Source organism: Teichococcus oryzae, from assembly GCF_008386565.1.
Classification (GTDB): domain Bacteria; phylum Pseudomonadota; class Alphaproteobacteria; order Acetobacterales; family Acetobacteraceae; genus Pseudoroseomonas; species Pseudoroseomonas oryzae.
In genome coordinates this window covers 1-108,009 of the sequence record NZ_VUKA01000002.1, presented here as the reverse complement: position 1 = coordinate 108,009, position 108,009 = coordinate 1, and the positions used below count along the sequence as shown (strand labels likewise).

The 108,009-nt window shown below is 71.0% G+C and carries 102 protein-coding genes, 3 tRNA genes and 1 pseudogene (1 of these 106 only partly in view); 43 read left to right on the top strand and 63 right to left on the bottom strand.

Annotation, left to right across the window (positions count from 1 at the left end; all coding sequences use genetic code 11):
• Positions 1-1,312, top strand: the 3' portion of a protein-coding gene (rmuC, locus tag F0Q34_RS06615; protein ID WP_149811391.1) for a DNA recombination protein RmuC. The gene continues 5 nt to the left of window position 1, outside the view; only the last 1,312 of its 1,317 coding nucleotides appear in the window; its start codon lies beyond the left edge, outside the window; it ends in the stop codon at positions 1,310-1,312.
• A 79-nt stretch (positions 1,313-1,391) separates the two neighbouring features.
• Here rmuC and F0Q34_RS06610 read toward each other — a convergent pair whose 3' ends face one another.
• Together F0Q34_RS06610 and F0Q34_RS06605 are read right to left on the bottom strand one after the other, a co-directional pair.
• Positions 1,392-1,832, bottom strand: a complete 441-nt coding sequence (locus tag F0Q34_RS06610) for a DoxX family protein (protein WP_149811390.1) — start codon at positions 1,830-1,832, stop codon at positions 1,392-1,394.
• A gap of 102 nt (positions 1,833-1,934) precedes the next feature.
• Positions 1,935-2,309 carry a hypothetical protein gene (locus F0Q34_RS06605; protein ID WP_241665363.1) on the bottom strand — a complete coding sequence of 125 codons (375 nt, stop codon included), beginning with the start codon at positions 2,307-2,309 and terminating at the stop codon, positions 1,935-1,937.
• A gap of 50 nt (positions 2,310-2,359) precedes the next feature.
• Between F0Q34_RS06605 and F0Q34_RS06600 the strand changes: the two genes are divergently transcribed.
• The 4 genes from F0Q34_RS06600 to F0Q34_RS06585 all read left to right on the top strand — a co-directional run bounded on the left by F0Q34_RS06600 (position 2,360) and on the right by F0Q34_RS06585 (position 8,428).
• A complete protein-coding gene (locus tag F0Q34_RS06600; RefSeq protein ID WP_456316234.1) occupies positions 2,360-3,301 on the top strand; it encodes an ArsR/SmtB family transcription factor in 942 nt (313 codons plus the stop codon).
• A 12-nt stretch (positions 3,302-3,313) separates the two neighbouring features.
• On the top strand, positions 3,314-6,814 hold the full coding sequence (gene metH, locus F0Q34_RS06595) for a methionine synthase (protein ID WP_149811387.1): 3,501 nt from the start codon (positions 3,314-3,316) through the stop codon (positions 6,812-6,814).
• Positions 6,815-6,955: 141 nt separating this feature from the next.
• Positions 6,956-7,843, top strand: coding sequence for a cation diffusion facilitator family transporter (locus F0Q34_RS06590; protein WP_149811386.1), 888 nt, complete (start codon positions 6,956-6,958; stop codon positions 7,841-7,843).
• 15 nt (positions 7,844-7,858) lie between these two features.
• Positions 7,859-8,428, top strand: a complete 570-nt coding sequence (locus F0Q34_RS06585; RefSeq protein ID WP_149811385.1) for a cob(I)yrinic acid a,c-diamide adenosyltransferase — start codon at positions 7,859-7,861, stop codon at positions 8,426-8,428.
• Here the strand turns inward: F0Q34_RS06585 and F0Q34_RS06580 are convergent.
• From F0Q34_RS06580 to cuyA, 4 genes are all read right to left on the bottom strand, one after another.
• The gene (locus tag F0Q34_RS06580) at positions 8,425-10,215 is read right to left on the bottom strand and encodes a chloride channel protein (protein ID WP_149811384.1); all 1,791 of its coding nucleotides are present in this window, start codon (positions 10,213-10,215) and stop codon (positions 8,425-8,427) included. The two genes, F0Q34_RS06585 and F0Q34_RS06580, sit on opposite strands and share 4 nt — an antisense overlap.
• Positions 10,215-10,901, bottom strand: coding sequence for an RluA family pseudouridine synthase (locus F0Q34_RS06575; RefSeq protein WP_149811383.1), 687 nt, complete (start codon positions 10,899-10,901; stop codon positions 10,215-10,217). Before F0Q34_RS06575 ends, F0Q34_RS06580 begins: the two co-directional genes overlap by 1 nt.
• 11 nt (positions 10,902-10,912) lie before the next feature.
• Positions 10,913-11,782: a branched-chain amino acid aminotransferase gene (locus F0Q34_RS06570; protein WP_149811382.1), complete on the bottom strand. Its 870-nt coding sequence runs from the start codon at positions 11,780-11,782 to the stop codon at positions 10,913-10,915.
• Between the two features lie 108 nt (positions 11,783-11,890).
• Complete coding sequence (gene cuyA, locus F0Q34_RS06565) at positions 11,891-12,895, bottom strand: D-cysteate sulfo-lyase (protein WP_149811381.1); 1,005 nt, start codon at positions 12,893-12,895, stop codon at positions 11,891-11,893.
• A gap of 160 nt (positions 12,896-13,055) precedes the next feature.
• Here cuyA and F0Q34_RS06560 point away from each other — a divergent pair, with 160 nt between their 5' ends.
• The 7 genes from F0Q34_RS06560 to F0Q34_RS06530 all read left to right on the top strand — a co-directional run bounded on the left by F0Q34_RS06560 (position 13,056) and on the right by F0Q34_RS06530 (position 19,030).
• Positions 13,056-13,835, top strand: a complete 780-nt coding sequence (locus F0Q34_RS06560) for a TrmH family RNA methyltransferase (RefSeq protein WP_149811380.1) — start codon at positions 13,056-13,058, stop codon at positions 13,833-13,835.
• Between the two features lie 65 nt (positions 13,836-13,900).
• On the top strand, positions 13,901-14,905 hold the full coding sequence (locus tag F0Q34_RS06555; protein ID WP_149811379.1) for a Bug family tripartite tricarboxylate transporter substrate binding protein: 1,005 nt from the start codon (positions 13,901-13,903) through the stop codon (positions 14,903-14,905).
• A 177-nt stretch (positions 14,906-15,082) separates the two neighbouring features.
• On the top strand, positions 15,083-16,024 hold the full coding sequence (locus tag F0Q34_RS06550; protein WP_149811378.1) for a 2-keto-4-pentenoate hydratase: 942 nt from the start codon (positions 15,083-15,085) through the stop codon (positions 16,022-16,024).
• A gap of 302 nt (positions 16,025-16,326) precedes the next feature.
• Positions 16,327-17,103 (top strand): imidazole glycerol phosphate synthase subunit HisF, encoded by a 777-nt coding sequence (hisF, locus tag F0Q34_RS06545; RefSeq protein ID WP_149811377.1) that lies wholly within the window; start codon positions 16,327-16,329, stop codon positions 17,101-17,103.
• Position 17,104: 1 nt separating this feature from the next.
• The gene (locus tag F0Q34_RS06540) at positions 17,105-17,674 is read left to right on the top strand and encodes a phosphoribosyl-ATP diphosphatase (protein ID WP_149811376.1); all 570 of its coding nucleotides are present in this window, start codon (positions 17,105-17,107) and stop codon (positions 17,672-17,674) included.
• A 54-nt stretch (positions 17,675-17,728) separates the two neighbouring features.
• Positions 17,729-18,109 carry a histidine triad nucleotide-binding protein gene (locus F0Q34_RS06535; RefSeq protein ID WP_149811375.1) on the top strand — a complete coding sequence of 127 codons (381 nt, stop codon included), beginning with the start codon at positions 17,729-17,731 and terminating at the stop codon, positions 18,107-18,109.
• A 24-nt stretch (positions 18,110-18,133) separates the two neighbouring features.
• Complete coding sequence (locus F0Q34_RS06530; protein WP_241665362.1) at positions 18,134-19,030, top strand: SirB1 family protein; 897 nt, start codon at positions 18,134-18,136, stop codon at positions 19,028-19,030.
• 59 nt (positions 19,031-19,089) lie between these two features.
• Here the strand turns inward: F0Q34_RS06530 and F0Q34_RS22135 are convergent, their stop codons facing one another.
• From F0Q34_RS22135 to coaBC, 3 genes are all read right to left on the bottom strand, one after another.
• The gene (locus F0Q34_RS22135) at positions 19,090-20,055 is read right to left on the bottom strand and encodes an SH3 domain-containing protein (RefSeq protein WP_206667961.1); all 966 of its coding nucleotides are present in this window, start codon (positions 20,053-20,055) and stop codon (positions 19,090-19,092) included.
• A 146-nt stretch (positions 20,056-20,201) separates the two neighbouring features.
• Positions 20,202-20,651, bottom strand: a complete 450-nt coding sequence (gene dut, locus F0Q34_RS06515; protein ID WP_149811373.1) for a dUTP diphosphatase — start codon at positions 20,649-20,651, stop codon at positions 20,202-20,204.
• Positions 20,648-21,874 (bottom strand): bifunctional phosphopantothenoylcysteine decarboxylase/phosphopantothenate--cysteine ligase CoaBC, encoded by a 1,227-nt coding sequence (gene coaBC, locus F0Q34_RS06510; protein WP_149811372.1) that lies wholly within the window; start codon positions 21,872-21,874, stop codon positions 20,648-20,650. Before coaBC ends, dut begins: the two co-directional genes overlap by 4 nt.
• A 327-nt stretch (positions 21,875-22,201) precedes the next feature.
• On the opposite strand from coaBC, the gene F0Q34_RS06505 reads away from it, so the two are divergent.
• Positions 22,202-23,665 carry an HAD family hydrolase gene (locus F0Q34_RS06505; RefSeq protein WP_149811371.1) on the top strand — a complete coding sequence of 488 codons (1,464 nt, stop codon included), beginning with the start codon at positions 22,202-22,204 and terminating at the stop codon, positions 23,663-23,665.
• Positions 23,666-23,728: 63 nt separating this feature from the next.
• Here the strand turns inward: F0Q34_RS06505 and F0Q34_RS06500 are convergent, their stop codons facing one another.
• From F0Q34_RS06500 to F0Q34_RS06480, 5 genes are all read right to left on the bottom strand, one after another.
• Complete coding sequence (locus tag F0Q34_RS06500; protein ID WP_149811370.1) at positions 23,729-24,466, bottom strand: class I SAM-dependent methyltransferase; 738 nt, start codon at positions 24,464-24,466, stop codon at positions 23,729-23,731.
• A 92-nt stretch (positions 24,467-24,558) separates the two neighbouring features.
• Positions 24,559-26,097: a murein biosynthesis integral membrane protein MurJ gene (murJ, locus tag F0Q34_RS06495; protein ID WP_149811369.1), complete on the bottom strand. Its 1,539-nt coding sequence runs from the start codon at positions 26,095-26,097 to the stop codon at positions 24,559-24,561.
• A 28-nt stretch (positions 26,098-26,125) separates the two neighbouring features.
• Positions 26,126-26,701 carry a protein-export chaperone SecB gene (gene secB / locus F0Q34_RS06490; RefSeq protein WP_149811368.1) on the bottom strand — a complete coding sequence of 192 codons (576 nt, stop codon included), beginning with the start codon at positions 26,699-26,701 and terminating at the stop codon, positions 26,126-26,128.
• Between the two features lie 104 nt (positions 26,702-26,805).
• Positions 26,806-28,050, bottom strand: a complete 1,245-nt coding sequence (locus F0Q34_RS06485; protein ID WP_206667960.1) for a GAF domain-containing sensor histidine kinase — start codon at positions 28,048-28,050, stop codon at positions 26,806-26,808.
• Between the two features lie 8 nt (positions 28,051-28,058).
• Positions 28,059-28,616, bottom strand: coding sequence for a histidine phosphatase family protein (locus F0Q34_RS06480; RefSeq protein WP_149811366.1), 558 nt, complete (start codon positions 28,614-28,616; stop codon positions 28,059-28,061).
• Positions 28,617-28,782: 166 nt separating this feature from the next.
• On the opposite strand from F0Q34_RS06480, the gene F0Q34_RS06475 reads away from it, so the two are divergent.
• Both F0Q34_RS06475 and mltA read left to right on the top strand, forming a co-directional pair.
• Positions 28,783-29,451 carry a Tim44/TimA family putative adaptor protein gene (locus F0Q34_RS06475; RefSeq protein ID WP_149811365.1) on the top strand — a complete coding sequence of 223 codons (669 nt, stop codon included), beginning with the start codon at positions 28,783-28,785 and terminating at the stop codon, positions 29,449-29,451.
• 6 nt (positions 29,452-29,457) lie between these two features.
• Positions 29,458-30,522 (top strand): murein transglycosylase A, encoded by a 1,065-nt coding sequence (mltA, locus tag F0Q34_RS06470; protein WP_149811364.1) that lies wholly within the window; start codon positions 29,458-29,460, stop codon positions 30,520-30,522.
• On the opposite strand, the gene F0Q34_RS06465 is transcribed toward mltA, so the two are convergent.
• From F0Q34_RS06465 to mutS, 6 genes are all read right to left on the bottom strand, one after another.
• Positions 30,489-30,869 (bottom strand): helix-turn-helix domain-containing protein, encoded by a 381-nt coding sequence (locus F0Q34_RS06465; RefSeq protein WP_149811363.1) that lies wholly within the window; start codon positions 30,867-30,869, stop codon positions 30,489-30,491. The genes mltA and F0Q34_RS06465 overlap by 34 nt on opposite strands.
• On the bottom strand, positions 30,866-31,429 hold the full coding sequence (locus tag F0Q34_RS06460) for a Smr/MutS family protein (RefSeq protein WP_149811362.1): 564 nt from the start codon (positions 31,427-31,429) through the stop codon (positions 30,866-30,868). Before F0Q34_RS06460 ends, F0Q34_RS06465 begins: the two co-directional genes overlap by 4 nt.
• Before the next feature lie 132 nt (positions 31,430-31,561).
• Entirely contained in the window at positions 31,562-31,885 is a 324-nt protein-coding gene (locus F0Q34_RS06455; RefSeq protein WP_149811361.1) for a hypothetical protein, read from the bottom strand.
• Between the two features lie 117 nt (positions 31,886-32,002).
• Entirely contained in the window at positions 32,003-32,347 is a 345-nt protein-coding gene (locus tag F0Q34_RS06450) for a hypothetical protein (protein WP_149811360.1), read from the bottom strand.
• A gap of 90 nt (positions 32,348-32,437) precedes the next feature.
• On the bottom strand, positions 32,438-35,260 hold the full coding sequence (locus tag F0Q34_RS06445; protein ID WP_149811359.1) for a [protein-PII] uridylyltransferase: 2,823 nt from the start codon (positions 35,258-35,260) through the stop codon (positions 32,438-32,440).
• Positions 35,257-38,025, bottom strand: a complete 2,769-nt coding sequence (gene mutS, locus F0Q34_RS06440; RefSeq protein ID WP_149811358.1) for a DNA mismatch repair protein MutS — start codon at positions 38,023-38,025, stop codon at positions 35,257-35,259. The genes F0Q34_RS06445 and mutS overlap by 4 nt, the downstream gene beginning before the upstream one ends.
• Before the next feature lie 132 nt (positions 38,026-38,157).
• Here mutS and F0Q34_RS06435 point away from each other — a divergent pair, with 132 nt between their 5' ends.
• The 4 genes from F0Q34_RS06435 to F0Q34_RS06420 all read left to right on the top strand — a co-directional run bounded on the left by F0Q34_RS06435 (position 38,158) and on the right by F0Q34_RS06420 (position 44,455).
• Positions 38,158-38,436 carry a CBU_0592 family membrane protein gene (locus F0Q34_RS06435; RefSeq protein ID WP_149811357.1) on the top strand — a complete coding sequence of 93 codons (279 nt, stop codon included), beginning with the start codon at positions 38,158-38,160 and terminating at the stop codon, positions 38,434-38,436.
• Between the two features lie 121 nt (positions 38,437-38,557).
• Positions 38,558-40,162 (top strand): ABC transporter substrate-binding protein, encoded by a 1,605-nt coding sequence (locus F0Q34_RS06430; protein ID WP_149811356.1) that lies wholly within the window; start codon positions 38,558-38,560, stop codon positions 40,160-40,162.
• A 114-nt stretch (positions 40,163-40,276) separates the two neighbouring features.
• The gene (locus F0Q34_RS06425; protein WP_149811355.1) at positions 40,277-41,866 is read left to right on the top strand and encodes an ABC transporter substrate-binding protein; all 1,590 of its coding nucleotides are present in this window, start codon (positions 40,277-40,279) and stop codon (positions 41,864-41,866) included.
• 291 nt (positions 41,867-42,157) lie between these two features.
• Entirely contained in the window at positions 42,158-44,455 is a 2,298-nt protein-coding gene (locus F0Q34_RS06420) for an NADP-dependent malic enzyme (RefSeq protein WP_456316233.1), read from the top strand.
• A gap of 89 nt (positions 44,456-44,544) precedes the next feature.
• On the opposite strand, the gene F0Q34_RS06415 is transcribed toward F0Q34_RS06420, so the two are convergent.
• The 4 genes from F0Q34_RS06415 to F0Q34_RS06400 form a co-directional block, all read right to left on the bottom strand.
• Positions 44,545-45,369 carry a sugar phosphate isomerase/epimerase family protein gene (locus F0Q34_RS06415; protein ID WP_149811354.1) on the bottom strand — a complete coding sequence of 275 codons (825 nt, stop codon included), beginning with the start codon at positions 45,367-45,369 and terminating at the stop codon, positions 44,545-44,547.
• Positions 45,370-45,493: 124 nt separating this feature from the next.
• Positions 45,494-46,336 (bottom strand): bifunctional methylenetetrahydrofolate dehydrogenase/methenyltetrahydrofolate cyclohydrolase FolD, encoded by an 843-nt coding sequence (gene folD, locus F0Q34_RS06410; protein WP_149811353.1) that lies wholly within the window; start codon positions 46,334-46,336, stop codon positions 45,494-45,496.
• Positions 46,333-46,665 (bottom strand): DUF167 domain-containing protein, encoded by a 333-nt coding sequence (locus F0Q34_RS06405; protein WP_241665361.1) that lies wholly within the window; start codon positions 46,663-46,665, stop codon positions 46,333-46,335. Before F0Q34_RS06405 ends, folD begins: the two co-directional genes overlap by 4 nt.
• Positions 46,632-46,937 (bottom strand): YggT family protein, encoded by a 306-nt coding sequence (locus F0Q34_RS06400; RefSeq protein WP_456316232.1) that lies wholly within the window; start codon positions 46,935-46,937, stop codon positions 46,632-46,634. The genes F0Q34_RS06405 and F0Q34_RS06400 overlap by 34 nt, the downstream gene beginning before the upstream one ends.
• A gap of 95 nt (positions 46,938-47,032) precedes the next feature.
• On the opposite strand from F0Q34_RS06400, the gene F0Q34_RS06395 reads away from it, so the two are divergent.
• A tRNA-Ala gene (locus tag F0Q34_RS06395) sits at positions 47,033-47,108 on the top strand.
• Positions 47,109-47,154: 46 nt separating this feature from the next.
• Here the strand turns inward: F0Q34_RS06395 and F0Q34_RS06390 are convergent.
• Positions 47,155-47,868, bottom strand: a complete 714-nt coding sequence (locus tag F0Q34_RS06390; RefSeq protein WP_161600785.1) for an FkbM family methyltransferase — start codon at positions 47,866-47,868, stop codon at positions 47,155-47,157.
• A gap of 139 nt (positions 47,869-48,007) precedes the next feature.
• Here F0Q34_RS06390 and F0Q34_RS06385 point away from each other — a divergent pair, with 139 nt between their 5' ends.
• Positions 48,008-48,847 (top strand): universal stress protein, encoded by an 840-nt coding sequence (locus F0Q34_RS06385; RefSeq protein WP_161600784.1) that lies wholly within the window; start codon positions 48,008-48,010, stop codon positions 48,845-48,847.
• A gap of 102 nt (positions 48,848-48,949) precedes the next feature.
• Here the strand turns inward: F0Q34_RS06385 and F0Q34_RS06380 are convergent, their stop codons facing one another.
• On the bottom strand, positions 48,950-49,666 hold the full coding sequence (locus F0Q34_RS06380; protein ID WP_149811350.1) for a CBS domain-containing protein: 717 nt from the start codon (positions 49,664-49,666) through the stop codon (positions 48,950-48,952).
• Positions 49,667-49,830: 164 nt separating this feature from the next.
• Between F0Q34_RS06380 and F0Q34_RS06375 the strand changes: the two genes are divergently transcribed.
• Positions 49,831-53,247 (top strand): PAS domain S-box protein, encoded by a 3,417-nt coding sequence (locus F0Q34_RS06375; RefSeq protein ID WP_149811349.1) that lies wholly within the window; start codon positions 49,831-49,833, stop codon positions 53,245-53,247.
• Positions 53,244-53,933, top strand: coding sequence for a response regulator transcription factor (locus tag F0Q34_RS06370; protein WP_149811348.1), 690 nt, complete (start codon positions 53,244-53,246; stop codon positions 53,931-53,933). Before F0Q34_RS06375 ends, F0Q34_RS06370 begins: the two co-directional genes overlap by 4 nt.
• A gap of 46 nt (positions 53,934-53,979) precedes the next feature.
• Here F0Q34_RS06370 and F0Q34_RS06365 read toward each other — a convergent pair whose 3' ends face one another.
• Entirely contained in the window at positions 53,980-54,222 is a 243-nt protein-coding gene (locus tag F0Q34_RS06365) for a hypothetical protein (protein WP_149811347.1), read from the bottom strand.
• A gap of 97 nt (positions 54,223-54,319) precedes the next feature.
• Positions 54,320-54,787 carry a response regulator transcription factor gene (locus F0Q34_RS06360; RefSeq protein ID WP_149811346.1) on the bottom strand — a complete coding sequence of 156 codons (468 nt, stop codon included), beginning with the start codon at positions 54,785-54,787 and terminating at the stop codon, positions 54,320-54,322.
• A gap of 270 nt (positions 54,788-55,057) precedes the next feature.
• On the opposite strand from F0Q34_RS06360, the gene F0Q34_RS06355 reads away from it, so the two are divergent.
• Entirely contained in the window at positions 55,058-55,750 is a 693-nt protein-coding gene (locus F0Q34_RS06355) for a helix-turn-helix domain-containing protein (RefSeq protein ID WP_149811345.1), read from the top strand.
• A 45-nt stretch (positions 55,751-55,795) separates the two neighbouring features.
• On the opposite strand, the gene coaA is transcribed toward F0Q34_RS06355, so the two are convergent.
• The 7 genes from coaA to F0Q34_RS06320 form a co-directional block, all read right to left on the bottom strand.
• Entirely contained in the window at positions 55,796-56,749 is a 954-nt protein-coding gene (gene coaA / locus F0Q34_RS06350; protein ID WP_241665360.1) for a type I pantothenate kinase, read from the bottom strand.
• 173 nt (positions 56,750-56,922) lie between these two features.
• On the bottom strand, positions 56,923-58,428 hold the full coding sequence (dnaA, locus tag F0Q34_RS06345) for a chromosomal replication initiator protein DnaA (RefSeq protein ID WP_149811343.1): 1,506 nt from the start codon (positions 58,426-58,428) through the stop codon (positions 56,923-56,925).
• A 360-nt stretch (positions 58,429-58,788) separates the two neighbouring features.
• Positions 58,789-59,073: a 30S ribosomal protein S20 gene (gene rpsT / locus F0Q34_RS06340; RefSeq protein WP_149811342.1), complete on the bottom strand. Its 285-nt coding sequence runs from the start codon at positions 59,071-59,073 to the stop codon at positions 58,789-58,791.
• A gap of 349 nt (positions 59,074-59,422) precedes the next feature.
• Positions 59,423-60,208 carry an enoyl-CoA hydratase gene (locus F0Q34_RS06335; RefSeq protein WP_149811341.1) on the bottom strand — a complete coding sequence of 262 codons (786 nt, stop codon included), beginning with the start codon at positions 60,206-60,208 and terminating at the stop codon, positions 59,423-59,425.
• Positions 60,209-60,275: 67 nt separating this feature from the next.
• Positions 60,276-61,118, bottom strand: coding sequence for a bifunctional DNA-formamidopyrimidine glycosylase/DNA-(apurinic or apyrimidinic site) lyase (gene mutM / locus F0Q34_RS06330; RefSeq protein WP_149811340.1), 843 nt, complete (start codon positions 61,116-61,118; stop codon positions 60,276-60,278).
• Positions 61,119-61,127: 9 nt separating this feature from the next.
• The gene (locus F0Q34_RS06325; RefSeq protein ID WP_149811767.1) at positions 61,128-61,628 is read right to left on the bottom strand and encodes a L,D-transpeptidase family protein; all 501 of its coding nucleotides are present in this window, start codon (positions 61,626-61,628) and stop codon (positions 61,128-61,130) included.
• Between the two features lie 39 nt (positions 61,629-61,667).
• Complete coding sequence (locus F0Q34_RS06320) at positions 61,668-62,885, bottom strand: GTP cyclohydrolase II (protein WP_149811339.1); 1,218 nt, start codon at positions 62,883-62,885, stop codon at positions 61,668-61,670.
• Positions 62,886-63,178: 293 nt separating this feature from the next.
• Between F0Q34_RS06320 and F0Q34_RS06315 the strand changes: the two genes are divergently transcribed.
• The 3 genes from F0Q34_RS06315 (at position 63,179) to F0Q34_RS06305 (ending at position 65,567) form a co-directional block, all read left to right on the top strand.
• A complete protein-coding gene (locus F0Q34_RS06315; protein ID WP_149811338.1) occupies positions 63,179-63,898 on the top strand; it encodes a response regulator transcription factor in 720 nt (239 codons plus the stop codon).
• 198 nt (positions 63,899-64,096) lie between these two features.
• Entirely contained in the window at positions 64,097-65,104 is a 1,008-nt protein-coding gene (locus F0Q34_RS06310; protein WP_149811337.1) for an SPFH domain-containing protein, read from the top strand.
• A 13-nt stretch (positions 65,105-65,117) separates the two neighbouring features.
• The gene (locus F0Q34_RS06305) at positions 65,118-65,567 is read left to right on the top strand and encodes an NfeD family protein (protein ID WP_149811336.1); all 450 of its coding nucleotides are present in this window, start codon (positions 65,118-65,120) and stop codon (positions 65,565-65,567) included.
• A gap of 36 nt (positions 65,568-65,603) precedes the next feature.
• Here the strand turns inward: F0Q34_RS06305 and F0Q34_RS06300 are convergent, their stop codons facing one another.
• Both F0Q34_RS06300 and F0Q34_RS06295 read right to left on the bottom strand, forming a co-directional pair.
• Positions 65,604-66,827 (bottom strand): hypothetical protein, encoded by a 1,224-nt coding sequence (locus F0Q34_RS06300; protein ID WP_149811335.1) that lies wholly within the window; start codon positions 66,825-66,827, stop codon positions 65,604-65,606.
• The gene (locus F0Q34_RS06295) at positions 66,824-67,027 is read right to left on the bottom strand and encodes a hypothetical protein (RefSeq protein ID WP_149811334.1); all 204 of its coding nucleotides are present in this window, start codon (positions 67,025-67,027) and stop codon (positions 66,824-66,826) included. The genes F0Q34_RS06300 and F0Q34_RS06295 overlap by 4 nt, the downstream gene beginning before the upstream one ends.
• A gap of 167 nt (positions 67,028-67,194) precedes the next feature.
• Here F0Q34_RS06295 and F0Q34_RS06290 point away from each other — a divergent pair, with 167 nt between their 5' ends.
• From F0Q34_RS06290 to F0Q34_RS06280, 3 genes are all read left to right on the top strand, one after another.
• Positions 67,195-67,761 carry a transposase gene (locus F0Q34_RS06290; RefSeq protein ID WP_149811333.1) on the top strand — a complete coding sequence of 189 codons (567 nt, stop codon included), beginning with the start codon at positions 67,195-67,197 and terminating at the stop codon, positions 67,759-67,761.
• 73 nt (positions 67,762-67,834) lie between these two features.
• Complete coding sequence (locus F0Q34_RS06285) at positions 67,835-69,070, top strand: argininosuccinate synthase (protein WP_149811332.1); 1,236 nt, start codon at positions 67,835-67,837, stop codon at positions 69,068-69,070.
• A gap of 89 nt (positions 69,071-69,159) precedes the next feature.
• Entirely contained in the window at positions 69,160-69,498 is a 339-nt protein-coding gene (locus F0Q34_RS06280) for a hypothetical protein (protein WP_149811331.1), read from the top strand.
• A 6-nt stretch (positions 69,499-69,504) separates the two neighbouring features.
• Here F0Q34_RS06280 and htpX read toward each other — a convergent pair whose 3' ends face one another.
• Positions 69,505-70,461 carry a zinc metalloprotease HtpX gene (htpX, locus tag F0Q34_RS06275; RefSeq protein WP_149811330.1) on the bottom strand — a complete coding sequence of 319 codons (957 nt, stop codon included), beginning with the start codon at positions 70,459-70,461 and terminating at the stop codon, positions 69,505-69,507.
• A gap of 33 nt (positions 70,462-70,494) precedes the next feature.
• Between htpX and F0Q34_RS06270 the strand changes: the two genes are divergently transcribed.
• Positions 70,495-70,692, top strand: a complete 198-nt coding sequence (locus F0Q34_RS06270) for a succinate dehydrogenase assembly factor 4 (protein WP_306419381.1) — start codon at positions 70,495-70,497, stop codon at positions 70,690-70,692.
• Between the two features lie 103 nt (positions 70,693-70,795).
• Here the strand turns inward: F0Q34_RS06270 and F0Q34_RS06265 are convergent, their stop codons facing one another.
• The 4 genes from F0Q34_RS06265 to F0Q34_RS06250 all read right to left on the bottom strand — a co-directional run bounded on the left by F0Q34_RS06265 (position 70,796) and on the right by F0Q34_RS06250 (position 74,056).
• Positions 70,796-71,989, bottom strand: a complete 1,194-nt coding sequence (locus F0Q34_RS06265; protein WP_174242000.1) for an MFS transporter — start codon at positions 71,987-71,989, stop codon at positions 70,796-70,798.
• 150 nt (positions 71,990-72,139) lie between these two features.
• Positions 72,140-72,715, bottom strand: coding sequence for a peroxiredoxin (locus tag F0Q34_RS06260; protein WP_149811328.1), 576 nt, complete (start codon positions 72,713-72,715; stop codon positions 72,140-72,142).
• A gap of 85 nt (positions 72,716-72,800) precedes the next feature.
• Positions 72,801-73,295: a nucleoside deaminase gene (locus F0Q34_RS06255; protein ID WP_241665359.1), complete on the bottom strand. Its 495-nt coding sequence runs from the start codon at positions 73,293-73,295 to the stop codon at positions 72,801-72,803.
• The gene (locus tag F0Q34_RS06250; RefSeq protein WP_149811327.1) at positions 73,295-74,056 is read right to left on the bottom strand and encodes an SDR family NAD(P)-dependent oxidoreductase; all 762 of its coding nucleotides are present in this window, start codon (positions 74,054-74,056) and stop codon (positions 73,295-73,297) included. Before F0Q34_RS06250 ends, F0Q34_RS06255 begins: the two co-directional genes overlap by 1 nt.
• Positions 74,057-74,120: 64 nt before the next feature.
• Between F0Q34_RS06250 and F0Q34_RS06245 the strand changes: the two genes are divergently transcribed.
• The 3 genes and pseudogenes from F0Q34_RS06245 (at position 74,121) to rsmD (ending at position 76,412) form a co-directional block, all read left to right on the top strand.
• On the top strand, positions 74,121-74,837 hold the full coding sequence (locus tag F0Q34_RS06245; protein ID WP_149811326.1) for a gamma-glutamyl-gamma-aminobutyrate hydrolase family protein: 717 nt from the start codon (positions 74,121-74,123) through the stop codon (positions 74,835-74,837).
• Positions 74,830-75,564, top strand: a pseudogene (locus F0Q34_RS06240) (pseudouridine synthase); the annotation flags it as partial. The gene F0Q34_RS06245 and the pseudogene F0Q34_RS06240, both read left to right, overlap by 8 nt.
• Before the next feature lie 263 nt (positions 75,565-75,827).
• On the top strand, positions 75,828-76,412 hold the full coding sequence (gene rsmD / locus F0Q34_RS06235) for a 16S rRNA (guanine(966)-N(2))-methyltransferase RsmD (RefSeq protein ID WP_149811324.1): 585 nt from the start codon (positions 75,828-75,830) through the stop codon (positions 76,410-76,412).
• 30 nt (positions 76,413-76,442) lie between these two features.
• On the opposite strand, the gene F0Q34_RS06230 is transcribed toward rsmD, so the two are convergent.
• The 3 genes from F0Q34_RS06230 to F0Q34_RS06220 form a co-directional block, all read right to left on the bottom strand.
• Entirely contained in the window at positions 76,443-77,915 is a 1,473-nt protein-coding gene (locus F0Q34_RS06230; protein WP_149811323.1) for a phospholipase D-like domain-containing protein, read from the bottom strand.
• A 74-nt stretch (positions 77,916-77,989) separates the two neighbouring features.
• Complete coding sequence (locus F0Q34_RS06225; RefSeq protein ID WP_149811322.1) at positions 77,990-78,676, bottom strand: class I SAM-dependent methyltransferase; 687 nt, start codon at positions 78,674-78,676, stop codon at positions 77,990-77,992.
• 147 nt (positions 78,677-78,823) lie between these two features.
• Positions 78,824-80,194, bottom strand: coding sequence for a glycosyltransferase family 4 protein (locus F0Q34_RS06220; protein ID WP_149811321.1), 1,371 nt, complete (start codon positions 80,192-80,194; stop codon positions 78,824-78,826).
• 112 nt (positions 80,195-80,306) lie between these two features.
• Here F0Q34_RS06220 and F0Q34_RS06215 point away from each other — a divergent pair, with 112 nt between their 5' ends.
• Positions 80,307-82,448 carry a glycosyltransferase gene (locus F0Q34_RS06215; RefSeq protein ID WP_149811320.1) on the top strand — a complete coding sequence of 714 codons (2,142 nt, stop codon included), beginning with the start codon at positions 80,307-80,309 and terminating at the stop codon, positions 82,446-82,448.
• A 64-nt stretch (positions 82,449-82,512) separates the two neighbouring features.
• Here F0Q34_RS06215 and F0Q34_RS06210 read toward each other — a convergent pair whose 3' ends face one another.
• From F0Q34_RS06210 to F0Q34_RS06190, 5 genes are read right to left on the bottom strand one after another with little or no spacing between them, the layout of a single operon-like run.
• The gene (locus tag F0Q34_RS06210; protein ID WP_149811319.1) at positions 82,513-84,285 is read right to left on the bottom strand and encodes a polysaccharide biosynthesis/export family protein; all 1,773 of its coding nucleotides are present in this window, start codon (positions 84,283-84,285) and stop codon (positions 82,513-82,515) included.
• The gene (locus F0Q34_RS06205) at positions 84,275-85,459 is read right to left on the bottom strand and encodes a capsule biosynthesis protein (protein WP_149811318.1); all 1,185 of its coding nucleotides are present in this window, start codon (positions 85,457-85,459) and stop codon (positions 84,275-84,277) included. Before F0Q34_RS06205 ends, F0Q34_RS06210 begins: the two co-directional genes overlap by 11 nt.
• Positions 85,428-86,075, bottom strand: a complete 648-nt coding sequence (locus tag F0Q34_RS06200) for an ABC transporter ATP-binding protein (RefSeq protein ID WP_149811317.1) — start codon at positions 86,073-86,075, stop codon at positions 85,428-85,430. Before F0Q34_RS06200 ends, F0Q34_RS06205 begins: the two co-directional genes overlap by 32 nt.
• A gap of 5 nt (positions 86,076-86,080) precedes the next feature.
• Positions 86,081-86,881 (bottom strand): ABC transporter permease, encoded by an 801-nt coding sequence (locus F0Q34_RS06195; RefSeq protein ID WP_241665358.1) that lies wholly within the window; start codon positions 86,879-86,881, stop codon positions 86,081-86,083.
• Entirely contained in the window at positions 86,878-87,225 is a 348-nt protein-coding gene (locus F0Q34_RS06190) for a DVU3141 family protein (protein WP_161600783.1), read from the bottom strand. Before F0Q34_RS06190 ends, F0Q34_RS06195 begins: the two co-directional genes overlap by 4 nt.
• Positions 87,226-87,559: 334 nt before the next feature.
• Here F0Q34_RS06190 and F0Q34_RS06185 point away from each other — a divergent pair, with 334 nt between their 5' ends.
• Both F0Q34_RS06185 and F0Q34_RS06180 read left to right on the top strand, forming a co-directional pair.
• Positions 87,560-89,257, top strand: coding sequence for a capsular polysaccharide export protein, LipB/KpsS family (locus F0Q34_RS06185; RefSeq protein ID WP_149811315.1), 1,698 nt, complete (start codon positions 87,560-87,562; stop codon positions 89,255-89,257).
• Complete coding sequence (locus F0Q34_RS06180) at positions 89,254-90,036, top strand: SDR family NAD(P)-dependent oxidoreductase (RefSeq protein WP_149811314.1); 783 nt, start codon at positions 89,254-89,256, stop codon at positions 90,034-90,036. Before F0Q34_RS06185 ends, F0Q34_RS06180 begins: the two co-directional genes overlap by 4 nt.
• A 93-nt stretch (positions 90,037-90,129) precedes the next feature.
• On the opposite strand, the gene F0Q34_RS06175 is transcribed toward F0Q34_RS06180, so the two are convergent.
• Complete coding sequence (locus F0Q34_RS06175; protein WP_149811313.1) at positions 90,130-90,708, bottom strand: hypothetical protein; 579 nt, start codon at positions 90,706-90,708, stop codon at positions 90,130-90,132.
• A 193-nt stretch (positions 90,709-90,901) separates the two neighbouring features.
• On the opposite strand from F0Q34_RS06175, the gene F0Q34_RS06170 reads away from it, so the two are divergent.
• Positions 90,902-91,417, top strand: coding sequence for a GNAT family N-acetyltransferase (locus tag F0Q34_RS06170; RefSeq protein WP_241665357.1), 516 nt, complete (start codon positions 90,902-90,904; stop codon positions 91,415-91,417).
• A 90-nt stretch (positions 91,418-91,507) separates the two neighbouring features.
• Here F0Q34_RS06170 and F0Q34_RS06165 read toward each other — a convergent pair whose 3' ends face one another.
• Genes F0Q34_RS06165 through F0Q34_RS06150 form a run of 4 tightly spaced genes read right to left on the bottom strand, consistent with a single transcriptional unit; the run spans position 91,508 to position 96,335 of the window.
• Complete coding sequence (locus F0Q34_RS06165) at positions 91,508-93,103, bottom strand: ABC transporter substrate-binding protein (RefSeq protein WP_149811312.1); 1,596 nt, start codon at positions 93,101-93,103, stop codon at positions 91,508-91,510.
• Positions 93,104-93,120: 17 nt separating this feature from the next.
• Positions 93,121-94,602 carry a serine hydrolase gene (locus F0Q34_RS06160; protein ID WP_149811311.1) on the bottom strand — a complete coding sequence of 494 codons (1,482 nt, stop codon included), beginning with the start codon at positions 94,600-94,602 and terminating at the stop codon, positions 93,121-93,123.
• A gap of 24 nt (positions 94,603-94,626) precedes the next feature.
• A complete protein-coding gene (locus F0Q34_RS22490; RefSeq protein ID WP_149811310.1) occupies positions 94,627-95,154 on the bottom strand; it encodes a methylated-DNA--[protein]-cysteine S-methyltransferase in 528 nt (175 codons plus the stop codon).
• Positions 95,151-96,335 carry an enolase C-terminal domain-like protein gene (locus F0Q34_RS06150; protein ID WP_149811309.1) on the bottom strand — a complete coding sequence of 395 codons (1,185 nt, stop codon included), beginning with the start codon at positions 96,333-96,335 and terminating at the stop codon, positions 95,151-95,153. The genes F0Q34_RS22490 and F0Q34_RS06150 overlap by 4 nt, the downstream gene beginning before the upstream one ends.
• Before the next feature lie 231 nt (positions 96,336-96,566).
• On the opposite strand from F0Q34_RS06150, the gene F0Q34_RS06145 reads away from it, so the two are divergent.
• Positions 96,567-98,975, top strand: coding sequence for a hypothetical protein (locus F0Q34_RS06145; RefSeq protein ID WP_149811308.1), 2,409 nt, complete (start codon positions 96,567-96,569; stop codon positions 98,973-98,975).
• Between the two features lie 11 nt (positions 98,976-98,986).
• Here the strand turns inward: F0Q34_RS06145 and F0Q34_RS06140 are convergent, their stop codons facing one another.
• The 5 genes from F0Q34_RS06140 to F0Q34_RS06120 all read right to left on the bottom strand — a co-directional run bounded on the left by F0Q34_RS06140 (position 98,987) and on the right by F0Q34_RS06120 (position 103,981).
• A complete protein-coding gene (locus tag F0Q34_RS06140; protein ID WP_149811307.1) occupies positions 98,987-100,159 on the bottom strand; it encodes a CaiB/BaiF CoA transferase family protein in 1,173 nt (390 codons plus the stop codon).
• Between the two features lie 145 nt (positions 100,160-100,304).
• Positions 100,305-100,841, bottom strand: coding sequence for a hypothetical protein (locus tag F0Q34_RS06135; RefSeq protein WP_149811306.1), 537 nt, complete (start codon positions 100,839-100,841; stop codon positions 100,305-100,307).
• A 175-nt stretch (positions 100,842-101,016) separates the two neighbouring features.
• Complete coding sequence (locus F0Q34_RS06130; RefSeq protein WP_241665356.1) at positions 101,017-101,229, bottom strand: heavy-metal-associated domain-containing protein; 213 nt, start codon at positions 101,227-101,229, stop codon at positions 101,017-101,019.
• A complete protein-coding gene (cueR, locus tag F0Q34_RS06125; RefSeq protein ID WP_149811305.1) occupies positions 101,226-101,615 on the bottom strand; it encodes a Cu(I)-responsive transcriptional regulator in 390 nt (129 codons plus the stop codon). The genes F0Q34_RS06130 and cueR overlap by 4 nt, the downstream gene beginning before the upstream one ends.
• Entirely contained in the window at positions 101,612-103,981 is a 2,370-nt protein-coding gene (locus F0Q34_RS06120; RefSeq protein ID WP_149811304.1) for a heavy metal translocating P-type ATPase, read from the bottom strand. Before F0Q34_RS06120 ends, cueR begins: the two co-directional genes overlap by 4 nt.
• 83 nt (positions 103,982-104,064) lie before the next feature.
• On the opposite strand from F0Q34_RS06120, the gene F0Q34_RS06115 reads away from it, so the two are divergent.
• Together F0Q34_RS06115 and F0Q34_RS06110 are read left to right on the top strand one after the other, a co-directional pair.
• A complete protein-coding gene (locus F0Q34_RS06115) occupies positions 104,065-105,135 on the top strand; it encodes a trypsin-like peptidase domain-containing protein (RefSeq protein WP_241665355.1) in 1,071 nt (356 codons plus the stop codon).
• Positions 105,136-105,150: 15 nt separating this feature from the next.
• Entirely contained in the window at positions 105,151-105,411 is a 261-nt protein-coding gene (locus F0Q34_RS06110; RefSeq protein ID WP_149811303.1) for a hypothetical protein, read from the top strand.
• Positions 105,412-105,420: 9 nt separating this feature from the next.
• Here F0Q34_RS06110 and mobA read toward each other — a convergent pair whose 3' ends face one another.
• From mobA to rlmB, 3 genes are all read right to left on the bottom strand, one after another.
• Positions 105,421-106,056, bottom strand: a complete 636-nt coding sequence (gene mobA, locus F0Q34_RS06105) for a molybdenum cofactor guanylyltransferase MobA (RefSeq protein WP_149811302.1) — start codon at positions 106,054-106,056, stop codon at positions 105,421-105,423.
• Between the two features lie 62 nt (positions 106,057-106,118).
• Positions 106,119-106,352, bottom strand: a complete 234-nt coding sequence (locus F0Q34_RS06100; RefSeq protein ID WP_149811301.1) for a hypothetical protein — start codon at positions 106,350-106,352, stop codon at positions 106,119-106,121.
• A 127-nt stretch (positions 106,353-106,479) separates the two neighbouring features.
• Positions 106,480-107,409 carry a 23S rRNA (guanosine(2251)-2'-O)-methyltransferase RlmB gene (gene rlmB, locus F0Q34_RS06095; protein WP_306419380.1) on the bottom strand — a complete coding sequence of 310 codons (930 nt, stop codon included), beginning with the start codon at positions 107,407-107,409 and terminating at the stop codon, positions 106,480-106,482.
• 177 nt (positions 107,410-107,586) lie between these two features.
• On the opposite strand from rlmB, the gene F0Q34_RS06090 reads away from it, so the two are divergent.
• Together F0Q34_RS06090 and F0Q34_RS06085 are read left to right on the top strand one after the other, a co-directional pair.
• Positions 107,587-107,669: transfer RNA gene (locus tag F0Q34_RS06090), tRNA-Tyr, on the top strand.
• 106 nt (positions 107,670-107,775) lie between these two features.
• Positions 107,776-107,849 (top strand) — tRNA-Gly (locus tag F0Q34_RS06085).
• The last annotated feature ends 160 nt before the right edge of the window (positions 107,850-108,009 follow it).

Genomic DNA, 108,009 nt, shown 5'->3' with positions numbered 1-108,009 from the left:
TGAATGGCTGCTGCCCTTGTCCCTCGCGGCCGCGCCGGTGGCGTTGCTGCTGCTGGTGCTGGCCCTGCGCCGCCCCTCCGGCGTGCCATCCGATGCCTTGGCGCTGCTGGCCGGCAAGCTGGAAGCCGTGGCCGGGACGCAGGAGCGCCTCGCCGCCCTGACCGCCGACCGGCTGGCGCAGCAGGACCACGCCCTGGCCGAGCGGCTGGACCTGTCGGCCCGCCGCCTCGACGCCGCGCTCAGGGCGCAGAATGACCGCCTCGCCGCGCAGGAGCGGGCCATGGCGGACCGGCTGGCGCGCTCCACCCAGGGCATCACCGACAGCATCGCCCATGCGCTGGGCAAGCAGAATGACCGGCTCGCCGCCGCCAACCTCGCGCTCAACCAGGCCATCGCGGCGCAGAACGAGCGGCTGGACGCGGCGCTGGCGGCGCAGGGTGAGAGGCTGGCGCGCAACCTGGCGGAATCCGCCCAGCGGGCGCAGGACACGGCGGGGCAGATCCAGGAGCGGCTGGCGGTGATCGACGCCGCGCGGCAGAACATGGAGGCGCTGGGCGGGCAGGTGAACAGCCTCGCCGCCATCCTGGGCAACAAGCAGCAGCGCGGCGCCTTTGGCGAGATGCAGCTGCGCCAGCTGATCGAGGACCGCCTGCCGCCGGATGGCTTCGCCTGGCAGCACACCCTGTCCAATGGCACGCGCTGCGATTGCCTGATCCGGCTGCCCTATCCGCCCGGCCCGGTGGCGGTGGACAGCAAATTCCCGCTGGAAGCCTGGCAAGGCTGGCGCGACGCCGCCGAGGATGTCGGCGCCCGCACCGCCGCCGGCCGGCAGTTCAGCGCCGATATGCGCCGCCATGTCGATGACATCGCCCGCAAATACCTGATCCCCGGCGAAACCGCCGAGGCCGCGATCCTGTTCGTCCCCTCCGAGGCGGTGTTCGCCGAGCTGCACACCGGCTTCACCGCCGTGGTGGACGAGGCGCAGCGCCGGCGGGTCTATATCGCCTCCCCCACCACGCTGTGGGCGATGCTCTCGGCGATGCGCTCGCTGATGCAGGATGTGCGGATGCGGGCCCAGGCCGGCCGCATCCGCGAGGAGGTGGCGCGGCTGATGGCCGACCTGAACCGGCTGAACGACCGGGTGGGCAAGCTGAAATCGCACTTCACCCAGGCGCAGGACGACATCCGCATGATCGACATCAGCACGGACAAGATCCTGCGCACCGGCGCCCGCATCGAATCCGCCGAGATGGATGACGCGCCGCCCGCCACTCCGGCCCTGCCGCTGCCGGGAGAGATGGCGGGAGGATGAGCATGTCCCGGTGACGACAGCCTGGGTGATGGATGGCCTGGGCGGTGGATGGCTTCGGCGCCGCGCCGCCGGTGGCAGCTTATTCCGCCGGCACGCCGAGCAGGCCCTGCCGGGAGCGGCCGCGTTGCCGGTGCGCCAGCACCGAAACGATCACCAGCCCGCCGATCATGCCCACATGCTCAGTGGCGGTGTGGAAGGCGTGGATGGCACGGTCACCCTCCATCGCCCAGAAGCGGTGCACGATGGGGATGGTCAGGGCGGTGAACACGCCCAGCGCCCCGGCGCCGAGCCAGGTCCAGCGGTTCAGGATCACCAGCACTGATCCACCCAATTGGGTGATGATGGTCAGGGTGTTGAACAAGGCGGGTGGGTTCAGGCCGAACATCGCCATCTCCGCCACGCCGCCCTCGAAGTCGATGAGCTTCGCCATGCCGCTGCCCCAGAAGGGCAGGGTGAGCAGAACGCGCGCCAGAAGCTCAACCAGGGCGCTGTTCAGGATGGAGCCGATCAGATGGGGCATATGTTGTTTCCGCGTTTGGCGGGCGGCAGCGATACCGATTTCGTTTCGAATTGGAAACGGAATATCCTGCCGCTCGCCGGAATGTGCGGAGCATCCGCTGCCTCAGCCGGTGCGGAAGCGGGCCCTGGTGACGCTGTCGCCCTGCAATGCCGCGGCAATGGCATCGCGCCCGGCCTCGCTGCGGGCGATGGCCAGGACCTCGGTGAACCAGGGCGCCTGGCCCCGGGCGCGGGCCAGGAACAGGCGGTCCAGCGCGATGGCAACCGGGTTGCGGGGCTGGCAGCAGGCGCAGCCGGCCGGATGCGCCCCCGCCGGGGGCGCCGCGAAATGCTCCACCCGCGCGGCGCCCGGCGGCAGGGCGGCGCCATCCTCGGCCAGCAGCACGGCGCCCGATAGAGCTTCCGATCCGGCCCGCGGTGGGGCATCGGGCATATCCAGCAGGCGGACAGGGATGCGCGCATCGAGGGACCAAACCATGAGGCTAGACATAAGGATATCTTTATGTCAGTTGCAAGCGCATGGAGCCCATGCTGGCGCAATTGCGCGCTGCCGCCGAACCGACACGCCTGCGCCTGCTGGCCCTTTGCGCCCGCGGCGCCTTTTGCGTGACGGAGATGTGCGCGATCCTGGGCCAGTCCCAGCCCCGCCTGTCGCGCCATCTCAAGCTGCTGGTGGAAGCCGGGCTGCTGGAACGGCTGCCGGAAGGCGCCAATGTGTATTTCCAGCTTCCGCCGGAGGCCAGCCTGGTGCGGCAGATCCTGGCCCGCCTGCCGGAGGACGACGCCACCATCGCGGCCGACCGCCGCGCCAGCGCCCGCATCGCCGCCGAGCGCGCCCGCATCGCCTCCGAATCCTTCCGTCGCGAAGGCGCCGACTGGGACGAGATCCGCGCCCTGGGCCTGCCGGTGGCGGCGATCGAGGCGGCGCTGCTGGAGTTGCTGCCGCCGCGCCTGGGCCGCGTCGCCGATATCGGCACCGGCACGGGCCGGCTGCTGGAGCTGATGGCGCCGCGCGCCGAGGCCGTGCTGGGGCTCGATGCCAGCCGCGAGATGCTGGCCCTGGCGCGGGCCCGGCTGGGCGAGCGCGGCATCGGCAACGCGTCCGTCCGCCTGGCCGACATGTACCGCCTGCCCCTGCCGGATGCCGGCTTCGACGCCGTGACCCTGCAGATGGTGCTGCATTACGCCGAGGACCCCGCCGCCGCCCTGGCCGAGGCCGCGCGGCTGCTGCGGCCCGAGGGGCTGCTGGTGATCATCGACCTGACGCCGCATGAGCGGGCCGACCTGCTGACCCGGCAGGCGCATCGCTGGCCCGGCTTCGACGACGCGGCGCTGGCCGGATGGCTCGGCGCCGCCGGCTGCGCGCCATTGCCGGCGCTGGAGGTGGCTGGGCCGATCCCCGTGCGCCTGTGGCCGGCCCAGCGGCTGGCCGCCCCCGTGTTGACGCCCGAAACCGTTCTGAATTTCTGAAAGGCCCGATCCATGGCCCGTCCGCCCCTGCTGCAAGCCCTGCGCGACCGCGTGCTCCTGTGCGATGGCGGAATGGGCAGCCGCGTCCAGGCGCTGACGCTGGATGTGGAGAAGGATTACTGGGGCAAGGAGAACTGCACCGAGGTGCTGTGCCTTTCCCGCCCCGAGCTCGTGCGGGAAATCCACCGCGGCTATTACGAGGCCGGGTCGGACATGGTGCTGACCAACTCCTTTGGCGGCTCCCCCATCACGCTGGAGGAGTTCGAGCTGGGCTCGAAGGCCTTCGAGATCAACAAGCTCTCGGTGGAGCTGGCACGCGAGGCGGCGGAAAGCTTCGCCGACGGGCGGGACCGCTGGGTGATCGGCGATATCGGCCCCGGCACCAAGCTGCCGAGCCTCGGCCATATCGACTATGACACGCTGGAAGCGGCGCTGACCGAGCAGTGCCGCGGCCTGATCGCCGGCGGCGCCGACGCGCTGCTGACCGAGACCAACCAGGACACGCTGTTCATCAAGGCCGCCGTCAACGCCGCCAAGATCGCGCTGCGCGAGGCGGGCAAGGATATCCCGATCTTTGTGCAGGTGACGGTGGAAACCACCGGCACGCTGCTGGTGGGCTCCGACATCGCCGCCGCCACGGCGGTGATCCAGGCGCTGGACGTGCCGCTGATCGGGCTGAACTGCGCGACCGGCCCGCAGGAAATGGCCGAGCATGTGCGCTACCTGGCGCAGAACTGGCCGGGCCTGATCTCGGTGCAGCCCAATGCCGGCCTGCCGGAGCTGGTGGACGGCAAGACACATTACCCGCTGGGCGCCGCCGAGATGGCCTCCTGGATGGAGCGCTTCGTGGCCGAGGACGGCGTCAACCTGATCGGCGGCTGCTGCGGCACCTCCACGCCGCATATCCAGGCGCTGGATGCCATGCTGCGCCGCGTGGATGGCGGGACGTTCCGCCCCGCGCCGGTGAAGCGCAATGTCCATTGGGTGCCGCAGGTGGCGAGCCTGTATGGCGCCACCACGCTGCGGCAGGAGAACAGCTATTTCTCCATCGGCGAGCGCTGCAACGCCAATGGCTCCAAGGCCTGGCGCGAGCGGCAGGCGGCGCATGACTGGGATAGCTGCGTCTCGATCGGCCGCGAGCAGGTGGCGGAAGGCTCCAACTCCCTCGACATCTGCACCGCCTTTGTTGGCCGCGACGAGATGGCGGAGATGAACGAGGTGGTCCGCCGCTTCACCGGCTCCGTCAACGCGCCGCTGGTGATCGACAGCACCGAAACGCCGGTGATCGAGGCGGCGCTGAAGCTGCATGGCGGCAAGCCCATCATCAACTCGATCAATTTCGAGGATGGCGAGGGCCACGCGCATGACCGCCTGAAGCTCGCCAAGAAGTTCGGCGCCGCCGTGATCGCGCTCACCATCGACGAGGTGGGCATGGCGAAGACGCCCGAGGACAAGCTGCGCATCGCTGAGCGGCTGGTGGATTTCGCCTGCAACAAGCACGGCCTGCCGCAAAGCGACCTGCTGATCGACCCGCTGACCTTCACCATCGCCACCGGCAACGAGGATGACCGCAAGCTGGGGCAATGGACGCTGGAAGGCATCCGCATGATCCGGGACAAGTTCCCCGACATCCAGATCATCCTCGGCCTGTCCAACATCTCCTTCGGCCTGAACCCGGCCTCGCGCCATGTCCTGAACTCGGTGTTCCTGGACCACGCGGTGAAGGCGGGCATGACCGGCGCCATCGTGCACGTCTCCAAGATCAAGCCGCTGCACTCGATCCCGCCCGAGGAGGTGAAGGTCGCCGAGGACCTGATCTTCGACCGCCGCAGCGAGGGCTACGATCCGTTGCAGCGCCTGCTGGAGATGTTCGCCGGCCGCAAGGCGGCGGATTCCGCCAAGAAGGCGAAGGCCGAGACGGTCGAGGGGCGCCTCAAGGACCGCATCGTCGATGGCGACCGCAAGGGGCTGGACGAGGAGCTGGCCGATGCGCTGGCCAAGGGCATCAAGCCGCTCGACATCATCAACGGCATCCTGCTCGACGGCATGAAGGTGGTGGGCGAGCTGTTCGGCGCCGGCAAGATGCAGCTTCCCTTCGTGCTGCAATCGGCGGAAACCATGAAGGCCGCCGTCGCCTATCTCGAACCCCACATGGAGAAGGTCGAGGGGCAGGAGAAGGGCACCATCGTGCTGGCGACCGTGAAGGGCGATGTGCACGACATCGGCAAGAACCTCGTCGACATCATCCTCACCAACAATGGCTACAAGGTCGTCAATCTCGGCATCAAGGTGCCGCTGAACGACATGGTGGCGGCGGTGCGCGAGCACCGGGCGCATGCCATCGGCATGTCCGGCCTGCTGGTGAAATCCACCGTGGTGATGAAGGAGAACCTGGAGGAGATGTCGCGCCAGGGCGTGGAGGTGCCGGTGCTGCTGGGCGGCGCCGCGCTGACGCGCAACTTCGTCGAGGATGACTGCGTCCGCGCCTATGCCAATGGCAAGGTCGCCTATGCCCGCGATGCCTTCGATGGCCTGCACCTGATGGACAAGGTGATGGGCAATGGCTTCGAGGACTACCTGGCCGCGCTGCAATCCAAGCGCTCCGGCAAGTCGCGCAACCAGGCCCGCACCCTGGGCACCGCCGACCCGCGCGGCTTCGCGCCGGTGGAACTGGGTTACGCGCAGGAGCGCCGCCGCCGCCTGACCGCCGGTGAGCCGGTGCCGGTGCCGCCCTTCTGGGGCGCGCGGGTGATCGAGGCCGCGCCCAAGGCGGTGGTGCCCTTCATCAATGAGCGCTCGCTCTACCAGTTCCAGTGGGGCTTCCGGAAGCAGGGCCGGTCCTTGGAGGATTTCATCGGCTGGGCGAAGCAGGAGCTGCGCCCGGTGCTGAAGCGCATGCTGGCGCTGGCGGAAGCGGAGAACATCCTCCGCCCGCAGGCGATCTACGGCTACTGGAAATGCGCCGGCCAGGGCAATGACGTGATCCTGTTCGCCGAGGACGGGGCCACGGAAGTCGCCCGCTTCACCCTGCCGCGCCAGCCGAAGCAGGATGGCGAATGCATCGCCGATTTCGTGCGCGACATCGATGACGGGCCGGAGCGGCGCGACGTGATCGGCCTGCAGGTGGTCACCGTCGGGCAGAAGGCCAGCGACATCGCGCGCGACTGGTTCGAGGGCAACCGCTACCAGGATTACCTCTACCTGCACGGCCTGTCGGTCGAGATGGCCGAGGCGATGGCGGAATATGTCCACAAGCGCATCCGCGCCGAACTCGGCTATGCCGGGGAGGATGACCGCGACATGGAGAAGATGCTGAGCCAGGGCTATCGCGGCGGCCGCTATTCCTTCGGCTATCCCGCCTGCCCGCGGCTGGAGGACCAGGCGCCGCTGCTGAAGCTGCTGGATGCGGAACGGGTTGGCGTGTCCATCAGCGACGAATGGCAGCTGCATCCGGAGCAATCCACCAGCGCCATCGTGCTGCATCACCCGCGGGCGAAATACTTCTCCGTCTGATCCGTGCCGCCCGCACCGGGCGGGGCCGGCGCGCATGCCTGCTCCGCCTTTCCCTGCCGCGTGCTTGGCATTTTCCGGTTGCCTCGCCCTGTGCAGAGGGCTTTAGAGGCCACGCGGAGCCGGCAGGAAAAGGTTTTTGTGATGGAGCGTGCGGCAAAGCTCGCGGCGGGCAGCCTGCTGGTAGCGGTTCTTGTGCTGGCCATCAAGGCGCTGGCCTGGTGGCTGACCGGCAGCGTGGCGCTGCTGGCCGACGCGCTGGAATCCATCGTCAACGTCGCCGCCGCCGGCGCCGCCCTGGTGGCGGTGCGGCTGTCGGCCCAGCCCCCCGACGCGAACCATCCCTATGGCCATGCCAAGGCCGAATATTTCTCGGCCGTGCTGGAAGGCGCGCTCATCATTGTCGCGGCGCTGCTGATCCTGCGCGAATCCTGGGGCGCCTTCCAGGCCCCGAGCGCGCCGGAACTGCCGGCGCTCGGCCTCGCCATCTCGGTGGCGGCCACGGTGATCAACGCCGTCTGGTCGGGCGTGCTGTTCCGCAATGGGCGGCGGATGCGCTCCCCCGCGCTGCTGGCGGATGCGCGGCACCTGCTGGCGGATGTGGTCACCTCGGTCGGCGTGGTGGTGGGCGTCGGGGCGGTGGCGGTCACCGGCATCCTTTGGCTCGATCCGCTGCTGGCGGCGCTGACGGCGGTGAACATCCTGGTCTCCGGCTTCCGCCTGCTGCGCGAAAGCGTCGGCGGGCTGATGGACGAGGCGGTGGAGCCCGGCCTGCTTGCGCGCATCCGCGCCCTTGTGTCGCAGGAAGCGGCAGGGGCGCTGGAGGCGCATGACCTGCGCACCCGCCATGCCGGCCGCACCACCTTTGTGGAGTTCCACCTGGTGGTGCCCGGCGACATGCGCGTGGCCGAGGCGCATGAGATCTGCGACCGCATCGAGGGCGCGCTGAAGGGGGAGCTTGGCAGCGCCGTCATCACCATCCATGTGGAGCCGGAAGGCAAGGCCAAGCACCATGGCGTGCTGGTTCTTTGAAAAGGGGTTCCGCCCATGGTTCGTCTGGATGTGATCACCACGCGCGGCGGCGATGCCGGGCAGACCTCGCTCGGCGACGGGACGCGCATCTCCAAGGACTCGCCGCGCATCGAGGCCATCGGCGCCGTTGACGAGGCCAATGCGGCGCTCGGCCTGGTGCGGCTGCACCTGCGGGGCGACCCGCATGACGCCATGCTGGCACGCGTCCAGAACGACCTGTTCGACCTCGGCGCCGATCTTTGCGTTCCCGGCGACAGCGCCGAAGGGCGGCTGCGCGTCGGCGACGCGCATTGCGCCCGGCTGGAAGCCGATGTCGCCGCCATGAACGCGGAGCTGCCGCCGCTGCGCTCCTTCGTGCTGCCGGGCGGCACGCCGGCGGCGGCGCATGCGCACTGGGCACGCACCGCCGCGCGGCGGGCGGAGCGCGTGGTGGTGGCGCTGGCGGCGGCGGAAGCGGTGAACCCGGCCGCCATCCGCTACCTGAACCGCCTGTCGGACCACCTGTTCGTGTTGTCGCGCGCGCTGAACAAGGGCGGCGACGTGTTGTGGGTGCCGGGCGGGGAGCCGGGCGGCGGGGCGGATTAGCCCGGCAGCCCCAGCTCGTCCTGCCGGCGCTTGTCCAGCTCCTCGCTGTAGCGGCGCAGCAGGTGGCTGGCCTTCAGCAGCCCCAGCACGCGGGAGGTGTCGCGCTGGTCCACCACCGCCAGGGCCTCGGCGTCGCTGGCGTCGAACAGCGCCATGGCCTGCTTGGCGTTCTGCGCCGGCAGCAGCACCTGGTCGGACAGGTGCACCAGCTTCGCCACGCTGTCGCTGTCATCCAGGTCCGGCGCGTGGGCTTCCCCGACATAGATCAGCCCGGCATAGCGTTCCGCCTGGTCGAGCGCGATGACGTATTCCGTGGCGCCCAGCGGGAAGTCGCGGCGGAAGGAGGAGATGCGGGTGTCGGTGCGCACCGTGCGCACGTCGCGGCGCATCAGCTTGCCCACCGTCAGGTCCTGCAGCCAGCCGATGTCATGGGCGGAGCGGATCGATTCGCCGCGCAGGTGGAAGCGCCAGGTGGCGAAGGAATAGCCGAACAGGCGCCGCGTGGTGGTGGTGGACACGATCACCGCCGCCACGCACAGCCCGGCCACCGCGAAGTCGCCCGTGGTTTCCAGCGCGATGAAGGTCATGGCCAGCGGCGCGCCGATCACCGCCGCGCCAAAGGCGCTCATGCCCACAATGGCGGTCAGCAGCGGGTCCACGGTGATGCCGAGCCATTCGGCCGGCGTCGCCATCAGCTTGCCGAGCAGGCCGCCCAGCAGCAGCGAGGCGAAGAACAGCCCGCCGCGGAAGCCGGCGCCGATCGAGATGGCGGAGGCCAGTGCCTTCAGCACCAGCAGGATCAGCAGCGGCATGGCGGGGCCTTCCACCATGAAGGTGACATGCAGCGCGCCATGCCCGGCGGACAGCACGGCCGGCGTCGCCTGGGCCAGCGTGCCGACCATCAGCCCGCCCACCGCCGGCCGCGCCCAGCCCCAGGGAATCACCCGGCGCAGCGTGGTTTCGGTGACCGTGACGCCCCGCATCAGCGCGATGGCGGCCAGGGCGCAGCACAGCCCGACCACCAGCGCCACCAGCGTATCGCCCCAGTCCGGCGGCCCGACCCCGCCGGAGATCACCGGCGTGGTGCCGCCCAGCAGGTGGGAAATGGCGGTGCCGGCCACCGCCGCCGCCAGCACCGGCGCCAGATGCGCGATGGCATAGGCGCCGATCACCAGCTCGAAGGCGTAGAAGGCGCCGGTCAGCGGCGCCTGGAAGGAAGCGGCGATGGCCCCCGCCGCGCCGCAGCCCACCAGCACCCGCAGATCGCCGCGCCGCAGTCCGAAGGCGCGCCCGAGGCGCGAGGCGACGCCGCCGCCCGCCTGGGTATAGGCCGCCTCCAACCCGACCGAGGCGCCGAAGCCGTTGGAAACCAGGTTCTGCGCCCCCACCACGACGCCATCCATCAGCGACATGCGGCCGCCATGCAACGCGTTCGCCTCGATCGGGTCCACCGGGGAGCGCGGCCAGTAGCGCGCCACCAGCACGCCGAGGGCCGCCAGCAGCAGCCCGCCCGCCGCCGGCGCCAGCAGCACCACCAGCGGATCGACCTCGCGGATGGCGCTGAGCCCGTGCCGGCTTTCCGGGCCGAACAGCAGGGTGTGCAGCCCCTTCGCCGCCAGCCCCAGCAGGGAGGCCAGCAGCCCGCTCACCGCCCCGGACAGGATGCCCAGGCCGATGATGCCGAGCTCGCTTTGCCGCACCGCGTCGCGCAGGCGGGTGGTGGCGAAGCGGCGCTCCATCCAGGCCCGCGCCGGGGCGAGGCCGGCGGCGATGCGGAACAGCGGCATCAGGGGGCATCCTGCCAGCCGCAGGCGGCGAAGGCGGCGCGCATGGCCGCCGGTACCGGCGCGGTGGCCTCAAGGGGAGGGGTCAGGGGCAGGGCGATGGCGCGGGCCAGCAGGTGCAGCCCTTCCGCTGTGGCGGCGCCGTAGAAGGGGTCGCCCAGGATCGGCCAGCCTTCGGCGGCGCAATGCACGCGCAGCTGGTGGGTGCGGCCGGTTTCGGGGCGGAGTTCCAGCCAGGTAAGGCCGGCGCCGCGGCCCTTGACGCGCCAGCGGGTCAGCGCCTGCTGGCCGGTGGGATGCGCTTCCATCCGCCAGCCGGCGGCGGCGCTGCTCACCTTGCGCAGCGGATGGTCGATGCGGCCGCTTCCCGCCGCCGGGCCGCCCACCACCACCGCCCAATAGGTCTTGCGGGCGCGGCCCTGCGCGAACAGCGCGCCCAGCTCGGCCAGGGCCGGCCTGGTGCGGCCCAGCACCAGGCAGCCGGCGGTATCGGTGTCCAGACGGTGGGCCGGCTGCGGCGGCCGCTTCTTGTCGAGCGCCAGCGCCGGCAGCGCGTCCTCCAGGCTGGCGCCGCCGCGCGGCCCCGCATGCACGGGCAGCCCCGCCGGCTTGTCGATCACCAGCACCGCGTCGGTTTGCAGCAGGATATCGGGGATGGCCGCGCCACCCCCGGCATGGCTCCGCCCCATCCGGGCGGGGATCAGGCGGCCCTGGGCAGCAGGCGGGAGGTCCGCTCGGCCCATTCGAAATACAGGGCGCGGGCCTTCTGCGCGACCGGCCCGATCGGCAGGGCGCGACCCTCGAAATTGGTGCAATACTGAACCTTGCCGAAATTGCCGGTGGCGAAGATCTCGTCCGCCTCGCGCAGCATCGCCTCGGTGACGATGCATTCCCTCGTCTCGACCCCGGCGGCGCTCAGCAGGCCCAGCACGCGGGAGCGGGTGATGCCGGCCAGGTAGGTGCCGTTGGGCTTGGGCGTCATCACCACCCCATCCTTGACCAGCATCAGGTTGGAGGTGGCGAATTCGGCGATGTTGCCCTCATGGTCGCGCATCACCGCGTTGTCGAAGCCCTTCTCGCGCGCGGCGGCGGCGGCGCGGGAGGAGTTCGGGTACAGGCAGGACGCCTTGGCATCGGTTGGCGCCATGTCGGAGGCCGGGCGGCGGAACGGCACCATGCAGGCCGAGAAGCCCTTGGACGCGTCCGGCATCGGCGAGTCGTAGATCGACAGGATGAACTCCGTGGTGCGGCCATCCGGCTGCGCCGCGCCGATGCCTTGCCGCACAAAGAACATCGGCCGGATGTAGAGCTCGGCATCGGCCGGCATCATCGCCACGCCCTCGCGGCACAGCGCCTCGATCTGCTCGGCGCTGTGCGTCGGCTGCATCATCATGGCATGGGCGGAGCGGATCACGCGCTGGCAATGCAGGTCGAGGTCCGGCACCAGCCCGCGGATGGCGCGCGCCCCGTCGAACAGGATGGAGCCGAGCCAGAAGGCGTGGTCCATCGGGCCGAGCACCTTGGGCTCCTCGGTCATCCACTTGCCATTGTGCCAGAAGACGCCCGCCATGATCCGTATCCTTTTGCATCTGCCGCAGGAGGGAGCGGAGAGTGGCACGCCCGCCCTGCCGTTTGAAGGGCGGGGAACGCGCCGCGCTCCCGCCCCGTTATCGCCGCCTCAGCCGACGCCGAACGCGTCCGGATAAGCGAACAGCCCCACCGCGCCGCCGGTGTGGAGGAACACCACGTTCTCGTCCTTGCCGAAGCGGCCCTGGCGGATCAGGTCGATCAGCCCGGCCATGCCCTTGCCCGAATAAACCGGGTCCAGGAGGATGCCCTCCTTTTCCGCCAGCAGCTTGATGGCGGCGACCATGCCCTCGGTGGGGATGCCGTAGCCCTGGCCGACATAGTCGCAATTGGCCACCACATGCTCCGCCCGCACCGTGTTGTCCGGCAGGCCCAGATGCGCGGCGGTGCGCTGCGCCAGCGCCAGGACGTTGGCTTCCTGCGCCGGGCGCGGCGCGCGCACGCCGATGCCGAGCACGGGGATGCCCGAATTCAGCGCCACCAGCCCGGCCACCAGCCCGGCCTGGGTGCCGGCGCTGCCGGTGGCGTGCACCACATGGTCGATGCGCAGCCCCATCTCGGCCGCCTGGTTCACCAGCTCCAGCGCCGCGTTGACATAGCCCAGCGCGCCCACCGGGTTGGAGCCGCCGCCGGGGATCACATAGGGCTTGCGGCCTTCGGCGCGCAGCTCGGCGGCGCGGCTTTCCATGGCGGCGGCCATGTCGGTGCCGCCGGCGAGGCGGCTGATCGTGGCGCCGTGCAGCAGGTCCAGCAGCACGTTGCCCGAATGGGCATAGGCCGCGTCCTCATAGCCGGTGCGGTCTTCCAGCAGGATGTGGCAGGCGAGGCCGAGCTTGGCCGCCGCCGCCGCCGTCTGCCGCGCGTGGTTGGACTGCGTCGCGCCCTGGGTGATCACCGTGTCGGCACCCTGGGCCAGCGCGTCGGCCATCAGGTATTCCAGCTTGCGGGTCTTGTTGCCGCCCGTGGACAAGCCGGTGGCGTCATCCCGCTTGATCCACAGCTTCGGCCCGCCGAGATGCTTCGACAGGTTCTCCATCGGCTCCAGCGGCGTCGGCAGGTGGCCCAGGCGGATGCGCGGGAAGCGGGCGAGGTTCATGGCGTTTCTCCGTGTCTTCTGATGCCGGCGGAGCCTAAGGCCGCCCGCCCGGCCCGGCAAAGCCCCTCCCCCCCAGGGAAGGAACTGGGAAGGAGCCGGATCGGGCGGCCGTCGCCGGGAAGGGGCGCGCGGTCCGCCCCCGCGTGCTATCGCCCGCCGCATGTCCTCCCGTCTCCCGCCTCCCGGTCCCGTCCGTCCCCCCGCCCCCGAGCCCGACCGGCTTTGCGGCCCCGCCGCCGTCGCCGCCGCCTTCGCCCGCCGCCCCGAGGCGGTGCTGCGCCTGTTCTATGTCGAGTCGCGCCGCAATGAGGCGGGCGGCTTCTGCGCCCGTCTGGCGCGGGAAAAGAAGCCCTACCGTGAGGTGCCGCCGGAGGAGCTGGCGAAGATCGCCGGCACCACCCACCATGGCGGCATCGTCGCCATCGCCGTGCCGCGCAAGGTTCCGCGCCTGCCCGACATCCTGCCGGACATCCTGCCCGAGCCGATGTTCCGCGGCGGCGTGCTGCCGGTGCTGGATGGCATCGGCAACCCGCACAATCTGGGGGCGATCGCCCGTTCGGCGGCGTTTTTCGGCTGCGGCGCCATGATGCTGTCGGGCGATCCGCGCCAGGCCGGGGTGTCGGACGCCGCCTTCCGCATCAGCGAGGGCGGGCTGGAGGCGCTGGAACTGGTGCGCGCGCCTGACCTGCCCGATGCGCTGCGCCGGCTGGCGCCGCATTGCCTGACGGTGGCCGCCGTGGCGCGCGGCGGGGTGCCGCCCGAGGCGCTGCCACGCGACCGTCCCGTCGCCCTGGTGCTGGGCAATGAGGAGCAGGGCCTGCCGGAAGCCACGGCCGCGGCCTGCGCCGCCCGCGTCACCCTGTCGGGCTCCGGCGTGGTGGAGAGCCTGAACGTTTCGGTTGCGGCGGCGCTGCTGATCCGTAGTTTTGCGCGGATGTAACCTGTCTTGATGCGCGCAGGATGCTGCGCCAGAACACCAGCGGACCCACCGGAGCTCCCAAAACCATGACCCTTCGCCGCCGTGCCCTGCTGGGCGCCGCCGCCACCTTCCCCGCCGTCCTCGCGGCGCCCTCCATTGTTCGGGCGCAGGCCGGCTTTCCTTCCCGCACCGTCCGCGTGGTGGTGCCCTTCGCGGCCGGCGGCTCCGTCGACATGACCGCCCGGCTGATGGCGCAGATGCTGCAGCCCGTGCTGGGGCAGAGCGTCGTGGTGGACAACCGCGGCGGCGCCGGCGGCAATATCGGCGCGGTCGAGGCCGTGCGCTCCGAGCCGGACGGGCACACCCTGCTGCTCGCCAACGCCTCGATCATGGCGGCCAACAAGTTCCTTTACACCAAGTCGATGCCGTTCGACCCGCTGAAGGACCTGGCGCCGGTCACCCGCGTTACCACCGGCACCGTTTACATGACGGTGAACAGCAACAGCCCCTACAAGACCTTCCAGGACGTCATCGCGGCGGCGAAGAAGGACCCGGGCAAGCTGACCATGGGCTCCTCCGGCACCGGCACGATCAGCCACCTGACGGTCGCCAAGGTCAACAAGGTGACGGGCGCCGACATCACCCACGTGCCTTACCGCGGCGGCGCCCCGGCGCTGCAGGACTTGCTGGCCGGCAACATCGACATGATGTTCGACGTCATCCCGCTGTCGATGGTGCATGTGCGCGAAGGCCGCCTGCGCGTCCTGGCCGCCGCCTCCGCCGAGCGCACCACCTTCGCCGAGGAGCTGAAGAACGTGCCGGCGATGAAGGAGCTGCTGCCCGGCTCCAACATCGACATGCAGTCCTGGTACGGCGTCAACGTGCCCGCCGGCGTGCCCGCCGAGCGCATCGCCCAGCTGCACGAGGCCATCGTCAGGGTCGTGGACACGGACGAGTTCCGCTCCAAGATGGAGCCGAACGGCTTCACCACCGTGGTGGACAAGACCCCGGCCGAGTACGGCGCCTATATCGCCGCGCAGGAAAAGGTGTGGAAGGGGCTGGTCGAGGATTCCGGCGCCAGCCTGGACTGAGACACCCTTCCGGCGGGGCCGCGAACGGGCCCCGCCGCGCCCGCCATGCCGGGGGCCTTTCCCGGCCGCCGCGCCGGTCGCCGATTTCGCGGGCATGCCGGCCTTTCCCGCGCGGCCCGATGGATGCGGCCCGGCCCGGCCTGTTCTAGAGTTTCCCCCTCCCAGGAGGAAACCAGCATGCGCCCCCACCCGACCGCGTCCGTTCCGCCCTTCCGCATCCTTTCCGCCGCCCTTCCCCTGGCCGCGCTGGGCCTGGCCCTGTTGTGCGCCCCATCGGCCGGCTCCGCCCAGGCCGCGACCGGGGCGCCGCCGCCCGAGCTGACCTGCCCGGATGACGCGGCGATGCAGGCCATGGCCGCCTCCCTGCTGGACAAGGCGCCGGTGCAGCCCTTCGGCCGCAGCCTCAGCCTGCGGGACGGCCTGTGCGCCCAGGGCAAGCTGGTGGAGGCGATGAAGAAGTCGCTCGGCGAGACCGTGGGGTGGAAGGTCGGGCTGACCAACCCGGCGGCGCAGAAGCGCTTCGGCACCGACCACCCCGTCGCCGGCCCGATCTATGCCGCGACGGTGCGGGCGAAGTCGGGCGCCACCCTGCCGGCCCAATTCAGCGCCGTGCCGGTGATCGAGGCCGACCTGATCGTGCGGGTGAAGGATGCCGGCATCAACCAGGCCGGCGACGACCCGGTGGAGATCCTGAAGCATATCGACCAGGTCATCCCCTTCATCGAGATGCCGGACCTGGCGCTGGCCGACCTGTCCAAGATGAACGGGCCCAACCTGGTGGCGATCGGCGTCGGCGCGCGGCTTGGCGTGGTCGGGGAGCCGATCGTGCCGCAGGCGACGGAAGACTTCGCCCGCCGCCTGGCCGGCATGACCGTGATCCTGGAGGGCAAGGGGCAGGAACTGGCCAGGGCCCCCGGCACGGCGCTGCTGGGCCACCCGCTGAACCCCATCCCCTGGCTGGTGAAGGAGCTGGCCGCGCGCGGCACGGCGCTGCATCCGGGCGACCTGATCTCCCTGGGTGGCTTCTCCCCCGCCCTGCCGGCGGAGCCCGGGCTCTACAAGGTCACCTATGACGGCCTGCTGGAACAGCCGGTGTCGGTGACGGTGACGCTGAACTGACGCCCCACGGGGTGACGCCCCAGGGGAGTGACGCCTGGGAATTGAAGGCCGGGAATCGAGGCCCGGCCCGCGCCGCCGGACGGCCGCCGGAACCGGCTCCGCCCGGACGGGAGGCGGACCGGCGGCGGGGTGGATGCGCTGTTCCGGCGGCACCCGGGCTTCCGCGTCCCGGCCCGGCCGGGGCTTTCCCCATGCCCCGGCAATGGCGGCGGCGCAGTTTTCCGGCCCGCCTCTCTTGACCGGCGGTCCAACCCGGCGCATCGCCTGTGTTTTCCTCCACTTCGTGGTGTAAGGGCCCCGCCATGCTGGCCTTGCGAGTGATTCCGTGCCTGGACGTCAAGAATGGGCGGGTCGTGAAGGGGGTGAACTTCGTATCCCTTCGCGATGCCGGCGACCCCGTGGAGCAGGCCCGCACCTATGACGCCGAGGGCGCGGACGAGATCACCTTTCTCGACATCGGCGCCACCCATGAGAACCGCGACACCATGTATGACGTGGTGGCGCGCACCGCGGCCGAGGTGTTCATCCCGCTCACGGTGGGCGGCGGCGTGCGCGCGGTCGAGGATGTGCGCCGGCTGCTGCTGGCCGGCGCCGACAAGGCCAGCATCAACTCCGCCGCCGTGTCCGACCCCGACCTGGTGCGCCGTGCCGCCGAGGCCTTCGGCTCCCAGGCCATCGTGGTGGCGATCGACGCGCGCAGCGTGTCACCCGGAAAATGGGAAATCTTCACCCATGGCGGCCGCAAGGCCACCGGCATCGATGCACTGGACTGGGCGGAACGCATGGCCGCCCTCGGCGCCGGCGAATTGCTGGTCACCTCCATGGACCGGGACGGCACCAAGTCCGGCTTCGACCTCGACCTGCTGCGGGCGCTGCGGAAGCGGGTGCGGCTGCCGCTGGTGGCCTCGGGCGGCGTGGGCGAGGCGCAACATTTCGTAGAAGGGGCCAGGGCCGGGGCGACCGGGCTGCTGGCCGCCAGCGTTTTTCACTACGGGGAGATGCGCATCGGCGATGCCAAGGCCGCGCTGGCCGCGGCCGGCCTGCCGGTGCGCCCCGCCCCGCTTGCAAGGGTGGCCTGAGATGGCGAAGGACGTGAAGAAGAAGGCGACCAAGGCCAAGGCTCCCCCCGGCGAGGCCAGCGCCGGACCTGAGGCGAAAAAGCCCCAGATGAAGAAGAAGGCGGTGCCGGCCCTGCCGATGCCCAGGGAGATCCCCGCGGCGGCGGCGCCGCGCAAGGCGACGCTGAAGGCCGAGGCCCGCCACCTGGAGCCGCTGGCGGTGGCGGCGCCGGCCGACATCGCGGTGCTGCAGCGCCTGTGGGACACGGTGGAGGCGCGGCGCCTGTCCGGGGACACCACCCTGTCGCATTCCGCCCGGCTGATCGCGCGCGGCACGCCCAAGGTGGCGCAGAAGCTGGGCGAGGAAGCGGTGGAATGCGTGATCGAGGCGACGCTCGGCAACCGGCGCGAAACCGTGCTGGAAAGCGCCGACCTGCTCTACCACCTGATCGTGGTCTGGGTGGATGCCGGCATCCGGCCGGAGGAGGTGTGGTCCGAGCTGGTGCGGCGCGAAGGCATCTCCGGCATCGCCGAGAAGGCCGCCCGCCCGAAGGGCATCCTGCGCGCCGCCGAAACCACCAAGCTGCCCTGACATTCAGGCCCCCGATATCCAGGCCCCTGACACCCCTCGCCGAAAGGAAACGCCATGCCCGTATCCGGCCTGCCGCCCTATGACGACGGCAACATCTTCGCCCGCATCCTGCGCGGCGAGATCCCGTCGCGGAAGGTGCATGAGGATGAGCACGCCCTGGCCTTCCACGACATCGCCCCGCAGGCGCCGGTGCATGTGCTGGTGATCCCCAAGGGGTCCTATGTTTCGGTCGCGGATTTCTCGGCCAAGGCCAGCCCCGAGGAGGTGGCGGGGTTCTGGCGCGCCGTCGGCCTGGTGGCGCGGCAGCTCGGCCTGGAGGATCAGGGCTTCCGCGTGCTGACCAACATGGGCAGCGATGCCGGCCAGGAAGTGCCGCATTTCCATGTGCATATCTTCGGCGGCAAGCCGCTCGGGCCGATGCTGGCGCGCGGCTGAGGCGCCATGCCGGCGGCGGCGGCCTTGATCGGGCGCCGCCGCATCGCCACCCTTTCACCCGACATGGCAGACATCACCGCCGAGGCAGAAGCGCGCATCGCGCTGGATGCCGCGGGGCAGCTCCCGGATGAGGAGCTGGACCTCGCCACCGTGGCGCTGCAATGCGCCCGCATCGACGCGCCGGACGCCGATTGGCGCGCCGCCGCCGCGCATCTTTCCGAACTGGCCCGCGCCGCCGTGGGCGCCGCCATCGCCGACCCCGAGGCGGATGCGGGGGATGGCGCCCGCCGGGCGGCCGTGCTGCGCGCGCTGATGCAGGACCGCTTCGGCTACCGGGGCGACAGCGCCACCTATGACGCGCCGGAAAACGCCAACCTGATCCACGTCACCGGGCGCCGGCAGGGCCTGCCGGTGGCGCTCGGCATTCTTTGGCTGCATGCCGCCGCGGCGGCCGGCTGGAAAGCCTGGGGGCTCGACTTCCCCGGCCATTTCCTGATCGCGGTCGAGGGGCGGGAAGGGCCCGCCGTGCTGGACCCCTTCCATCCCGGGCCGCCGCTTTCCGCCGCCGATCTGCGCGGGCTGTTGAAGCAGGTCCAGGGCGACGCGGCGGAACTGCACCGCAGCTATCTGGCGGCGGTGAGCCAGCGTTCCGTGCTGGTGCGGCTGCAGAACAACCTCAAGCTGCGGCGGCTGCAGGCCGGCGACATCGCCGGCGCCCTGGCCTGCACCGAGGACATGCTGCGCTTCGCCCCCACCACTGCGCTGTTGTGGCGGGAAGCGGCGCTGATGAACCAGCGGCTGGACCGCATGGGTGCCGCCCTGGCCTGCCTGGACCATTTCGTGGCGCTGATGCCGGCGGAAAGCGAGGCGGCGCAGCGCGCCCGCGGGCTGGCGGCGGAATGGCGGCAACGGCTGAACTGAGGCGGCGTCCGGCGCTCAGGGGGCCATGAAGCGGCCCCGGAAGCCCGCCCCGCCGGGCTTCAGTTGATTTCCTCGTCCGGGCCGATGCCCCACAGATCGGCCCGGCGCAGATAGCCCTCGCGCCCGCCCGCCGACACCTCGCACCAGGCATTGCCGGCGCGGCAGGCGCGGATGCGGCCCACCACGCCCGGCTCCAGCTTGGCCACCACATTGCTCGCTTCCGCCGCGGCGGAGCGCAGGATCAGCTCATGCGGCGTCTTCACCAGGAAGGTGCGCCGCCCGGCCAGGGTGGATTGGTGGACCCATCCCTCCGTGCCGTCCATGTCGCGGATGCGGCGCCACTGGTTGTATTCCCGCACCACCATCACCGGCAGGTCGCGCCGCTGATAGCTCCATTCGATGGGAAAGCGCGTGTCGGGGCCGATGCGCAGATTCACCTCGTCGCTGCGCAGGGACACGAAGCGCGGAATGGGCAGGCCGGTGGCGGTGCCGACGCTGGGCTGCTCGATCTCCTCCCGGCTGGGGGCGGGGGAAACCGGCACGGCGCCGGCGCCGGTTGCCGCGCCCAGCGTCGCCCCAGTGGCAGCGCCGGCGGCGGCGCCGGCCGCGGCCCCGGCCGCCGCGCCCGGACGCTTCACCGGCGTTTGCGGCGCGGCCTGGGTAGGGGCCGGGCGGGCAGGGGTGGCCTGCTGGCGCGAAGGCGGCTCCTGCCGGCGCGGCTCGGCATTGCGTGGCGGCGCGGCAGGGCGGGCCGGCGCGGCGTTGCGCTGCGGCGCCGGCTGCGCGGGGGCCGCGTTGCGCTGGGGCGCCGGGGCGGGCCGCGCCGGCTCGGCCGGCGGCGCGACGCGCTGCGCGCCGGGCGGCGGGCGCAGCACCTGCGGCTCCGGCGCGGCGCCGCGCGGCACCGGCTGTGGCAGGCCGGGCTGCGGAACGCCGAGCTGCGACGTGCCAAGACTGGATTGGGCCGCCGCCGGCAAGGCCAGCAGCAGCGCGAGGAACGGGAATGCAAAACGAAGCCAAGCCATGGCGGGATCTGGCCTGCAAGCTGGGGTTGCGGTCAAGCGGACAGCCGCAACGAACGCATGACTTTCGTCATCCACGATGATTTTCCCCCGAGGCGCGGCTTGCGGGCCGCAGCGGCGGAGCCAGGCCTGCCTCGCCGGAGCCTTTCTCAACGGCCGGTGCTGCCGAAGCCCCCGGCGCCGCGCGCCGTGTCCGGCAGCGCCTCCGTCACCGCCCAATCGGCATGGGTGACGGGGGCCAGCACGCCCTGGGCGATGCGGCTGCCGCGTTCCACGGTGAAGGGGGCGTCCCCGGCATTCATGACGATGACCTGCACCTCGCCCCGGTAATCCTCGTCGATGGTGCCGGGGCTGTTGGGCAGCACGATGCCGTGCTTCAGCGCCAGGCCGGAGCGCGGGCGGATCTGCAGCTCATGCCCCGGCGGCAGCGCCACGCAAAGGCCGGTCGGCACCAGCGCGCGGGCGCCGGGGGCGATCACCAGCGGCTCGGCCACGGCGGCCAGCAGGTCGAACCCCGCCGCGCCGGGCGTGGCATAGGCGGGCAGGGGCAGCCCCTCGGCATGCGGCAGGCGGCGGACGGCGATGGTGGCGCGGCTCATGCCTCGGCACCCCCCGCCAGGGTTTCCGCGACCAGCGCGGCGAGGCGGCCCGCCACCTCCTCCTTGGGCAGGCGGGGCCAGTCCTCCACCCCGCCGGCGGTCACCAGGTGCACGGCATTCTCGGCACCGCCCATCACGTCGCCCGACACGTCATTCGCCACGATCCAGTCGCATCCCTTGCGCTGCCGCTTCGCCACGGCGTTGGAAACCACGTTCTCCGTCTCCGCCGCGAAGCCGACCACCAGCCTGGGCCGCCGCGCATGGCCGGACAGGCTGGCCAGGATATCCGGGTTCAGCGCCAGTTCCAGCGGCGGGGGCGGCTGGCCGGGCACCTTCTTCAGCTTCTGCCCGGCCAGGCCGGCGCTGCGCCAATCGGCCACGGCGGCGGCGCAGATGGCGGCATCCGCCGGCAGAGCTGCCTCGCAGGCGGCCAGCATCTCCACCGCGGTCTCGACCCGCAGCACGGTGGCGCCGGGCGGGTCGGGCTGGCTGACGGGGCCGGACACCAGCGTCACCCGCGCGCCCAGCCGCGCCAGGGCGCCGGCGATGGCATGGCCCTGCCGCCCGCTGCTGCGGTTGGCGATGTAGCGGACGGGGTCGATCGGCTCATGCGTCGGGCCGGAGGTCACCAGGACGTGGCGCCCGGCCAGTGGCCGGGGGCCGGCATCGGCGGCGCGGGCGGCGCCCAGCAGGCGCTCCACCACCGCCAGCATCTCGGCCGGCTCGGCCAGGCGGCCAGGGCCGGCTTCCGCCTCGGCCATGGCGCCGTCATTGGGGCCGATCACCGCCACGCCGCGCTCGCGCAGCAGGGCCATGTTGGCGCGGGTCGCGGGGTGCGCCCACATCGCCCAGTTCATGGCCGGCGCCACCAGCACCGGGCGGTCGGTGGCCAGCAGCAGGGTGGTGGCCAGGTCGTCGGCCAGGCCGTTCGCCATTTTCGCCAGCAGGTCGGCCGAGGCGGGCGCCACCACCACGAGGTCCGGCAGCCGGGCCAGCCGGATATGGCCGATCTCCGCTTCCCCCGCGAGCGACCACAGATCCTGGTGCACCGCTTCCCCGGCGATGGCCTGCACCGCATGGGGCGTGACGAAGCGGGCGCCGCCGGCGGTCAGCACCGGCGTCACCCGCGCCCCCGCCTTGCGCAGCAGCCGCGTCAGCTCCAGCGCCTTGTAGGCGGACACGCTGCCGGAAACGATCAGGAGGATGCGGGAATTGGCCAGCATGTTGCAGATGCTAAACCGGCCGGGCGCCGGCGGGAAGCGGAAGCCGGAACCGAGCTTCGGCTTGGCTTTCTTTAATGTTGGATATGAAGACGGTTCCGTAAGCCAAGTCGCAAAAATAAACGCGATCAAGGAAACGTGAGGTCCTGTATCGGCGTAATGCCCTAGAAGCTACAGGAAGGATGCCCGGAACTCGACTGGACGCGCCGAGCGTGAATGTTCAGTGGAATTGTCGGGCCGCCAATTACACTTAGACGATACTGGCGGACATCTACTGGACGTTCTTCGCTCTTCGTCCCATTGCCACCACCGACCGACATGGGAGCTGTGATGCCGGAAAACCGCGATAACCTCGCCCGGTGCGATCTGGACGACGCGCTGCACCAGCGGGCTGCGGATGACAACGGCGCCGTGTTCGTTGATTTCGATCACACGATCTTCTCGTGCAACAGCACGGAACTGTTTATCGCCTCCTGCAAGCCCTCCCTGCTGGTCGCCATCATCGACTTCCTGGTCCGGCAATGCATCCCCTGGCGGCTGACCGGCCTGCCGCGCTGGTTCCGCCTGCGCGACTATGCCTGCGTGCTGCTGATCGTGCTGCTGATGCCCTGGAACCTTTGGTTGTGGAAGCGGCGCGCGCCCGCCCTGTTCGCCCGGCATGAAAGCCTTCCCGTCCGGAGAAGCCTGTCCCGGCTGGACCCGCAGCGCATGGTGATCGTCACCTTCGGGCTGGATTTCGTGGTGCGCGGGCTGCTGCGTGGCAGCCATTGGGAGCGGACGCGGCTGGTGGCGACGCCGATGCTGCCGCGCCCCGGCCATTTCGCGCGCGGCAAGCTGGACCTGCTGGGAGAGTTGTTCGGGCGGGAAGCGGTGGCCGCCTCCACCTCCATCTCCGACTCGCTGGATGACAGGGACCTGCTGGCGGCGTCCCGCAACGGCATCCTGATCGAGCCCCAGGGCGCGGAGTTCCGCGCCGCCGAGCATCTGTATATCCCGCTGCGCTACACGGCGCGGGCGAAATACACGACGTCCTATCTGGTGGACCAGATCTTCCTGGTGGACATCGCGCTGCTGATGCTGGCCACCGCGCAATCGGGGCTGCAGGTGGCGGAAGCCCTGCTCTACATCCCGCTGCTCGTGCTTTCGGCCATGTGCGTCTACGAGATGGGCTATTTCGAGAACGACATGGTGGCGGCGCGGCGGGAGCTGAAGCCGACGCTGACCGCCGAGGTGAAGCGCTTCATCGCCTATCCGATCTATCCCGGCGCCTGGATCTGGGCGATCGCCCTCGGCATGGCCGGGATGGGCGTGGCCTATTGGCGGGGCGAGCTGGACGTCCACAGCGTGCCGGCCGCGATCGGCTTCTGGATCGGCGCCCTGATCGTGCTGCGCGCCGTGTTCTTCGCCTACAACCAGCGGCGCACGGATGCGCGGCTGGTGATGTACCCCATGCTGCACTTCATGAAGTATTGCCCGATCTTCGTGCTGGTGCATCCCACCCCGATGGGCGTGGTGCTGGCGCTGAGCCAGGTGGCGACCATGTGGGTGGTCTACATGACCTACCGCCTGGGCGGGAACCAGAAGGCCATCCCCAAGGAGGTGTTCCGCACCGGCCTGTGGGCCATCGGCATGGGCTTCCTGGGCACGGCGGGGCTGTTCGGCTCGCGCGAGAACATGGTGATCCTGGCGCTGATGGGAACCTGGTGCGCGGCCCGCATCAGCAAGCCGATGCTGCTGCAATGGGCGCGCCGCAATGACCTGCGCAGCGCGCTGAAATCCGCCCTTTCGCCCTGAGGGAAGCGGGCCGGGGCATCGCCGGGCGGGAAGGGGGCCATGGCCCCCTTTTTCATGGCCGCGTCACAGCTTCCAGCCGGTGTGGACCGCGCAGACACCGCCCGTCATGTTGCGCCAGGACACCCGCTCGAACCCGGCCCGCTCCATCATGCCGGCGAGCGTCTGCTGGTCGGGGAACATGCGGATGCTTTCCGCCAGGTACTGGTAGCTTTCGGCATCCTTGGCGATGCGGGCGCCGATGGCCGGCAGGGCCTTGAAGGACCAGGCATCGTAGAGCGGCTGCAGCGCCGCGACCTCAAGGCGCGAGAATTCCAGCACGCACATCCGCCCGCCCGGCCGCAGCACCCGGAAGCCTTCGCGCAGCACCGCGTCCTTGTCGGTGCAGTTGCGCAGCCCGAAGGCCATGGACACGCGCTCCACGCAGCCATCCGGCAGCGGGATCTTTTCCGCGTCGCAGCACACGAAGGACAGGCCCTCGGCCAGGCCCCGCTCCGCCGCGCGGCCTTCGCCCACCGCGAGCATGGCGGCGTTGATATCGGCCAGGATCACCGAGCCCGCGCCGCGCTTCTTGGCCAGGAAGGCCACGTCCCCGGTTCCGGCCGCGAGGTCGAGCAGCGTGTCGCGCGGCCCGGCGCCGATCGCCGCCACGAAAGCCTGCTTCCAGGCGCGGTGCAGGCCCAGCGACATCAGGTCGTTCATCACGTCGTATTTCGGGGCGACGCTGTTGAACACTTCCCGCACCATGGACGCCTTGGCGTCGCGGGGCACCTCGCGGAAGCCGAAATCGGTGGTTTCTGTCATGGGCGCAGGATAGCGCGGCCGGGCGGGGTGGAAAGCGGCCGGCGGCGGGAATCTGCGGGCGGCGCCGTGCCCGCGCCCCTGAACGGCAGCTCCTAGCGGCGGAGGCGCCGCAGGTCCTGCAGGCGCAGGGCGCCGAGCAGCTGGGTGGTGCCGAAGTAAAGAACGAGGCCCAGCAGCACCAGCAGGCCCAGCCCGCCGAGTCGCGCCAGCCCGGCTTCCCAGCCGAGCAGGGGAAAGGCCGCCGGCATGGCCAGGAACAGCCCGGCCGACATCAGCACCGCCGCCGCCGCCAGCCGCCACAGATTGCGCCGCAGCCGGCGGTCGGCGCGGAAATGCTTCCGCCGGGACAGCAGCGCGAACAACAGCCCGGCATTGCACCAGGCCGCCAGGGAGGTGGCGAGGGCGATGCCCACATGATCCAGGAAGCGGCTCAGCACCAGGGACAGCGCCAGGTTCACCGCCACCACGACGATGCCGATCTTGACCGGCGTCGCCGTGTCGCCGCGGGCGAAGAAGCCGGGCGAGAACGCCTTGATCAGCACAAAGGCCGGCAGGCCCACCGCATAGGCCCGCAGCGCCCAGGACACCGCCTCGGCATCGGCCACGCTCAGCGCGCCGCGCTGGAACAGCGTCAGCACGATCGGCGCCGCCAGCACCACCAGCGCCGCGGCCGCCGGCAGGGTCAGGGCCAGGGAAAGCTCGATGGCGCGGTTCATCGAGCGGTGCGCCGCAAGCGGCTTGCCGCCGCGCAGCTGGCGCGACAGCACCGGCAGCAGCGCCGTGCCCACCGCCGCCCCCACCACGCCCAGCGGCAGCTGCGCCACGCGGTCGGCATAGGTCAGGAAGGAGATGGCGCCCACCGGCAGCAGGGAAGCGATGAACACGTCGATCGCCAGGCTCATCTGCGTCACGCTGGCGCCCAGCACGCCGGGCAGCATGGCGCGCAGCACCTTGCGCGTCTCGGGCGTCACCCGCGGCCAGGACAGGATGGGGAAGCTCATGCCCGCCCTGCGGCAGGCCACCACCACCAGCGCCAGCTGGGCGATGCCGGACAGCACGACGCCCCAGGCCAGGGCATGGGCGGGCGTCGCGGTGAACGGCACCAGCGCGAACAGCGACACGATGGCGAACAGGTTGAACAACAGCGGCGCCCCGGCGGCGAGGGCGAATTTGTCCACCGCGTTCAGCACGCCGGACACCAGCGCCGTCAGGCAGATGAACAGCAGGTAGGGGAAGGTGATGCGCGACAGCTCCACCACCAGCCCGAAGCGCAGCGGCTCGTCGCGCAGGCCGGGCGTCAGCACGGCCATGACCTGCGGCATGAACACCATGCCGAGCACCACCAGCAGCGACAGCCACAGCGCCATCAGCGTGGACATGCGCGCCGCCAGCTCCCGCGCCCGCTTCGGCCCTTCCAGCGCCAGCGTGCCGGTGAAGGCGGGCACGAAGGCGGCGTTGAAGGCGCCTTCGCCGAACAGCCGGCGGAACAGGTTGGGCAGGCGCAGCGCGATGAAGAAGGCGTCCGCCAGCGGGCCGGCGCCCAGCGTCGCGGCGATCAGCATGTCGCGCGCGAAGCCCAGGATGCGGCTGGCAAAGGTCCAGCCGCCAATGGTCAGGACGTTCTTCAGCATGGGCCGGCCGGCGCGCGGGGCGCCGGGATCAGGCCTGGGAAGGCGTGGGGGCGGGGTTGGCGCCGCCGGCCGCCTGGCCGCGGCGGGACTGCCACAGCGCGACGAAGTCGATCGGCGAGAGCAGCACCGGCGGGAAGCCGCCATCGCGCGTCACATCGGCCAGGATGTTGCGGGCGAAGGGGAACAGCAGCCGCGGGCATTCCACCAGCAGCAGCGGCTCCAGCATGTTGGGCTCCACATTCACGGTGAAGATGCCGCAATACACCAGCTCGGCGATGAAGGCGGTCTGCGGCTTGTCCTGCCCAGGGGCTTGACCAGGGGCCTGCCCGGCGACCTGGGCATCGGCGCGGATCTGCAGCGACACCTCGAACACGTTGCCGCCTTCCTGCAGGGCGCGGGCCTGCACGTCCAGCGCCAGGTCGATGCGCGGCGCCTCGCGCATCGTGGCGAACAGCTCCGGCGCGCCCGGCACCTCGAAGGACAGGTCCTTGATGTATTGCAGGTTCAGCAGCAGCGGGCCCTGCGGCGCGGCGCCGTTCTGGCCAGGGCCGTTGCCGGCCGGGTTCTGGGCGGCGTTGTCGGGCGGGAGGATGTTGTCGGACATGCGGGCCCCAAAGGAATGCGGTGAGATGCGGTTCCGGTTGCGCGGCGCGGGGTAGCACGCCCCGCCGCCGCTGTCACAGCCGGATCGCCCCGCCCGCCCCGCGCTCAACCATGCCGGGCGGCGGGGCCAGGCGGCAGGGCCAGGGTGAAGCGGGTTTCCACCGCGCCGGATTCGAAGCCCAGCGTGCCGCCATGCGCCCGCGCGATCTCGGTGGCGATGAACAGGCCGAGGCCGAGGCCGCCGCTGTCGCTTTCGGCGGTGCCGCGGGTGAAGGGGCGGAACAGCCTTGCCCCGACATGCGGCGGAATGGGCGGCCCTTCATTGGCGACGGACAGGCGGAAGCCACTGGCATCCGCCACGGCATCGACCCATACCGGCCGCCCGGGGGCGCCGTGCAGCAGCGCGTTGGCCAGCAGGTTGGACAACAGCTGCGCGATGCGGGCGGAGTCGCAGAACACCGGGCCTTGCAGGGCCAGGCGGGCCACGATCTCCCGCTCCGGCCGCGCGCTGCGCTGTTCCCCGATCACCTGCGCCAGGCTGTCGGCGAGCTGCGCGTCCCAGCGGCGCTCCAGGGTGATGCCGCTGCCCAGGCGGGTGCGGGCCATGTCCAGGATGTTGTCCACCAGCTCCGCCATGCGGCGGCAGCTTTGCCGCATGTGGCCGATGATGCCCGCCTGCTCGCGGCCGGCGGGGCCGCGCCCCAGCACCTCCACCCCGGCGCTGACCGAGGCCAGGGGATCGCGCAGGTCATGCCCCAGCACCGCCACGAACTGTTCGCGCAGCGCGCCGATCTCATGCGCGTCGGTCAGGGCGGCGCTGGCGGTGGCGAGCCGCTCCTGCAAGGCGAGCTGCGCCCCGATCAACTCGGCGAAAAGCTGCAGGGTGGGCAGGGCGTGGCCGTCGCGCAGCTTCATGGGGCGCGGGTCGAGGGCGCAGAGTGTGCCGAACACCGAGCCGTCCGGACGCCGGATCGGCACCGCCACATAGCTTTCCAGCCCGTAGCGCCGCGGCGTCGGATGGTCGCGGTAAAGCGGGTCGGCGCTGGCCTCGTCCATGATGATGGGCCGGCCGCTGGCGCGGATCTCGTTGCAGAAGGTGGTGGACACCGGCAGCTCGGCGCCCGGCGGCAGGCCGAAGCCGATCCGGTCGAGCACCGAGCAGGCGATCCAGTGCCGCTCCGTGACGCGCGCCACGGCGGCGAAGCCGAGCCCGGTCATGTCGCAAACGATCCGCAGGATGGCGGGAACGGCGTCGAGTTGCCGCACCGCCGCCACATCGGCCGCCAGGGCGGGCGGCAGGGCGGCGATGATGTCAGGCGGCAGCGGGCTGGAAGGGTGACCCTGTTCCAAGCGCCGCCTCAGCGATGCCGCCAGGAAATCTGCACCGGCGCCGGCTCCGTCGGGTTGCAGCGGAGCCATTGGCCATTGGCCACCGATTCGCCCGTCATGGACAGGATGAAGCCCCAGTGGGACACCACCACCGTCCGGTCCCAGTCCTCCAGCGCCACCATCTCGGCGCGGAACAGCCGGGCGCGGTTCTCGACCTGGTCCGCCGGTTCCTCCATGGCGGGCCACCAGACCTCGTCCAGATGGTCGAAATTCAGTTCCGGCCATTGCATCGCCAGGGCGGTGCGGGGCGTTCCGATATCGCAGACAAAGGCATAACGCTCGCGCACCTGGGGCTGCACCAGCACAGGCAGGTTCAGCAGCCGCGCCAGTGGTGCCGCCGTTTGCAGGGCGCGTGTGTAGGGGCTGGCGATGATGCGGGTGATGCCCTCGGCCGCCAGGGCGGCGGCGGCCTGTTCCGCCTGGTACTGGCCCATCGGCGTCAGCTTCGGGTCCTTGATGCCGGGGTCGCGGCGCGTGGCCGTGAAGTGCAGGTTGAATTCGCTCTGGCCATGGCGCAGCAGGATCATGGAAAGCCCTCTCTCGGCATGGCCGGAGCCATTCGCTGTGTCGAGGTAGCCGCGCCCATGACACGCGGCAAGGCATCCTGCCTCAGCCTGCGCCGCCGATTGAGCCTCATGCCACCGTTGCGGGCAAGCCGCGTGGCACCTAGATAGAGAAGATGAGGAGATTGCAATGTCCGGCGGCTTCCCGATCGACCTGATCCTGTTCGGCATGGTGGCGGCCTTCCTGGTGCTCCGCCTGCGCGGCGTCCTGGGGCGGCGCCAGGGCTTCGAGCGGCCGCCGCAGGAACAGCCGGTTCCCGCATCCGGCGTGCCGCCGGTCCGCGACGCCGACCCGACCACCACCCTGCATGGCGGCAGCGGCAGCCGGCAGATCCTGCCGACCAGCAATTCCGTGCCCGGCCAGGCGCTGGAGGAGATCCGCCGCGCCGACCCCGCCTTCGACCCGCGGGCCTTCCTGGCCGGCGCCGAGGGCGCCTTCGGCATGATCATCGCAGCCTTTGCCGCGGGCGACCGCGCGACGCTGCGGAGCCTGCTGTCCGACGACACCTATGCCGGCTTCGAGCAGGCCATCGCCGCGCGCGAGGCGGCGGGCGAGCAGCAGCGCACCGACCTCAAGACCATCCACGAGATGTCGGTGGAATCCGCCTTCCTGCGTGGCAGCATCGCCGACATCACCGTGCGCATCGTGTCTGACCAGGTGAACCTGACCACCAACGCCCAGGGCGAGGTGGTGTCCGGCAACGAGGCGGTGACCGAGCTGACCGACATCTGGACCTTCCAGCGCGACCTGCGCAGCGGCGACCCGACCTGGAAGCTGGTGGCGACGCAGTCGGCCTGATCCCGCTTGTTCCGCCTGTTCCGTGGGCTGGCCCTGCTGGCCAGCCTCATCGCCGCCTGTTCCACCACCCCGCAGCGGGTGGCCGATCTGCCCGGATGGGGAGAGGACCGGCTGGCCGAGGCGGTTCCCGCCTTTGTCGCCGGTTGCCCTCGTTCGGGATTGCCGGCGCCGCTCTGCGCCGAGGCGTCCGCCCTGCCGCCCGGCGACCACGGCGCCGCCCGCGCCTTCTTTGAGCGCCGCTTCACCCTTCGCGATGCCGGCGAGGGGCTGATGACCGGCTATTACGAGCCGGAGCTGCGCGGCTCCGCCACCGCCTCCCCCTCCTATCCCGTTCCGCTGCGCGGCCGGCCCGAAGACCTCGTGGAGGTCGATCTTGGCCGCTTCGCCGAGGACCTGAAGGGCCGCCGCCTCGCCGGCCGCGTCGCCGCGGGGCGCCTCGCGCCTTATCCCGACCGCGCCGGCATCGAGGCGGGCGGCAGCCCGGCCCCGGTGCTGTTGTGGGTCGAGGACCCGGCCCGCAAGTTCTTTCTGCAGATCCAGGGCTCCGGGCGGGTCGTGCTGCCGGACGGCACGGTGCGCCGGATGGGCTACGCCGCGCAGAATGGCCGCGCCTATGTGCCGATCGGCCGCCTGCTCGCCGACCGTGGAGAGATCCCGCGCGAGCAGGTGTCCATGCAGACCATCCTCGCCTGGCTGGAACGCGCCGGGCCGGAGCGCGCCCGCGCCCTGATGGACGAGAACCCCTCCTACGTGTTCTTCCGCGAAACCGCGGCGCGGGCCGATCAGGGGCCGGCCGGCTCGCTCGGCGTGGCGCTGACGCCGCTGCGCTCGATCGCCGTGGACCGGACGGAGATCCCGCTGGGCCGTCCCGTCTGGGTCGTGGCGCGGCATCCGCTGACCGGCGCGCCCCTGCGGCGGCTGGTGCTGGCGCAGGATACCGGCGGCGCCATCAAGGGGCCGGCGCGGGCCGATTTGTTCTGGGGCTGGGGGGAGGAGGCGGCCGAGGCCGCGGGGCGGATGAAGGAGCCCGCGCGGCTTTACGTGCTGGAGCCGCGGCCGGACGCTTCCTGATCGTCCAGCAGCCGCAGCAGCGCGGCCACGGTGCCTTCCGGCAGCGCCCGGATCCGTTCCGCCAGCCGGTTGGCCAGTTCGGTGGCCACCGGCGGCAGGCCCGCCGTGTCCAGCACCACCCGCGGATGCGACAGGCGGGCCAGTTGCGCCACCTCCTCCGCATCGTCCCAGATCAGCCCGAAGAACGCGTTCACCTGATGCACCAGGCCCGGCGGCGGCCGGCCCCGCCGCCCATGCTCCAGCGCCGAAAGATAAGCGGGGGAAACCTGCAGGGCGGCCGCCATCTCGGTCAGGGTGATGCCACGCGCCGCCCGCAGGCTGCGCATCCGGGCGCCAAAGGGCGTCATCGCCGGTCCGTCCCGCGCCGGCGCCGCAGCAGCAGGTGGACCACGCCGGAATTGGGCGCGGGATGGGCGGCGCCCAGCACCAGCGGCCGCAATTCGGGATTGTTCAGCCAGTGCGGCAGCTCGCGGCGCAGCACGCCGCCTTCCGGGGCCGGCCCCTTGCCGGTGACCACCGCCACGCAGCGCAGCCCTTCCGCATGGGCCGACAACAGGAAGCTGCGCACGGCCAGCCAGGCGTCCTGGGCGCGCCGCCCATGCAGGTCCAGGGTGCGCTCCGGCCGGGTGCGGCCGCGGCGGAGATCCTTCCAGCGGTGATGGTCCAGCCCGCCCGGCTGGTGGCCGACCTGGACGGGCGCCGGCGCGGCAAGGCGGGGGGCGGCGGGGCGTGCGGCCGGCGCCGGGCCGGGCGCAGGCTCGGACAGGGGCTCGGGCAGGGGCTCGGGCAGGTGGGGGGCGGCCGGCAGCGCCGGCAGGGCGTGTCCCGGCAGGGGTGTCACCGAGGCGGCATAGGCGCGCCAGAGCGCTTGTTCCGACTGGGAAAGTCTGCGGCCGCGACGAGGCATGGCGAGAATAAGGGTCCAGAACAGAAGCGGCAGATCGGCGATCCGCTTCTCCCTGGGGAGGGGTGGACCCGGCCGACGGAACGGCGCCCTCCAGATAAGGAGGAAAGCCGACCGGGTCCAGACGGCGAAGCCTTACCGGGCGCCGGGGCCGCGGTCGCTCTGCCCCTGGATCGGGGAAATGGTGCCGCTATTGGCGGTCGGCATGCCGGTGCCGGGACGCGGGGGCTGCGAGTTGTTGCCCTCGATCGGGTTGATGGTGCCGGTGCCCGCGGTCGGGCTGCCCATGCCGGGGCGCGGCGCCTGGGAGCTGCGGCCCTCGATCGGGCTGATGGTGCCGGTGCCGGCCGTCGGGCTGCCCGGCGGCGGCGCGGCGGAGCCGGAAGCGGGCATCGGGCTGTTGTTGCAGGCGGTCAGGGCCAGGCCGAGACCCGCGAGAGCCGCGAAAATTGGACGCATTGGTTGCATTCCTCCATGGGATAGCCGCACCGAGACGGCGGAAATTAATTCCGTGCAACCGCAAAGGTTGCGGCTGCGCCATGGGCGCAGCCGCGCTTGATGAACTTCCGGTGCCGGTCAGCGGGCGCCGGGGCCGCGGTCATCCTGCCCCTGGATCGGGGAAATGGTGCCGGACTGCGCCGCGGGACGGCCGATGCCGGGGCGCGGCGGCTGCGAGCTGCTGCCCTGGGTCGGGTTGATGCGGCCGGTGCCGGCGGAAGGAACGCCCGTGGCCAAGCCGGAGCCGGCGCGGCCCGGGCCGAGGTCATCCTGGCCCTGGATCGGCGAGGTGGTGGAGCTGGCGTTGGAAGGCGTGCCCGGCGGCAGGGGCGTCACGCCGGCGCCCGACGGGGGGCCGCTGGGGGATCCGCAGGCGGCCAGCATCAAGCCAAGACCACCGACCAGCAAAAGGGAAGGGCGCATGCGCTGTGTCTCCGAAGGTGAAGCGCGGCAGGGCGCGCAGGCAGGGTTAACCCCGCTTCCGCCCCGCGGTTGCGGCACCGTGACGAAGGTTCAGCCGGGCAGCGCTTCCTCATCCGGCGGCGGCGGCGTGAGGGCGGCCAGCAGCGCCGCCCGCAGCGAGGCCAGCTTGCGCTCGTTCTCGATCTTCAGCCCGAACACGTCCTTCACATAGAAGACGTCCACCGCGCGCACGCCATAGGTTGTGATGTGGGCCGAGGCGATCTGCAGCCCCTGGGCCGAGATCGCCCCCGTCACGTCATGCAGCAGGCCCGGGCGGTCGCGCCCGTTCAGCTCGATCACGGTGTGGGTGTTGGAGGCGAAATTGTCGATCACCACCCGGCCCGGCACCTGCACGGCGCGCAGCCGCGCCGGCTCCCGCCGGACCTTGCGGATCTCCTGCACCAGGTTGAGCCGGCCGGACAGCGCCTGCTCGATCAGCACCGACAGCTTGGCGAGCTTGTGCGGCGCCTGGAAGGCCCCGCCGATATTGCCGGCCTGCGCGTCCTGCACCCAGAAGGTGTCGAGCGCCATGCCGTTGGTCATGGTGTGGATGCGGGCATCGACAATGGTGGCGCCGGCCACGGCCAGCGCCCCGGCGATGCGGGAAAACAGGCCCGGATGGTCGGAACAGTACACCGTGACCTCGGTCACCGCCCGCGCCTCCAGCACGCGGGTGGAAACCGACAGCGGCGCGCCGCGCTCCTCCGCCTCGCGGATCATGCCGGCATGGCGGGCATGGCTTTCGGGATCGAAGCTCAGCCAGTAGCCGGGATAGCCGAGGCCCAGGAAATGCTCGACCCATTCCTTGGGCTGGCCTTCCAGCATGGAGGCGGCGGCCTGCTTGGCGCGGGCCACGCGCACGTCGCGCTCCGGCACGGACAGGCCGCCGGCCAGCACCTCGGCCACGCGCCAATACAGCTCGCGCAGCAGCGTGGCCTTCCAGCCATTCCACACCTTGGGGCCGACGGCGCGCATGTCGGCGACGGTCAGCACCAGCAGCAGGCGCAGCCGCTCGGGCGATTGCACCACCTCGGCGATGTCGAGAATGGTCTTGGGGTCGTCGATGTCGCGCTTGAAGGCGGTCTGGCTGACCAGCAGGTGGTTCAGCACCAGCCAGGAGACGGTTTCGGTTTCCTCCGGCGTGAGGCCGAGGCGGGGGCAGATCTCCTGCGCGACGCCGGCGCCGAGCTCCGAATGGTCGCCGCCGCGGCCCTTGGCGATGTCGTGCAGCAGCATCGCCACATACAGCGCGCGGTGGGAATGCAGCTGGCCGATCAGCTCGCTGGCCACCGGGATGGCCTCGGCCAGCTCGCCGCGCTCCAGCTCGTTGAGCACCTGGATCGCCTCGATCGTGTGCTCCTCCACGGTGAAGACGTGGTAGGTGTCGAACTGCATCAGCCCGACGATGCGCGCCCAGTGGGGAATGAAGCGGGACAGGAAGCCCACCTCGTTCAGCACCCGCATCCAGCGCGCCGAATCGCGCCCTTCCAGCAGGTTCAGGAAGATCTCGTTGGCGCGGGCGTCGCCGCGCATGCCGACGGCGAAGGGCGCGCTGCGGATCAGCGCGCGATGCGCCAGCGGATGCAGCTCCAGCCCGCGGTCGCGGGACGCCTGTACCAGGCGCAGCATCACGCCCGGGTCCCGGTCCACCGCCAGGTCCGGCATGATCAGCAGCTTGCCGTCGGCGATGGCGAGGCCGGCCCTGGTCAGCGCCGGGTCGGCGCTGCGGCTGACGGCGGGCGGGCCGAGCGTCGCGCGCTCGATCGCCGGCTCCAGCAGGCGGGACAGGCGCACCACGTCCCGCGCGGTCAGGAACAGGTGCTTCATGAAGCGCTCCACCCCGTCCTGCTTGCCGTGGCGGGTGTAGCCCATGCGGGCGCCCACCACCGGCTGCAGGTCGAAGGTCAGGCGCTCCTCGGCGCGGCCGGTGACGTAGTGGAGGTGGAAGCGCACCGTCCACAGGAAGTCCCAGGCGCGGCGGAAGGCGCGCGCCTCGCGCGCCGTCAGCAGCCCGCCGCCGGGGCTTTCGGGGCCGACCAGCTCCGGCATGCGCTTCACGCCGAAGGCGTAGCGGGCCAGCCAGTACATGGTCTGCACGTCTCGCAGGCCGCCCCGGCCTTCCTTCAGATGCGGCTCCACCAGATAGGGGCTGTCGCCATAGCGCTTGTGGCGCGAGGTGCGCTCCGCCCGCTTGGCGCTCAGGAACTGGCCGATGCCCCAGCGCTGCCGCGCCTCGGTGAAGGCTTCGTCGAAGCGGGTGAACACGGCCGGGTCGCCGGCCAGGAAGCGGGCATCGAGCAGCGCCGTCTGGATGGTGGCGTCGGCGCGCGCATCTTCCAGGCATTCATGGATGGAGCGCGTGGCGTGGCCGACCTTCAGCCCGAGGTCCCACAGCAGGTAGAGCATGAACTCCACCGCGCGCCGGCCACGCGCGCCCATCGGCCGGTCGGACAGGAACAGCAGGTCGATGTCGGAATACGGCCCGAGGACGCCGCGCCCATAGCCGCCCGTGGCCGCCAGCACGAAGGGCGGCTCGGCGGCGCCATCGGGGGCGCCCGCCTGGGGGGAGGCCGGCTGGACGGGGCCCACCTGCGCCAGGGTGTAGGCATGGATGGCGAAGATCAGGCCATCGGTCAGCTCGCCCAGCATGCGCGCGGCGGTCAGGCCGGACAGGGCATGCGCCTCAAAGGCTTCCTGCACGCGGGACTGGATGCGGCCCAGTTGCCGGCGCAGCAGCGTCAGTGCGACATCGCGCGGCACCGGGGCGCCGCCATGCGGCACAAGGTCGAGCACCACGTCCGGCAGGGGCCGCAGCGTGGCGGGGGCGGGTTCGGCCGGGGCAAGGGCGTCGGGCAGATCGCCGGAGCTTCTCATTCCACCGATGTTATCGCGCCGCGCGCCGGGGCAACAGCTTTGTGATCGGATTTTGCGCCATCGTTTCGGCGGTGCAGCATCTTGAGACGATACAGTTCCGCCAAGGCTTCGCGCGGGGAGAGAGCGTCCGGGTCCAGCGCATCCAGCGCGTCCAGAACTTCGTGCCACGCTCCGTCCGGTTGCGGCCCAAGGGGAGTTGCCGCAGGGAAGGCTGCGGGGGCTGGCGCGGGGGTTGCGGCGCTGAACAGCGGCAATTCCTCCGCAAGCGGCTCCAGCCCGGCGGCGCGGGCTTCCAGCGCCGCCAGCACGGCGCCGGCGCGCGCCACCACCGCGCGCGGCACGCCGCCCAGCCGCGCCACGTGAAGCCCCCAGGATTTCTCCGCCGCGCCCGGCGCCACCAGGTGCTGGAACACCACCTCGCCGCGGTGCTCCCGCACCTGCATGTGGGCCACCTGCAATTCCGGCAGCTTGCCGGACAGCGCGGTCAGCTCGTGGAAATGGGTGGCGAAGACGGTGCGGCAGCGGATGCGGTCATGCAGCGCCTCCAGCACCGCCCAGGCGATGGCCAGCCCGTCCCAGGTGGCGGTGCCGCGCCCCACCTCGTCCAGCACCACGAGGGAGCGCGCGGTGGCCTGGTTCAGGATGGCCGCCGTTTCCGTCATCTCCACCATGAAGGTGGAACGGCCGCCGGCGATGTCGTCCGCCGCGCCGACGCGGGAGAACAGCCGGTCCACCAGCCCGATCCGCGCCTCGGCCGCCGGCACGAACAGGCCGGACTGGGCCAGCACCACCAGCATGGCGTTCTGCCGCAGGAAGGTGGATTTGCCGGCCATGTTCGGCCCGGTCAGCAGGCACAGGCGCCGCCCGGCCGACAGGTCGGCGTCGTTGGGCACGAAGGCCGGGCCCCGGGCCCGCGCCAGCGCCGCCTCCACCACCGGGTGGCGCGCCTGGCGGATGGCGAAATCGGCGCGCTCTGTCAGCTCGGGCCGGCACCAGGCGCCGCCCGCCGCCATCTCGGCCGAGCCGGCATGCACGTCGATCTCGGCCAGGGCGGCGGCGGCGGTGTCGATGGCGCCGCCGGCCTCCAGGCACAGGGCGCGCAGGTGGCGCGCCACGGCCACCTCGCGCTTCTGCGCCTGTTCCCCGGCGGCGGCCAGCCGGCGGTCCAGCTCGGCCAGCGCCGCGCAGGTGAAGCGGTGCGCATTGGCCATGGTCTGCCGGTGCACCGGCGCGCGCGGCGTGCCGTCCAGCGCGGCGGGGGGGCTGCGCAGCAGCTTTTCCCCGGCGGCGGCCGGCATCTCGGCCAGGAAGCCGAATTGCTGGTGGTGGCGGATCTTCAGGCTGGCGACGCCCCAATCCTGCGCCAGCTGCATCTGCATCGCCGCGATGGCGCCGCGTGCGTCGTCGCGCAGCCGCTTCAGCGCGTCCAGCTCCCCGTCATAGCCGGGGGCGACCAGGTTGCCGTCCTCCAGCCGCGCCGGCAGCTCGGCGGCCAGGGCGCGCGCCAGTTCGGCGCGGGGCGAGCCGCCGGGCCGCAGCGCGATGCGGGCCGCTTCCAGCAGGGGGGGCAGCGGCGCCGCCCCGGCGAGCGCCGCCTCCATCGTTTCGGCGCGCGCCAGCCCGTCCCGCAGGGCGGCGAGGTCGCGCGGTGCGAAGCGGTCCAGCGCCAGCCGGGCCAGGGCGCGCGCCATGTCCGGGGCGCCCTTCAGGCAGCCGCGCAGGGTGGCGCGCAGCGGCGGCGCTTCCAGCAGGAACTGCACCGCGTCATGCCGGGCCGAGATGGCGGCGAGGCTGGTCAGCGGCGCCGCCAGCCGCGCCGCCAGCTCGCGGCAGCCGGCGGCGGTCAGCGTCCGGTCCACCGCGGCGAACAGGCAGTTGCGGGTGTCGCCGCGCTCGCTGCGCAGGATTTCCAGGGAACGGCGGGTGGCCGCGTCCATGCGCAGGGTTTCGCGCCCGCCCTGCGCCTCGGGCGGGCGCAGCCGGGGCGCCACCGCTTCCCCGCCCTCGGGGCCCTGCGTGCGGCGGAGATAATCCAGCGCCACCGCGCAGGCGGCGATCTCGGGCGGGGCGAAGCTGCCGAAGCCATCCAGCGAGGCGACGCCGAAGAAGCCGGCGACGCGCGCGGCCGGGTCGCGGGCGGGCTCGGCCGGGGTCAGCCGCTCCGCCATCGCCCGCAGCGCCGGATGATCCAGCAGCGCCTCGGGCGCCAGCACCTCGGCCGGGTCGAGCCGCGCCAGCAGCGCCGGCAATTCGGCGCGCGGCAGCGCCTCGCAGGCGAAGGCGCCGGTGGACAGGTCCGTCCAGGCGGCGCCCAGCTCGTCCTCCACCAGGGCCAGGGCCAGCAGCCAGGATGGCCGGCCATTCTCCAGCAGCGCTTCCTCCGTCACCGTGCCGGGGGTGACGACGCGCACGATCTCCCGCCGGATGGTGGGGGCGCGGCGGGCCTTGGCCTGCTCCGGGGTTTCCCGCTGCTCGCAGATGGCGACGCGGTGGCCCTGGCGGATCAGCCGCGCCAGATAGCCGTCCAGCGCGTGCACCGGCACGCCCGCCATGGGGATCGGCTCGCCCCGGTGCTCGCCGCGATGCGCCACGGCCAGGCCCAGAATGGCGGCGGCGCGGTGCGCGTCCTCGAAGAACAGCTCGTAGAAATCGCCCATGCGGAAGAACACGAAGCCGTCCGGATGCTGCGCCTTGGCGGCGAACCATTGCGCCATGGCGGGGGTGGCGCCTTCGGCGGAGCGGGGGCGGGGGGCGTCGGTCTGCATCACGCGCCCTTCCTAGAGCAGATCCCGGACAGGTGAAATCGGCGCGGCGGCCTGGCGCCGTGCGCGCCCTTCCGCTGACCGCAAGGCCGCGAGGTGCTAGGAAAGGCCCATGTCAGCCATCCGGAGCCCCGCATGAACGGGGTGCTCAGCAACCTCACCTATGTGGACCTCGTGGGTTCAACAGGCACGCTCATCATTGTTTGCGCCTATTTCGCCACCCAGGCGAGGCTTCTCAATTCCGAGGACCTGGTTTTCCCCGTCGTCAATCTGGTCGGGGCATTGCTCATCGCTTTCTCGCTTTACTTCAATTTCAACTTCGCCTCCGCATTGATGGAGTTCTTCTGGATCACGATCAGCGGGATCGGCATCTGGAAAGGGCTCAAGGAGCGGCGCAGGGCAGCCGCGGACTGAGCGCGCGGGGCTGCCTCGCGGCGGCGGCGGCCCTGTCCGGATCGCCCGCCCGCGCGGGCGGTTCCCCGCCGCGCCGTCCGGTTTTATGGTTTGCCGACCCTCCGCCAAAAGGAAGCGCCCGATGCCCCGTCACCTCCTCCTCAACCTGGCTGGCGCGGCGGCCCTGGCCGTGGGCCTCGCCGCCCCCGCCCAGGCGGCCACGCCGCGCGACGCGCTGGTCGTGGCCTGGAACATCGACGCCATCTCGACCTTCGACCCGGCGCAGATCGCCGAGGTCGTCACCAACGAGATCTTCGGCAACACCTGCGACTTCCTCGCCAATTTCGATCCGGCCGACGAATCCAGGGTGATCCCCGCCCTGGCCGAGCGGTGGGATGTGTCGGAGGACGGGCTGCGCGTCACCTTCCACCTGCGCGAGGGGCTGGCCTTTCCCGATGGCCGCCGCGCCACGGCGCAGGACCTCGCCTGGTCGATGCAGCGCGTGGTGAAGCTGAACTTCGGCAATGCGGCGCAGCTCACCGATTACGGCTTCACCAGGGACAATGTGGAACAGCGCATCACCGCGCCGGATGAGCGCAGCGTGGTGCTGGAACTGGACAAGCCCTATCCGCCGGGGCTGATCCTGCAGGCCATCGCCGCCAACCGGGTGTCCGCCCTGCTGGACCGCAAGACCCTCACCGCCAACGAGAACAATGGCGACCTGGGCAATCGCTGGCTCGCCACCCGCACCGAATGCGTCGGCCCCTACCGCCTGCGGCAGTGGAATTCGGGAGAGGTCGTGGTGCTGGAAGCGAACAAGGGCCATTGGGGCCCGGCGCCAAAGCTCCGCCGCATCATCATCCGCCACGTGGCCGAGGCCGGCACCCAGCGCCTGCTGCTGGAAAAGGGCGACATCGACGTGGCCCGCAACCTGACGCCCGAGGACATGCGGGCGCTGGAGAGCGCCCCCGGCGTGCGGCTGGAGCGCACCCGCAAGCCGACGCTGTTCTATTGGGGCTTCAACAGCGCCGATCCGGTGATGGCGAAGGAGAAGGTGCGCCTCGCCATGCGCTACCTGGTGGACTACCAGGGGCTGGCGAGCAGCGTGATGGCCTTTGACGGCGTGCCGCGCGCCAGCTTCGTGCCGCTCGGCTCCTTCGGCGCGCTGGACGAGAAGGAAGGCCAGCCCTTCAGCCTCGACATCGAGAAGGCCAGGGCGCTGCTGGCGGAAGCCGGCCACCCGGATGGCTTCGAAACCACCATGATCATCGGCAGCCATCCCTATGCCGCGCCGATCGCGCAGAACATCCAGAACAACGCCGCCAAGGTGGGCGTGCGGATCCGGCTGGAGCAGATGGCCAATGCGCAGCTTTTCGCCAAACATCGCGGGCGCGAGTTCCAGAGCGCGCTGCTGGGCTGGGGCGCCGGCATGCCGGACGCGCACGCCAATGCGTCCCGCCTGATCTACAACCCGGACAACCGGGCCGAGGCGCGGCTGACGCAATTCCCCTCCTGGCGCGCCGCCTTCCAGGACGAGGCCGCCAACCGCCAGGTCGAGGCCGCGCTGATGGAGCGTGACGAGGCGAAGCGCGCCGCGATGTATCAGCAGTTGCAGCGCGACATGATGCAGCGCGGTCCCGCCGCCTTCCTGTTCCAGACCATCTATGTCGCCGGCGTGCGCGACACGGTGCAGGATTGGAGCTGGAACGGCTTCGCCACCTATTTCGACCGCGTGTCCAAGAAGTAGCGCCCGCCGGCCGGGCGCGCCCCGCGCCCCCGGCTTGCGGAAGGTGGGCAAGTCCCTATCGTGCCGGCGCCCGGCGGCAGCTTCAGGCGCCGGCACGACCAAGGGAGCCCTTCGATGTCCTCGCTCAACCGACGCACCCTGCTCGGGGCCGTTGCCGCCGCGCCGTTCCTTCCGGCACTTTCCCGGCCGGCGCTGAGCCAGAACAGCGCCGCCACCACGCTGCGCTTCATCCCGCAGGCGAACCTAGCCGCGCTGGATCCGATCTGGACCACCGCCACCGTCACCGGCAATCACGGCTATTACGTCTTCGACACGCTCTATGCCGTCGACTCCAAGGGACAAAGCCAGCCGCAGATGGCGGAAGGGCACGAGGTGTCGGATGACGGCAAGACCTGGCGCATCCGCCTGCGCCCCGGCCTGAAGTTCCATGACAACGAGCCGGTGCGCGCCGCCGACTGCATCGCCAGCCTGAAGCGCTGGGCGGTGCGCGACCAGTTCGGCCAGCTGGTCGCCGCGGTCGCCGAGGAATGGCGCGTGGTGGATGACCGGACCTTCGAGATCCGCCTCAACCGGCCCTTCCCGCTGCTGCTGGCGGCGCTGGGCAAGGAAACCAACTGCGCCTTCATCATGCCCGAGCGCCTGGCGCAGACCGATTCCACCAAGGCGATCACCGAGATGGTGGGCTCCGGCCCCTACCGGTTCCTGGCCAACGAGTTCAACTCGGGCAGCCGCGTCGCCTATGAGAAGTTCGATGGCTATGTGCCGCGCCAGGAAGCGCCGGACTGGGGCAGCGGCGCCAAGGTGGCGCATTTCCGCCGCATCGAATGGAACATCATCACCGATCCCTCCACCGCCGCCGGCGCGCTGATGAACGGGGAGGTGGATTGGTGGGAGCGCCCGCTGGCCGATTTGCAGCCCATGCTGGCGCGCAACAAGAACATCCGGCGCGAGGTGCTGGACACCACCGGCCGCATGGCGCTGGCGCGGCTGAACTGCCTGCACCCGCCCTTCAACGACGTGAAGATGCGCCGCGCCGTGCTCACCTCGGTGATCCAGGAAAACTACATGCGCGCGGCGCAGGGCGATGACAGCTCGACCTGGGGCGAATCCCTGTCGATCTGGCCGAAGAACACGCCCTATTACGCGGACAACAAGGACCTGATGCCGGGCGACCTCGCCCGCGCGAAGGCGATGCTGAAGGAAGCCGGCTATGCCGGGCAGAAGGTCGCCATCATCAACCCGACCGACTTCCCCGATATCGGGCCGCTCGGCCAGGTGACGGCGGACGCGCTGTCGCAGATCGGCATGAATGTGGACCTGATGGAAAGCGACTGGGGCACGGTGATCCAGCGCCGCAACTCGCGCGAGCCGGTGGAGAAGGGCGGCTGGAGCATCTTCCACACCACTGGCCCGTCCACCGTCTATGGCAATCCCGCCATGTCGCCCCTGGTGCGCGGCCAGGGCGAGAAGGGCTGGTTCGGCTGGTACAAGAGCGACCGGGCCGAGGCGCTGACCCAGGAATGGATCCAGGCCTCCGACGAGGCGGCGCAGAAGAAGGCGGCCGCCGAGCTGGGCCGGCTGGCGCTGGAAGAGGTGGCCACGGTGCCGCTCGGCCGGTTCACCATCCGCACCGCCTTCCGCTCGGACCTGACCGGCCTGCTGGAAGGTACCGCGCCTTATCCCTGGAATATCCGCCGGGCCTGAGTTCAGCCGGGCTGAGTTCAGCCGGGCCTGGGGGTCCGCTTGGCATGGAGCGGCGCCGCCCGGGCGAGGGCGGGCCGCTTCATGCGTCCTGCGGTTGCGCCGGGGCGCCCGAAGCGGCGTCCCGGCCCTCCGACAAAGTCGAGCGACGGATTAACCATGATGTGGTTAATATCCGAAAATGACCCGGAAAACAGAAGCTTAAGCCTGTTCGCAGGCGCGAGATGAGTGGGTTTCCGGCGGCGCCGCATCCCGACATAAAAGAACCCTTGAACGCTCGGGAGCCGTGACACCGTGGACGATACCAAGACGACGCCGATGGGTGACACGCGCACCGCGCGCATCACCGCCGAGGAAGCCCTGGCGCTGCATTCCGAGGGCAAGCCGGGAAAGCTGGAAATCCGGCTCACCAAGCCGCTGACCACGGCGCGCGACCTCAGCCTCGCTTATTCGCCCGGCGTGGCCGAGCCCTGCCTGCACATCCATCGCGACCCGTCCCTGGCCTATGACTACACGGCCAAGGGCAACATGGTGGCGGTGATCTCCAACGGCACGGCGGTGCTGGGCCTCGGCAATCTGGGCGCGCTGGCGGGCAAGCCGGTGATGGAGGGCAAGGCGGCGCTGTTCAAGCGCTTCGCCGATGTCGATTCGATCGACCTGTGCGTGGACACCGAGGACACGGACGCCTTCATCAACGCCGTGCGCTATCTCGGCCCGTCCTTCGGCGGCATCAACCTGGAGGACATCAAGGCGCCCGAATGCTTCGTCATCGAGCAGCGCCTGCGCGAGCTGATGGACATCCCGGTGTTCCATGACGACCAGCACGGCACCGCCATCGTCGCCGCCGCCGGGCTGATCAATGCCTGCCACCTGACGGGGCGGGCGCTGAAGGACACGCGCCTCGTCATCAACGGCGCCGGCTCCGCCGCCATTGCCTGCGCCGAGCTGGTGCGCGCCATGGGCATGCGGCCCGAGCACATCATCATGTGCGACACCAAGGGCGTGCTGTATCGCGGCCGCGCCGAGGGCATGAACCAGTGGAAGTCGGCCTATGCCGTCGCCACCGACCATCGCACCCTGGCGCAGGCGATGAGCGGCGCCGACGCGTTCTTCGGCCTGTCCGCCAAGGGCGCGGTGACGGCGGAGATGGTGCGCTCCATGGCGCCCAACCCGATCATCTTCGCCATGGCCAACCCCGACCCCGAGATCACGCCGGACGAGGCGCGGGCGGTGCGGCCGGACGTGATCATCGCCACCGGCCGCTCCGACTACCCGAACCAGGTGAACAACGTCCTGGGCTTCCCCTTCATCTTCCGCGGCGCGCTCGATGTCCGCGCCTCCACCATCAATGACGCGATGAAGGTGGCGGCGGCCGAGGCGCTGGCCATGCTGGCGCGCGAGGACGTGCCGGAGGAGGTGGCCGGCGCCGGCGGCGGCAGCGGCCTGCGCTTCGGCCCGGAATACATCATCCCGCACGCCTTCGACCCGCGGCTGATCGCCCGCGTTTCCCCCGCCGTGGCCAGGGCCGCGATGGAAAGCGGCGTGGCGCGCAAGCCGATCCCCGACCTGCACCGTTATGCGCGGGAGCTGGCCGGGCGGCTGGATGCCGGCATCTCGGCGCTGGAAACCATCACCGAGCGCCTGAAGGCCAATCCGCGCAAGGTGGTCTTCGCCGAGGGCGAGGAGGAAAAGGTGATCCGCGCCGCCATCGCCTACCGCCAGGCGGGCTATGGCACGCCGGTGCTGGTGGGGCGGGAGGACCGCATCAACGCCACCGTCGCCGCCCTCGGCATCCCGCTGCCGGAAGGCATCGAGATCCACAATGCGCGGCTGTCCGACAGCAACCGCCGCTATGCCGAGTTCCTGTATGGCCGCAAGCAGCGCCAGGGCTTCCTGCTGCGCGACTGCCAGCGGCTGGTGAACCAGGACCGCAACGCCTTCGCCGCCTGCATGGTGGCGGCCGGCGACGCGGATGCCATGGTGTCGGGCATCACCCGCTCCACCGGCGACACGCTGGAGAATGTGCGGCTCGCCATCGACACGGCGCCGGGGACGGTGCTGTTCGGCCTGACCATGATGCTGTCGCGCCGCGCCGGCACGGTGCTGGTGGCCGACACCGCCATCCATGAGCGGCCCGACGCGGCGACGCTGGCCGAGATCGCGCGGCAATCGGCGGCGGAGGCGCGGCGGCTCGGGCTGACGCCGCGCGTGGCCTTCCTGTCCTTCTCCACCTTCGGCGATCCGGGTGGCACCATCCCCGGCTCGGTGCGGGAAGCGGTGCGGCTGCTGGACGAGTCGGAAACCGATTTCGAGTATGATGGGGAAATGGCGGCGGATGTGGCGCTCAGCCCGCAGCTGCGCGCGCTCTACCCCTTCTGCCGCCTGACCGGGCCGGCCAATGTCCTGGTGATGCCGGGGCTGCACGCCGCGCAGATCCTGACCAAGGCGGTGCCCTTCCTGACCAGCGCCACCACCATCGGGCCGCTGCTGGTGGGGATGGAGAAGCCGGTGCAGATCGTCAACATGGGCAGCAGCGTGAACCAGGTCCTCGACATGGCCTGCTTCGCGGCGCACGCGGCCATCTCGCGCTGAGAACGGCACGGGGAAAAGGCGCCGCCTTTCCCCGTGCTCCTTTTCATCAGGATGGGCTCAACCGTTCCGGCGGGACGGCGGTGCCTTCCTCATTCCGCCAGGCCAAGCTTCACCAGATGCGCCGCCGCCTCGGGCAGGGTGTTCTTGTCGCGCAGCTCCAGGATCAGGCGCGGGTTGGAGGAGATGCCGGCCAGCGCCTCGAACAGACTTGGCCACAGGATGGTGCCGCGGCCCGGCGCCCAGTGGCGGTCGGCATGGCCATCCGTGTCCTGCAGATGCACATGGTGCAGCGCGTCGCCGGCCAGCCGCACATGGAAATCGACCGGCGGGGCGCCGGTGGAGCAATGCGCGTAATGCGCGTGGCCCGTGTCGAGCGAAACGCGCACCGCCGGGCTGTTGAAGGAGGCGGCCAGCGCCACCCGGTCCATCGGATCGGTGTCCTCGATGTTCTCGATCACCAGGGTGCAGCCCTGGCTTTCGGCGCGGGCGACCACGTCCTTCAGCGTCAGGTGGACCCGTTCGGCCAGCTGGGCGCGGGCGCCGGGAAAGGCGTCGAGGTTGTTGCCGTCCCAGGTGGTGAAGGGCGAATGGACCACCATCTGGTCGGCGCCGAGGAAGGCGCAGCATTCCAGCCCCTGCAACAGGCGGCGGCGCACCACGGCGCGGATCTCGGGGTCGTGGCTGTCGATCTTGAAGCCCCAGAACGGCCCGTGCAGTCCGCGCCGGCCGGTATGGCCGTCCAGCATCCGGCGGGTTTCCTCGGCCAGCGGGCGCCAGTCATCATCCAGCGTGGCGGCGGTATGGAAATCCTGCAGCTCCAGGTCGCGCTGGCGGTCCAGCAGCCAGTCGCGATGCGTGATCAGGCCGTTGAGGCCAAGGGCGGCGCCAAGGATCGGCTTCGGGCGGGTGGTCATGCGATGGTCATTCCCCTGTCGGATGGCCGACCGCTTAGGGGAGCGACGCTACGATCGTGTGACGGTTCCGCCAAGAAGCGATGACGCCGGGCGCTCCCGCTTCGTCACGGCGGGCGCCCCCGCGTCAGCCGCGGCGGGCGATCGCCGCCTCCACCGTGTTCTCCAGCAGGCAGGCGATGGTCATCGGCCCGACGCCGCCCGGCACGGGGGTGATGGCGGCGGCGCGTTGCCGCGCGGCGGCGAAATCGACATCGCCCACCAGCCCGCCATTCGGCAGGCGGTTGATGCCCACATCGATCACCGTGGCGCCCTCGGTGATCCAGTCACCCTTCACCATTTCCGGCCGGCCGACCGCGGCCACCAGGATTTCCGCCCGGCGGCATTCGCTGGCGAGGTCGCGGGTGCGCGAATGCACGATCGTGACGGTGGCGTCGGCGGCCAGCAGCAGCGCCGCCATCGGCTTGCCGACGATGTTGGAGCGGCCCAGCACCACCGCCCGCGCGCCCGCAACCGGCGTGCGCGCGGCGGCGAGAAGATGCATCACCCCCTTCGGCGTGCAGGGCACCAGCCCCTTCTGGCCGGTGGCCAGCCTGCCGGCATTCATCGCGTGGAAGCCGTCCACATCCTTGGCGGGGTCGATGGCGGCCAGCACCTTGGCCGCCTCGATCTGCGGCGGCAGGGGCAGCTGCACCAGGATGCCATCCACCGCCGGGTCGTCGTTCAGCGCCGCGACGGTGGCCAGCAGCTCGGCCTCGGTGGCGGTGTCCGGCATCTGGATGGTGGCGCTGTCGAGCCCGGCGGCCTGTGCCGCGCGGTCCTTGTTGCGGACATAAACGCCGCTGGCCGGGTCATGGCCGACGCGCACCACGCGCAGCCCCGGGGTGAAGGGCAGGGTGGCGACCCGGGCCGCGATGCGGGCGCGCAGCTCCGCCGCCACGGCCTTGCCGTCGATGATGCCTGGGGTCATGCCAGATTCTCCATTGCCTGGGCGAGGCGGGCCGGTTCCCCCGCGATCCGGAGGGTCTTTTCGCGCGACGTGGCGCCCTGCACCACCGCGATGGCGGAAGGGGGGACATGCAACGCCTCCGCCAGCAGGGCGCAGATGGCCTTGTTGGCGCGGCCATCCTCCGGCGCCGCGGTCACGGCGAGCTTCAGCCGCGGGCCATCGGCCCCGTCAACCCAGCCGCCGAGGCCGGGGCGGCGGGATCTCGGCTGCGCCTTGACGCGCAGCTCCACCCCGCCATCCACCACCCGCCAGCCTGTCAGCCAGCCACCAGCGGCCACAGCGTGGTCCACAGAAAGATCCTGAGCGCGTAAAGCAGCAGGATCAGGATCATCGGCGAGATGTCGATGCCGCCGAGATTGGGCAGGAAGTTGCGGATCGGCCGCAGCGCCGGCTCGGTGATCTTGAACAGGAAGTCGCCGATCGCCCAGACGAAGCGGTTGCGCGTGTCGAGGACGTTGAAGGACACGAGGATGCTGAACACCGCCGCAATGATCAGGGCCCAGACATAAAGGCCGATCGCCTGATCGACCAACCAGAACACTGCGTACATAGCCATCCCCATGCGGTGAGGCATCCATCTACGAAGCCGCGGGCTTGGCGGCAAGCGCCGCTTGACTTGTTGTGTTCCGTCGTGGATAAGCCCGCCACCGCGCGTGTGGGGCTGTAGCTCAGATGGGAGAGCGCCTCGTTCGCAATGAGGAGGTCAGGGGTTCGATTCCCCTCAGCTCCACCACCCGCGGATTTCCCCTCTACTGTGATCCAGCATTTCCCGGCTCCCTTCAGGCCATCGGCAGCAGCCGCAGCGCCTCCGCCTCGCGTTCGCGCGGCCAGGCGAAGAAGGTGAAGACATAGGGGTCGGACGCCGCGAACACCGAAGGGTCCGGGCTCGCCCGCTGCATGGTGGCGCGGTCCAGCGCCGAGGCCGGGTGCCAGCGCCCGTCCAGGGCGAAGCAGGTGGCATAGTCCAGCGCGTCCAGAAAGGCGGGAACGGCGAAGGTGCAGCCTTCGCGGTGCCGTTCCTCCAGCTCCAGCGTCAGCACCGGGCGGCAGCGCCGCAGCGTGCCGCGGGCGCCGCGCAGCACCTCGTATTCCGCCCCTTCCGCATCGACCTTGATGGCTGACACATCGGCCAGCTCCAGGCTGTCCAGGGTGATCACCGGCACAACATGGCGCTCCACCCCGACCGCCGGGCCGAAGCCGGCGTAATCCTTGGTGGTGGAGGCCCATTGTTCCTGCGGCACCCCCTCCAGCAGCGGCATGGACAGAACCAGGCTGCCCGCCGCGTCGCCCAGCGCCTGGGGAAACAATTCCACCTGGGACAGCCCGGCGCAGGCGGCGGAAAGCCGCGCGAAGGCCGAGGGCAGCGGCTCGAAGGCCAGCACCCGCGCCCCCGGCAGGCGTGACAGCGGCAGGGTCAGCAGCCCGTCATGCGCCCCCACATCGACCAGCGTGCCGGGGCGGTGCAGCGCGGACAGGAAGCCGGTCTCGTTCATGCGGGTTGTTCCCAGGAGGAGAATGGCAGGGAAGGCGATCCGGGCCGCTTCGGCAAGCTGCCTGATCCGCATCAGTGTGCGGCCGCAACGATCCTGCCAGCCTGCGGCCGGAGCAGGAGCCAGAGCAGGAGAACGCATCATGAGCTTCAAGAACATCCTGGTGCACCTGGCCGCGGCCGAGACCGACGGCCCCGCGCTGCGCGCCGCCGCGGTTCTGGCCCGGCAGCATCAGGCGCGGCTGACCGGGCTGCACGCCTACAGCCTGGACTGGGCGCTGCTGGCCGCCACCGGCGAATACATCAACCCGCACACGCTGGACGCCATCCTGGCGGAAGGCCGCCGCACCGCCGCCAACAAGGCCGCGCAGATCCAGGCGCAGTTCGAGCGGGTGCTGCTGGAGGAAGCGGTGCCGGGCGCCTGGCGCTCGGTGGAAGGCGCGGTGGAGGTCGTGCTGGTCCAGCAGGCGCGCCTCGCCGACCTCGCCGTGTTCGGCCTCGGCGCCGCCGGCGGGATGGAGGCTGAGCTCGCCGAAACCGTGCTGTTCCAGTCCGGCCAGCCGGTGCTGCTGGTGCCGCAGGCGCCCTCCCGGCCCTTTGACCCGCGGCGCATCCTGGTCGGCTGGAGCAACACCCGCGAATCCGCCCGCGCCATCCGCGACGCGCTGCCGCTGCTGCGGCAGGCCGAGGCGGTGCGGGTGCTGAGCATCGCCACGGAGGCCGATGCGATGGAGCCGGCTTCCGCCCAGGCCGAGGCCATGGCGCGGCACCTGGCGCTGCACGGCGTCAAGGCCAGCGGCGCGGCCGGGCCGGCGCAATCCGGCGCGGTGCAGGACGCGCTGCTGAACGCCAGCGCCGATTTCGGCGCCGGGCTGCTGGTGATCGGCGGCTATGGCCATGGCCGGCTGCGGGAAATGGTGCTGGGCGGCGTCACCCGCAGCCTGTTCCGCGGCGCCACCCTGCCGGTCCTGCTGTCCCATTGAGGCGGGCCGATTGACACGGAAAGCCCCTGGCGCGGCTTCGCGCCAGGGGCTCCGGGAAAGGCCGGGGCCTCGGGGAAGGGACGGCCGGGGCCGCCCCGATGCTCAGATCATCGCGCCGAAGCGGGCATAAGGGAACTCGGTCAGCTTGTCCTCGACCTGCCGCACGCCCTCGATGCGGGATGCCAGCACGCGCAGGCCGCGCCGCACCTCGTCCGACTTCACGAAGCCATGCAGCGTCACCACGCCGGCCGCCACCTCGGCGAAGACATACAGCTCCGGCACCCAGGGCTGGGCGCGCATCTCGGCCTTCAGGGCGGCGCGGATGCGGGCATCCTCCTGCTCGCCCGGCGTGCCGATCTTGGCCGGCGGCTCCAGCACCGCCTTCAGCAGGTCGGAGCGCGACACGATGCCGGCCAGCTTGCCGTCCTGCAGCACCGGCAGGCGCTTGATGCGGTGCTTCTCCATCAGGCTGGCGCAATGCGCGGCGGTGGTGTCGGGGCCCACCGTGACCAGCTCGGTGGTCATGATGTCGCGCGCCTCGCAGCCATGGGTGCGGGCATAGCGGGCGGCGCGGGCATCGGTGTTGCTGAACAGGCCGGCCAGGAAGCCGATGGTGGGATCTTCCCGCCCGGCGAGGCGCCGCAGCAGGTCGGCCTCGGTCACCAGGCCCAGCAGCCCGCCCTGCGCGTCGGTGACGGGCACGGCGGAGATGCTCTGCTCGGCCAGGAGCTGCGCCAGGGAGGTGACGGGCATGTCCGCCGGCACCATCACCATCTCCTTGGTCATCAGGTCGCGGGCGAGCAGCGATTGATCAGCCATGACATCCTCCGTTTTGAAACTTCGGGAGCCAATGATAAGCAGCGGGGCGGGCCGCGCCCTGCGCTGGATCAGGAAATGGACCGGCTGCTGGCCCGTTTCGCCGCAAGGATCGTGCCTATCCGCGAACGCCCCGCCATGCCCCTGCCATCCGGCCCGGACGCGCCATGAGCGCGGGCATCGTCCCGCTCCGTCCCGCGGTCCGGCGCCTGCTGATCGCCGCGGCGCTGGTGCCGATCGGCATCCTGCTGGCCGGAGCCTGGCTGGCCTGGACCGACAGCCGCCATCAGGCCGGACGTGAGCTGGCGGGCGCGGCGGAGGCCGGGGCAGAATACGCCGCGCGGCTGCTGGATGGCCAGTCCGTTCTGGCGGAACGGGTCGATGACTGGCTGCGCGGGCTGTCCGATGCCGAGATCCGGGCGGCCGGGGCGGAATGGCGCGCCGCCCTGCAGCGCGTGGTGGCGGGGCGCTTCCCGGTGGCGGGGGTGGCCGTGCTGGACGCGGCCGGGCAGCCCCTGCTGGGGGAAGCGGATGACGCGGCGCGCGCCGCCCTGGCCTTGCTGCGGGAAGCGGCCGCGCCGGTGGCGATCGGCGCCGCCATGGACCCGGACGGCGCCGGCTTCGCCCTGGCCATCCGGCGGCGCCCGCCCGATGGCGAGGTGGACGGGTCTTTCCCGGGCGGCCCCTTCCTGGGCGCGGTCGCCGTGCTGAACCGCCCGGCCCGCCTGGCGGAGCGCCTGCGCGAGATCGCCCGGGCCCCGGCCGACCGGCTGGAGCTGCGGGGCCTGGACGGCATCCTGCTCGGCCAGGCGGGGGGCGGCCAAGCGGGAAGCGCCCCGCCCCTGGACCCCGATGCCCTGCGCGTGGCCATGGCGGCCGGCGCCGCGGGCGAGGCGCGGCTGCTGCCCGGGGAAATCCGCGATGCCGCCGGGGAAGCCTGGGCGGTGGCCGTCCGGCCGCTGCGCGGCTGGCCCGTGGCGGTGGTGGCGGCGCGGCCGCGGCGGGCGATCCTGGCGCAATGGCGTTCCGTGCTGCTGTGGCAGGCCGCCTTCGGCGTGCCGGCGGCGCTGGCGCTTGGCGGGCTGGTGCTGCTGGCCTTCCGCCAGTCCCGCCAGGCCGCGGCGGCGCAGGAAGCGCTGCACATCGAGGCCACGCGCCGCGAAGCCGCCGAGGCGCTGCAACAAAGCGAGGCGCAGCTGCGGCAGGTGGTGGCGACGCTGGACCTCGGCGCCTTCATGGCGCGGCGGCCGGACGGCACCATCACCTACTGGTCGGCCGGCTGCGAAAGGCTGTTCGGCTGGAGCGCCGCCGAGGCCCTGGGCCGGCGCGCGCAGGCGCTGCTGCACACCGCCTTCCCGCTTCCGCCGGAGGAGATCGCGGCGGCGCTGGAGCGGAACGGCGAATGGACGGGGGAAGTGCGGCAACAGGCGCGCGACGGGCGGGAGATCGTGGTGGCGGTGCGCACCGTGTTGCGCCGGGACGCGCCCGAGGGCGGGGCCGGCCTGGTCGAGGCGATGGTGGACATCACCGGCCGCCGCCAGGCCGAGGCGGCGCTGCGCGAGCGGTCGCGGCGCCTCAGCTTGTTGTCCGACGCCGCCGGCGGGCTGCTGCTGGCCGATGGGCTGGAAACGGTGCTGGAGCGGCTGTTCCGCACCCTGTCGCGGGATTTCGCCGCCGATGTGCTGTTGAGCTGCGCGCTGGAGCCGGCCGGCGACAGGCTGCGGCTTTCCGCCTGCTTCGGGCTGGAGCCGGAGCAGCTGCGGGCGCTGCGGCTGGAGGAGGCGCCCTGCGGGCCGGTGGCGCAGACCGGCCATGATTCCCGCCGCGCGGCGGCGGACATGCCGCAGGAGCCGGCGGTGCGGGCGCTGCGCGCGCTCGGCCTGCGCGCCTGTTTGTCCTTTCCGCTGCGCAAGGGCAGCCGGCAGATCGGCACCCTGGCCTTCGCCAGCCGCCGGCAGGACCGGTTTTCCGAGGAGGACACCGCCTTTTTCGGCACCATCGCCCAGTATGTGGCCGTGGTGGCCGAGCGGCTGCACGCCGAGGACGCGCTGCGCGAGGCGGAGCACCGGTCCCGCGCCCTGCTGGAAGCCGCGCCGGTCAGCATCGCCCTGATCGAGCCGGACAGCCTGGGCTTCCTGGTGGTCAACAACCGGGCCTGCCAGCAGCTCGGCTTCGATCGCGCCGCGCTGGACCGCCTGCGCCTGCCCGACATCGAGGCCGAGCCGGGCGCGCATGAGGCCGCCTTCCGCCGGCTGATGGAGGCCGGCCCCGCCGCGCCCAGCCTGGAATTCGAGGCGCGGCTGCGCGGCGCCTCGGGCGCGTTGCTGGACATGCAGGTGCATGCGGAGCGCATCACCCTGGGCAGCCGGTCCCTGGTTTATTGCGCCTGGGTCGATGTCACGGAACAAACCCGGGGCCGGCGGGCCCTGCTGCAACGGGAAGCGCAGCTGCGCTCCATCCTGGAAACGGTGCCGGATGCCATGGTGGTGATCGACGCGCGCGGCCGCATCGCCTCCTTCAGCGCCGCCGCCGCCCGGCTGTTCGGCTGGAGCGAGGCGGAGGCGGCCGGCATGAACGTGTCCATGCTGATGCCTCAGCCCGACCGGGAGCGGCATGACGGCTATCTGGAGCGTTATCTGGACACCGGGGAGCGGCGCATCATCGGCATCGGCCGCGTGGTCACCGGGCAGCGCCGCGACGGCACCACCTTTCCGATGGAATTGTCGGTGGGGGAGGTGAACCTGCCGGGGACGCGGTTGTTCACCGGCTTCATCCGCGACCTCAGCGAGCGCTTCGAGGCGCAGCGCCGGATGCAGGATCTGCAGGCGGAGCTGCTGCATGTTTCGCGGCTGTCGGCGGCGGGCGAGATGGCCTCGGCGCTGGCGCATGAGCTGAACCAGCCGCTGACCGCCATTGCCTCCTCGGTGCGCGCGGCGCAGCGCATGCTGCAGGCCAGCCCGCAGGCGGCGCAGCTTCCACCCCGCGCGGTGGAGGCGATGGAGCGCGCCGCCGGCCAGTCCCTGCGCGCCGGCCAGATCGTCCGCCGCCTGCGCGACTTCGTGCTGAAAAGCGATGCCGAGCGGCAGGTGGCGGCGCTGCCGGCGCTGATCGAGGAAGCCTCCGCCCTGGCCCTGGTGGGCGCGCGGCAGCGTGGTGTGCAGGTCGCCTTCCGGCTCGATCCGGCGCTGCCGCCGGTGCTGGTGGACCGCATCCAGGTGCAGCAGGTGCTGCTGAACCTGATCCGCAACGCCATCGAGGCCATGACCGACACGCCGGGCCATGACGGCCCCGGCCCGCATGAGCTGACGATCGGCGCCGCCCCGCATGATGCGGAGCATCTGGAGGTGACGGTGGCCGATACCGGCCCCGGCCTCGCGCCGCCGATCGCCGCGCGGCTGTTCGAGCCTTTCGTTTCCACCAAGCCCGGCGGTATGGGGGTAGGGTTGTCGATCTGCCGGTCGATCGTGGAGGCGCATGGCGGGCGGCTCTGGGCCGAGGATCGCCCGGGCGGCGGAACGGTGTTCCGCTTCACCCTGCCCGTGGCGCCCTCCGGCGCGGCCGAGGAGGAGGGGGAGCAGGCATGACGGACAGTGCCGGTGGTCCAGATGGCGGCATCGTCCATGTGGTCGATGACGACGAGGACGTGCTCTGGGCGGTCGAGACGCTGCTGCTGTCCGATGGCTTCGCCGTGCGCACCTATCCTTCCGCCACCGCCTTCCTGGCGGCGCTGCCGGAACTCGGCCGCTCCGCCATTGGCTGCGTGCTGACCGATGTGCGCATGCCGGAGGTGGACGGCCTGGAATTGCTGCGCCGCCTCGGCGCCGCGCGGGGCCCCGCCTCGGGGCGGCCGGTGCTGGTGATGACGGCGCATGGCGATGTCGCCATGGCGGTGCGGGCGATGAAGGCCGGCGCCTTCGATTTCATTGAGAAGCCGTTCGACGACGCCGTGCTGCTCTCGGCCGTGCGCGCGGCGCTGGCGGTGCCTTCCCCCGGCCGCGGGGAGCCCGCGCCTCCCGACCGGCCCGAGCTGGCCGAGGCGGCCGCCCGAATCGCCACCTTGTCCCCGCGCGAGCGCGAGGTGCTGGACCTCGCCATGGAAGGCAAGCCGAGCAAGGTGATCGCGCATGAGCTGGGCATCAGCCCGCGCACCGTCGAGGTGCACCGGCTGCGGCTGATGGCGCGGCTCGGCGTCGGCAGCCTGGCCGAGGCCGTCCGCCTGGCGGTGTGGGCCGATCTGGGCAATGGCGAGGCTTCCGCCCGCACCGGCTAGCCCGCCCCCCCCTCTTGTGCGGAAGCCGCCGGGAAGGCGGCGCGCCTCAGCGGCAGATGGCGCCGCCGCCCGTGCCCGGCACCGCCCTGGCGCAGCCGGTCTGCAGGGTTTGCCGCGCCTGCCGGATGGCATCGGCGGAGGTGGTGGTCCTGAAGGATGGCGGCGCGCCGCCGCCCCGCGTATCCGGCGGCGCGGCAGGCACCCCGGCGGCGCAGCCCGCCAGGGTCGAGGCCAGGGTCAAGGCCAGAAGCAAGGCCAGGGGCAAGGCCGGCGGGATGATCGGCTTCATCGCGGTTCTTGTTTGTCGGGTGTCGGGAACCGTCAGGAAAGCACCCCGCTGGTTCACGCCGTTCCTAACGGAGGCCCCCCGCATTGAGGCCCCCCCCTCAGGGCCGGCAGGGTTGCGGCATGGCGGCGAGGGCGGCCGGGCACGCCGGGCATGGCGTCCGGCTTCCCAGCGCCTGGCGCACCGCGCGCAGGACCTCGTCCAGCTGGAAAGGGTCAACAAAGGCGATGCCCGCCCGCGCCGGGCGCGGCGCGGCGCGGCGGGCGGGCGGCGCCAGGATCACGGCCGCCCGCGCCCGCCCGGCGGCCAGCGCGGTGGCGGCCAGGGCGGCGCCGCCGGGGCCGGGCAGCTTTTCCTCCGCCAGCAGGCACCGGTCCGCGCCGGGGCCTTCCCGCACCCCCAGGAACTCCGCCGCCGAGGCAAAGGAACAAGCCGGGATGCCTTCCGCTTCCAGCATCAGCACCAGGGCCTGGCGCACCGCGCCATCGGCGCTGACCACCAGAACGCGGGCGCCTTCCGCCCCGGATGCCGCCCCCGATTCCGCCCCTGGCTCCGCCGCGCCGGTCATGACCGTTTTCCCTGGAACACCCACGACATTCGGCCATCTCCGCCGCTTTCCACCCGCAACGAGGGCCGGCCGCGAACAGGGGGAGGAAGGGTCCTGCCGACCGGTGGCGGACACCCTAGCGGCGGCTTCCGGCCGATGTGCTGACATGGATCATGGCGCCGGCGGGGCGGGCGTTACGTAGTTCTACCATCAGGGAATCTCCCCAATACCGGCGGCGCGGGCGCGGCGGTATCCAACGGCCATCGCACCGACAGCCGGAGGAGAGGCCGCATGCAGACCGCGATGGTGACCCGCAACCCCGCCCAGGCCTTTCCTTTCCCGGTTTTCGCCAAGGCCGGCTCCGCCCTGGTGGCGGAACGCTTCCTCGGCCGCCCCCTCCGCCTCGCGCGCGGAGCCGAGATCTATGCCGAGGGATCGCCGATCGAGACGCTGTTTGAGGTCGTCTCGGGCACCGTCCGCACCCGCCGCCTGCTGCCGGATGGCCGCCGCTGCATCGCCAGCTTCGCCCTGCCAGGCGAGGTGTTCGGCCTCGACGGCACGGGCCGCCACCGCTTTTCCGCCGAAGCGGTGACGGAGGCGGTGGTGATCGCCTTCGCCCGCAAGGACATCGAGGACTGCATCGGCCGCGAGCCGCGCGCGGCGCATTCCTGGCAGGCCTTCACCCTCCGCCACCTGGAAGCGGCGCAGGACCGCTGCATCCTGCTGGGCCGCAGAAGCGCGGCCGAGCGGGTGGCCAGCTTCCTGGCCGACCTCGCCGATCGCGGCCAGCACGGGCCGCATCTGCTGGACCTGCCGATGTCGCGCTACGACATCGCCGATTATCTTGGCCTGACCGCCGAAACGGTGAGCCGCACCCTGAGCGCCCTGCGCCGGCGCCGGCTGATCGCCGACGGGGCGAACCACCAGATCCACATCCTGGACCGCGACGCGCTGGACGAGCAGGCGGGCGAGGGCGACGCCTGAGGCCGCCCCTGCCGCCCCTGCCGCCCCTGCCGCCTCCCGCCGCCGCTACATGCGGCGCAGGCGGATTTCCTGCACGCGGTGATCGGCGCCCTTGCGCAGCACTAGCCTGGCGCGTTCTCGCGTGTACTGGATGTTCTCGCGCAGGTTGGGCAAGTTGATCTGTTCCCAGATCCGGGTGGCCACCGACAGCGCTTCCTCCCTCGGCAGGTCCTTGTAGCGGCGGAAATAGGATTCCGGCTGCTGGAAGGCCGTGCGCTGCAACAACAGGAAGCGCTGCCGGTACCATTCGGCGATATGCGCCTCCTCCGCATCCACATAAACGGAGAAGTCGAAGAAGTCGGAGGCCAGCAGCGGCGCGCCCGCCGAATGCTGCAACACGTTCAGCCCCTCGAAGATCAGGATGTCGGGGCGGCGCACGACCTGCGTCTTGCCGGGCACGATGTCATAGGTGAGGTGGGAATAAACCGGCGCCGGCACCTCCGGCTCCCCCGCCTTCACCGCGGCGAGGAAGCTGATCATGCGGCGCAGGTCGTAGCTTTCGGGGAAGCCCTTGCGCTGCATCAGGCCGCGGCTTTCCAGCACGGCGGTGGGATACAGGAAGCCATCCGTGGTGATCAGCGCCACCTTGGGATGGTCCGGCCAGCGCGCCAGGATGGCCTGCAGCACGCGGGCGAAGGTGCTCTTGCCCACGGCCACGCTGCCGGCGATGCCGATGATGTAGGGCGGCAGGGCGGCGGGGCGGCCAAGAAACGTGTCCTGCACGACGCCGAGGCCGCGCGCCGCCGCCACCTGCAGGTTCAGCAGGCGCGACAGCGGCAGAAAGATGTCCACCACCTCGGACAGCGACAATTCCTCGGCCACGCCGCGCAGGCTGTCGATGTCGCGCGTGGACAGGGACAGCGGCGTGTTGGCGCGCAGCGCCGCCCATTCGGGCCGGCTGAAGCGGCGATACGCCGCGAGGCCAGCGCGTTCCTCGGCCGTGGGCGCGAGATCGTTCATGGGGCGGCCTTTCATGCCGGCTCGGAATTGCGCCCGATCCTGGCATTGCTGCGCCGCAAACGCAAAACCGCCTTTCGGCGGTTCAGGGCCTAAAGCCGCCCTTCAGCGGCAGGGGAGGCCAGAGCCGCCCTTCGGCGGCAGGGAAGCCAGATCCGCCTTTCGGCGGAGGGGCCTCAGGTTTCCAGCATGCGCCGCAGCAGCTCGACATCCTCGGCGAAGGCGCCATCGGCCTGCATCAGCTCCGCCACGCGGGAAACGGCATGCATCACCGTGGTGTGGTCGCGGTTGCCGAAGCGGCGGCCGATCTCCGGCAGGGAGCGGGAGGTGAGCTGCTTGGCCAGGTACATCGCCACCTGCCGCGGCCGCGCCACGTTGCGCGCCCGCCGGGCGGAGGACATGTCGGTCAGCCGGATGTTGTAATGCTCGGCGACCTTGCGCTGGATCTCCTCGATCGTCACGCGGCGGTCATGGGCGCGCAGGATGTCGTGCAGCACCTCCTGCGCCGATTCCAGCGTGATCGGCCGGCCGAACAGGTTGGCATGGGCGATCAGGCGGTTCAGCGCGCCTTCCAGCTCCCGCACGTTGGAGGTGATCTTGTGCGCCAGGAATTCCAGCACGCGCGGCGGCACCTCGATCTCGGCGCCGCCCTGGCTGGCGCCCTGCGCCTTGGCCTGGAGGATGGAGATGCGCAGCTCATAGGTGGTGGCGTGGATGTCGGCCACCATGCCGCAGCCGAGTCGGGTGCGAAGCCGGTCCTCCAGCCCCGACAGGTCGGAAGGCGACTTGTCGGCCGACACCACGATCTGCTTCCCCGCGTCGATCAGCGCGTTGAAGGTGTGGAAGAATTCTTCCTGCGTGTTGTCCTTGCCGATCAGGAATTGCAGGTCGTCGATCATCAGCACATCGACCGAGCGCAGCGATTCCTTGAACTCCATCGTGCTTTGCGAGCGCAGCGCCGCGATGAAGCGGTACATGAACTTCTCGGCCGACATGTAGGCGACGTTGCGCTGGCCGTTGAAGGAGATCGCCCAGGCGATCGAGTGCATCAGGTGCGTCTTGCCGAGGCCGACGCCGCCATACAGGAACAGCGGGTTGAAGCCTGGCGAGGCCGGCTTTTCCGCCACGCGGCGGGCGCAGGCATGCGCGAACTCGTTCGGCTTGCCGACGACGAAGCTGTCGAAGGTGAAGCGGGGGTCGAGCGGCGCGGCCCAGTCATGCTTCGATTCGGTGCGCGCCTCGCCGCGCGGCGGCGAGGACAGCGGCTCGGCCAGGGCCAGCGCCGCCTGCTGCGGCCGCGCGCCCGGCGCGGTGGCGGGGGAGGCGCCGGCAAGGCCGCCATCCGCCAGGGTGGGCATGGAACCGGCCGGCGCGGCTTCCTGGTTGCCGCCGCGCAGCTCGGGCGCCACGCGGATGTCGACGCGGCGCACCCCGAGCGGCTCGGCCGCCCAGAGCGCGCGCAGGCGGTCGCCGTAATGGCCGCGCACCCAGTCGCGCAGGAACCGGGTGGGCAGCAGGATCACCGCTTCCTCGCCCTCAATGGCCGACAGCGTCATCTGGCGCAGCCATGAGCGGTACTCGACCTCGCCCACTTCCTCCCTCAACCGGCCGCGAATCCGCGCCCAGGCCTCGGCCACCTGCCCTGTCGCGGGGGTGGGGGAAGTCTCGAGATCTTTCTCCATGCGAAGCACCTGCCACCCTTTCGGCCCTTGGCCAGCCTGATGCGACCCCATGCGGGGCGGAGAACCGGTCAGTTGAACAAACGCGCCCCAACACCTCCGGGCAAGGCCGGAAACATCCAGAGTGCTACCCTGTTGCGATTCATTCAGGGCACAGTCAACCGATCCGTCTCCGGATCAGGTCAAGTGGGACCTGCCTCGGAAGACGACCGGAAGCTGACAAGATGTATTGGGATACTCGAGTCCAGCGGCTGTTCTGGAAGGCTACCGCCCGGCACCCTCGGGGTGCAACGGGATCATGGTGAGAACATGGGGAGCCGCTGGCACGATCCGCTGTGCGGCAGGGGCGTGGCCCCTGCCAAGTCAGCCCTGGGCGGCCGCCTGGGCGCCCAGCGCCTTGATGCGCGCGGACAGGCGGGACAGCTTGCGGGCCACGGTGTTGCCGTGCATCACGCCCTTGGTGACGGCACGCTGCAGCTCGGGCTGAGCGTCCTTGAAAGCGGCCTGGGCCGCGGCCTTGTCGCCACCGGCGACGGCCTTCTCGACCTTGACCAGGAAGGTGCTGACGCGGGACCGGCGGGCGCGGTTGCGCTCGTTACGAGTCGCCGTCTGCCGGATGCGCTTGCGCGCGGAAGCCGTGTTCGCCATGGCGGTGCTTTGAACCAGTCACACTGTGTCTCAGGAACGCGCATCAACCCTCGCCACCACAAAGAATGGCAGGGGCCTGCGACGGAAGGCGCGGTTTAGCCTTCGGGCCGCGCGGGAGTCAATGCATTGCTGGCCTGCGGGGCCGGCCAGCGGGGGCATTGCTGGCCTGCGGGGCCGGCCAGCGGGGGCATTGCTGGCCAGCGGGGCCGGCCAGAAGGGGCATTGCTGGCCTGCGGAGCTGGCCGGAAGGGGCATTGCTGGCCCGTGGGGTAGGGCCGACACGCTGATCGAGGTGGTGGCGACGGCCCTCAGCTCCTGAGGGCCGCCCCGCCAGGCTGCGCGGCGGGCTTCAGCCCTTGAAGGCGGCCGGGCGCTTTTCCAGGAAGGCGGCCATGCCTTCCTTCTGGTCCGGCGTGCCGAACAGGCTGAGGAAGAAGCGGCGCTCCAGCCGCACCCCTTCGCGCAGCGGCAGCTCGAAGGCGGCGTTCACCGCCTCCTTCGCCATGGCCACGGCCGGCGGCGACAGGGTGGCGATCTTTTCCGCCATCTTCACCGCCTCGGGGATCAGCTCGGCGGCCGGCACCACGCGGGCGACCAGCCCGGCACGGTCGGCTTCCTCGGCCGACATCATGCGGCCGGTCAGCACCATCTCCATGGCCTTGGACTTGCCGATGGCGCGCGTCAGGCGCTGGCTGCCGCCGGCGCCGGGGATGATGCCGAGATTGATTTCCGGCTGGCCGAAGCGGGCCGAGTCGGCGGCCAGGATCAGGTCGCACATCATCGCCAGCTCGCAGCCGCCGCCGAGGGCGAATCCGGCCACCGCCGCGATCACCGGCTTGCGCACGGACAGCACCGCCTCCCACGGGGCGACGAAGTCCTTCATGTAGGTGGCCGGGAAGGCGCGGTCCTGCATCTCGCGGATGTCGGCGCCGGCGGCGAAGGCCTTCTCGTTCCCGGTCAGGATGATGGCGGCCACGGCCGGGTCGGCGTCGAGCGCGGCCAGGGCGTCGGCCAGCTCGGCGGTGAGCTGGTCGCACAGCGCGTTCAGCGCCTTGGGCCGGTTCAGGCGGATCAGCCCGGCCGGGCCCTGCCGCTCGACCAGGATCATCTCATAGGGGGAGGCGGTGTCGCTCATGGCATTTCCTTGATGGCAATTCCCCGGCATGTCCCGTGGCCTGGAGGCCCGCCGCCGGGCCGGGCGGTCAGCGTTGCGTGCGGGCGCAGAAGAAGGTGCTGCGCCCGGATTGCACGATGCGCGACACCCCGCGGCAAGAGGGCGGCCCGGGGCAAAGCGGGCAGGGCGTGCCTTCCCGGTCGTAAACCTGGAAGCGGTCCTGGAAATGCCCCAGCTCGCCATCGGCCTGGACATAGTCGCGCAAGGAGGAGCCGCCGGCGGCGATGGCATCCTCCAGCACCGCCTTGATGGCCGGCACCAGCCGCGCCGCCCGCGCGCCGGGAATGGTGTGGGCCAGCCGGCGGGGCGAGATGCCGGCGCGGAACAGCGCTTCCGCAACATAGATGTTGCCAAGCCCCGCAACGACTCGCTGGTCCAGCAGCGCGGCCTTGACCGGGGTGCGCTTGCCGAACAGCGACTCCGACAGCAGGCCGGGGGTGAAGCCTTCCTCCAGCGGCTCCGGCCCCATGCCGGCCAGCAGCTTGTGGCGGTCCTCGGCGGCGGTGGGCACCAGGTCGACGCTGCCGAAGCGGCGCGGATCGACGAAGCCGACGCGCTGCCCATCATCGGTTTGCAGCACCAGATGCTCATGCGCCGGCGGCGGCGTGTTGGCACCGGCCGGGCGCGACACCATCCGCCCCGACATGCCGAGATGGATCAGCACCGAGTCGCCGCCCGAGATCCGCATCAGCATGTATTTGCCGCGCCGGCGGAAGCCTTCCACCCGCGCCCCCGTCAGCCGCTCCGCGAGGCCGGGCGGGAAGGGCCAGCGCATGCCGTCCCGGTTGGTGGCGGCGAAGGTCAGGGTGTGGCCGGTCAGCAGCCCGGCCAGGCCGCGCATCACCGTCTCGACCTCGGGGAGTTCAGGCATGAGCGGGGCTCACGGGGGGAGGACCTCGAATCCGGTGACGCCCGTTGCCAGCAGCGCCCGCAGGTCGCGCCCCTCTAGGGCGATGCAGCCCTCGGTCGGCGGGTAATCCGGCCGCGCCAGGTGCAGGAAGATGGCGCTGCCGCGGCCGCGCAGCACCGGCGCGTCGTTCCAGCCCAGGATGCCGATGATGTCGTACACCGCGTCCTCCCGCCAAAGCGCCTCGTGCCGCGCCTCATGGGGAAGGCGGAGGCGCGTGTTGTAGGCGGGGTGGGCCGGGTCGTCGCACCAGCCATCGTCGCGGGCGATCGGCTCCACCGGCACGGCGCAGGCGGGGGCGGGGCCGCGATCGGCGCGGTACAGCACGCGCCGCAGGGGCAGGGTGCCGACCGGGGTGGCCCCATCCCCCTCCGACTTGTCCCGCCGCACGCCGCCCTTGCCGAGCGCGCAGCGCCAGACCTCCCCCCGCAGGGTCAGGCGGCCATCGGGAAACACGGCGGCGATCAGCTCCATGCCGCGCAGCATGGCGCGCCGCCACCGCTTGGCAAGGGCTCAGCGCAACAAGTGGCCGAAGCGCTCCGCCTTGGTTTCCAGATACTTGTCATTGACGCCATTGGCCGCGAAGCGATGCGCCTCCCGCCCCGCCACCTCGATGCCGCAGGCCGCCAGCCCGGACACCTTGTCCGGGTTGTTGGTCAGCAGGCGGATGCGCCGGATGCCCAGTTGCTCCAGCATGGTGGCGGCCACCAGGAAGCCGCGCTCATCGGCGCCGTAGCCCAGGGCGCGGTTGGCATCCAGCGTGTCCAGCCCGCCATCCTGCAGGGCATAGGCGCGCAGCTTGTTCGCCAGGCCGATGCCGCGCCCTTCCTGCGCCAGGTAAAGCAGCACGCCCGCCCCGTCCTCCGCCATGCGGCGGATGGCGCCGCGAAGCTGCGGGCCGCAATCGCAGCGCAGGCTGCCCAGCAGGTCGCCGGTGAAGCATTCCGAATGGGCGCGGACCAGCGGCGCGGCGCCATCCGCCGCCCGGCCTTCCGGATCGCCCACCAGGATGGCCAGGTGCTCGATCCCGCCATCGGCGGCGCGAAAGGCCACGATGCGGGCATCGCGCGCATCCTCCAGCGGCACCCGTGCCTCCGCCACCCGCCTCAGCGTCGTGGCCGCCGTCACGGGATAGGCCAGCACATCGGTCGCTGGCACCCGCAGCAGGTCCAGCGGAGCGGCGGCGTTGTCGCGCGCCGGGGCCGCCACCAGGGCGGGCAGCAGCCGGCCCAGCTTGGCCAGCGCCAGCGCCGCCGGGGCCAGCAGATGCGGCAGCGCAAGGTCGGGCGTTTCCGGCAACAGGCGCTCGGCCACCGGATCGGCGAGGCGGCGCAGCAATTCCGGGTCCAGCAGGGAAGGCGGCAGCTTCAGCGCGACCACGCCTTCCTCGGCCTGCGGCGCATCCGGCTTCAGGGCATCGCCGCGCTGCGGCGGGGTGGCGGCGTTCACCGGCCGCTGCAGCACGGCGGCAGCCCGCACCGGGGCCAGCAGCAGCACGGGTGGCGCCATGCCGGCGGCGGCGATCTCGGCCAGCCCGCGGGCGCCCACGGTTTCCGCCGCGGCCACCACCAGCGCCCCCTGCGGCCCGGCCAGCAGCACCGGGGTGCCCCGGCGCAGCTCGCTTATGGCCCGATGCACCCCGCGCATCGCACGGGACGCCGCGTCCGGCAGCGCGGCGCCGAGTTCGGGATCATGCCGCAAATCGGGCGCGACATTGCCTGGAAGGGTCATACCATCGCTTTCCGTGCATCCTGGGTGATTGTGGCCCCCCGCCATTCGGATGCCAAGTTTGTGAGCCTGGGGCTTTCGCTTTCAACGAAACGAGTGTTGAATGTGGTTCCGTCTCCGCCATTGCCATCCCCATGGGCATGGACGGAAAATGATTCCGCTGCGTGGTGGAAGGCAAGTTTGTCTTGCCACACGGCTGCGTTACCGCCACGATATGGCTTGGTGGCCGTCCGGCCGACTGGCTGCTTCCGGGAGGTGCTGGCCTTGTCTTTCCACCGTGATGTTACGGAGAGCGCATGACTGGCCCTCGGCCAATCCTGATCGTGGATGATGATGACGCCCTGCGCGTCACCTTGTCCGAACAATTGGCAATGGATGGCGAGTTCGCCCCGGTTGAAGCCGCCACAGCCTCCGACGCCGCCGGCCAGCTCCTGGCTGGCGACAGCCGCTGCGACGCCGTGCTGCTCGACATCGGCCTGCCCGATGGCGATGGCCGCGAGCTGTGCGCCAAGCTGCGTCAGGAAGGCGTCAAGATCCCCATCATCATGCTGACCGGCGCCGATGGCGAGCAGGACGTGGTGCGCGGCCTCGACGCCGGCGCCAATGACTACATCGCCAAGCCCTTCCGCATCGCCGAGCTGCTGGCCCGCCTGCGCGCCCAGCTGCGCGTCTTCGACAATTCCGAGGACGCGGTGTTCGTGATCGGGCCCTACACCTTCCGCCCCTCCGCCAAGCTGCTGCTGGAGCCGGTGAAGAACCGCAAGATCCGCCTGACCGAAAAGGAAGCGGCGATCCTGAAGTTCCTTTACCGCGCCGGCGGCCGCCCGGTGGCGCGGCAGATCCTGCTGAACGAGGTGTGGGGCTACAACGCCGCCGTCACCACGCACACGCTGGAAACCCACATCTACCGCCTGCGCCAGAAGATCGAGCCCGATCCGGCCAACGCCGCCCTGCTGCTGACCGAGGGCGGGGGCTACCGCCTCGACCCCCAAGCCGGGCGCGCCGTCGCCGCCTGACCAGGGCACCCCACCACCGAAAAGGCCGGGCCGCCGCGAGGCGCCCGGCCTTTTTCATGCCCGGCGCTCCCGGGGCGGGGACGCCAGCACGGATTTCCCGCGCCCCAGCCATCCCGCGCGCGGCACAATCCCCCCAAGCCCGCCACGCGGCCCGATTCGCCGCGCGGCACCTTGAAGGAAAAGGAAACGCCCCGCGCCATGGACCAACTGCCCGCCGGCCTGATCCTCGCCCTGATCCTGCTGGGCCTCGCGCTGCTCACCGCCTTCAAGGGCATCCGCACCGTCCCCCAGGGCGAGAACTGGACCGTCGAGCGCTTCGGCGCCTACATCCGCACCCTCCAGCCCGGCCTCAACCTCCTTATCCCCTTCATCGACCGCATCGGCCGGCGGGTGAACGTCCAGGAAATCGTCCTCGACATCCCGGAGCAGGCCGTCATCACCCGCGACAACGCCAATGTCTCGGTCGATGGCGTCGTTTATTACCGCGTCATGGACCCCGAGAAATCCGCCTACCAGGTGCAGAACCTGACCCAGGCCCTTTCGGCCCTGGCCATGACCAACATCCGCGCCATCATCGGCGAGATGGACCTCGACCAGGCCCTGTCCTCCCGCGACAAGATCAACTCCCACCTGCTCTCGGTGCTGGACGGCGCCACCGACCCCTGGGGCGTCAAGGTCACCCGCGTGGAGATCCGCAAGATCGAGCCGCCCGCCAACCTCGTCGCCGCCATGAACACCCAGATGATGGCCGAGCGCGAACGCCGCGCCGTGGTCATGCGCGCCCAGGGCGACCGGGAAGCGGCCATCGCCCGCGCCGAAGGGGACAAGGCCGCCCAGGTCCTCCAGGCCGAAGGCCGCCTCGAAGCCGCCCGCCGCGACGCCGAAGCGCGCGAGCGCCTGGCCGAGGCCGAGGCCGCCGCCACCCGCGTCGTCTCCGAGGCCGCGCAGGGCGGCGGCGCCACGGCGCTGAACTACTTCATCGCAGACCGCTACATCGGCGCCTTCGGCCAGCTCGCCGGCAACCCCTCCTCCAAGCTGGTGGTGGTGCCGGTGGAGGCCGCTGCCATCGCCGGCGGCATCACCGGCGCCATGGAACTGTTCCGCGACGCCACCCGCCCCGACGCCACCACCCCCGGCGCCACCCCCACTGGCCGCCCCCGCCCGCCCGCGCCGCCCGGCCCCGCCCGCAGCGTGCCCGAAACCTGATGGCCCGGCGCTGATGCCCGCCTGGTCCCTTTGGCTGGCCGCCGGCCTGCTGCTGATGGCGGCGGAACTGCTGCTGCCCGGCGCCTTCCTGGTCTGGATTGGCGCGGCAGCGCTCGGCACCGGGCTGGTCCTCGCCCTCCTGCCCATGGGCTTCATCCCGACCGCCCTGGTCTTCATCGCCCTGCTGGCGGCGGGCGTGGCCCTCGGCCTGCGCGCCTTCCGCCCGACCCGGCCACGCGGCGCGCTGAACACCCCCGGCGCCGGCCTCATCGGCCGGACCGGCGTTTTGCTGGGGAATGGCCGCGTCCGCGTCGGCGATTCCGATTGGCCCGCGCGTGGGGCGGGGGAGGCGGGGGCGGTGGTTGAGGTGGTGGCGGTGGAGGGAATGACGCTGCTGGTGCGGCCGGTCGCTTCGGGTGAAGGCGCTGCCTTCCCCCGGGACCCCCATCCGCCAGGAGGCTGAGCCTCCTGGACCTGCATTAAAGCGCTGCGAACAAATTTATTCTGTATCTGCCAAGTCAGTCTGCGCTTCGCCGTCATGCGACGGTAGGTTGCGTAAACTCGAACTCTCCTGGTCTAGAAGTAGAGGTTCCCCAAATTCCGCTTCAAACGCTTCGACAAACATAGGATCTGACCGTATCGAATCGAAGACGGGCCATTCTCTAAAGTTGCTTACACGGATACGGCCGGAATTAACGGCCGATTTCATCATGCCAGTAACCGCCGGGAGATCGTCTTTGATCGCTGCAACACAAATCCTATAATTTTCTGTGGATGCACTCCAATCCTCTTCATCTAGAGCTTCAATGGCTTTTTCCTTATTGCCACCCAGTTTAACCGTATTGGCATAATTAATAACCATTTGCTTTCTTGTTGCATCTGATCCATGACGTTTGAACGTTTTTAAACCGAAATGTAGTAATTTCTCTGCTTGTTTGTATTTTCTTCCCACTATCATTCGATAGCAGAAGTCGTCCAGCTCTCGATCAGCAATGTTGAGGTCTTGAGGAGAAAGCTTTCGCCAAATTACGTGGATAAGTTTAATTCCAAGCTCTTGTATAATTTCGACAGAATTTTTATAGTAATCGGGCGTTACCGAGAGGACGGAGCCAACTTTTATTCCTTTTGTGTTGTGGCCGTGATCTTTGCAAACTTTCAGGTATTGGGATGAAATAGTCCCTCCAGTGTGAGTCAACAGATTCCGTCTCTCGCAAAGTTCTATGAAATCCGGCCAAATTTCTAGATCTTTTCTGAGTGTTATTTTGAGCTTTGCCTCGAGCCATTCGATTTGTTCTGCATGACTCGATCTAATGACAGACTCGACCTCTTTTTCGATAATTTTATTTCGCACGGCCTCAATAGAACCAGTCTCTATCAAATCCTTAAAAGATATGTTTTTATCAGATCCCGAAAGTATCTCTGGTTTAGTAATAAATATTACTTTGATAAGATCTGACAGAAATAGATCGTATGAGCCAATAAGGCCCATTATAGAAAATTTAGGAAGATCACGTATTCCGTTATACCCTGCAGCTGAATCTTCCATTCTTTTTAGTAGAGATCTTGCGTGGTATATATCTAGTTGATAAAATTCAAATTTATTTTCTTGCAGTAAAATTCCGTTTTTCTTTACAAAATGCCTAATTTCTCGATCATCCATTACCCTTCGCATCGCTGGCAAAGTTTGCATCATGAATGGGATCGATGTTGAATAGACATTCATGGTTTTACTGAATGAATCAGCAATAGCTTTAAAAGCATTTTCTTCGATTTTTTTGCATCTACGTCAGATTTATTTCTTAATTCGGACTCCCCTGTCCAGGCCTCAGCTGTCTTGCGATCTTCAGAAATGAAAAGAGACTTCATCAAGGACGTATCTTCTTCAATCTCAAATTTAACAAAAAGATGCTTCTGTTCACTCATTAAAATTCTCCATGGAAATCTGTCCTATAGTCACGCTCAAAATAATTCTTTTTAACACCTATCTAAACTCTCCTGCAATCGCGAGTGCGCAAGCGAGCAAGCGATACTTGACAAAAGGACCAAATTCCTATTATCCTCTGCCCCTTCCCACCCCGGAGTGGCCGTCCATGTCCCGCCTCACCAGCCCAACCCCCTGGACCCCGCTTTCCGACGCCGCCTGGGCCGCCCTCCGCCCCCACCTCCCGCTCCTCGCCCCCCAGGGCCGCCGCATGCCGAACCTCCGCGCCCGGCTCGATGCCATCTTCCATCTCGCCCACGCCCGCGGCGCCGCGTGGAAGGACCTCGCGCCGCAGCATGGCCGCCCGGACACCGTGGCCCGCTTCTTCCGCCGCCTCACCCATGCCGGCTTCTGGCACCGCCTGCTGAAAACCCTCGCCGCCGCGGCGCCCGGCCACCCGCTGCGCGCCATCGAATACGGCATCTGCCGCGCCGCCCGCCGTGCCGCGCGCCTCGGTGGCCTGCCGCTCCTCATGCTCATCCGCCGCCTCGGCCTGCGCTCCGCGCTGGACGCACCGCCCTGGCTGCTGCCCGATCCGCTTTTGTCCGAAACCCTGCACGCCTGGCCGCTCGGCCCGCGCCCGGCCCGCGAAACGCTGCGCGCCCTGGCCCGCCTGCTGCGGGATGCCGCCGGGCGGCGCTCAATCCCGCGCTCCGTCCGGCTCGGCTGGGCATGACGCTGGCTTGCCGGCGCCGCGCCGCTGCGGCAAACCCCCGCAATTCGCTCGTTCGGAAAAAGGGGCCCGCGCTATGGCGGTCAAGGACGTGAAAAAGGTGGTGCTCGCCTATTCGGGCGGGCTCGACACCTCCGTCATCCTGAAGTGGCTGCAAACCACCTATCAGTGTGAGGTGGTGACCTTCACCGCCGATCTCGGCCAGGGTGAGGAACTGGGCCCGGCCCGCGACAAGGCCCGCCTGCTCGGCATCAAGGAAGAAAACATCTTCATCGATGACCTGCGGGAGGAATTCACGCGGGACTTCGTGTTCCCCATGTTCCGCGCCAACGCGCTGTATGAGGGCCAGTACCTGCTGGGCACCTCCATCGCGCGCCCGCTGATCGCCAAGCGCCAGATCGAGATCGCCGAACAGGTCGGCGCCGACGCCGTCTCCCACGGCGCCACCGGCAAGGGCAACGACCAGGTCCGCTTCGAGATCGGCTATTATTCCCTGAAGCCGGACGTGAAGGTCATCGCCCCCTGGCGCGAATGGGACCTGACCTCCCGCACCCGCCTGCTGGAATTCGCCGAGGCCAACCAGATCCCCATCGCCAAGGACAAGCGCGGCGAGGCGCCCTTCTCGGTGGACGCGAACCTCCTGCACAGCTCCTCCGAGGGCAAGATCCTGGAGGAGCCCTGGGACGAGCCGCCCGAGATCGTCTGGCAGCGCACCATCCGCCCCGAGGACGCGCCCGACGTCGCGACCGAGATCACCATCGAGTTCGAGCGCGGTGACGCGGTCGCCATCAATGGCGAGCGCATGTCCCCCGCCACCCTGCTGACCAAGCTGAATGAACTCGGCAAGGCCAACGGCATCGGCCGCCTGGACCTGGTGGAGAACCGCTTCGTCGGCATGAAGTCCCGCGGCTGCTACGAGACGCCCGGCGGCACCATCCTCTATGTGGCGCACCGCGCCATCGAGAGCATCACCCTGGACCGCGAGGTGGCCCACCTCAAGGACAGCCTGATGCCGAAGTATGCGGAGCTGATCTACAACGGCTTCTGGTTCGCCCCCGAGCGCCGCATGATCCAGGCCATGGTGGATGAAAGCCAGAAGAGCGTGAACGGCACCGTCCGCCTCAAGCTCTACAAGGGCAACACCATCGTCACCGGCCGCCAGTCGCCGGACAGCCTGTACTCGATGAAGCACGTCACCTTCGAGGACGACCAGGGCGCCTATGACCAGTTCGACGCCCAGGGCTTCATCAAGCTGAACGCGCTGCGCCTGCGCCTCGGCGCCATGGCCGGCCGCAAGGGCGGCGCGGTCTGACCCCCGGCGGGGCGGCGATGCCGCCCCGAAACCGGCTCTCCCGAGCCACGTTTGCCGGAAACCGGCACAACAAGGGGAGAGCCGTTCGAATGTCCCGTTCCGGATTGCTGGCCGCCGCCCTGCTGGGCACCGGCCTCACGCTCGGCACGGCGCCAGTGGCGCTGGCCCAGCCCATGGACCGCATGGCGCCCGCCGCCCCCAGCATGGCCCAGCCGCCCATGCAGCCCATCTCGCCCCCCGTGGCGCGTGGCACCATGCCGCCGCCCGGCGCGCCCGCGCCGGTGCCGGGCACGCCGATGCGGGCGCCCGACAACCCGTTCTCCAACCTCCAGCTGCCGCGACAATCCGGCGTCGGGGATGGCGCCTATAATGGCGGAGGCGTGGTGCTGGAACACGCCCCGGACGGCTCGCTCCGCCTGGCGCGCTGAGGGGCTTCAGCCCCAGGGGCCGCGCTGGCGCCTCGGCGCCGCCGCGCCCCAGGGGGAGGAGGGCCGGCCGAAGCCACCCGGCGCGGCGCTTTGGGCAGGGCCAGCCACGGGGCCCATCTGCTGCGCCAGCTGCATCAGCGCCGCGACGCGGTTTTCCGTGCTGGGATGGGTGGAGAACAGGTTGTCCATCCTTTGCCCGGACAGCGGGTTGATGATGAACATGTGTGCCGTGGCGGGATTGGCCTCGGCGGCGTGGTTGAGGAAGGCGTGGCGGCCCTGCTCCAGCCGCATCAGCGCATGCGCCAGGCCCTGGGGGTTGCCGCTGATCTCCGCGCCGGCGCGGTCGGCCTCGTATTCGCGGGAACGGCTGATCGCCATCTGCACCACTGCCGCCGCCAGCGGGGCCAGCAGCATCAGCAGCAGCGTGCCGATGGGGCCGAGGCCGCGCTCCTCCCGCCCGCGCATGCCGCCGAACAGGAAGCCGAACTGCGCCAGCATGCCGATGGCACCGGCCAGACAGGCCGTCACCGTCATGATCAGCGTGTCGCGGTTGCGGATATGGGCCAGCTCATGGGCGATGACGCCTTCCACCTCCTCGGGCGGCATGCGCTGCAGCAGGCCGGTGTTCACCGCCACGGCCGCGTTCTGCGGGTTGCGGCCGGTGGCGAAGGCGTTGGGCTGGTCCTCATGGATGAGGTAGAGCGCCGGCATCGGCAGGCCGGCATTCGCCGCCAGCCGCGCCGTCATGTGGTAAAGCTCCGGCGCGTCCTGCGGGCCGACCGGCTGGGCGTTGTGCATCCGCAGCACCATGCGGTCGCTGTTCCACCAGGCGAACAGGTTGGTCGCGCAGGCGACCATAAAGGCGACGCCCATGCCGGTGCGGCCGCCAATGGCGCCGCCCACCGCCACGAACAGGGCCGTCATCGCGGCCAGCAACAGGGTCGTCTTCAGATAACCGCTCATTGCCCCTTTTCCTCCGCACGGGTCCGCTCCCAAATGAAGCGCATGGCAAGCCCCGAACAAGAGGCCGCGAACCCGGCCGTTCCCGACAGCCCCAACACGGCTGCGTCAGACACCCCATCTCCCGTCCCGAAGCCGCCCCGGCCCATGCCCAGGGAAGTGGACGGGCCGACCGGGCCGGAACCCACCCGCTACGGGGATTGGGAACGCAAGGGACGCGTCAGCGATTTCTGACCGGGCGCGGCGGAGGTTTGGGCCGCCGCCGCCATTGCCGCTGGCAAGCCTGGTCCGGCCGCTTCCCCTGACCGGCGGTGCCTGCGGGCCACGCCGGTCAGCTTCAGCCGCGTGGCTGCGAACTTCCGGTCCGGGGATGGCTGAGCCACACGCTGATGGCGAACACCGCGATCCCGCCCAGGATAAGCGCCACGCCGGAGCCCAGCAGCGGCATGGCGGCGCCGAACAGCGCCGGGCCCGCGGCCTGGCCCAGGAAATAGCAGAAGGCGTGCAGCGCCACCGCGGAGCCGCGCGCCAGCGGCGCCACCTCCGTCACCCGCACCTGGATGGAGTTGTGCAGCATGAAGAAGCCAAGGCCGATCAGCACCCCGCCGGCGGTGGCGATGTTCGGCGGCGTGAAGCCCAGCACCGCCATGCCGCCCGCCACCAGCAGCCCGGCCAGCCGCATCATCCGGGCCTGGCCCAGCCGCCGCAGCAGCAGCGGCGCCAGCAGGGTGTAGCCGAAGCCGCCCACCCCGAACCCGGCCACCGCCAGCCCCGCCCGCAACGTGCCATGCCCATCCGCGCCCAGCAGCGCCGCCAGGAAGGGGAAGGGGCCGAACACGAACATCCCTTCCAGGAACACGCCGCCATAAAGCCGCTTGGCGGCGGGATGGCGCAGGATGGCGCCGTAGCGGCGCATCACCTCGGCCAGCGACGGGCGTGTCGGGGCCGCAGTGGATGGCCTGCCGCGCGCATCCAGCACCAGCACGAGGCAGGACAGGGCGGCGGCAACCGTGCAGATCCACATCACGCCGCGCCAGCCGATGAACGGCGCCACCGCGCCCGACACCGCGCCGCCGGCCAGCTGACCCAGGATGGCGTAGGCCAGGAAGCGGCTGATCGCCACCTGCCGCTGCTCCAGCGGCACCGTGTCGCCGAACAGCGCCAGCACCAGCGGGAAGATGCCGCCCGCCGCGAGGCCTGCGGCAACCCGCGCGGCGAACAGCCCGTCCAGGCTGGGTGCCATGGCGCAGGCCGCCAGCATCAGCGCCAGCAGCCCGATGCACAGCGCCACCACCCGCCGCTTGCCGAAAGCGTCGCCGAGCGGCCCCAGCACCGGCTGCACCAGCGCGTATGGCAGGGCGAAGGCGCTGGACAGCAGCGCCACCTGTTCATGCGGAGCGAGGAACTCGGTGGCGAGTTCCCCCATCAAGGGGTCCAGCGCGCGGCCTGCCAGAGCCCCCGCGAAGCCGGACAATCCGAACACCGCCACCATCCGCCGGATGGCGCGCGGCTCGGCCAGAGTTGTTTCCATGCGGCCATGCTGCGCCGCGATGGGCGCGGCGCCAAGGGGCCGGGCTAAAGGGGGAGCAGGCCCGCTTCCGGGCCGCGCCATGGCCTGGAGCGTTTCCCGTTGGCATCAGCGCACGGGCGGCGCTCCGGCATGGTGCTCACGGGAGCATCCTCACCGATCGGGCGATTCGCCCGGCCGGGGCCGGCCCTGGCCCGCCAGGGGGTGGGATCTGAGCCAGTCCACCACATCCTCCGCGTTCCGCCCCGGCTGGGGAACGGGGTGGAACACTTCCTCGATCCGGCCCCCGCGCGCGATCAGGGTCAGGCGTTCGAGCAGGCGCATGCCGTCCACCTCGAAGGTCGGAAGCCCGAGCGCATCCGTGAAGGCGAAGTGCTCATCGCTCAGCACCGGGAAGGGCAGGCGCAGGCGCGTGGCCATCTCCTGCTGATAGGATGTGGGCTGGGTGCTCAACCCGAAGACCCTGGCCCGCAATTCCGCCAGCTCGTGGTGATGGTCGCGGAAGGCGCAGGCCTGCGGGGTGCAGCCACGCGCGCCGGGGATCGCGTCCCAGCCCGTGGGCGCGGGCTTTCCCGGCTCGCTGGTCCGGGGATAGCAGTAGATGACGGTGCGTGGCGCGGCCAGGGCCGAGAGGTCCACCGGCGCGCCATGGGTCGCAGCCAGGAGGACAGGGGGCAGCGGGGCGCCCAGAAGCCGTTCGCGCAGGGCCGGGGCGGGCGTTTCGTTCATGGGGCCATTCCGTCAGTGCCGTGAAATCCATGCGGTCCGGGCTGGATGTCCGGCCCTCCTCCACCCGTTGCGGCTGCCGCCGCTCTCATTCCTGGCCCTGCCGCAGCGCCCCGAAGAAGTCACGCAGCAGGGCGCCGCATTCAGCTTCCCGCAGCCCGCCGATCACCTCCGGCGCGTGGTGGCAGGAGGGGGCGGCGAAGATGCGCGCGCCATGCTCCACCCCGCCGCCCTTGGGGTCATAGGCGCCGAAGCAGACGCGCCGCACCCGGAAGAAGCTGGCGGCCTGGGCGCACATCGGGCAGGGCTCCAGCGTCACGGTCAGGGTGCAATCGGGCAGGCGGGGCGAGCCGCGCAGCCGGGCGGCCTGGCGCAGCGCCAGGATCTCGGCATGGGCGGAGGGATCGTGATCCGCCTCCACCCGGTTACCGGCGCGGCCCAGCACGGTGCCGTCGGGGGCGGTGACCACCGCGCCCACCGGCACCTCGCCGCGCGCGGCGGCGTCCCGCGCCTCGGCCAGCGCCAGCTCGATCGGCGCCGGCCCCCGCCTCTGGTCCCGCCCCTGGTCCGGCGGCATTCTCATCAGGGGCCGATCAGCTGGCCGCCATCCACCACGATGCTCTGCCCCGTCACCCAGCGGGCGCGGTGGGAGGCCAGGAACAGCACCACATCGGCCACCTCCTCCGGATGGCCGAGCCGGCCGGCGGGGATCTGCGAGCGGATCGATTCATAGAGCGGCGCGCCTTCCAGCCGCCGCTTCTCCCAGGCGCCGCCGGGGAACTCGATGGAGCCCGGCGCCACCGCGTTCACCCGGATGCCGCGGCTGGCATACATCTTGGCCTGGCTGCCGGTGTAATGGTCGATCGCCGCCTTGATCGCGCCATAGGGGGCGCTGCGGGCGCTGGCCCTGAGCGCCGAGATCGAGGACAGGTTGACGATGGCGGCACCCCCTTCCCGGGCGCCGGACTGCTCCAGGAAGGGCAGCGCCGCCTGGGAGGCGCGCACCGTCGCCATCATGTCCACGTTGAAGGAGGCGGCCCAGCCCGCCTCGTCATCGGTGGAGCCGAAGCCGGAGGCGTTGTTCACCAGCACGTCGATGCCGCCCAGCGCGGCGGCGGCGGCGGGAATGAAGGCGGCGATCTGTTCGGCCTGCGCCAGGTCGCAGGGCGCGGTGAAGGCCGGCACATCGAGGGACCCGATCTCGCCCCGCAGCGCTTCCAGCCCGGCGGCGCCGCGGGCGCAGGCGGCCACCGCCGCGCCTTCCCGCGCGAAGCCGAGCGCGATGGCGCGCCCGATCCCCCGGCTGCCACCCATCACCACCACGCGCCTGCCCTTGAGCTGCATTGCCGCCTCCGTTCCTTGGGAAATGCATTGTGGTCATCGCGCCGCGAGGCTAGCAACCGGAGCCATGCGCAAGCTTCCCCTGATCGGCCTGACCCTGGATGCGGAACAGCCCGGCGGCTATTCCAAGCTGCCCTGGTACGCCCTCCGCCAGAACTACTTCTCCAGCGTCGCGGAGGCGGGCGGCCTGCCCATCGCCCTGCCGCACCAGCCGGAACTGGCCGAGGCCTATCTCGACCGGATCGACGGGCTGCTGGTCACCGGCGGGGCCTTCGATGTCGATCCCTCGCTTTACGGCGGCGGGCCGGCGCACCCGACGGTGGCGCTGAAGGAAGGCCGCACCGCCTTCGAGCTGGCCATGGTGCGCGGCGCCCTGGCCCGCAACATGCCGATCCTGGGCATCTGCGGCGGCGAGCAATTGCTGGCGGTGGCGCTGGGCGGCACGCTGATCCAGCACATCCCCGACAGCGTGCCCGACGCGCTGGCGCATGAGCAGCCCAACCCGCGCACCGAGCCGGGGCACGAGGTCGCCATCACGGGCGGCACGCTGCTGGCCAGCATCGTGGGCGGCACGCGGATGGCGGTGAACTCGGCGCACCATCAGGCGGTGGCGACGCCGGGGCCGGACGCCGTTGTCAACGCCGTGGCGCCGGATGGCATCATCGAGGGCATCGAATCGATCCGGCACCGCTTCGCCCTGGGCGTCCAGTGGCACCCGGAATACGCGGTGGACCGGGCCGACCAGCGCATCCTCGACGGGTTCGTGGTGGCCTGCCATGGGTGACGACACCGAGGAGGATGCCGGCGGCCGCGGCGAGCGCATCGCCAAATGGCTGGCCCGCGCCGGCATCGCCAGCCGCCGCGACGCGGAAAAGCTGATCGCCGAAGGCGCGGTGTCGCTGAACGGCAAGGTGGTGGAAGGCCCCGCCACATTCGTCGGCCCCGACGACAAGGTGCTGGTCGGCGGCAAGCCGGTCGGCGCGCCGGAGCGCACGCGGCTGTTCCGCTACCACAAGCCGCCCGGCCTGGTGACCACGCACAAGGACCCGGAAGGCCGCCGCACCGTGTTCGACGAACTGCCGGCCGGCCTGCCGCGCCTCGTCTCGGTGGGGCGGCTCGACCTCAACTCCGAGGGGCTGCTGCTGCTGACCAATGACGGCGCCCTCAGCCGCAAGCTGGAGCTGCCGGACAATGCCTGGGTGCGCCGCTACCGCGCCCGCGTGCATGGCCGCGTCGATGAGCGGGCCCTGGCCGCGCTGGCGCATGGCGTCACGGTGGAAGGCGTGGCCTATGGCCCGATCGAGGCCGGCCTCGATTCGCGCCAGGGCACCAATGCCTGGCTCACCGTGGCCCTGACGGAAGGCAAGAACCGCGAGGTGCGGCGCGTGCTGCAGCATCTCGGCCTCACCGTGACGCGACTGATCCGCACCGCCTATGGCCCCTTCACCCTCGGCCCGCTGCCGCGCGGCGCGGTGGAGGAGGTGAACGCCAAGTTCATGCGCGACCAGCTCGGCCTGGATGCCCCGCCCCGCATCCTGCGCGGGGTGGAGCGCGCGGCGGAGGCGGCGCGCCTCAGCGCGGCCGCCGAGGCGCGGGCTGCCGACAAGCCCGACGCGGTGCAGCGCAGCCGCCCGGCCAGGCCGCCGCGCGCCCGCAACGCCACAGAAAAGCTGCGCCGCGCCTGGGGCGCCGTGGCGCAGGGGCCGGATGCCGACCAGCCCGAAGGGCCGGGCCGCGGCGGCGCCCGGCGGCGCGGGCCGCGCAAGCCCGGCTGATGCGCATCATCGCCGGCCGCAACCGGGGCCGGAAGCTGGAAGCCCCGCCCCAGGAAAACAAGCGGGGCGCGGCCACCCGCCCCACGGCCGACCGCGTGCGGCAGGCATTGTTCGACATGCTGTGGCACGCGCCCTGGGCCGGCCGCGCCCGCATCGAAGGGGCGGAGGTGCTGGATGCCTTTGCGGGAACCGGCGCGCTGGGGCTGGAGGCGCTGTCGCGCGGCGCCGCCCATGCCTGCTTCATCGAGCGCGACCGCGTCGCCCTGGGCGTGCTGCGCGCCAACATCATCGCCTGCCGCGAGGAGGAGCGCGCCCGCATCCTGCCCGGCGACGCCACCCGCCCGCCCCGGGCGCCGGCGCCCTGCGAGCTGGTGTTCCTCGACCCGCCCTATGCCCAGGACCTGGTGCCGAGGGCGGTGGCGGCGCTGGCCCATGCGGGCTGGATCGCGCCGGGCGCGCTGATCTGCGCCGAGATCGGCGCGGGGGAAGGCCTGGAGCTGCCAGGGGCCGAGCTGCTGGCGGAACGCGCGCATGGCGCCGCGCGGCTGCTTTGCCTGCGCGCGGGCCGGGATGCCGCCGCCTGAGGCGGCGTGATGCCTGCGGCCCGCCGGCCTTCAGGCGTTCACCACCGAGCGGATCTGCCGCCACAGGCTGCTGGGCCGCTCGGGATCGACTAGGTCGGATTCGGCGATGACTTCCTCATCGGCGGAAAGCTCCCGCGCCGGTAGCGGCGCCAGGTGCTTGGGCCGGGTGTTCAGCGCCTCGATCGCGCGGATCACCGAGCCGCCGGCGGCGGCGATGGCGCGCGACACCTCCTCCGCGTCCCGCCCCAGATGCTCGGCCAGCAGGTCGTCGCGGCGCGCCAGGATGCCGGCCCGCACCGCCTCCGGGTCGTCCGCCGCGGCCGCCTCGATCACCAGGTCGCATTCGGTGTCGTAGCCCATGGAGCGGTTGTTGAGGTTGGCCGAGCCGATCTTCAGCAGCGCGTCATCCACCACCATCACCTTGGCATGGACATAGATCGCGTGGCCGGCCTCGTTCACCGGGTGGAAGATGCGGAAGCGGCCATGCCGGTCGGCCTTGCGGACCAGGCTGAGCAGCCGCGTGCGGGCGGAATCCATCGCCTTGGCTTCCAGCCATCCATCGGCGGTGTCGGGATTGATCACCACCACCTCCGGCCCGTCCGGCTCCCGCAGGCGCGCGGCGATGGCTTCCGCCACCTTGCGGGAGGCGAAATACTGGCTCTCGATATAGAGGGTGCGGCGGGCGGCGGCGATGGCGCGGAAGGTCAGCGCCTCGATCTCGCAGACCTGCGGAACGTCGCCATGCTCGCCGATGGTGCGGGCGATGCCCACGGGGATGCCATGGAAGTCCGGCGTCACGCCTTCTGGCCAGGGCGGGGGCACGGGCGGCGGCGGTTCCAGCGTTTCGCCGGTGGCGCGGTGCCAACGGCGGCGGGCCAGCTCTCCCAGTTGCCGCGCCAGGGGGCCGGTGGCGCAGGTGGTGGCGTCGTGCCAGGGGCCGAGCTTCTTGCCGCGCGGGGAATGCCGCCCGGGGCAGTTCTCGCGGTGCTCGCGCCGGTCCCAGCGGCCCATGGTGATGTCGATGCCACCGCAAAAGGCCAGCGCGTCATCCACCACCATCAGCTTCATGTGGTGCGCGGCGGCGGCCGGATGGGCGCCGTCCAGCCGGAGCTGGATCTGCTTGTTTCCCATCCAGTTCAACAGAAAGAACGGCGTTTCCCCGCGCAGCAGGGATTTCAGCAGGCCGAGATCCCATTTCAGGATGCGGATTTCCAGTTCCGGCCGTTCCCGCGCGATCCAGTTGAGGAAGCGGCCAATGCGGTTGGGGCCGTCCAGCGTCTTTTCCTCCGGCTCCAGCTCGATGCGGGCGTCGAAATCCCAGCCGATCAGCATGACGCTGTGCCGGGCCTGCAGGATGGCGGATTTGGCGGCGAGGAAATAATCCGCGGCATCCACGATCACCGCCAGGCGGTCGGCGCGCGCCATGGTCCAGCAGGTCCGGCCTGGCTCCAGCAGGGCATCCGGGCGCGAGGAAGCGGTTTGCTCCTGGGCGGGTTCGGGCATCGGCAGGCACTCCCCTTCGCCGGGCCCAACGCGGCGCCGCACGGCCGGTTCCCAAGCTTGGCTCTTTTTGCAGATTAGGTGGCCGAAGCGGTGAAGGCGATCAGGATTGGCATGTCCGGCCCGCGCTTCATCACCCGAGCCGGCACCGGCTGGTCCAGGTCGCGGGGCCGCCATTCCCGGCAGGCCTCGACGCGCAGGCCGCAGGCGGCGAAGCTGTTCAGGTAGTCGGCGATGTCATGCGCCACGGTGGGCATCCGCACCTCCCGCTCCCCGTCCTGGAAATGCGCGCCCACGCCGGCCAGGGCGAGCCAGGGGTGGATTTCCAGCACCAGCACGCGGCCGCCGGGGCGCAGCAGGCGCCGCGCCTCGGCCAGGGGCGGGCGCGGGTCGGCGACATGTTCCAGGGTCAGGCTGAACAGCACGGCATCGGCACGGGCATCGGCCAGCGGAACCGGCTGGGCCATGTCCTGCCGCCAGAGCCGGAGCAACGGGTCGCGTGCCCGCGCCGCCGCCAGCATGCCGGCCGACAGGTCGAAGCCGCAAAGCGGCCCGGCGCCCCACGCGCGCAGCAAGGACAGGTTCTGCCCGGTGCCGCAGCCGAACTCCACCACCGACCGGCCGCGCAGCGCCGGCGCCATGGCGCCCAGCGCATGCCGGGCGACGAAGACCATGGGATTGTCGGCCTCGTCATAGGCGGGGGCCCAGCGGTCATAGGCCGCCTGGACGGACAGAAAGACGGAAGGCGTGGTGCTGCCGGTCATGGATGCATCCCCCTTGCCGGGGAAAACCGCCCCGTTTTCGGGGCGAGTAGTGTACCGGGCATCGCGTGGAGGCCCGTTCAGCTCCGCCAGAGCGGGGCAAGGTTAATCGGCCTGCCGCCCGCCATCAACTGCCGACTGGCCCGGGGCTCATTCCGCCGCCAGCGCCGCTTCCCGGGGGGCGGGCGCCGGCTGGTCGAGGCGCACGCCGAGCCGCGCATACACCTCGCCGAGCCGCTTCTCGTAGTTCTCGCCGCTGAACAGGGCGGCGCGCTTCGGCCCGGCCTCGGCCAGCTGGGCGCGCAGCCCGGCATCGGTGTCGAGCGCCCGGATCGCATCAACCATCGCCCGCACGTCATAGGGATCGACGGTGATCGCCGCATCGCCCACCACTTCCGGCAGGGAGGAGGTGTTGGAGGTCATCACCGGCGTGCCGAGCTTCATCGCCTCCAGCGCCGGCAGGCCGAAGCCTTCGTACAGGGAAGGGAACAGCGCCGCCTTGGCGCCGCGGATCAGCGACACCAGCAGGCGGAACGGCGCGTAATCCAGCAGGATGATCTTGCGCTTGGTGCGCAGGACCGAGCCTTCCTGCACCTGGTAGCGGATATGGTCGTCGAACAGGAGCTTCAGCTCCTCTTCGCTCTGCCAGGCCTGCTTGCCGACGATCACCAGCGGCAGGTCGGAGCCGGAGGACAGGAAGGCCTCGATCATGCGGCCGACATTCTTCTTCGGCTCGATGGCGCCGAAGAACAGGAAGTAGCCTTTCCAGCCCAGCCCGAAGGAGCCGGCGATCTCATCCCGCGCCTCGGCCAGCGGCTTGTCGGTAAATTTCCGCGGCAGCTCGACCGACTGGTAGGTGTTGGTGACCTTGTCCGGGTCGGCGCCCAGCAGATTGATGATGTCGCGCCGCGATGCCTCGCTGACGGTGACGATGTGGTCGGCCTTCTGCGCGATCAGCTTGTTCAGCCGGTAATAGCGCCGCTTGTGGTCCAGCGTGGTATAGGGCAGGCGCAGCGGCACCAGGTCGTGCAGGCAGTAGACGTTCTTCACCCCCGGCATGTGCATGGCGATGGGATAGGTCCAGTGCATGATCTGCGGCGGCTGCGGGATGCGCACCGAAAGGCGCGACTTGTACAGCTTGAAATGGTTGGCGGCCTGGGTGAAGCCGTTCTCGATGTTCCACAAATGGTCGAAATGCGGCAGGCGGTTCTCGAAGGTGGTGGAAACCACCTGGCCGGTGATCGGCACCCGGGTCGCGTATTCGCCGAACGCGCCCAGCGCGGTGCGCCGCACATTGCGCAGCCAGCGCAGCATCGTTCCCGTTTCGCCCACGCGATTGTCGAAGAAGGCGATCTCGCGGATCAGTGGATTGCGGCTGGGGCTGGCGCGGGTGCCGTACAGCACGCCGACCTCGGCCCCCATGGCACCCAGCCGGAAGCTGAGGTTCCTGGCATAGGTGGCAACGCCCGTGCCCTGGTCGAGAGCAAGGTTGTAGCCATCGATATAGATTCGCGGACGCATGGATGAAGCCTATCCGAATGCGCCCTTCAGGCGAAGCCGAATCGCCGCTACTCCTTGACCTCCTTCATGCTTCGCCGTGAAGGATGGGCGGATCGCAAAGGTGGAGCTTGGCATGAGCGGGGAAGCGGGGCCGGACGCAGAGGCGCTGCGGCGCGAGGCCGACAGCCTGCGGGACCGGGGACAATGGCAGGCGGCGGCGGCGGCTTATGCGGCCTTTCTGCGGCTGCGGCCCGACGATGTCGGCATGCAGGTGCAGCAGGCGCATTGCCTGAAGGAGCTGGGCGAGGTGCGGCAGGCGCTTGGCCTGTACCATGCCGCCTGGCGCGCCCGCCCGCTTGACGCCGACATCCCCCTCCAGATCGGCCATGCCGAGAAGCTCCTGGGCCAGCGGGACCATGCCCGCGCCGCCTATGCCGCCGCGGTGGCGCTGGACCCCGGGGGCACGGCGCCCTGGGCCGAATGGGTCGCCCTGGTGGCGGACCGCCCCGACCGCGCCGCCCCCCGCGCGGGCGGGATGGTGCTGGACCTGACCGACCTGACGCGGTGGATCCGGGAAGGATACCGGGCGCCGAGCGGCATCCAGCGGGTGCAGATCGGCATCGCCGCCGGCGCCCTGGCCGGGCCCAGCCCGCCGCGGCTGTGCGCCTTGTGGACGGGCGGGCTGCGCGACCTGCCGGCGGCGCTGTTCCACCGGATCGCGCATCTGATGTCCACCGGCACCGAAACCGACGATCCTTCCTGGCGGGAAGCGACAGGCCTGCTGGAGGTGCTGCTGGAACGGCCGCCGCCGCTGCGCTTCGATCCGGGCGCCGTGCTGGTGCCGCTCGGCGGCACCTGGGGCGTTCCGGGCCATCTCGGCACCCTGCGCGCGGCGAGGCTGCGGGACGGGCTGCGCCAGGTGCCGCTGGTGCATGACTGCGTGCCGCTGATGATGCCGGAATACTGCCAGGAAGGCACGGTCAGCGGTTATTCGCGGTGGTTCGCCAATCTCGCCCTGCATGCGGATGGGGTGCTGACGGTGTCGCGTTCCACGCGGGACGACCTGCGCCGCCTGCACCGCGCCCTGCTGCCCGAGCTGCCCGTGCCGCGCGCGGCGGTGGTGCGGATGGACGCGGCCCCGGCCGAGCCGCCGCCGCACCAGCCCGCCGATCATCCGCTGCTGCGCGGCGACGTGCCCTTTGTTTTGTTTGTCGCCACCATGGAAGGGCGCAAGGACCACCGGATGGTGTTCAGCGCCTGGCTGGCGCTGCTGCGCCGCCTGGGCGCGCGCGCCATGCCGCTGCTGGCCTGCGTCGGCAAGCCGGGCTGGCGGGCCGAGCCGGCGCTTTCGCTGCTGGAGCATTCGCCGGAGCTGCGCGCCCGGGTGCGGCTGCTGCACGACGTGTCCGATCCGGTGCTGGCGGCGCTGTACCGGCGCAGCCTGTTCACCATCTATAACAGCCTGCATGAGGGGTGGGGCCTGCCGGTGACGGAAAGCCTCGCCGCCGGCCGCGCCGTGGTGGTGCCGGCACATTCCGCGCTGGTGGAATCCGGCCAGGGCGGCGCCACCTTCTTCACCCCCGGCAACGAGCCGGAGCTGGTGGAGCTGCTGGGCCGCATGATCACCGACCCCGCCTTCCGCGCGGCCGAGCAGGCGCGCGCCGCCGCCGTGCCGCTGCGCCCCTGGGGGGTGGTGGCGGCGCAGCTGCTGGCCGAGGCCGCGCGGCTGGCGGAGCTGAGCGGCGGAACATTGCCGCGCCTGCCCCTGGCCGCCGCCCGCCGCCACCCCCTGCGGCGCATGGCCGCCGCGCGGCCCAACCTGGCCATGGCGGTGGCGGAAGCGGTGCGGGAAGGCGAGGGCTGGTATCCGCTGGAGGATTGGGGGGCCTGGACGCGGCCGGGCGCCGCCACGCTGCATCTGCCGCTGGATGCCGGGCATGGCGGGGCGTTGCGGCTGGAGCTGGATCTGCGCGGCCCCGCCCAGCCGCAGGAGGTGGAACTGCATGTGATGCGGGATGGGGGGGCGCCGGTGCCGCCGGTGCAGGTGCGGGTGGAAGCGGGCGCGCGGCTCGCCGTGGCGCTGGCCGTTCCGGCGGGCGGTGCCGATCTCCGCATCGACCTGCATTGCCAGGAAGCATGGCCGGACCCGGCCGGCAGGCCGGTGGGCATCGGGGTGGAGGGCTTCGCCTTCGCGGCGATGGAACGGGAGGAGGAAAGGCTGGCGCTGCTGGAGGCGCGGCATTTCCACCATGCGACGGCGCTGCCGGAACTCTGACCGGGGGGCTTTCCCCGCGTGGGAAGCGGGGGGGGGGGGGGGGAGGCTGAGCCTCCCCCCTTTCTCAGCGCCCGATGTCGAAGTAGCGCACGGCCAGCGCGGCCTGGTAGATCATCGCCAGCAGGTCGCTGGCGAGCTGGAAGCCCTTCACGCCCAGCTGCGGCAGCACGATCAGCTCGTCGCCGGGGCGCGGGCCCTGGCGCGGATCGAGGATGATCTGCCCGCTGGCGCGGCGGATCATGATGCCGCCGCTGTTGCCGCGCTGGGTGTAGCCGCCGGCTTCCTCCACATACTCGTCGATGGTCATGTTCGGGCGCCACAGGACGGCCTGCGGCGTCATCACCTCGCCGGCCACCAGGATGGTGTCGGAGCGCTCGGGGATGACGATGGTGTCGCCGTCTTCCAGCCGGACGCGGGAACAGCGGCCATTGCTGTCCACCGCCACCAGCCGCCCTTCCGGCTCGATGCGGCGGCCGCGCTGGATGTAGTTGGACACCATCTGCGCCTCGGCGGAGCGGATCTGCGCGATGCCCGTGGTGGCCGAGGTGGCGGTGAAGAGCTGCCGCTCCAGCCGGTCCAGCGCCTCGTTGATGGCGCGGCGCTGCTGGGCCGCGATGCGCTTGCGCAGGATGAACACCGAATCGGTGTCGGCCAGCGCCGGGTCCACCGCGACATGGTCGAGCAGGCTGCACAGGTCGATGTCGCGGTCCGCCACCAGCACCGAGGGGCCGAGGCGGCTGCCTTCCACGAAGACCCGCACGGTGGGGGCGGGCGAGTCGGTGATGAAGGTGACGACGTCCTGGTCCAGCAGCGACTGCTTCTCCAGCGTCGCCACGTCGACATAGCGCGACCAGGGCTGGCCGTTGCGCGTGCCGCGGATCACCGCGTTGGTGGCCGCCGGCAGCGGGGCCGCGAGCTGGTTCAGCTCCTGCCCCGCCATGGCGCGGCCGGCGACCTCGAACAGGAAGTTGTTGCGCACGGCGCCATCGGCGGACACCACGGCGCCCTGCTTGCCGACCACGATGGTGTCGCCGTCCTGCAGCGTCAGCTGCGGCAGCTTGCCTTGCAGCAGGAAGGGGTAGAGGTCGATGCGCACCACGGCGCGGCCGCCGCGGTTGACCACGATGTCGCGGTAGGAGCCGCGCACCGGATCGACGCCGCCGGCCCGCAGCAGGTAGTCGAGCACGGTTTCCGAGCCGGAGCCCAGGTGCCGGCCCGGCGTGCGCACGAAGCCCGTGACATAAACGCCGATCTGGCTGGCCGACAGCAGCACGGCATAGACCTGCACCTGCTGGGTGTAGATCCGCCGCACCTCGCCTTCCACCGTGCGCTGGAGGTCGCCGGCGCGCAGGCCGGCCAGCCGCAGCGGGCCGATGGAAGGCAGGAACAGGTTGCCTTCCGGGTCGATGGCGCCGATCACCTCCGATTCCACGGGCCCCCAGACGCGCACGCTGACGCGGTCGCCGGGGCCGAGGCGGTAATTGGGATTGGCGCTTTCGGAGCCGGCGGGCGCGCCGCGCGTGAAAAGCTGCGCGCCGAACACGGTGCGGCTCGGCCCGGCCGGGCGGTAGGGCTCGGCCAGCGGGCCTTCGGCGGTGGCGCCGGCCTCGGCCTCGGTGGTGCTGCCGGCGCGGTTGACGATGTTGTCCTGCGGCAGCAATTGCGGCACCTGCCGCTGCCCGGACAATGACGGCACCTGCTGCTGTCCCGGAAGCCCCTGGCCCTGCATCTGCTGCTGCATCAGGCCCGGCACGGGCGCGTTCAGGTTCTGCGCCGCCGCCTGCCCGGCGAGCAGCAGCGACAAGGCCGCCGCGATAAGCCCACGACTAGAGTGCATGTTCACGAATCCCTGCGACCAGCATCCAGCCGATGCCATAAAGAACGCTGAGCACCGCGAACAGGCTGAGGACGATCAGCCAGGCGCGCGGGTAAAGCGGGTATTCCGCCAGGTTGGGCTCCACCACGCGGGCCAGGAAAAGCTGCTGGCGCTGCGCGTCGAGGCGCGCCGTTTCCAGCGAGGCGGTGGCCGAGGCCAGCTGCTTGTCGGCGAATTCCCGTTCCAGCAGCAGCCGCTCATAGGTGGCGATCTGGGTGGGCAGGGATTCCCCGCCGCGCGTCAGCCGCTGCCGGTGCGACGCGATCTCGCTTTGCAGGGAGGCGATGCGGTTGCGCAGCAGCGCGATCTGCGGGTTGTCCGGGCGCATGAAGGCCGATTTTTCCTGCAGCTCGGCGCGGGCGGCGGTCAGGGAGCCTTCCAGCGAGCCCAGGCTTTCCAGCCCGATGGAGGCACTCTTGGTGGGGTCCACCGCCTGTTCCTGCTGCCGCCACGCCGTCACCGCCGCCTGGGAAGCGATCACGCGCTGCTCGGCGCGCTCCAGCTCCTCCTGCGCGACGCGCAGCGTCTCGTCCTTGGCGCGGGAGGACAGCTGGTTCACGAAGGCTTCCGACAGCCGCAGCTGTTCATCGGCGAGCAGCCGCGCATCCTCCGGCCGGAAGGCGCGGGAACGGATGGTGGTGATGCCGGAGGTGCTGTCGTTCTTCACCGTGTTCATGCTGTTGTGGTACATCTGCAGGAACTCGGCGGGCGGATCGCTGAACCACAGGCTCGACAGGAAATCCGCCTCGGGGCGGCGATACAGCCCGATCAGGTCGATGTTGCTGACCAGCGCGTACAGCGCGTCATGCGATTGCAGGTAGTCCCGCACCGCCAGCGATTCCTCGCCCGACTGCTTGAAGCCCGCGGCGCCGATCATGGCGCCCAGCGCCGTGCCTCCGGAATTCTCCTGCCGGCTGCGCACCAGGAAGCGCGCTTCCGAGACATATTGCCCGGTGGCGAAGCCATACAGGTAGAGGGCCGTCAGCAGCGTCGGCAGCGCCACCAGCAGCATGTAGAAGCGCCGCTTCCACAGGGCGCGCAGCAATGGCGAGCGTCGGCGGGCGGCATTGTGCTGCCCGGCCGCCGGGCCGCTCAGCGCGGGTTCAGAGACCCTGGTAAGCGGCGATAGCTTCATCGACGTCCTCGTAGAATTCCAGGATGCCGTTGCGCAGCACGGCGGCCGTCCGGCAGTAGCGCCGGACGTGGTTCAGATTGTGCGAGATCATGATCACGGCGGCGTTCTTTCGCCGTTCCTCGAACATGGTGAGGCATTTGTTGGCGAAGCGGGCATCGCCGGTGGAAAGCGCCTCGTCCACCAGATAGCCGTCGAAATCCACGGCGAAGCTGAGCGCCATCATCAGGCGCGAGCGCATGCCGGAGGAGTAATACTTCACCGGCTCGTCGAAATAGCGGCCAAGCTCGGAGAAGTCCTCCACGAAGACTTCCGTCTGGCTCAGCGACATGCCGTAGAGCCGGGCGATGAAGCGGGCGTTGTTGCGCCCGGTCAGGCTGCTCTGGATGCCGTAGCCGCCGCCCAGCGGCCAGGACATCAGCATCTCCCGCCGGATGGAGCCGCGGGTCGGCGCCTCGACGCCGGCCAGCACGCGCACCAGGGTGGACTTGCCGGCGCCATTGCGGCCGAGGATGCCGAGATGGTCGCCGCGGCGGAGCCGGACATTGATGCCGCGCAGCACGTCCTTGCGCCCGTGGCGCTGCTCGAAGCTTTTCCAGACGTTCCGCAACTCAAGCATGCCGGTCAGTCGGACAGGCTGAGCCGCGGCCGCGCCACGCGCAGCCCCGCCATGCCCAGCAGGTTCAGGCCGAGGATCCAGGCCAGCACATAGGGGATGTCGTAATACGGGTTGATCCGGTCGCCGAACATGGCCCAGCGGTTCAGCTCATGGATGCTGACCAGCGGGTTCCACAACAGGGCTTCCCGCGTTCCCTGCGGCAGCATGTCGAGCATGTAGAAGGGCGCAGAGATCGGCAGCAGCAGGTAGGTGAAGGGGTGCACCAGGTGCTCGACCCATTCCATCATCACCTGCGCCGAGCCGATCACCATGGCGAGACCATGCGCCAGCAGCGCGCTCATGAACCAGCCCGCCAGCAGCAGGGCCGGCTGGTGCGGCACCTCGTGGAAGACCACCATGCCCATCACGATGAACAGCAGGCACACCGTGAAGCAGACCAGCATCTCCATCAGGTTGCGGGCGATCATGGTGTCGAGCAGGGTGATGCGGTTGTGGAACAACAGCGAGATGTTGTTGGTGACCGCGCCCGAGCCGCGATTGACGATGGAGCGGAACATCAGGAAGGGCGTGTAGCCCAGCGCGTAGAACAGGAAGGTGGGCAGGCCGTTGGGCAGGTCCTTGCCGCTCAGCGAGTGCAGCAGGGAGATCATGGTGCCGAGGATCATCGGCTCGGCCATCAGCCAGACATAGCCGATCCGGCTGGTGCCGAACCGGGTCAGCATTTCCCGCATGAACAGGGCGCTGATCACCTGGATCTGCGCCCGGGCGCCGCCCATCGCCTCCCGGCGTGGGATCTCGATGCTCACGGCCGTCCCACGGCCCCGCCGCGCAACAGGCCACGCGCCGCGGCCCAGCCCGTGGCCGGATCCTCGCAATAAAGCGCCGGGCGCGCCGCCCGGTAGCCCACCGATAGTTCGCGGCATTCCCGGCCGCTGCCGGCATGATAGGCGCGCACCAGGCGGACGGTGACGGGTGCGGCGCCGGGCTGCGGCGAAACATCCTCGGCCTGGCCCGGCTGGGCCCGCGCCGCGAAGGCCGCGAGGGGGTCGGAGGGGCGGGCCGGGACGGCGGCCACCGCGGGGTTGGCGCCCGCACCCGGGCCGCCCTGGGCTGCACAACCGCTGAGGGTCATTACCAGGGAGATCACCATCAGGAATTGCGCAAGCGGCGCGATGCTCCGCGAAGGGAGATCGGTTTTCCCGCACACGCAGAGTTGCACACGCTCTTGCATGAGCGAAACCTAACCCACCACAACTCCGGTTGTAAAACGCGTCCTGAACGAAAGTTGAAATATCATTAAGAAGGTTCCTCATCCTGTGGCCGCTGGCGACGCCCGGACCATTGCGTTTCCGGGTGAAAATGCAGCCAGTTTCGCGCGTTTGGCGGCATTCTGGCCGGAATATTGTCTGGCTCCCGTCAAGCAAGCCGACATCCTGGCGATGCGGGTGGAGGGCACAACCGAATCGGACCGCGCGGGTGCATCCGTGCTCCGCTATGCAACCGGGCCCCTGCGCGCGCCAGCCTTCCGGGGGCGATGCCTGCCGGTCACCTTGCTGCCTTTGGCCGGCCTTTCCCCCGCCGATCCCGTTCCGGCGGCACGGGCCGCGGCGGTGGCGAAACAGGTCGCATCCCTCCGCATCGGAGGGGAGCCGGGCCTGCCGGAGCCATCCCCCGAAGCGCTGCGGCTGCCCCGGCGCCACGCCATCCTGGTGCTGGACCCCTGCCATCGCGCCCAGGCTGCCTCCGCGCGCGCGGCGCTGGCCTCGGCCCTGGAGCTGGCCGGGGGGCGGCCCGTGATCCTGGCGCGCGACCCCACGGCGCCGCCCGGCGCCCCGGCCCAGATCGCGCCCCCGCCCGGCGTGCACTGGCTGCCGGAAAGGCTGTCGCCCTGGGCCTTGCTGGACCTGGCCGAGGAGCTGCGCGGCGCTTCGGACGAGATGGCGTTGCTGGCCTCGGCCGCCGGGGTCAGCGTGGATGGGCGGCTTCCGGACCCGGTGCCCCGCTGGACGGCGCTGATCGGCGCCCTGCGCTGCGCCGACCCCTTTCTGGCCCGCCCCTGGCCGCTGGAGCGCGCGCTGGAACAGCTCGGCGAATGGCGGCGCGCCCAGGCGGAGAACCGCCGCGTCACCCTGTGCCTCGGCATGGCCTTCTGGAAGCGGCGCCGCGTGGCCGCGCTGTTCGCCCATGCCGGCGGCGCCCCCCGCTTCGCCCGCCATCCGGGTCGCGCGGTGGCGCAGGCCCGCCGCGCCGGCGGTGCCCTGGCCGTCTGGGCCAGCCGCGCCACGCCGGAACTGCGCGCCGATTGCCAACGCCAGGGCGTGACGCTGCTGACGGTGGAGGATGGCTTTGTCCGCTCGCGCGGGCTGGGCGCGCGGTTCCTGCCCGGCGCGGCCTATGCGGTGGATGATCGCGGCATCTATTACGACCCGGGCCGCGAAAGCGCGCTGGAGCACCTGCTGGCCACGGCCGAGTTCCCGCCTGCCCTGCTGGCCCGCGCCGCCGCCCTGCGGCGGGCGATCGTGGCGCGCGGCGTGACCAAGTACAACCTGCAAGGGCAGGCGCCGTCCATCGCCGCGCCCCCCGGCCGCCCGCGCCTGCTGGTGCCGGGGCAGGTGGAGGGGGATGCCTCGGTGCGCCTCGGCGGCGGCGCCATCCAGGACAACCTGGCGCTGCTGCAGGCCGTGCGCGCCGCCCATCCGGACGCTTTCCTGATCTACAAGCCGCATCCGGACCTTGAGGCCGGGTTCCGCCAGGGCCGGCTGGAAGCCCGGGCTCTGGCGGACCTGGCCGATCAGGTGGTGACCAGCGCGCCGCTGACCTCCCTGTTCCCGCAGATCGACGCGCTGCACACCCTGACCTCCCTGTCCGGCTTCGAGGCGCTGCTCCGGGGCGTGAGGGTGGTCACCTGGGGGCAGCCTTTTTATGCTGGCTGGGGCCTGACGGAGGACCGCAACCCGCCGCCCCGCCGTGGCCGGCGCCTCGGGCTGGATGAGCTGGTCGCCGCGTCGCTGATCCTGTTCCCGCGCCAGGTCGACCCGGTGACGGAGCTGCCCTGCCCGCCGGAGGTGATCCTGGAGCGGCTTGAAGACCCCGCCGCCTGGAAGCTTTCGCCCTTCACCCTGCACCGGGGCTTCGAGGGCTGGCTGCGCGGGGCGCTGTCCCGGCTGAGGGGGCTGCGGTGACGCGGCAATTCCGCTCGGTGGTGATCACCGGGGCCTCGCGCGGGCTGGGGGCGGCGCTGGCCCGGCGCTTCGCGGCGCCGGACGTCACGCTGGGCCTGATCGGCCGGGACCAGGCGGCGCTGGAGGCGGTGGCGGCGGATTGCGCCCGCCTCGGCGCCCGGCCGCGCATCGGCCCGTGCGACGTGCGGGATGCCGCCGCCATGGCCGGATTGCTGGCCGGGTGGGACGCCGCGGCGCCGGTGGACCTGGCCATCGCCAATGCCGGCATCGCCGCCGGCACGCGGCCGGATGGCGCGCCGGAGGGGATGGCGGCGGTGCGGGCGCAGATCGAGGTCAACCTGCTCGGCGCCCTCAACCTGATGGACCCGCTGCTGCCGGGCATGCGGGAACGGCGGCGGGGGCATGTCGGGCTGGTCGCCTCGCTCGCGGCGCTGCGGGGATTGCCGGACAGCCCCGGCTATTGCGCCAGCAAGGCGGGGCTCTGGGCCTATGGCGAGGCGATGCGGGCGGCGCTGGCGCCCGAGGGCGTCCGCGTGACGCTGGTGGCGCCGGGTTTCTTCGACAGCGCCATGGGGGATCGCTGGGTGGGGCCGCGTCCCTTCTCCATCAGCGCCGACGCGGCGGCGGCCAAGGTGGAGGCGGCGCTGCGCCGGGGGGCGCGGCAGCTCGCCTTTCCCTGGCCGCTGGCCTGGGCGCTGCGCCTGTCTCCCCTGGCGCCGGCCTGGGTGGTGGACCGCATTGTCGGGGGGATGGGCTTCCGGGTGAAGGCGGGGGATTGAAGGGGGAGGCCTGCCATGAGGGGCGCCGCCCCGCCGGGCCCTTCCCGCCAGGGCCTGCTACCTACAAGACGGACCTGACCGATCTTTGCCGCCTCAGGCCTCGTTGCGGGCCAGCCGAAGGCGCCGCCAGTTGCGCCAGGCAAGGCGTGCCAGAGCAGCACATCCGACAGCGGACAGCGGCACGAGCAAGGCTCGATCATCGCTCCAGTCGCCGATCGCAACGAGGGCCACCGTCCAGGCCGCCAGAAGCAGCGCCAGGACAATCATGAAGATGCACGCCACCAGCATCTTCCTTGTTGACCGTCCCTTGAACGCTTTCGGGTCAAAAGGGAATAACGGCCCTTTCCAATGGTGCCGCGCCACACGGCGCCCGCCAAGGCGGCGTATCTGCCGCAGGGAAAGGCCGGCCAGCACTGCCACAAGAACACCAAGGCCACCCAGAATGGTCAGCAAGCCAGGCTTCAGGAATGTTGTTGCGGTGCAGATCGGGATCAAAAGCAGCGGCTTCAGCATCGCGGCTGATTTTTCCTGGGCCAGATACCGGCGCACAACCATCTCGTCCGGCAATTCCGCCAGAAACAAGCCGGGCCAGAACGGCCAGTAGAGCCAGGCGCCCGGGCGCAGGGGCGAAGGCTGGAAGCGGGGCGACAAGTCGGTGTCGGTCGTCTTCATGGCGTCGCGAGAGATCCATCAGGCAACAACGATCATGCCGATTTTTCAACCAAAAGCATGTTTATCATGGCGGCTTATCCGCGCTTCCATGTCTTCCACCATTCCTGGCCATGCCCGTCCTCCGTCCCATCCGGCCGGGCCAGGCGATCGCGGCGCCTGGCCCATGGCGGCGCTTGATCCTTGATGGCCTGCCATGCTGCATGTCGGCGGCATGTTCATTCGTCCCGAGAATGCCACCGACAAGCAGCCGATCCGTTCCCTCGTGAGGGCGGCCTTTCAGGACGCGCCTCATGGCAGCGGCATGGAAGCCGACATCGTCGATGCCCTCCGAGCGGGCGGCGCCCTGACGCTTTCCCTTGTCGCGGTTGAGGGCGGTGCGGTCATGGGGCATGTCGCGTTCTCCCCGGTCATGATCGCCGGGAAGCTGTCCGACTGGTTTGGCCTCGGTCCCGTGGCTGTTGAGCACAGCCAGCGGCGGCGGGGCATCGGCCGGCTTCTGATCGAAGACGGGTTGAACCGGCTTCGGGCGCAGGGGGCGGGCGGATGCGTCGTGCTGGGTGACCCCGCCTATTACGCCCGCTTCGGCTTCGAACCGGACCCCGGCCTCACATTGGCCGGAGTTCCGGCGGAATATTTCCAGCGCCTTCGCCTGCGGGGAGATCAGCCGGCAGGCGAGGTCTTGTTCCATCCCGCCTTCGGCTCGGCCTGATATCCGCTTTCCGCCCATTCCAGCCACTCCCGGCTTGGTGGGCCGGGGGTGTCTGAGGGGGCGGACACCCCGCAAAAAAAAAGCGATCCCTTATTTCTTCTCGATGTTCCAGAACAGCATCACCGGCGCCGCCAGCATGCCGGACACATTGGTCCGCCGCGCATAGGGCTGGTCGTACTGACCCAGCACACGATAGGGCTGCACCTCCGCCAGCCGCTTGTGCAGCGCATCGGTCGCGAGCTTGCGGGCCGCCTCGTCCGGCGCGTCCACCACGGCGCCGCGCAGGTGCTCGGCCTCCTCGTCGCAGGGCCAGCCCGCCCAGGACTTGCCGCCGCAGGCCATGTTGGTGCCGATATTGGTGATGGGCGACTGCATGGTGGCGCCGGAGGCGGTGGTGACGAACAGGTTCCAGCCGCCATCGGCCACCGGGCCGCGATTCTGCTGCCGCGTCGTCACCGTGCCCCAGTCGGAGAATTGCAGGTCCACATTGAAGCCGACCTTCTTCAGCGCCTCCGCCGCCACCTCCGCCATGCGGCCGATCGGCGCGATGTCGTAGGAGGAGTTCAGCACGATCCGCTCGCCCTTGTAGCCGCTTTCGGCCAGCAGCCGCCGCGCGGTCTCCAGGTTCGGCTTCGCATAGGCTTCCGTGCCCGCCTCGGTGCCGTTTGGGCTGCCGCAGACGAAATAGGAATGGCAGCGCTTCCACCATTGCTCGTCGCCGAAGCCGGCGGCGAGGAAATCCCCCTGGTCCGTGGCATAGGCGAGGGCGAGCCGGGCGCGCGGGTCGTTGAAGGGCGGGTAAAGGTGGTTGGGCCGCAGCATGGCCTGGTTGGACAGGTTGGAATACCGCTCCACCTTCACGTCGCGGGAGCGGGCGACCACCGGCACCAGGTCCTGGCTGGGCTGTTCCCAGATGTCGATCTCGCCGGTCTGCAACGCGGCGGCGGCGGTGGCGGCATCGGGCATGATGATCCACTCGACGCGGTCCACCTTCACGACCCGGCCGCCGGCCAGACCGTCCGCCGGTTCCGGGCGCGGCACGTAATCCGGGTTGCGGTCATAGACGATGCGCGCGCCGCTGCGCCATTCGGCGCGGTTGAAGCGGAACGGGCCGCTGCCGATCACCTCCGTCACCGGGCGCATGGGATCGGTGCTGGCATCGCTTTCCCGCATAATCACCGGGATCTGCCCCACCGCCGAGCCGAGGGCGAAGGGCAGCATCGACATCGGCTTCCTCAGGCGGATGATGAAGCTGCGCTCATCCACCGCCTCCATCCCGTCGGCATATTCGGCGACCTTGCCGCCCACCGTGTCCCGCGCCATCCAGCGCTTGAGCGAGGCGATGACATCGCGGGAGGTCACCGGCTGGCCGTCATGGAATTTCAGCCCCGGCCGCAGGGTGAAGCTCCAGGAAAGCCCGTCCGGCGCGGTGGAGAAGCTGTCCACCATCTGCGGATGCGGCTGCAGCTTGGAATCCCAGGCGAACAGGGTTTCGTAGATCATCAGCCCGTGCATGCGGGTGATGACGATGGAGGCGAAGACCGGGTCCAGCGTCTTCAGGTCGGCATGCGGGGCGACGCGCAGCACGCGCTCCGGCGCGGTCGGGGTCTGGGCGGCGGCATCGGCCACGGGCGCGAGGCCATGCAGGGCGGCAGCGAGGAGCAGCCACCGGCGAACAGCTTTCATGGACAGGTTCCTTGTTGTTATCGGCGGAAGCGCAGGATGCGGGCGCGGTGGCTGGCCAGGCGCAGCGCCCCGTCTTCCAGCCAAAGGCAGGGCCGGTGCCGCCAGGGGCCATGGGTGAGCGAGGCCAGGGCCCGCCCGCCCGGAAGCGGCGTCAGGGTGGTTTCCGCACCCAGGCTGCCGGCCCAGGGGAAGCGGGCGCTGCCATCGGGGCGGATCAGCAGCTCCGCGCCCAGCAGGTCATCCCGCCATTGCCCCGCCAAGGCGGGGTCGGGCGCCAGCCCAGGAGGCACCGGCAGCAGGCGACGGGGCGCGCCGCCGATCCGCCCCTCCAGCGCGCCATCCGGCGCCACGCGCAGGCGCATCTCCAGATAGGCGGGCAGGGAGCGGAAGCCGCCATCCCCATCCGCCACCAGCGCCTCATGGCCGCCCATGACGCTGATGGCGCCCGGCGTCAGCTCCGCCCAGAAGGGACCTTCCGCGCTGGCGTAAAGGCCGGTGGGGTTGGCGGCGGGCTCCGGCATGGCCTCGCCCAGCAGCGCGGCCATGACGCGCAGCGCCGGCCACAGCGCCTCCTCCTCCCGGTTGGTGAGCAGCGCCACGCCCACCCCTTGCTCCGGCGCCAGCAGCAGGTGGTTGCGGTAGCCGGGCAGGGAGCCGCCATGCGCCAGCAGCCGCGTGCCGCCCAGCGCCGTTTCCACCAGCCCCAGCCGGTAGGCGGAGGGCGTGCCATCGGTGAAGGCGCGCGGCGCGGCAAGCCGCTCCAGCATGCCGGAAAGGGGACCACGCCCTGCCATCAGCGCGGCGGCCCAGCGCGCCAGCGCGTTGGCGCTGCCTGCCAGCCCGCCCGAGGCGGAGAAATGCATCCCGTAGCGTCCGCGCCGCCACGCCGCCCCATCCTGCCAGTAGCCGGTGGCGAGGCCGGGCACCGCTTCCGCCTCGTCCAGCGGAAAGGCGATGGGCAGGCCGAGCGGCTCCAGCAGGCGCTGCCGGAGCGCCGCCGGGTAGTCGGGCAGGATGCGCTGCGCCAGGCGCCAGCCGGAATTGGAATAAGCCATCTCCGTGCCGGGCGCGGCGCAAAGCCCCGGCAGGCGCCGCAGCAGGCCGAACACCGCCTCGGCGCCGAGGGATGCGGTGAAGGGCGCGCCCTGCTGCCACAGCAGCTCCATCGCATCCGGCACGGCGCCGGTCATGTCCAGGGCGCGGCCGAGCGGCAGCTCCGCCAGGGCGGCCGGCAGGCCGGGAAGCAGGGCGCCGAGCGGCGCTTCCATCGGCACGCCTTCCAGCAGCAGCGTCGCCGCCAGGAAGTGCTTGCTGATCGAGGCGTAGCGGTTGGGCGTATCGGGTGTGAAGGCCAGCCCGTGCTCCAGGCTGGCGAGGCCGCCCGCCACCGCCTGGACCGGCCCGCCGGAGTCGAACAGCACGATGGCCCCGCCCGGCCCGCCCGCCCATCCGGCGGCGATCTGCTGGGCGGTGGCGGTGGCGCGGGACCAGTTGTGCATCGGGGAATCCAGGCTGTGGGCGGGTCAGCTTACCGAAGCGCCATCCACGGTCGAGCCCATGCTGGCAGCTTCGTGCCGCAGCAGCCAGCGCTTGCGCTCCAGCCCGCCGCCATAGCCGGTGAGGGCGCCGTCATGGCCCACCAGCCGGTGGCACGGGATCGCGATGCTGACCGGGTTCAGCGCATTGGCCAAGCCGACGGCGCGGGCCGCGCGCGGCAGGCCGAGATCCGCGGCGACCCGGCCATAGCTGCGGGTCTGCCCGGCCGGAATGGCGCGCAGCGCCGCCCAGCAGCGTTGCTGGAACGGCGTCCCGCCCGGATCGAGGGGCCAGCCATCCAGCGCCTCCAGCGCCCCGTTGAAATAGGCGCGCAGGGCGGGGGCGAAGCCGGTCACGGCCTCCCGCAAAAGGAGGCTGGACCCGAAGCGGCGGCGCAGCAGCGGCAGCAACCGTTCTTCCGGTTCGTCGAACTCCAGCGCCAGGAGCGAGCGCCCATCGGACACCAGCAGCACCGGCCCGATGGGCGAGGCCACCCGCTCCAGGCCGAGGATCATTCGGCCAATTGCCGCAGCACGGCGTAAAGCGCCGATTTCCGCTCGAAACCGATGCCGGGCGTGTCATGCATGCGGATGCGGCTGTCCTGCACCGGCGTGTCGTCGGCGAAGCCGCCAAAGGGCGCGAACACCTCCGGATAGCTTTCATTGCCGCCAAGGCCGAGCCCGGTCGCGATGTTGAGCGCAAACTGGTGCCCGCCATGCGGCACGCAGCGGCGGGGCGACCAGCCATGGGCGGCCAGCATCTCCAGCGTGCGCAGATATTCCACCAGGCCGTAGGACAGGGCGGGGTCGAATTGCAGGATGTCGCGATCCGGCCGCAGCCCGCCATGGCGGATCAGGTTGCGCGCGTCCTGCACCGAGAACAGGTTCTCGCCGGTGGCGATGGGGCCGGCGTAATGCTCGGCCAGCGCCGCGTGGGTGCTGTAGTCCAGCGGGTCCAGCGGCTCCTCGTACCAGCGCAGCTTGTAGGGGGCGAGGGCGGCGGCATAGCTCAGCGCCGCGTGCAACCCGAAGCGGCCATTGACGTCCACGCAAAGGCGCGAGCCATCGCCGCCCAGCAGCGCCAGCACCGCCTCGATGCGCGCGACATCCTCCTTCAGCGCATCGCGCAGCGGCGTGCCGGGGGCGCCGCCGATCTTCATCTTCACCACCGAATAGCCCATGCCGAGATAGCGGCGCATTTCCTCGACCAGCTGATCGACGCCCTTGCCAGGGTAGTAGTAGCCGCCGGCGGCGTAGATCCAGGCGGTGTCATCGGCCTCGCCCTGGCGGTAGCGGTTGGCCAGCAGCTTCCACAGCGGCACGCCTTCCAGCTTCGCCGCGGCGTCCCACAGCGCCATGTCCAGCACGCCGACGGCGACCGAGCGTTCGCCATGCCCGCCCGGCTTCTCGTTCCGCATCATGGCGGCCCAGGCGCCGGCCGGGTTCAGCGTGCCCTCGGGCGTGGACAGCAGGGCTTCCGGCGCTTCCGCCAGGCGGGGGATGAAGCGCTCCCGCAGCAGGCCCGGCTGGGCGTAGCGGCCATTGGAGTTGAAGCCGAAGCCGGTGGCCGAGCGGCCATTCCCATCCTCCACCGTGACGGCGACGATGCTGGCCGTCATCTTGGAGAAGTCGATATAGGCGTTGGCGATGTCGCTGCTGATGGGCGCGACGGCTTCGCGGATCCGCGTGATGCGCATGGTGTGGGGCGTTTCCTTGTCTTGGCCGCCCGACATCCCGAATGGAAGCGGGCCAAGTCAAGCGGGAAGTCGCCCCCCACCGCTTGGCCTCCCACCTGGCATCCCCACCTGGCATCCCCACCCGGCACCCTGCCCGGCGGCGCGCATAATCGTTGTTGAAATGGAACGAATTGGCGTGGATGGTGCCGGGGAAGCGAGCCAGCGGGGGCCGGTGCCGTGAGGAAAGGGCTTGTGGCCGCGCGATGGGTGGCGGTCGCCATCCTGGCGATGGCGGGGCTGGGCTTCTGGTCCGGAAGGCAGGATTGGGGCTGGGCCGGCGTCAGCCTGGGGCTTGGCGGGCTGCTGATCGCCTGGCCCGGCATGCGCCTGGCGATCTGGCATGCGCGGGTTCCCTTCGCCTTCACCGTCACCGGCGTGGCCGCGCTCACCGTGCCGGAACAGGTGCGGCACATGATCGCCGGCACCGAAGGGGCCGTGCAGTTCATTCTGCTGGCCGCTGCCGTGTTCCTGCTGGGCGTGGTCTGCTGGTTCTGGGGCCGCTGGTCGCTCAACCTGGCCCGGGATGCGGCGCTGCTGCCTCCCGGTCCCGCCACGGGAAGGCGCAGGCCTGGCCATGAGCCGAGCCGGAGCTGGGCCTGGCTGCCGCGCCTCCTGGCCCTGGCCCCGGCCATCGCCGCCCTGATCGCCATCCTGTCCAGCCGCGACCTCATGCGGGACGGGCAATTGCTGGTGCTGGCCGCGCTGGTTCTTGGCGTGGCGGTGGCGCTGTTCGCCCTGGCCTGGCGGCGGAGGCGGCACGCGGGGCAGGTTCTGAAGCCGTCCCTGTGGAACCGCGTGATGCTGCATGACGAATTATGGCCCTGGACCGGCGGCCGGCCCTCGGGCTGGCGCGGCTGGGCGCGCCTCGCCTGGGCCAGCGCGCCGCTGACCCCCTGGGCCCCGGCGGTCCTGGCGCTGCTCACCCTGGCCGTGTCGGTGCTGGTCTGGACGGGGGCCGGGCCGATGCTGTGGTGGTCGCAGACGGTGGGGCCGCTGCCGAACGCCCTGGCCGGCATGAGCGGCCTGATGACCCTGCTGGCCCCCGCCGCCGGCCTGATGGCGGCGCAGCGCTGGCCGGCGCTGCTGCTGCTGGGCCTCTGGGTGGCGGGGTCGGCGGCTGCCAACATCAACACTGCCATCCGCGTATCCGGGGAAATGGCGAGGCCGCCGCAGCGGCCCAGCCTGGCGGAAGCGGCGCGGGAATGGCTCGAAAGCTGCGCCGAGCCGGCCACGGGCAACCGGGTGCGGGTGGTGCTGGCCGGCGCTTCGGGCGGGGCGTCGCGCGCGGCGCTCTGGTCCGCCGCGGTGCTGCGCGAGCTGGAGCAGCAGGGCGTGGACCCGGCGCGGCATCTTTTCGCGGTCAGCGGGGTATCCGGCGGGGCGCTGGGGGCGGCGGGCTATGTCGCCTCCCTGGCGGAGGCGGGGATCGGCTGCGGCACGCCGGCGGAAGGCGGGGCCGCGAAGCCCGCCCCCGCCCGCTTCGACAGGCTGCATCAGGCGCTGGGCGCCGATTTCCTGTCACCCACCCTGGCCGGGCTGTTCTCGGGCGATGCCATGTGGCGCATCCTGGGGCCGGTTTCCGCCGCGCTCACCTCGGCCGGGATCGTGCCGCTGGAGCGGACGCAATGGCTGGAGCGGAGCTGGGAAGGCGCCCTCGGGGAGCAGGGCATTCCCATGAACAGGGGCTTGGCCGCCAGCACCTTCGGCGCGGAGCATCCGTCGCGGCCGAGGCTGCCGCTCCTGTTCACCACCGGCACGCGGATCGAGGATGGGCGGCTGGTCCTGACGGCGCCGGTGGCCGATCCGCTGCGCGACGAGGCGGGGCAGCCACGGGATTGCGGGCGCCATGCGACGGGCTGCGCCGCCATTCCCGGCGCCGTGGACGCCATGCGCGCGCTGGGATCGGACCTGCCCTTCACCGTGGCGGTCAGCAACAGCGCCCGGTTCCCCTATGTGACGGCGCCCGGCCTGTTGCGTGGCCCCGATGCCGGGGCGCCGGATCAGGGGCAGGTGGTGGATGGCGGCTATGCCGACAATCTCGGCACCGGAGCCCTGGCGGCCGCCATCCGCGCGCTGGACGCCGCCCACCGGGACCTGCGCGTGACCGCCGGCCACCGGCTCCAGGGCACGACGCTGCATGTGTTCGTGGTGCAGGCCTGGAGCGATCCCGGCCGGGTGCTGAGGAATGCCGATGGCACGTCCAGGGTGCTGGTGCCGCGCTGCGGCGTCGCGGTTCCTGCGCCGACGCTGGTGGAGCCGCCTTCGCCGCTGGACTTCCTGCTGTCCCCCTTCGGGGCGCTGGTCAAGGTGCGGGGGGAAGCGTCGGTTTCCGGCGCCGCCTTTCTGCGGGAAGGCTTTTGCGGGCAGCAGGAAGGGCGGGACTATTTCGCCTTCACCCTCGGCCCGGATGCCGGCGGGAGGTCGGCTCCGCTCAACTGGGTCCTGCCCGAAGCCGCCCGCGGCAGCATCCTGGAAGCCGGGCTGGCCGGCTTTCCATGCTCAGGCAACCAGACGGAGCGCGCCCGCTTCCTGGCCGCGTGGAACGGCCAGGAAGCGCCGGAACCACGGCCGCCCGAGCCGGGCTGCGCCACCCCGCCCTGACGAAGCCTGGCTCAGATCGCCTTCTTCTCGCGCAGCGCCGCGATCTCCAGCTCGTCGAAGCCGAATTCGCGCAGCACCTCCTCGGTGTGCTCGCCGCGCGCCGGGGTGGGGCGGCGGGAAGGCTGCGCGCCGGCCAGCTGCATCGGCGGCCGCACCAGGGCGATGTCGCCTAGCACCGGATGCGGCACCGTCCAGGCCAGGCCGAGATGCTTCACCTGCTCGTCGGCGAAGACCTGGTCCATGGAGTAGACCGGGCCGCAGGGCACGCCGGCGGCGTTGAACTTCTTCACCCAGGTGGCGCCATCATCGGTTTCAAGCTTCGCCTGGAGCACCGCGTTGGTCTTGGCGCGGTTCTTCGAGCGCAGCTGGTCCGTGGCGAGGTCCGGGTCCTTCGCCTCCTCCTCGATCCCCAGCACCTCGACGATGCGGCGCCACATCTCGCCGCCGCCGCCGGCGATGTTGATGACGCCGTCCCGCGTCCTGAACAGGCCGGTGGGGATGGTGGTGGGGTGGTCGTTGCCGGCCTGCTTCGGCACCTCGCCCTTCATGGTCCAGCGCGTGGCCTGGAAGTCCATCATCGCCACCATGGCTTCCAGCAGGGAGGTGTGGACCCAGCGGCCGCGCCCCGTCTGCTCACGCTCCAGCAGCGCCACCAGGATGCCGATGGCGCAATAGAGGCCGGCGGTGAGGTCGGCCACCGGGATGCCGGCGCGCACCGGGCCCTGGCCGGGCAGGCCGGTCACGCTCATCAGCCCGCCCATGCCCTGGGCGATCTGGTCGAAGCCCGGGCGCTTGGCGTAGGGCCCGTCCTGGCCGAAGCCGGAGATCGAGCCGAGCACGATGCCGGGGTTGATCGCCGCCAGCGAATCGTAGTCGATGCCGAGCCGCGTCTTCACGTCGGGGCGGTAATTCTCCACCACCACATCGGCCTGGGCGACCATGCGCCGGAAGGTGGCGAGGCCCTCGGGCGATTTCAGGTTCAGGGTGATGCCACGCTTGTTGCGGTGGACGTTCTGGTAGTCGGGGCCCAGCGCGTCGCCACCCAGGCCCTTGCCGGTGTCGATCTCCTCCGGCGCCTCGATCTTGATGACATTGGCGCCCCAATCGGCCAGCTGGCGGACGCAGGTGGGGCCGGAGCGCACGCGCGTCAGGTCGAGCACGGTAAAGCGGGCAAGCGGCTGCATGGCCTGGATGATCCTCCTTCGGGGCAGGCCCCGGGGGCCCGCGCGCGGAGGATTTAAACGCCGCCGCCGCAAAGGAACACCCGTGCCATCTTCATACCCCGGGCCGTTGCTGTTCCATGGGCCATCGCTATCCCATGGGCCATCGCTATCCCATGGGATTGTCCGACAGGCGGGCGAAGGGGCCATAAAGGTCGCAAAGGTCGGTGGTCGCGCTCAGCCGCGCGTAACGCAGGGGGGAGGTGGGGGCGCCCGGCTGCACCGCCAGCAATTGCTGGCCCTGCTTGTCCAGGAACAGCCGGTGGCCGAAGCTGTCACCGCGATAGATGACGAAGATGTCCCGCGCCAGGGCGGCGCGGTCCCCGAGGTCGCTGATCGCCCAGCGGCGCCAGGCCACGGCCCATCCTTCCGGCGTGCGGTTCAGGACGCGGCGGTCGGTCTTCTCATGCCGGGCCAGGAAGTCGCGATGCGTTTCGGTCAGCCGCGCCAGCTCCCCCTGCAGCCGGGCGATGAGCGGGCCGACCCTGGGCGGCGCCTTGGGCGGCACCAGGTGGATGTCGCTGCCGCCATAGCCGGTGAAGCGGTTCTGGTTGTAGTCGGCCAGGGCCGAAGGGGCGCGCGGCCCTTCCGGCACGGGCATTGGCCGCGTTTGCGGCGGGGTCGGGGTCTTCCACATCGGGCGCATGGCCTCCGCATCTTGCCGGGCGAAGGCTGCCAGGGCCGGATGAAGGAAGAATGAACCCGTGGCCGACCGTGCTTCCTGGGAGCCGGAAAAATCGGCTCCCAGGAAGTGCGGCCCCAGGCAGCTTGCCCTTGGGAACGAGCCCCTGGGGGCCAGCGGAGGGAATTGGCCCGGGGAGCTAGCCCTGGGCGACGGTGTAGCCTTCCTCCTCCACCAGCGTCGCGACGCGCGGGCGCGGCAGGATGGTGGTGGCGCTGACCGTGCCGGCATTGAGGTCCACCACCACCTCCGCCTGCGGGTCCTCGGCCTTGATCGCCTCGGTCACGGCGCGGACGCAATGGGCGCAATCCATGCCCTCGACCTTCAGCAGCATGCTTTCGCTTTCGCTCACGGGGTTTTCTCCAGTTCGTTCAGGATGGGACAATCGGGGCGGCCATCGCCATGGCAATGCGCCGCCAGGTGGCGCAGCGAATGCGCCATGGCCTGCATGGCCTGCGCCTTGGCTTCCAGCGCGGCCACATGGTCGAGGGCGATGCGCCGCACATCGGCGCTGGCGCGGTTGCGGTCCCGCCACAGCGCCAGTAGGCGGCGCACATCCTCCAGCGGAAAGGCCAGCGCCCTCGCATGGCGGATGAAACGCAGCACCGCGAGATCGGCTTCGGCGTAATCGCGATAACCATTCGCCAGCCGCCGGGCCGTCACCAGCCCCTGCGTCTCGTAATGCCGGATCATCTTGGCGCTGAGGCCGGAGCGCCGCGCCGCCTCGCCGATGTTCATGCGCGCTCCTTCCAGCGGGAAAGCAGCAGGGCGTTGGACAGCACCGCCACCGAGGAAAACGCCATGGCCGCCCCCGCCAGCGCCGGCGACAACAGCCCGAAGGCGGCCAGCGGGATGCCCAGCGTGTTGAACCCGAAGGCCCAGGCCAGGTTCTGCCGGATCTTCGCGAGGGTCGCGCGGGTGATGCGCAAGGTCGCAGGAACCAGGGTGGGATCGGGCCGCAGCAGCGTCACATGCGCGGCGGCGATGGCGGCATCGGTGCCCGAGCCCATGGCGATGCCGAGATCGGCGGTGGCCAGCGCCGCCGCGTCGTTCACGCCATCCCCGACCATGGCCACCCGCGCGCCGCCCTGCTGCCAGGACGCCACCTGCGCCGCCTTGCCTTCCGGCAGCACCCCCGCCGCGATCTCCGCGATGCCGAGGGCGCGGCCCGTCGCTTCCGCCGCCGCCGGCGCATCGCCGGACAGCAGGGCGGCGCGCACGCCCTGCGCCCGCAGGGCGCGCACCGCTTCGGCCGCGCCCGCGCGCGGCGTGTCGGCGAAGGCCAGCAGGGCGAGGGGGCGCTGCGCCGCCGGATCGATCAGCCAGGACAGGGTGTGGCCCTGCGCCGCCGCGTCGCGCGCCGGTTCCTCCAGCGGGCCGGGAGCGGCGCCGCTTTCCCCCAGCAGGCGCTGGCTGCCGAGCAGCAGGCGGCGCCCCGCCACCACGCCTTCCACGCCGCGTCCGGGCAGGGCGCGGAAACGCTCCGCCGCCGCGACGCCCGCCCCGGCCTCGTCCAGCACGGCGCGGGCCAGCGGGTGCTCGCTGCCGGCCTGGAGCCGGGCGGCGGCGTGCAGGGCCTCCTCCCGCGTGGTGCCGGGGGCGGGGTGCAGGGCCACCAGATGCGGGCGGCCCTCGGTCAGCGTGCCGGTCTTGTCGAAGGCCACCAGGGTGATGTGGCCGGCACGCTCGATCGCCGCCGCGTCGCGGATCAGGATGCCGGCGCGCGCCGCCGCCCCGGTGCCGGCCATGATGGCGGCCGGGGTGGCGAGGCCGAGGGCGCAGGGGCAGGCGATCACCAGCACCGCCACGGCGTGCAGGATGGCCGCTTCCACCCCGCCGCCGGCCAGCAGCCAGCCCAGGAAGGCCACCGCCGCCACCGCCAGCACGGCGGGCACGAACACGGCGCTGACGCGGTCCACCAGCTTCTGCACCGGCGCGCGGCTGGCCTGCGCCGCCTGCACCAGCGCGGCCACCTGCGCCAGCCGCGTTTCGCCGCCCACGGCGGTGGCGCGGAACAGCAGGCGCCCATCCAGCGCCACCGTGCCGGTGGCGACGGTGTCGCCGGGATGCTTCTCCACCGCCCGGCTTTCGCCGGTCAGGGCGCTTTCATCGACGCCCGAGGCGCCATCCTCCACCACGCCATCGGCCGGGATGCGCTCCCCGGGCCGGACCACCAGCCGGTCGCCGATGCGCAGGGCGGCGGCGGGCACCTCCTGTTCCCGCCCCTCGGCGTCCAGGCGGCGGGCGGTGCGCGGGCGCAGCGCCAGCAGGGCGGCGATGGCGGCGCCGGTGGCGCGCTTGGCCCGCGCCTCCAGGAAGCGGCCCAGCAGCACAAAGGCGATCACCACCGCCGAGGCCTCGAAATACAGGTGCGGATCGCCCCGGAGCAGCAGCACGAGGGACAGGCCGAAGGCGGCACTGGTGCCGATGGCCACCAGCAGGTCCATGTTGCCGGTGCCGGCCCTGAGTGCCCGCCAGCCGGCGCGGTAGAAGCGCGCGCCCAGCCAGAATTGCAGCGGCGCCGCCAGCAGCGCCTGTGCCCAGCCGGGCGGCATCCAGTGCTGGCCGATCGCCATGCCAACCATGCCCAGCAGGAAGGGTGCGGCCAGCAGGAAGGCGATGAACAGTTCCAGGCGCTGGCGGCGATGGCCGCGATCGGGGGCGGCTTCCGCCTCTTCCCCCAGATCGGTGACGCTGTAGCCCGCCTTTTCCACCGCCGCCGCCAGCAGCGCCGGGTCGAGGCCGGACAGGACGCGCAGATGCGCCCGCTCGGTCGCCAGGTTCACCGAGGCCGCCAGCACGCCCGGAACCCGCTTCAGCGCCCGCTCCACCCGGCCCTGGCAGGAGGCGCAGGTCATGCCGCCGATGCCGATGTCCCGTTTCTCCTCCGCCAGACCGTAGCCGGCATGGCTGACGGCCTCGGCCAGGGCCGGCAGGGCGGCGCTGCCTTCCACGCTGGCCTGGTTGCTGGCGAGGTTGATGGAAGCGCCGCTGACCCCCGGCACCTTCCTCAGGGCACGCTCCACCCGGCCGGCGCAGGCGGCGCAGCTCATGCCGGTGATGGGCAGGGTCAGGCGGTCGGAAGGGGCGGGAAGATCGGGCATGGATCACCAGATGGGGGTTCCCATCATGGGAAGGTCAAGGGCGGCGATTGACGCTGCGCCCGGCGCGGAACACATGCTGCGCCATGGTCCGCACACGCTTCCGCTTTCCGTCCCGCCCCATGGCCGCGATCCTGCTCGGCTCGTTGCTCGCGCCTTCCTGGCCGGCGCCGCCGGCCCTGGCCCAGGCGCCCGCCGCCACCGCCCCCGCCGCGGAAGACCGGCGTGTCCAGCTCGCCAACCGGACCGGGCAGGAGGCGCGGGCGCTGCATGCCGTGCGCAGCGGCCGCGGCGACTGGGGCCGCAACCTGCTGCCCGGCCCGATGCCCACCGCCAAGGTCTTCGCCTTCCGCGCCGAAGCCGAGGCGGGCTGCCGCTTCGACCTGCGCCTGGTGATGGCGGACGGGCGGGAAGCGGTGCTGCGCAACCGCGACATCTGCGCCGCGCCGCGCATCGTGGTGGAGGAGGCCGACCTGCGCGCCGCCGCCAGCCGCCCGGCGCCGGGCGAGCCCAACCCGCGCGCCCGCGTGTCCTCCGGCACCGGCTTCGTGGTTGCCACGGACCGGGTGCTGACGAACCAGCATGTGGTGGGCGGCTGCGACCGCATCTTCATCCGCACCGCCAATGGCCGCACCCTGCCCGCCGTGCCGCCGGCCCGCGTCAATGCCGAGCTGGACCTCGCCCTGCTCGTTGTGCCGGGCGATCCGGGGGAGGTGCTGTCCTTCCGCGCCTCGCCCGAGGTGCGGCGCGGCGAGGGCGTCATCGCCTATGGCTTTCCCCTGCCGGGCCTGTTGTCCTCCGACCCCAAGCTGACGCGGGGAGAGGTCAACGGGTTGAACGGCCTGGGCAACAATCCCGGCCATTACCAGATCAGCGCCGAGGTGCAGCCGGGCAATTCCGGCGGCCCGCTGCTCGACCTGCGGGGCCATGTGGTCGGCGTGGTGGTCAGCAAGCTGCACGCCCAGAACATCGCCAAGCGCACCGGCGACATCCCGCAGAACGTCAATTTCGCGGTGAAGGGCACGGCGGCGCAGAACTTCCTGCGCCAGGCCGGCGTGTCCCCGCGCACCGAGCCCAGCACCGGCGCGGAGCTGGGCGGCGCCGATGTGGGCGACATCGCCAACCGGGGCACGGTGTTCATCCGCTGCGAACGCTGAGATCAGGAGGCCCGCATGGCCAAACCATCCGACAGCCCCGCCCTGCGCGCCCTGGCCTGGGCGGAGCAGGGCGCCTTCGACCCGGCGCATGAGATCGTGCAGAATTGCGAGGGCGACCCGGCCTGTGACTGGGTGCATGCGCATCTGCATCGCTGGGAAGGCGACCTGGCCAACGCCGCCTATTGGTACCGCCGCGCCGGCCGGCCGGTGGCGGGCGGCGATCTGGTGGCGGAGCGTGCGGCGATCCGCGCCGCGCTGGAAGGGCGCCAGGGCTGAGCGGTCGGCTCAGCCCCGCAGCCGCGCCTCCGCCGCGTGGAGATCTTCCGGTGTGTTGCAGTTGAAGAAGGGGTCCTGGGGCTGGTCCGGCCATTCGGCCATGGCGAGGCCCAGAGGCTCCGCCCAGCGACGGATGCCGCCCTCGCCGCGCGCCAGGGCGGCGCGGAGCGATTCCCGCAGCGCCACCGGCCATAGCGCCACCGGGGGGTGCGGCTGGCCGCCCGAGCGGGCGCAGGCGATCGGCATTCCTGCCGCCATACGGGCGGCGTGCAGCCCTTCCACCAGGTCGGCGGGGATAAAGGGGGTGTCGCCGGGCACGGTGACCACCCAGGGAAGGTCGGGGCAATGCGCCGCCGCCCAGTCCAGCGCCGCCAGGATGCCGCTGAGCGGCCCTTGCGAGGGCGGCGAATCCGGCACCACCGCGTCCCGCCAGCCGGCGAAGCGGGCGGGCGGGCCGTTGGCGTTCAGCAGCAAGGCGGCCACCTGCGGCCGCAGCGCCGCCGCCACATGGTCCAGCAGGGTGCGCCTGCCCAGCAGGCGCAGCGGCTTGTCGCCGCCGCCCATGCGCAGACCCTGGCCGCCGGCCAGGATGGCGCCCAGCGTCCGGTTCCGCCATTCCGGTCCCTCCGGTGCTGCCCCGTCCATGATGCGTTCCATTCCAGCCGCTTAAGGCGTGGCCCCGGCCACCGGCAAGCCCGGCCGGGCCGTCAGGCGCGCAGCGCGGGGCCGAAGGCTTCCTGGTGGGTGGCTCGCACCACGGAAGCGAACAAGCGCAGCGCATCCGGCCCACCGCGATCGAGGAGGGCGCCATCCTCCATCTCGCGCGCCAGGATCTCGGCATGGGAGGCAAGGGTTTCGGCGGCCCGGCGCAGGGCCTCCTGCGACAGCACGAGCTGCTGGGGCTCGGAGAAATCGGCCCAAAGCCGGGGCGAGGATGACATGCGGAAACGTCCTGCGATGCGGCCATCCTGGCGCCGGGAGGTGAGCGGCTGGACTATTCGCCCCCCGCCTTAAGCGGCGGTGAACGCCGGTGCCGCGTTGGGGACGCGGCACCGGAGGCGGGCCGGCTCAGCCATCGCGCGCCAGCTCGTACAAGGCGATGGCGGCGGCCACCGAGACGTTGAGGCTTTCCATGGCGTCGCGCATCGGCAGGCGCACCAGCTCGTCGCAGGTTTCGCGTTGCAGGCGGCGCAGCCCGGTGTCCTCGGCGCCGAGCACCAGCGCCACGGGGCGGTCCCGCGGCTTGGCCTGCGCCAGCTCCGCCTTGGCTTCCCCGGCCAGGCCCATCACCCAGTAGCCGCGCTTCTGCAGGGTCTGAATGGTGCGGGCCAGGTTCACCTCCCGCGCCACGGGCACGATGTCCAGCGCGCCGGCGGCGGCGCGCGCCATGGCGCCGGTTTCCGGCGGGGCGTTGCGGTCCTGCATCACTACCGCCGCCGCGCCGAAGGCGGCGGCCGAGCGGAGGATGGCGCCGACATTGCGGGGGTCCGTCACCTGGTCCAGCAGCAGCACGGTGCCGCGGGAAGCGTCCAGCGCGTCCTCCAGATCGACCGGCGGCAGCGGCTCGGCCAGCAGGGCGGCGCCCTGATGGACCGCGTCCTCCGTCAGGAAGGTCTGGAAGCGGCCGCGCTCCACCCGCTCGGGCTGGAGGCGCCAGGGCTTCGGCAGATGCGCCAGCAGGTTCTGCTCGGCTTCCGCCGTCAGCAGCAGGCGGCGGAGGCGGCGGCGCGGATTGGCCAGGGCCGCCGCCACGGCGTGCAGCCCGTAGAGCCACAGCGTGTTGGCCTCGGGCTTCTCGCGCCGGGGCGCGTCCGGCGCGCCGGGGGCGGCGGCATGGGGTGCGGCGTGCGGCGCCGCCGGGTGCGCCGGGGCGCGGCCGGGGCGCGGCTTGCCGTTGAACGGGCGGCGCGGGCCGGCGCCGGCGGGCGCGGCCTCATCGGAATGGGAACGGGACGGGGGACGGCGCGGGCCTTCCGGCCGGCGGGGCGGTCGAGACATGGACGCATCCTGCGGATCGGCGCGCCATGTGCAAGCATCCAGCGCCGCATGGAAGCCCTGCTTTGGGCCATATCGTGCCGGATCGGCGGGATTCTCGCCTCCGGCGGCGTGGGGTGCGTTGACAGGATGCCCGGAAACGGGATAGAGCGCGGCGCTCCCGCCGGCCGGGGACAGTGCGGAGGGGTGCCCGAGTGGCTAAAGGGGACGGACTGTAAATCCGTTGGCTTGCGCCTACGTTGGTTCGAATCCAACCCCCTCCATACCGGCCCGCCCATGACCCATGGGTCGTGATGCGGCCGGGACCATCTCTTTCCCCGGTTGGATGGCGCCACGGTGCGCGGCCTGTTTTTCAGGGCCGCGCGCGGTGCGGGTGTAGCTCAATGGTAGAGCCCCAGCCTTCCAAGCTGGTTGTGCGGGTTCGATTCCCGTCACCCGCTCCAAGAGCCTGGAAGCGCCATGGGGGCGATGCCATGGGCAGATGGTGCGCCGGATATCGGCGCTGGACCGACAGGGTGACCGATAAATGGCGAAAGCTAAGTTTGAGCGGAACAAGCCGCACTGCAACATTGGCACGATCGGGCATGTGGACCATGGCAAGAC

What these genes read in the sequence shown, in the direction of transcription:
- F0Q34_RS06385 (WP_161600784.1), top strand. Translation starts at nt 48,008, where the DNA reads ATGAGCTTCAAGAACATCCTGGTGCACCTGGCCGCGGCCGAGACCGAC.
- F0Q34_RS06585 (WP_149811385.1), top strand. Translation starts at nt 7,859, where the DNA reads ATGGTTCGTCTGGATGTGATCACCACGCGCGGCGGCGATGCCGGGCAG.
- metH (WP_149811387.1), top strand. Translation starts at nt 3,314, where the DNA reads ATGGCCCGTCCGCCCCTGCTGCAAGCCCTGCGCGACCGCGTGCTCCTG.
- F0Q34_RS06435 (WP_149811357.1), top strand. Translation starts at nt 38,158, where the DNA reads ATGAACGGGGTGCTCAGCAACCTCACCTATGTGGACCTCGTGGGTTCA.
- F0Q34_RS06250 (WP_149811327.1), bottom strand. Translation starts at nt 74,056, where the DNA reads ATGCAGCTCAAGGGCAGGCGCGTGGTGGTGATGGGTGGCAGCCGGGGG.
- F0Q34_RS06375 (WP_149811349.1), top strand. Translation starts at nt 49,831, where the DNA reads ATGAGCGCGGGCATCGTCCCGCTCCGTCCCGCGGTCCGGCGCCTGCTG.
- F0Q34_RS06320 (WP_149811339.1), bottom strand. Translation starts at nt 62,885, where the DNA reads ATGACCCTTCCAGGCAATGTCGCGCCCGATTTGCGGCATGATCCCGAA.
- F0Q34_RS06450 (WP_149811360.1), bottom strand. Translation starts at nt 32,347, where the DNA reads ATGCGCCCTTCCCTTTTGCTGGTCGGTGGTCTTGGCTTGATGCTGGCC.
- F0Q34_RS06245 (WP_149811326.1), top strand. Translation starts at nt 74,121, where the DNA reads ATGCGCAAGCTTCCCCTGATCGGCCTGACCCTGGATGCGGAACAGCCC.
- F0Q34_RS06415 (WP_149811354.1), bottom strand. Translation starts at nt 45,369, where the DNA reads ATGACCACCCGCCCGAAGCCGATCCTTGGCGCCGCCCTTGGCCTCAAC.
- F0Q34_RS06425 (WP_149811355.1), top strand. Translation starts at nt 40,277, where the DNA reads ATGTCCTCGCTCAACCGACGCACCCTGCTCGGGGCCGTTGCCGCCGCG.
- F0Q34_RS06305 (WP_149811336.1), top strand. Translation starts at nt 65,118, where the DNA reads ATGCCCGCCTGGTCCCTTTGGCTGGCCGCCGGCCTGCTGCTGATGGCG.
- mutM (WP_149811340.1), bottom strand. Translation starts at nt 61,118, where the DNA reads ATGCCTGAACTCCCCGAGGTCGAGACGGTGATGCGCGGCCTGGCCGGG.
- F0Q34_RS06265 (WP_174242000.1), bottom strand. Translation starts at nt 71,989, where the DNA reads ATGGAAACAACTCTGGCCGAGCCGCGCGCCATCCGGCGGATGGTGGCG.
- F0Q34_RS06540 (WP_149811376.1), top strand. Translation starts at nt 17,105, where the DNA reads ATGGCGAAGGACGTGAAGAAGAAGGCGACCAAGGCCAAGGCTCCCCCC.
- murJ (WP_149811369.1), bottom strand. Translation starts at nt 26,097, where the DNA reads ATGCTGAAGAACGTCCTGACCATTGGCGGCTGGACCTTTGCCAGCCGC.
- F0Q34_RS06600 (WP_456316234.1), top strand. Translation starts at nt 2,360, where the DNA reads ATGCTGGCGCAATTGCGCGCTGCCGCCGAACCGACACGCCTGCGCCTG.
- F0Q34_RS06220 (WP_149811321.1), bottom strand. Translation starts at nt 80,194, where the DNA reads ATGCGTCCGCGAATCTATATCGATGGCTACAACCTTGCTCTCGACCAG.
- F0Q34_RS06215 (WP_149811320.1), top strand. Translation starts at nt 80,307, where the DNA reads ATGAGCGGGGAAGCGGGGCCGGACGCAGAGGCGCTGCGGCGCGAGGCC.
- F0Q34_RS06165 (WP_149811312.1), bottom strand. Translation starts at nt 93,103, where the DNA reads ATGAAAGCTGTTCGCCGGTGGCTGCTCCTCGCTGCCGCCCTGCATGGC.
- F0Q34_RS06230 (WP_149811323.1), bottom strand. Translation starts at nt 77,915, where the DNA reads ATGCCCGAACCCGCCCAGGAGCAAACCGCTTCCTCGCGCCCGGATGCC.
- F0Q34_RS06605 (WP_241665363.1), bottom strand. Translation starts at nt 2,309, where the DNA reads ATGGTTTGGTCCCTCGATGCGCGCATCCCTGTCCGCCTGCTGGATATG.
- F0Q34_RS06190 (WP_161600783.1), bottom strand. Translation starts at nt 87,225, where the DNA reads ATGGTGATCTCCCTGGTAATGACCCTCAGCGGTTGTGCAGCCCAGGGC.
- F0Q34_RS06560 (WP_149811380.1), top strand. Translation starts at nt 13,056, where the DNA reads ATGTCCTCCCGTCTCCCGCCTCCCGGTCCCGTCCGTCCCCCCGCCCCC.
- F0Q34_RS22490 (WP_149811310.1), bottom strand. Translation starts at nt 95,154, where the DNA reads ATGATCCTCGGCCTGGAGCGGGTGGCCTCGCCCATCGGGCCGGTGCTG.
- F0Q34_RS06100 (WP_149811301.1), bottom strand. Translation starts at nt 106,352, where the DNA reads ATGTCATCCTCGCCCCGGCTTTGGGCCGATTTCTCCGAGCCCCAGCAG.
- F0Q34_RS06455 (WP_149811361.1), bottom strand. Translation starts at nt 31,885, where the DNA reads ATGCGTCCAATTTTCGCGGCTCTCGCGGGTCTCGGCCTGGCCCTGACC.
- F0Q34_RS06590 (WP_149811386.1), top strand. Translation starts at nt 6,956, where the DNA reads ATGGAGCGTGCGGCAAAGCTCGCGGCGGGCAGCCTGCTGGTAGCGGTT.
- secB (WP_149811368.1), bottom strand. Translation starts at nt 26,701, where the DNA reads ATGTCCGACAACATCCTCCCGCCCGACAACGCCGCCCAGAACCCGGCC.
- F0Q34_RS06570 (WP_149811382.1), bottom strand. Translation starts at nt 11,782, where the DNA reads ATGGCGGGCGTCTTCTGGCACAATGGCAAGTGGATGACCGAGGAGCCC.
- F0Q34_RS06610 (WP_149811390.1), bottom strand. Translation starts at nt 1,832, where the DNA reads ATGCCCCATCTGATCGGCTCCATCCTGAACAGCGCCCTGGTTGAGCTT.
- F0Q34_RS06210 (WP_149811319.1), bottom strand. Translation starts at nt 84,285, where the DNA reads ATGCACTCTAGTCGTGGGCTTATCGCGGCGGCCTTGTCGCTGCTGCTC.
- F0Q34_RS06120 (WP_149811304.1), bottom strand. Translation starts at nt 103,981, where the DNA reads ATGCCCGATCTTCCCGCCCCTTCCGACCGCCTGACCCTGCCCATCACC.
- F0Q34_RS06205 (WP_149811318.1), bottom strand. Translation starts at nt 85,459, where the DNA reads ATGAAGCTATCGCCGCTTACCAGGGTCTCTGAACCCGCGCTGAGCGGC.
- F0Q34_RS06360 (WP_149811346.1), bottom strand. Translation starts at nt 54,787, where the DNA reads ATGACCGGCGCGGCGGAGCCAGGGGCGGAATCGGGGGCGGCATCCGGG.
- F0Q34_RS06535 (WP_149811375.1), top strand. Translation starts at nt 17,729, where the DNA reads ATGCCCGTATCCGGCCTGCCGCCCTATGACGACGGCAACATCTTCGCC.
- F0Q34_RS06225 (WP_149811322.1), bottom strand. Translation starts at nt 78,676, where the DNA reads ATGACCGGCAGCACCACGCCTTCCGTCTTTCTGTCCGTCCAGGCGGCC.
- F0Q34_RS06300 (WP_149811335.1), bottom strand. Translation starts at nt 66,827, where the DNA reads ATGAATGTCTATTCAACATCGATCCCATTCATGATGCAAACTTTGCCA.
- F0Q34_RS06270 (WP_306419381.1), top strand. Translation starts at nt 70,495, where the DNA reads ATGAAGCGCATGGCAAGCCCCGAACAAGAGGCCGCGAACCCGGCCGTT.
- F0Q34_RS06135 (WP_149811306.1), bottom strand. Translation starts at nt 100,841, where the DNA reads ATGCGCCCGATGTGGAAGACCCCGACCCCGCCGCAAACGCGGCCAATG.
- F0Q34_RS06400 (WP_456316232.1), bottom strand. Translation starts at nt 46,937, where the DNA reads ATGGGGATGGCTATGTACGCAGTGTTCTGGTTGGTCGATCAGGCGATC.
- F0Q34_RS06295 (WP_149811334.1), bottom strand. Translation starts at nt 67,027, where the DNA reads ATGAGTGAACAGAAGCATCTTTTTGTTAAATTTGAGATTGAAGAAGAT.
- dnaA (WP_149811343.1), bottom strand. Translation starts at nt 58,428, where the DNA reads ATGGAGAAAGATCTCGAGACTTCCCCCACCCCCGCGACAGGGCAGGTG.
- F0Q34_RS06500 (WP_149811370.1), bottom strand. Translation starts at nt 24,466, where the DNA reads ATGACAGAAACCACCGATTTCGGCTTCCGCGAGGTGCCCCGCGACGCC.
- rsmD (WP_149811324.1), top strand. Translation starts at nt 75,828, where the DNA reads ATGCGCATCATCGCCGGCCGCAACCGGGGCCGGAAGCTGGAAGCCCCG.
- F0Q34_RS06310 (WP_149811337.1), top strand. Translation starts at nt 64,097, where the DNA reads ATGGACCAACTGCCCGCCGGCCTGATCCTCGCCCTGATCCTGCTGGGC.
- F0Q34_RS06555 (WP_149811379.1), top strand. Translation starts at nt 13,901, where the DNA reads ATGACCCTTCGCCGCCGTGCCCTGCTGGGCGCCGCCGCCACCTTCCCC.
- F0Q34_RS06110 (WP_149811303.1), top strand. Translation starts at nt 105,151, where the DNA reads ATGGCCAAACCATCCGACAGCCCCGCCCTGCGCGCCCTGGCCTGGGCG.
- F0Q34_RS06445 (WP_149811359.1), bottom strand. Translation starts at nt 35,260, where the DNA reads ATGAGAAGCTCCGGCGATCTGCCCGACGCCCTTGCCCCGGCCGAACCC.
- mutS (WP_149811358.1), bottom strand. Translation starts at nt 38,025, where the DNA reads ATGCAGACCGACGCCCCCCGCCCCCGCTCCGCCGAAGGCGCCACCCCC.
- F0Q34_RS06365 (WP_149811347.1), bottom strand. Translation starts at nt 54,222, where the DNA reads ATGAAGCCGATCATCCCGCCGGCCTTGCCCCTGGCCTTGCTTCTGGCC.
- F0Q34_RS06580 (WP_149811384.1), bottom strand. Translation starts at nt 10,215, where the DNA reads ATGCCGCTGTTCCGCATCGCCGCCGGCCTCGCCCCGGCGCGGGCCTGG.
- F0Q34_RS06505 (WP_149811371.1), top strand. Translation starts at nt 22,202, where the DNA reads ATGCCGGAAAACCGCGATAACCTCGCCCGGTGCGATCTGGACGACGCG.
- coaA (WP_241665360.1), bottom strand. Translation starts at nt 56,749, where the DNA reads ATGAACGATCTCGCGCCCACGGCCGAGGAACGCGCTGGCCTCGCGGCG.
- F0Q34_RS06380 (WP_149811350.1), bottom strand. Translation starts at nt 49,666, where the DNA reads ATGGCTGATCAATCGCTGCTCGCCCGCGACCTGATGACCAAGGAGATG.
- F0Q34_RS06355 (WP_149811345.1), top strand. Translation starts at nt 55,058, where the DNA reads ATGCAGACCGCGATGGTGACCCGCAACCCCGCCCAGGCCTTTCCTTTC.
- cueR (WP_149811305.1), bottom strand. Translation starts at nt 101,615, where the DNA reads ATGAACATCGGCGAGGCGGCGCGGCGCTCCGGCCTCAGCGCCAAGATG.
- F0Q34_RS06140 (WP_149811307.1), bottom strand. Translation starts at nt 100,159, where the DNA reads ATGCAGCCGCTTGCCCGCTTTACCGTGCTCGACCTGACGCGCGTGCGC.
- coaBC (WP_149811372.1), bottom strand. Translation starts at nt 21,874, where the DNA reads ATGCTGGCCAATTCCCGCATCCTCCTGATCGTTTCCGGCAGCGTGTCC.
- F0Q34_RS06465 (WP_149811363.1), bottom strand. Translation starts at nt 30,869, where the DNA reads ATGACGCCCTTTGGCGCCCGGATGCGCAGCCTGCGGGCGGCGCGTGGC.
- F0Q34_RS22135 (WP_206667961.1), bottom strand. Translation starts at nt 20,055, where the DNA reads ATGGCTTGGCTTCGTTTTGCATTCCCGTTCCTCGCGCTGCTGCTGGCC.
- F0Q34_RS06175 (WP_149811313.1), bottom strand. Translation starts at nt 90,708, where the DNA reads ATGAAGACGACCGACACCGACTTGTCGCCCCGCTTCCAGCCTTCGCCC.
- dut (WP_149811373.1), bottom strand. Translation starts at nt 20,651, where the DNA reads ATGAGCCGCGCCACCATCGCCGTCCGCCGCCTGCCGCATGCCGAGGGG.
- F0Q34_RS06150 (WP_149811309.1), bottom strand. Translation starts at nt 96,335, where the DNA reads ATGCGCATCACGCGGATCCGCGAAGCCGTCGCGCCCATCAGCAGCGAC.
- F0Q34_RS06480 (WP_149811366.1), bottom strand. Translation starts at nt 28,616, where the DNA reads ATGATCCTGCTGCGCCATGGCCAGAGCGAATTCAACCTGCACTTCACG.
- F0Q34_RS06575 (WP_149811383.1), bottom strand. Translation starts at nt 10,901, where the DNA reads ATGGGGCGGAGCCATGCCGGGGGTGGCGCGGCCATCCCCGATATCCTG.
- F0Q34_RS06115 (WP_241665355.1), top strand. Translation starts at nt 104,065, where the DNA reads ATGGTCCGCACACGCTTCCGCTTTCCGTCCCGCCCCATGGCCGCGATC.
- F0Q34_RS06260 (WP_149811328.1), bottom strand. Translation starts at nt 72,715, where the DNA reads ATGAACGAAACGCCCGCCCCGGCCCTGCGCGAACGGCTTCTGGGCGCC.
- cuyA (WP_149811381.1), bottom strand. Translation starts at nt 12,895, where the DNA reads ATGAACCTCGCCCGCTTCCCGCGCATCCGCCTGGGCCACCTGCCGACG.
- hisF (WP_149811377.1), top strand. Translation starts at nt 16,327, where the DNA reads ATGCTGGCCTTGCGAGTGATTCCGTGCCTGGACGTCAAGAATGGGCGG.
- F0Q34_RS06255 (WP_241665359.1), bottom strand. Translation starts at nt 73,295, where the DNA reads ATGAGAATGCCGCCGGACCAGGGGCGGGACCAGAGGCGGGGGCCGGCG.
- F0Q34_RS06475 (WP_149811365.1), top strand. Translation starts at nt 28,783, where the DNA reads ATGTCCGGCGGCTTCCCGATCGACCTGATCCTGTTCGGCATGGTGGCG.
- F0Q34_RS06315 (WP_149811338.1), top strand. Translation starts at nt 63,179, where the DNA reads ATGACTGGCCCTCGGCCAATCCTGATCGTGGATGATGATGACGCCCTG.
- F0Q34_RS06370 (WP_149811348.1), top strand. Translation starts at nt 53,244, where the DNA reads ATGACGGACAGTGCCGGTGGTCCAGATGGCGGCATCGTCCATGTGGTC.
- htpX (WP_149811330.1), bottom strand. Translation starts at nt 70,461, where the DNA reads ATGAGCGGTTATCTGAAGACGACCCTGTTGCTGGCCGCGATGACGGCC.
- F0Q34_RS06160 (WP_149811311.1), bottom strand. Translation starts at nt 94,602, where the DNA reads ATGCACAACTGGTCCCGCGCCACCGCCACCGCCCAGCAGATCGCCGCC.
- F0Q34_RS06285 (WP_149811332.1), top strand. Translation starts at nt 67,835, where the DNA reads ATGGCGGTCAAGGACGTGAAAAAGGTGGTGCTCGCCTATTCGGGCGGG.
- F0Q34_RS06550 (WP_149811378.1), top strand. Translation starts at nt 15,083, where the DNA reads ATGCGCCCCCACCCGACCGCGTCCGTTCCGCCCTTCCGCATCCTTTCC.
- F0Q34_RS06200 (WP_149811317.1), bottom strand. Translation starts at nt 86,075, where the DNA reads ATGCTTGAGTTGCGGAACGTCTGGAAAAGCTTCGAGCAGCGCCACGGG.
- F0Q34_RS06430 (WP_149811356.1), top strand. Translation starts at nt 38,558, where the DNA reads ATGCCCCGTCACCTCCTCCTCAACCTGGCTGGCGCGGCGGCCCTGGCC.
- F0Q34_RS06290 (WP_149811333.1), top strand. Translation starts at nt 67,195, where the DNA reads ATGTCCCGCCTCACCAGCCCAACCCCCTGGACCCCGCTTTCCGACGCC.
- F0Q34_RS06335 (WP_149811341.1), bottom strand. Translation starts at nt 60,208, where the DNA reads ATGAGCGACACCGCCTCCCCCTATGAGATGATCCTGGTCGAGCGGCAG.
- mobA (WP_149811302.1), bottom strand. Translation starts at nt 106,056, where the DNA reads ATGGACGGGGCAGCACCGGAGGGACCGGAATGGCGGAACCGGACGCTG.
- F0Q34_RS06280 (WP_149811331.1), top strand. Translation starts at nt 69,160, where the DNA reads ATGTCCCGTTCCGGATTGCTGGCCGCCGCCCTGCTGGGCACCGGCCTC.
- F0Q34_RS06170 (WP_241665357.1), top strand. Translation starts at nt 90,902, where the DNA reads ATGCTGCATGTCGGCGGCATGTTCATTCGTCCCGAGAATGCCACCGAC.
- rpsT (WP_149811342.1), bottom strand. Translation starts at nt 59,073, where the DNA reads ATGGCGAACACGGCTTCCGCGCGCAAGCGCATCCGGCAGACGGCGACT.
- F0Q34_RS06390 (WP_161600785.1), bottom strand. Translation starts at nt 47,868, where the DNA reads ATGAACGAGACCGGCTTCCTGTCCGCGCTGCACCGCCCCGGCACGCTG.
- rlmB (WP_306419380.1), bottom strand. Translation starts at nt 107,409, where the DNA reads ATGTCTCGACCGCCCCGCCGGCCGGAAGGCCCGCGCCGTCCCCCGTCC.
- folD (WP_149811353.1), bottom strand. Translation starts at nt 46,336, where the DNA reads ATGACCCCAGGCATCATCGACGGCAAGGCCGTGGCGGCGGAGCTGCGC.
- F0Q34_RS06325 (WP_149811767.1), bottom strand. Translation starts at nt 61,628, where the DNA reads ATGGAGCTGATCGCCGCCGTGTTTCCCGATGGCCGCCTGACCCTGCGG.
- F0Q34_RS06460 (WP_149811362.1), bottom strand. Translation starts at nt 31,429, where the DNA reads ATGCCTCGTCGCGGCCGCAGACTTTCCCAGTCGGAACAAGCGCTCTGG.